The 111653-nt window shown below is 67.5% G+C and carries 100 protein-coding genes (1 of these 100 running past the window's edge); 49 read left to right on the forward strand and 51 right to left on the reverse strand.

The window, feature by feature from the left end; all coding sequences use genetic code 11:
- A protein-coding gene (locus ACZ5R1_RS17845) for a hypothetical protein (protein WP_007162970.1) crosses the window boundary here: on the forward strand, positions 1–80 show its end. 241 nt of this gene lie to the left of the window's left edge; the window shows 80 of its 321 coding nt (coding positions 242–321); its start codon lies beyond the left edge, outside the window; it ends in the stop codon at positions 78–80.
- A gap of 19 nt (positions 81–99) precedes the next feature.
- Here ACZ5R1_RS17845 and lptG read toward each other — a convergent pair whose 3' ends face one another.
- Positions 100–1161: an LPS export ABC transporter permease LptG gene (gene lptG / locus ACZ5R1_RS17850; protein WP_007162971.1), complete on the reverse strand. Its 1062-nt coding sequence runs from the start codon at positions 1159–1161 to the stop codon at positions 100–102.
- Entirely contained in the window at positions 1158–2270 is a 1113-nt protein-coding gene (gene lptF / locus ACZ5R1_RS17855) for an LPS export ABC transporter permease LptF (RefSeq protein WP_027597230.1), read from the reverse strand. The genes lptG and lptF overlap by 4 nt, the downstream gene beginning before the upstream one ends.
- 171 nt (positions 2271–2441) lie before the next feature.
- Here lptF and ACZ5R1_RS17860 point away from each other — a divergent pair, with 171 nt between their 5' ends.
- The 5 genes from ACZ5R1_RS17860 to ACZ5R1_RS17880 all read left to right on the forward strand — a co-directional run bounded on the left by ACZ5R1_RS17860 (position 2442) and on the right by ACZ5R1_RS17880 (position 8217).
- A complete protein-coding gene (locus ACZ5R1_RS17860) occupies positions 2442–3941 on the forward strand; it encodes a leucyl aminopeptidase (RefSeq protein ID WP_027602456.1) in 1500 nt (499 codons plus the stop codon).
- Between the two features lie 212 nt (positions 3942–4153).
- On the forward strand, positions 4154–4582 hold the full coding sequence (locus ACZ5R1_RS17865) for a DNA polymerase III subunit chi (protein WP_115945841.1): 429 nt from the start codon (positions 4154–4156) through the stop codon (positions 4580–4582).
- A 4-nt stretch (positions 4583–4586) separates the two neighbouring features.
- Positions 4587–4949 carry a hypothetical protein gene (locus ACZ5R1_RS17870; protein ID WP_042136331.1) on the forward strand — a complete coding sequence of 121 codons (363 nt, stop codon included), beginning with the start codon at positions 4587–4589 and terminating at the stop codon, positions 4947–4949.
- A gap of 87 nt (positions 4950–5036) precedes the next feature.
- Positions 5037–7868: a valine--tRNA ligase gene (locus tag ACZ5R1_RS17875; RefSeq protein WP_464712627.1), complete on the forward strand. Its 2832-nt coding sequence runs from the start codon at positions 5037–5039 to the stop codon at positions 7866–7868.
- Positions 7869–7920: 52 nt separating this feature from the next.
- A complete protein-coding gene (locus ACZ5R1_RS17880) occupies positions 7921–8217 on the forward strand; it encodes a winged helix-turn-helix domain-containing protein (RefSeq protein WP_115945839.1) in 297 nt (98 codons plus the stop codon).
- Positions 8218–8220: 3 nt separating this feature from the next.
- Here ACZ5R1_RS17880 and ACZ5R1_RS17885 read toward each other — a convergent pair whose 3' ends face one another.
- On the reverse strand, positions 8221–8535 hold the full coding sequence (locus ACZ5R1_RS17885) for an NGG1p interacting factor NIF3 (protein WP_464712628.1): 315 nt from the start codon (positions 8533–8535) through the stop codon (positions 8221–8223).
- Between the two features lie 169 nt (positions 8536–8704).
- A complete protein-coding gene (gene purL / locus ACZ5R1_RS17890) occupies positions 8705–12604 on the reverse strand; it encodes a phosphoribosylformylglycinamidine synthase (protein WP_115945838.1) in 3900 nt (1299 codons plus the stop codon).
- A gap of 316 nt (positions 12605–12920) precedes the next feature.
- Here purL and mltF point away from each other — a divergent pair, with 316 nt between their 5' ends.
- Positions 12921–14405: a membrane-bound lytic murein transglycosylase MltF gene (gene mltF, locus ACZ5R1_RS17895; protein WP_074583883.1), complete on the forward strand. Its 1485-nt coding sequence runs from the start codon at positions 12921–12923 to the stop codon at positions 14403–14405.
- Between the two features lie 614 nt (positions 14406–15019).
- On the opposite strand, the gene tcdA is transcribed toward mltF, so the two are convergent.
- Positions 15020–15805, reverse strand: a complete 786-nt coding sequence (gene tcdA, locus ACZ5R1_RS17900) for a tRNA cyclic N6-threonylcarbamoyladenosine(37) synthase TcdA (RefSeq protein ID WP_007163033.1) — start codon at positions 15803–15805, stop codon at positions 15020–15022.
- Positions 15806–15889: 84 nt separating this feature from the next.
- Here tcdA and dapE point away from each other — a divergent pair, with 84 nt between their 5' ends.
- The 3 genes from dapE to ACZ5R1_RS17915 are packed head-to-tail and all read left to right on the forward strand — an operon-like array spanning position 15890 to position 18230.
- Entirely contained in the window at positions 15890–17032 is a 1143-nt protein-coding gene (gene dapE, locus ACZ5R1_RS17905) for a succinyl-diaminopimelate desuccinylase (RefSeq protein ID WP_115945837.1), read from the forward strand.
- Positions 17029–17841: a putative RNA methyltransferase gene (locus ACZ5R1_RS17910; RefSeq protein WP_464712629.1), complete on the forward strand. Its 813-nt coding sequence runs from the start codon at positions 17029–17031 to the stop codon at positions 17839–17841. Before dapE ends, ACZ5R1_RS17910 begins: the two co-directional genes overlap by 4 nt.
- Before the next feature lie 5 nt (positions 17842–17846).
- On the forward strand, positions 17847–18230 hold the full coding sequence (locus ACZ5R1_RS17915; protein ID WP_007163036.1) for a hypothetical protein: 384 nt from the start codon (positions 17847–17849) through the stop codon (positions 18228–18230).
- A gap of 41 nt (positions 18231–18271) precedes the next feature.
- Here the strand turns inward: ACZ5R1_RS17915 and ACZ5R1_RS17920 are convergent, their stop codons facing one another.
- Complete coding sequence (locus ACZ5R1_RS17920; protein ID WP_027597241.1) at positions 18272–18484, reverse strand: cold-shock protein; 213 nt, start codon at positions 18482–18484, stop codon at positions 18272–18274.
- 371 nt (positions 18485–18855) lie between these two features.
- Here ACZ5R1_RS17920 and plsB point away from each other — a divergent pair, with 371 nt between their 5' ends.
- The 4 genes from plsB to ACZ5R1_RS17940 all read left to right on the forward strand — a co-directional run bounded on the left by plsB (position 18856) and on the right by ACZ5R1_RS17940 (position 23742).
- Positions 18856–21366: a glycerol-3-phosphate 1-O-acyltransferase PlsB gene (plsB, locus tag ACZ5R1_RS17925; protein ID WP_077171776.1), complete on the forward strand. Its 2511-nt coding sequence runs from the start codon at positions 18856–18858 to the stop codon at positions 21364–21366.
- Between the two features lie 48 nt (positions 21367–21414).
- Positions 21415–21897: a YbaY family lipoprotein gene (locus ACZ5R1_RS17930; protein ID WP_007163039.1), complete on the forward strand. Its 483-nt coding sequence runs from the start codon at positions 21415–21417 to the stop codon at positions 21895–21897.
- A 71-nt stretch (positions 21898–21968) separates the two neighbouring features.
- Positions 21969–22694: an AraC family transcriptional regulator gene (locus ACZ5R1_RS17935; protein WP_115945835.1), complete on the forward strand. Its 726-nt coding sequence runs from the start codon at positions 21969–21971 to the stop codon at positions 22692–22694.
- 103 nt (positions 22695–22797) lie between these two features.
- The gene (locus ACZ5R1_RS17940) at positions 22798–23742 is read left to right on the forward strand and encodes a DMT family transporter (protein WP_115945834.1); all 945 of its coding nucleotides are present in this window, start codon (positions 22798–22800) and stop codon (positions 23740–23742) included.
- Between the two features lie 25 nt (positions 23743–23767).
- Here ACZ5R1_RS17940 and ung read toward each other — a convergent pair whose 3' ends face one another.
- The 4 genes from ung to ACZ5R1_RS17960 form a co-directional block, all read right to left on the reverse strand.
- Positions 23768–24463 (reverse strand): uracil-DNA glycosylase, encoded by a 696-nt coding sequence (gene ung / locus ACZ5R1_RS17945; RefSeq protein ID WP_085982659.1) that lies wholly within the window; start codon positions 24461–24463, stop codon positions 23768–23770.
- Positions 24464–24527: 64 nt separating this feature from the next.
- Positions 24528–24827, reverse strand: a complete 300-nt coding sequence (locus tag ACZ5R1_RS17950) for a hypothetical protein (protein ID WP_007163043.1) — start codon at positions 24825–24827, stop codon at positions 24528–24530.
- Between the two features lie 85 nt (positions 24828–24912).
- Positions 24913–25365 carry an NUDIX hydrolase gene (locus ACZ5R1_RS17955; protein WP_007163044.1) on the reverse strand — a complete coding sequence of 151 codons (453 nt, stop codon included), beginning with the start codon at positions 25363–25365 and terminating at the stop codon, positions 24913–24915.
- A 52-nt stretch (positions 25366–25417) separates the two neighbouring features.
- On the reverse strand, positions 25418–26539 hold the full coding sequence (locus tag ACZ5R1_RS17960) for a glycerophosphodiester phosphodiesterase (RefSeq protein ID WP_007163045.1): 1122 nt from the start codon (positions 26537–26539) through the stop codon (positions 25418–25420).
- 143 nt (positions 26540–26682) lie between these two features.
- Here ACZ5R1_RS17960 and ACZ5R1_RS17965 point away from each other — a divergent pair, with 143 nt between their 5' ends.
- The 9 genes from ACZ5R1_RS17965 to ACZ5R1_RS18005 all read left to right on the forward strand — a co-directional run bounded on the left by ACZ5R1_RS17965 (position 26683) and on the right by ACZ5R1_RS18005 (position 39144).
- Positions 26683–26898, forward strand: coding sequence for a cysteine-rich CWC family protein (locus ACZ5R1_RS17965; protein ID WP_115945832.1), 216 nt, complete (start codon positions 26683–26685; stop codon positions 26896–26898).
- Positions 26898–27602, forward strand: a complete 705-nt coding sequence (locus ACZ5R1_RS17970) for a pseudouridine synthase (protein WP_115945831.1) — start codon at positions 26898–26900, stop codon at positions 27600–27602. Before ACZ5R1_RS17965 ends, ACZ5R1_RS17970 begins: the two co-directional genes overlap by 1 nt.
- A gap of 59 nt (positions 27603–27661) precedes the next feature.
- On the forward strand, positions 27662–28633 hold the full coding sequence (locus ACZ5R1_RS17975; protein WP_027597250.1) for an aldo/keto reductase: 972 nt from the start codon (positions 27662–27664) through the stop codon (positions 28631–28633).
- Positions 28634–28688: 55 nt separating this feature from the next.
- On the forward strand, positions 28689–29615 hold the full coding sequence (rlmF, locus tag ACZ5R1_RS17980) for a 23S rRNA (adenine(1618)-N(6))-methyltransferase RlmF (RefSeq protein WP_115945829.1): 927 nt from the start codon (positions 28689–28691) through the stop codon (positions 29613–29615).
- A gap of 480 nt (positions 29616–30095) precedes the next feature.
- Positions 30096–31733 carry a malate dehydrogenase (quinone) gene (mqo, locus tag ACZ5R1_RS17985; protein WP_027597252.1) on the forward strand — a complete coding sequence of 546 codons (1638 nt, stop codon included), beginning with the start codon at positions 30096–30098 and terminating at the stop codon, positions 31731–31733.
- 269 nt (positions 31734–32002) lie between these two features.
- Positions 32003–34642, forward strand: a complete 2640-nt coding sequence (locus ACZ5R1_RS17990) for an MGH1-like glycoside hydrolase domain-containing protein (RefSeq protein ID WP_074584969.1) — start codon at positions 32003–32005, stop codon at positions 34640–34642.
- A 120-nt stretch (positions 34643–34762) separates the two neighbouring features.
- Positions 34763–36178: a GGDEF domain-containing protein gene (locus ACZ5R1_RS17995; RefSeq protein ID WP_464712630.1), complete on the forward strand. Its 1416-nt coding sequence runs from the start codon at positions 34763–34765 to the stop codon at positions 36176–36178.
- Positions 36179–37114: 936 nt separating this feature from the next.
- Positions 37115–38926 (forward strand): ABC transporter ATP-binding protein, encoded by a 1812-nt coding sequence (locus tag ACZ5R1_RS18000; protein WP_115945828.1) that lies wholly within the window; start codon positions 37115–37117, stop codon positions 38924–38926.
- Positions 38927–38991: 65 nt separating this feature from the next.
- The gene (locus ACZ5R1_RS18005; RefSeq protein WP_007162537.1) at positions 38992–39144 is read left to right on the forward strand and encodes a hypothetical protein; all 153 of its coding nucleotides are present in this window, start codon (positions 38992–38994) and stop codon (positions 39142–39144) included.
- Positions 39145–39478: 334 nt separating this feature from the next.
- Here ACZ5R1_RS18005 and treA read toward each other — a convergent pair whose 3' ends face one another.
- From treA to ACZ5R1_RS18065, 12 genes are all read right to left on the reverse strand, one after another.
- Positions 39479–41122 carry an alpha,alpha-trehalase TreA gene (gene treA, locus ACZ5R1_RS18010; protein WP_051398732.1) on the reverse strand — a complete coding sequence of 548 codons (1644 nt, stop codon included), beginning with the start codon at positions 41120–41122 and terminating at the stop codon, positions 39479–39481.
- Positions 41123–41221: 99 nt separating this feature from the next.
- On the reverse strand, positions 41222–43135 hold the full coding sequence (locus tag ACZ5R1_RS18015) for a hybrid sensor histidine kinase/response regulator (RefSeq protein WP_027601314.1): 1914 nt from the start codon (positions 43133–43135) through the stop codon (positions 41222–41224).
- A 125-nt stretch (positions 43136–43260) separates the two neighbouring features.
- Positions 43261–46686, reverse strand: coding sequence for an AAA family ATPase (locus ACZ5R1_RS18020; protein WP_115945827.1), 3426 nt, complete (start codon positions 46684–46686; stop codon positions 43261–43263).
- Positions 46687–47039: 353 nt separating this feature from the next.
- Positions 47040–48215, reverse strand: a complete 1176-nt coding sequence (locus tag ACZ5R1_RS18025) for a zinc-dependent alcohol dehydrogenase (RefSeq protein ID WP_464712631.1) — start codon at positions 48213–48215, stop codon at positions 47040–47042.
- The gene (locus tag ACZ5R1_RS18030; protein ID WP_027601316.1) at positions 48215–49054 is read right to left on the reverse strand and encodes an SRPBCC family protein; all 840 of its coding nucleotides are present in this window, start codon (positions 49052–49054) and stop codon (positions 48215–48217) included. The genes ACZ5R1_RS18025 and ACZ5R1_RS18030 overlap by 1 nt, the downstream gene beginning before the upstream one ends.
- A 100-nt stretch (positions 49055–49154) precedes the next feature.
- Positions 49155–50360: an exonuclease subunit SbcD gene (gene sbcD, locus ACZ5R1_RS18035; protein WP_115946170.1), complete on the reverse strand. Its 1206-nt coding sequence runs from the start codon at positions 50358–50360 to the stop codon at positions 49155–49157.
- A 194-nt stretch (positions 50361–50554) separates the two neighbouring features.
- Positions 50555–51637, reverse strand: a complete 1083-nt coding sequence (locus tag ACZ5R1_RS18040; RefSeq protein ID WP_115945826.1) for a sn-glycerol-3-phosphate import ATP-binding protein UgpC — start codon at positions 51635–51637, stop codon at positions 50555–50557.
- A 2-nt stretch (positions 51638–51639) separates the two neighbouring features.
- Positions 51640–52485, reverse strand: a complete 846-nt coding sequence (ugpE, locus tag ACZ5R1_RS18045; RefSeq protein ID WP_007162547.1) for a sn-glycerol-3-phosphate ABC transporter permease UgpE — start codon at positions 52483–52485, stop codon at positions 51640–51642.
- The gene (ugpA, locus tag ACZ5R1_RS18050) at positions 52482–53369 is read right to left on the reverse strand and encodes a sn-glycerol-3-phosphate ABC transporter permease UgpA (protein WP_027599045.1); all 888 of its coding nucleotides are present in this window, start codon (positions 53367–53369) and stop codon (positions 52482–52484) included. The genes ugpE and ugpA overlap by 4 nt, the downstream gene beginning before the upstream one ends.
- Positions 53370–53444: 75 nt before the next feature.
- On the reverse strand, positions 53445–54740 hold the full coding sequence (gene ugpB / locus ACZ5R1_RS18055; protein ID WP_464712632.1) for a sn-glycerol-3-phosphate ABC transporter substrate-binding protein UgpB: 1296 nt from the start codon (positions 54738–54740) through the stop codon (positions 53445–53447).
- 238 nt (positions 54741–54978) lie between these two features.
- A complete protein-coding gene (locus ACZ5R1_RS18060; protein ID WP_115945824.1) occupies positions 54979–56169 on the reverse strand; it encodes an MFS transporter in 1191 nt (396 codons plus the stop codon).
- A 166-nt stretch (positions 56170–56335) separates the two neighbouring features.
- Positions 56336–57196, reverse strand: coding sequence for a LysR family transcriptional regulator (locus tag ACZ5R1_RS18065; protein ID WP_027601323.1), 861 nt, complete (start codon positions 57194–57196; stop codon positions 56336–56338).
- Between the two features lie 97 nt (positions 57197–57293).
- Here ACZ5R1_RS18065 and ACZ5R1_RS18070 point away from each other — a divergent pair, with 97 nt between their 5' ends.
- Positions 57294–57419, forward strand: a complete 126-nt coding sequence (locus tag ACZ5R1_RS18070; protein ID WP_464712633.1) for a hypothetical protein — start codon at positions 57294–57296, stop codon at positions 57417–57419.
- Positions 57416–58204, forward strand: a complete 789-nt coding sequence (locus ACZ5R1_RS18075; protein WP_464712634.1) for an EamA family transporter — start codon at positions 57416–57418, stop codon at positions 58202–58204. The genes ACZ5R1_RS18070 and ACZ5R1_RS18075 overlap by 4 nt, the downstream gene beginning before the upstream one ends.
- A gap of 73 nt (positions 58205–58277) precedes the next feature.
- On the opposite strand, the gene ACZ5R1_RS18080 is transcribed toward ACZ5R1_RS18075, so the two are convergent.
- Together ACZ5R1_RS18080 and ACZ5R1_RS18085 are read right to left on the reverse strand one after the other, a co-directional pair.
- Complete coding sequence (locus ACZ5R1_RS18080) at positions 58278–58433, reverse strand: hypothetical protein (protein ID WP_007162553.1); 156 nt, start codon at positions 58431–58433, stop codon at positions 58278–58280.
- A 172-nt stretch (positions 58434–58605) separates the two neighbouring features.
- Positions 58606–59649 carry a GlxA family transcriptional regulator gene (locus tag ACZ5R1_RS18085; protein ID WP_181902028.1) on the reverse strand — a complete coding sequence of 348 codons (1044 nt, stop codon included), beginning with the start codon at positions 59647–59649 and terminating at the stop codon, positions 58606–58608.
- 218 nt (positions 59650–59867) lie between these two features.
- Here ACZ5R1_RS18085 and ACZ5R1_RS18090 point away from each other — a divergent pair, with 218 nt between their 5' ends.
- The 4 genes from ACZ5R1_RS18090 (at position 59868) to ACZ5R1_RS18105 (ending at position 64133) form a co-directional block, all read left to right on the forward strand.
- Complete coding sequence (locus ACZ5R1_RS18090) at positions 59868–61322, forward strand: amino acid permease (RefSeq protein WP_115945823.1); 1455 nt, start codon at positions 59868–59870, stop codon at positions 61320–61322.
- A gap of 90 nt (positions 61323–61412) precedes the next feature.
- Entirely contained in the window at positions 61413–62288 is an 876-nt protein-coding gene (locus tag ACZ5R1_RS18095; RefSeq protein WP_115945822.1) for a GntR family transcriptional regulator, read from the forward strand.
- A 78-nt stretch (positions 62289–62366) separates the two neighbouring features.
- Complete coding sequence (gene yejK, locus ACZ5R1_RS18100; RefSeq protein WP_007162557.1) at positions 62367–63374, forward strand: nucleoid-associated protein YejK; 1008 nt, start codon at positions 62367–62369, stop codon at positions 63372–63374.
- 321 nt (positions 63375–63695) lie between these two features.
- Positions 63696–64133 carry a hypothetical protein gene (locus tag ACZ5R1_RS18105; protein ID WP_007162558.1) on the forward strand — a complete coding sequence of 146 codons (438 nt, stop codon included), beginning with the start codon at positions 63696–63698 and terminating at the stop codon, positions 64131–64133.
- A 117-nt stretch (positions 64134–64250) separates the two neighbouring features.
- On the opposite strand, the gene ACZ5R1_RS18110 is transcribed toward ACZ5R1_RS18105, so the two are convergent.
- Positions 64251–65153, reverse strand: coding sequence for a hypothetical protein (locus ACZ5R1_RS18110; protein WP_115945821.1), 903 nt, complete (start codon positions 65151–65153; stop codon positions 64251–64253).
- Positions 65154–65265: 112 nt separating this feature from the next.
- The gene (locus ACZ5R1_RS18115; protein ID WP_074584983.1) at positions 65266–65781 is read right to left on the reverse strand and encodes a dihydrofolate reductase; all 516 of its coding nucleotides are present in this window, start codon (positions 65779–65781) and stop codon (positions 65266–65268) included.
- A gap of 81 nt (positions 65782–65862) precedes the next feature.
- Here ACZ5R1_RS18115 and ACZ5R1_RS18120 point away from each other — a divergent pair, with 81 nt between their 5' ends.
- Together ACZ5R1_RS18120 and ACZ5R1_RS18125 are read left to right on the forward strand one after the other, a co-directional pair.
- Positions 65863–67251 carry a DUF2868 domain-containing protein gene (locus tag ACZ5R1_RS18120; protein WP_115945820.1) on the forward strand — a complete coding sequence of 463 codons (1389 nt, stop codon included), beginning with the start codon at positions 65863–65865 and terminating at the stop codon, positions 67249–67251.
- The gene (locus ACZ5R1_RS18125) at positions 67248–68624 is read left to right on the forward strand and encodes a GTPase/DUF3482 domain-containing protein (RefSeq protein WP_007162562.1); all 1377 of its coding nucleotides are present in this window, start codon (positions 67248–67250) and stop codon (positions 68622–68624) included. The genes ACZ5R1_RS18120 and ACZ5R1_RS18125 overlap by 4 nt, the downstream gene beginning before the upstream one ends.
- Here the strand turns inward: ACZ5R1_RS18125 and ACZ5R1_RS18130 are convergent.
- From ACZ5R1_RS18130 to ACZ5R1_RS18145, 4 genes are all read right to left on the reverse strand, one after another.
- Positions 68621–69514, reverse strand: coding sequence for a proline iminopeptidase-family hydrolase (locus ACZ5R1_RS18130; RefSeq protein WP_007162563.1), 894 nt, complete (start codon positions 69512–69514; stop codon positions 68621–68623). The two genes, ACZ5R1_RS18125 and ACZ5R1_RS18130, sit on opposite strands and share 4 nt — an antisense overlap.
- Before the next feature lie 279 nt (positions 69515–69793).
- Positions 69794–69955, reverse strand: coding sequence for a DUF2474 domain-containing protein (locus tag ACZ5R1_RS18135; RefSeq protein WP_017640936.1), 162 nt, complete (start codon positions 69953–69955; stop codon positions 69794–69796).
- The gene (cydB, locus tag ACZ5R1_RS18140) at positions 69955–70977 is read right to left on the reverse strand and encodes a cytochrome d ubiquinol oxidase subunit II (protein ID WP_007162565.1); all 1023 of its coding nucleotides are present in this window, start codon (positions 70975–70977) and stop codon (positions 69955–69957) included. The genes ACZ5R1_RS18135 and cydB overlap by 1 nt, the downstream gene beginning before the upstream one ends.
- Entirely contained in the window at positions 70974–72419 is a 1446-nt protein-coding gene (locus tag ACZ5R1_RS18145; RefSeq protein ID WP_007162566.1) for a cytochrome ubiquinol oxidase subunit I, read from the reverse strand. The genes cydB and ACZ5R1_RS18145 overlap by 4 nt, the downstream gene beginning before the upstream one ends.
- 303 nt (positions 72420–72722) lie before the next feature.
- On the opposite strand from ACZ5R1_RS18145, the gene ACZ5R1_RS18150 reads away from it, so the two are divergent.
- The 4 genes from ACZ5R1_RS18150 (at position 72723) to ACZ5R1_RS18165 (ending at position 78438) form a co-directional block, all read left to right on the forward strand.
- Positions 72723–73952, forward strand: a complete 1230-nt coding sequence (locus tag ACZ5R1_RS18150; protein WP_007162567.1) for an MFS transporter — start codon at positions 72723–72725, stop codon at positions 73950–73952.
- A 128-nt stretch (positions 73953–74080) separates the two neighbouring features.
- A complete protein-coding gene (locus ACZ5R1_RS18155) occupies positions 74081–75727 on the forward strand; it encodes a methyl-accepting chemotaxis protein (RefSeq protein ID WP_223855408.1) in 1647 nt (548 codons plus the stop codon).
- Between the two features lie 85 nt (positions 75728–75812).
- Positions 75813–76616 (forward strand): glucose 1-dehydrogenase, encoded by an 804-nt coding sequence (locus ACZ5R1_RS18160; RefSeq protein WP_027601332.1) that lies wholly within the window; start codon positions 75813–75815, stop codon positions 76614–76616.
- Positions 76609–78438 carry a glycoside hydrolase family 15 protein gene (locus ACZ5R1_RS18165; protein WP_115945819.1) on the forward strand — a complete coding sequence of 610 codons (1830 nt, stop codon included), beginning with the start codon at positions 76609–76611 and terminating at the stop codon, positions 78436–78438. The genes ACZ5R1_RS18160 and ACZ5R1_RS18165 overlap by 8 nt, the downstream gene beginning before the upstream one ends.
- A 143-nt stretch (positions 78439–78581) precedes the next feature.
- Here the strand turns inward: ACZ5R1_RS18165 and ACZ5R1_RS18170 are convergent, their stop codons facing one another.
- From ACZ5R1_RS18170 to ACZ5R1_RS18180, 3 genes are all read right to left on the reverse strand, one after another.
- Positions 78582–78923 carry a HepT-like ribonuclease domain-containing protein gene (locus ACZ5R1_RS18170; RefSeq protein ID WP_115945818.1) on the reverse strand — a complete coding sequence of 114 codons (342 nt, stop codon included), beginning with the start codon at positions 78921–78923 and terminating at the stop codon, positions 78582–78584.
- The gene (locus ACZ5R1_RS18175; RefSeq protein ID WP_074584988.1) at positions 78920–79210 is read right to left on the reverse strand and encodes a nucleotidyltransferase family protein; all 291 of its coding nucleotides are present in this window, start codon (positions 79208–79210) and stop codon (positions 78920–78922) included. Before ACZ5R1_RS18175 ends, ACZ5R1_RS18170 begins: the two co-directional genes overlap by 4 nt.
- A 73-nt stretch (positions 79211–79283) precedes the next feature.
- Positions 79284–79622, reverse strand: coding sequence for a response regulator (locus ACZ5R1_RS18180; protein WP_027599058.1), 339 nt, complete (start codon positions 79620–79622; stop codon positions 79284–79286).
- Positions 79623–79935: 313 nt separating this feature from the next.
- Here ACZ5R1_RS18180 and betT point away from each other — a divergent pair, with 313 nt between their 5' ends.
- On the forward strand, positions 79936–81900 hold the full coding sequence (gene betT, locus ACZ5R1_RS18185; protein WP_085982657.1) for a choline BCCT transporter BetT: 1965 nt from the start codon (positions 79936–79938) through the stop codon (positions 81898–81900).
- 130 nt (positions 81901–82030) lie between these two features.
- Positions 82031–83101, forward strand: coding sequence for an AbrB family transcriptional regulator (locus ACZ5R1_RS18190; protein WP_115945817.1), 1071 nt, complete (start codon positions 82031–82033; stop codon positions 83099–83101).
- A 21-nt stretch (positions 83102–83122) separates the two neighbouring features.
- Here ACZ5R1_RS18190 and ACZ5R1_RS18195 read toward each other — a convergent pair whose 3' ends face one another.
- A complete protein-coding gene (locus ACZ5R1_RS18195; protein WP_007162574.1) occupies positions 83123–83383 on the reverse strand; it encodes a hypothetical protein in 261 nt (86 codons plus the stop codon).
- A 205-nt stretch (positions 83384–83588) separates the two neighbouring features.
- Here ACZ5R1_RS18195 and ACZ5R1_RS18200 point away from each other — a divergent pair, with 205 nt between their 5' ends.
- The gene (locus ACZ5R1_RS18200) at positions 83589–85127 is read left to right on the forward strand and encodes a GGDEF domain-containing protein (RefSeq protein ID WP_115945816.1); all 1539 of its coding nucleotides are present in this window, start codon (positions 83589–83591) and stop codon (positions 85125–85127) included.
- A 27-nt stretch (positions 85128–85154) separates the two neighbouring features.
- Here the strand turns inward: ACZ5R1_RS18200 and ACZ5R1_RS18205 are convergent, their stop codons facing one another.
- Positions 85155–86174: a GGDEF domain-containing protein gene (locus ACZ5R1_RS18205; protein ID WP_115945815.1), complete on the reverse strand. Its 1020-nt coding sequence runs from the start codon at positions 86172–86174 to the stop codon at positions 85155–85157.
- A 341-nt stretch (positions 86175–86515) separates the two neighbouring features.
- Here ACZ5R1_RS18205 and ACZ5R1_RS18210 point away from each other — a divergent pair, with 341 nt between their 5' ends.
- On the forward strand, positions 86516–87328 hold the full coding sequence (locus tag ACZ5R1_RS18210; RefSeq protein ID WP_200893337.1) for an HDOD domain-containing protein: 813 nt from the start codon (positions 86516–86518) through the stop codon (positions 87326–87328).
- A 196-nt stretch (positions 87329–87524) separates the two neighbouring features.
- On the forward strand, positions 87525–87725 hold the full coding sequence (locus ACZ5R1_RS18215; RefSeq protein ID WP_181902027.1) for a hypothetical protein: 201 nt from the start codon (positions 87525–87527) through the stop codon (positions 87723–87725).
- A gap of 67 nt (positions 87726–87792) precedes the next feature.
- Here ACZ5R1_RS18215 and ACZ5R1_RS18220 read toward each other — a convergent pair whose 3' ends face one another.
- Positions 87793–88047 carry a hypothetical protein gene (locus ACZ5R1_RS18220; RefSeq protein WP_007162579.1) on the reverse strand — a complete coding sequence of 85 codons (255 nt, stop codon included), beginning with the start codon at positions 88045–88047 and terminating at the stop codon, positions 87793–87795.
- A gap of 152 nt (positions 88048–88199) precedes the next feature.
- Between ACZ5R1_RS18220 and ACZ5R1_RS18225 the strand changes: the two genes are divergently transcribed.
- On the forward strand, positions 88200–88967 hold the full coding sequence (locus ACZ5R1_RS18225) for a hypothetical protein (RefSeq protein WP_115945814.1): 768 nt from the start codon (positions 88200–88202) through the stop codon (positions 88965–88967).
- A 4-nt stretch (positions 88968–88971) separates the two neighbouring features.
- Here the strand turns inward: ACZ5R1_RS18225 and ACZ5R1_RS18230 are convergent, their stop codons facing one another.
- On the reverse strand, positions 88972–89745 hold the full coding sequence (locus ACZ5R1_RS18230) for an SIR2 family NAD-dependent protein deacylase (protein ID WP_115945813.1): 774 nt from the start codon (positions 89743–89745) through the stop codon (positions 88972–88974).
- Between the two features lie 196 nt (positions 89746–89941).
- Here ACZ5R1_RS18230 and ACZ5R1_RS18235 point away from each other — a divergent pair, with 196 nt between their 5' ends.
- A complete protein-coding gene (locus ACZ5R1_RS18235) occupies positions 89942–91870 on the forward strand; it encodes an AAA family ATPase (RefSeq protein ID WP_464712635.1) in 1929 nt (642 codons plus the stop codon).
- 71 nt (positions 91871–91941) lie between these two features.
- On the opposite strand, the gene ACZ5R1_RS18240 is transcribed toward ACZ5R1_RS18235, so the two are convergent.
- On the reverse strand, positions 91942–93240 hold the full coding sequence (locus ACZ5R1_RS18240; protein WP_007162583.1) for a flavohemoglobin expression-modulating QEGLA motif protein: 1299 nt from the start codon (positions 93238–93240) through the stop codon (positions 91942–91944).
- A gap of 90 nt (positions 93241–93330) precedes the next feature.
- A complete protein-coding gene (locus ACZ5R1_RS18245) occupies positions 93331–93756 on the reverse strand; it encodes a VOC family protein (protein ID WP_027599066.1) in 426 nt (141 codons plus the stop codon).
- Between the two features lie 150 nt (positions 93757–93906).
- Here ACZ5R1_RS18245 and ACZ5R1_RS18250 point away from each other — a divergent pair, with 150 nt between their 5' ends.
- Positions 93907–94773, forward strand: a complete 867-nt coding sequence (locus tag ACZ5R1_RS18250) for a LysR family transcriptional regulator (protein ID WP_115945811.1) — start codon at positions 93907–93909, stop codon at positions 94771–94773.
- 174 nt (positions 94774–94947) lie between these two features.
- Here ACZ5R1_RS18250 and ACZ5R1_RS18255 read toward each other — a convergent pair whose 3' ends face one another.
- A complete protein-coding gene (locus ACZ5R1_RS18255) occupies positions 94948–96558 on the reverse strand; it encodes an inorganic phosphate transporter (RefSeq protein ID WP_115945810.1) in 1611 nt (536 codons plus the stop codon).
- 156 nt (positions 96559–96714) lie between these two features.
- Here ACZ5R1_RS18255 and ACZ5R1_RS18260 point away from each other — a divergent pair, with 156 nt between their 5' ends.
- Positions 96715–97359 (forward strand): hypothetical protein, encoded by a 645-nt coding sequence (locus tag ACZ5R1_RS18260; protein WP_115945809.1) that lies wholly within the window; start codon positions 96715–96717, stop codon positions 97357–97359.
- On the opposite strand, the gene zapE is transcribed toward ACZ5R1_RS18260, so the two are convergent.
- The 3 genes from zapE to ACZ5R1_RS18275 form a co-directional block, all read right to left on the reverse strand.
- Positions 97356–98405, reverse strand: coding sequence for a cell division protein ZapE (gene zapE, locus ACZ5R1_RS18265; RefSeq protein ID WP_464712636.1), 1050 nt, complete (start codon positions 98403–98405; stop codon positions 97356–97358). The genes ACZ5R1_RS18260 and zapE overlap by 4 nt on opposite strands.
- A gap of 81 nt (positions 98406–98486) precedes the next feature.
- The gene (locus tag ACZ5R1_RS18270) at positions 98487–98873 is read right to left on the reverse strand and encodes an MAPEG family protein (protein ID WP_007162589.1); all 387 of its coding nucleotides are present in this window, start codon (positions 98871–98873) and stop codon (positions 98487–98489) included.
- 68 nt (positions 98874–98941) lie between these two features.
- Positions 98942–100114 carry a multidrug effflux MFS transporter gene (locus tag ACZ5R1_RS18275; RefSeq protein WP_058790086.1) on the reverse strand — a complete coding sequence of 391 codons (1173 nt, stop codon included), beginning with the start codon at positions 100112–100114 and terminating at the stop codon, positions 98942–98944.
- A 112-nt stretch (positions 100115–100226) separates the two neighbouring features.
- On the opposite strand from ACZ5R1_RS18275, the gene ACZ5R1_RS18280 reads away from it, so the two are divergent.
- On the forward strand, positions 100227–100856 hold the full coding sequence (locus ACZ5R1_RS18280; protein WP_027599073.1) for a TetR family transcriptional regulator: 630 nt from the start codon (positions 100227–100229) through the stop codon (positions 100854–100856).
- Here the strand turns inward: ACZ5R1_RS18280 and ACZ5R1_RS18285 are convergent.
- Positions 100838–101032: a cation transporter gene (locus ACZ5R1_RS18285; protein WP_115945807.1), complete on the reverse strand. Its 195-nt coding sequence runs from the start codon at positions 101030–101032 to the stop codon at positions 100838–100840. The two genes, ACZ5R1_RS18280 and ACZ5R1_RS18285, sit on opposite strands and share 19 nt — an antisense overlap.
- Positions 101033–101143: 111 nt before the next feature.
- Here ACZ5R1_RS18285 and ACZ5R1_RS18290 point away from each other — a divergent pair, with 111 nt between their 5' ends.
- From ACZ5R1_RS18290 to ACZ5R1_RS18305, 4 genes are all read left to right on the forward strand, one after another.
- Positions 101144–103528, forward strand: coding sequence for a heavy metal translocating P-type ATPase (locus ACZ5R1_RS18290; protein WP_115945806.1), 2385 nt, complete (start codon positions 101144–101146; stop codon positions 103526–103528).
- The gene (cueR, locus tag ACZ5R1_RS18295) at positions 103525–103911 is read left to right on the forward strand and encodes a Cu(I)-responsive transcriptional regulator (protein WP_007162594.1); all 387 of its coding nucleotides are present in this window, start codon (positions 103525–103527) and stop codon (positions 103909–103911) included. The genes ACZ5R1_RS18290 and cueR overlap by 4 nt, the downstream gene beginning before the upstream one ends.
- Positions 103912–103972: 61 nt before the next feature.
- Positions 103973–104212 (forward strand): hypothetical protein, encoded by a 240-nt coding sequence (locus tag ACZ5R1_RS18300; RefSeq protein ID WP_027599076.1) that lies wholly within the window; start codon positions 103973–103975, stop codon positions 104210–104212.
- Between the two features lie 67 nt (positions 104213–104279).
- On the forward strand, positions 104280–105473 hold the full coding sequence (locus ACZ5R1_RS18305) for a class I SAM-dependent rRNA methyltransferase (RefSeq protein ID WP_007162596.1): 1194 nt from the start codon (positions 104280–104282) through the stop codon (positions 105471–105473).
- Between the two features lie 57 nt (positions 105474–105530).
- On the opposite strand, the gene ACZ5R1_RS18310 is transcribed toward ACZ5R1_RS18305, so the two are convergent.
- The 7 genes from ACZ5R1_RS18310 to ACZ5R1_RS18340 form a co-directional block, all read right to left on the reverse strand.
- Positions 105531–105932, reverse strand: coding sequence for a Rho termination factor N-terminal domain-containing protein (locus ACZ5R1_RS18310; RefSeq protein WP_027601347.1), 402 nt, complete (start codon positions 105930–105932; stop codon positions 105531–105533).
- Positions 105933–105945: 13 nt separating this feature from the next.
- Entirely contained in the window at positions 105946–106167 is a 222-nt protein-coding gene (locus tag ACZ5R1_RS18315; protein WP_464712637.1) for a YgdI/YgdR family lipoprotein, read from the reverse strand.
- Positions 106164–106400, reverse strand: a complete 237-nt coding sequence (locus ACZ5R1_RS18320; RefSeq protein WP_115945805.1) for a hypothetical protein — start codon at positions 106398–106400, stop codon at positions 106164–106166. Before ACZ5R1_RS18320 ends, ACZ5R1_RS18315 begins: the two co-directional genes overlap by 4 nt.
- Positions 106401–106538: 138 nt before the next feature.
- Complete coding sequence (locus tag ACZ5R1_RS18325; RefSeq protein ID WP_115945804.1) at positions 106539–108587, reverse strand: AsmA family protein; 2049 nt, start codon at positions 108585–108587, stop codon at positions 106539–106541.
- A 67-nt stretch (positions 108588–108654) separates the two neighbouring features.
- Entirely contained in the window at positions 108655–109788 is a 1134-nt protein-coding gene (locus ACZ5R1_RS18330; protein WP_464712638.1) for an MFS transporter, read from the reverse strand.
- A gap of 18 nt (positions 109789–109806) precedes the next feature.
- Entirely contained in the window at positions 109807–110586 is a 780-nt protein-coding gene (locus ACZ5R1_RS18335; RefSeq protein ID WP_115945802.1) for a DeoR/GlpR family DNA-binding transcription regulator, read from the reverse strand.
- Positions 110587–110643: 57 nt separating this feature from the next.
- On the reverse strand, positions 110644–111534 hold the full coding sequence (locus ACZ5R1_RS18340; protein ID WP_027601352.1) for an EamA family transporter: 891 nt from the start codon (positions 111532–111534) through the stop codon (positions 110644–110646).
- Positions 111535–111653: the final 119 nt, after the last annotated feature.

Raw genomic sequence — 111653 nt, forward strand, 5'->3', positions numbered from 1 at the left:
TGCAGCGAATCCTGAGCTTCTGCGAAGCCCACGCCGGCTGGCTGCAGCCGCAACCGGTCGTGAGCAAGGGCGCCGCCTAGCGGACGGCGCCGCCGGGCCCTAGCCGGCCCGGCGCAGCAACAGCACCCCGGCCACGGCGCAGAGCAGCGCCGGTGCCAGCACGGCCAGTAGCGGCGAGAAGCCGAACACCAGGCTGGACGGCCCCAGCAGATCCTGGAAGATTCGCAGGGCGAAGCCGATGATCACCCCGGTGAAGATCCGCTGTCCCAGGGTCACCGAGCGCAGCGGGCCGAAGATGAAGGAGATCGCCATCAGCACCAGGGCGGCGGTCACCAGCGGCTGGAAGATCTTCGACCAGAACGCCAGCCAGTAGCTTTTGTTGCTCAGCCCCTGATCGGCCAGGTAGTGGATGTACCACCACAGCCCGGAGATCGACAGCGCATCCGGCTCCATGATCACGGTGTCGAGCACCTGCGGGGTCAGCTCGACGTTCCAGGTGACCTTGGGCTCCTGGCGCACGCTGGTCTGGCGATTGCCGAAGTCGGTGATGCTGACGTTTTCCAGCTCCCAGTGATCGCCGCGATAGATGCCGCGCTGGGCGAAGCTGGATTGCAGCAGGTGGCGATTGTCGTCGAATTCGTAGCGCGTCACGCCCAGGAGCAGGCCATTGGGCTGCACCGCGTTGACGTGAGTGTATTCGTGTCCCTGACGATGCCAGAGACCGTGGCGCGAACTCTGTGCCTTGCCGGCGCTCTGGGCCAGGGCCCGCCCGCTCTGCGCCAGGTTTTCCGACCAGGGCGCCACGTACTCGCCGATCAGGATGCCGGCGATGAGCAGCACGAACATCGGCTTCATCACCGCCCAGACGATGCGCCCCAGGGAGACGCCAGCGGCACGCATCACGATCAGTTCGCTGCTGCTGGCCAGGGTGCCCAGGCCGATCAGGCAGCCGATCAGCGCGGCCATAGGCAGCATCTCGTAGGCCCGGCGCGGCGTGGTGAGCAGGACGAACTTGAGCGCCTCGGCGACGCCGTAGTTGTCGTCGAAGTCGCCGAGCTGGTCGATGAAGGCGAACAGCAGGGCCAGACCGACGATCACCCCCAGTACCGCGAGGATGCTGACGAAGACGGTGCGACCTATGTACCAGTCGAGCTTGTTCATGCCGCCACCTCCGGCTTGTGACCGCGCAGACGCGCCTTGAGCGGTTCCCAGAAGGCCAACAGCAGGCCGAGTACCAGGAACAGCAGGTGCACGCCCCACAGCCCGATGGCCGGCGGCAGGCGGCCCTTGTCCAGGGCGCCACGGGCGGCGATCAGCAGCGACAGATAGGCCATGTACAGCAGGATCGCTGGCAGCAGCTTGAGGAAGCGGCCCTGGCGCGGATTGACCTTGGCCAGGGGCACGGCGATGAGGGTGACGATGAAGACCAGGATCGGCAGCGACAGCCGCCACTGCAGCTCGCCGCGGTACTGCAGGTCGTTGCTGCGCATCAGCTCGCCGGTGGTCACGGCATCACGCTCGCTGATGTCCTCGCTGACCGCGGGCTTGGGCAGGAGCACACCGTAGGTGTCGTACTGCACCGCGCGGTAGTCGGCCTGGCCCGGCACGCCGTCGTAGCGGAAGCCGTTCTGCAGGATCAGGTAGCGACTGCCGTCCGGGTGGATTTCCTGCCGGCCGGTGTCGGCCACCAGCACGCCCACGCCACGGTCCTTGCCGCCGGCGGTGGAGGTGTTGCGCTCGGAAATGAAGACCCCGCCCAGCTGGCTGCGATCCGCCGACAGGCGCTCGGTGTAGGTGACGCGAGAGTTGTCCCTCAGGGACTGGAAGCGACCCGGCTCGAGGGTGTCGAACTCGGTCATGGCATCCTGCTGGTTGAGGATGGTGGTGACCTTCTGCACGCCCAGCGGCGCCAGCGAAAGACTCAGCCAGGCGACGATCAGGGCGACCACCGCGGCCGGGGCCATGCTGTAGGCCAGCAGGCGGCGCGGACTCAGGCCGGTGGCGGTGAGCACGGTCATCTCGCTGTCCAGGTACAGCCGGCCATAGGCCAGCAGGAAGCCGAGAAACAGGCCCAGCGGCAGGATCAGCTGCAGGAAGCCGGGGATGCGATAGGCCATGATGAGCAGGAGCACGCCCGGATCCAGCAGGCCCTGGGCCGCCTGGGCCAGGTACTTGATGAAGCGGCCGCTCATGATGATCACCAGCAGCACGGCACTGACCGCACCGAGGGTGGTGAGAACTTCTCGAGACAGATAGCGGAAGACGATCAAACAGGATTCTCCAGGGTTGTCAGGCTCTGGCGCGAACGCTCACACTAGCTCGGCTGCATGGCTTGCGTTGCAAGGCCCACCCGTTGAAGGCCGATCGCCGGGAAAGGCCCTGGCGAAAGCCCCGCATTATATCCTGCGAACTCATGTGTTTGTCTTGGGGAGCTTCTCCTAATGGAATTCGTCGTCAAAAACGCTCGTCCGGAAACCCTGAAAACCGCCACGCTGGTCGTGGCCGTCGGTGAAGGCGGTGCGCTCGACGCAGCGGCCAGCGCCGTGGACGCCGCCACCTCCGGCGCCCTGAGCGCGGCGGTCAAGCGCGGCGACATCGCCGGCAAGGCCGGCCAGACCCTGCTGCTGACCAATCTGCCCGGCATCAAGGCCGAGCGCGTGCTGCTGGTGGGTAGCGGCGCCAGTGAAGGGCTTTCCGACCGCCAGTACCGCAAGCTGGCCAGCGGCGCCCTGGGCGTGCTCAAGAGCCTGGGCGGCAGCGACGCCGCCATCGCCCTGGGCGATGTGCCGGTCAAGAATCGCGACGGCTATGCCCGTCTGCGCCTGCTGGCCGAGACCCTGGCCGATGGCGACTACGTCTTCGATCGCTTCAAGAGCAAGAAGGCCGAGCCGCGGCCGCTGAAGAAGCTGACCCTGGTCACCACCAAGGCCTCCCAGCCGGAAGCCGAGCGCGCCCTGGCCCATGCCCTGGCGATCACCCACGGCACCGCCTACGCCAAGGACTTCGGCAACCTGCCGCCGAACGTCTGCAACCCGGTCTATGTGGCCGATCAGGCCAAGGCCCTGGGCAAGCAGTTCAAGGACGCCGGGCTCTCCGTCGAGGTGCTCGACGAGAAGAAGATGCGCGAACTGGGCATGGGCTCCTTCCTCGCCGTGGCCCAGGGCAGCGCCCAGCCGCCGCGCCTGGTGGTGCTGCAGTACAAGGGCGGCGCCAAGAATGCCCAGCCCTACACCCTGGTCGGCAAGGGCATCACCTTCGACACCGGCGGCATCAGCATCAAGCCCAGCGCCGGCATGGACGAGATGAAGTACGACATGTGCGGCGCCGCGAGCGTCCTGGGCACCTTCCGCGCCCTCATGGAACTCAAGCCGGCGATCAACGTGGTAGGCCTCCTGGCCCTGGCCGAGAACATGCCCAGCGGCACCGCCACCCGTCCGGGTGACATCGTCACCAGCATGAGCGGCCAGACCATCGAGATCCTCAACACCGACGCCGAAGGCCGGCTGGTGCTGTGCGACACCCTCACCTACGCCGAGCGCTTCCAGCCCAAGGCGGTGATCGACATCGCCACCCTCACCGGGGCCTGCATCACCGCCCTGGGTTCGCTGGTCTCGGGCCTGATGGGCAACGACGACGCCCTGATCGACCAGGTCAAGCAGGCCGGCGATCGCGCCGACGACCGCGTCTGGCAACTGCCGCTGCACGACGAGTACCAGGAGCAGCTGGACAGCCCCTTCGCCGACATGGCCAACATCGGCGGTCCCAAGGCCGGCACTATCACCGCCGGCTGCTTCCTGGCGCGCTATGCCAAGGCCTATCCCTGGGTCCACCTGGACGTGGCCGGCACCGCCTGGATCAGCGGTGGCAAGGACAAGGCCGCCACCGGTCGCCCGGTCCCGCTGCTGGTGCAGTATCTGCTCGACCGCACCGCCGAGGCCTAAGCACCTGTTCAAAGTCTGCTGCGCGTCGGCCAAACGGCGTTGAAAAGACCTTCGGAATGCTCATTTACGTTTTGTAAACTCCGCTTCCTCAGGTCTTTTCGCCTTGCTTGGCTCTAGCTCGCGAGACTTTGAACACGTGCTAACGCCTATAGAGGCCGCGACGCCCCTGCGTCGCGGCCTTGCCGCTTCCCTCCCCTTCTTCGTGATCCGCCATGACCCGTGTCGACTTCTATGTTCTGCCTTCCACCGATCCCGCGGCGCGGCTGGCCTTTGCCTGCCGGCTGGTGGACAAGGCCTGGAAACAGGGCATGCCGGTCTATGTGCACTGCGCCGACGTCGAGCAGCGCCAGCGCCTGGACGAGCAGCTGTGGGCGTTCCGTCCCGACAGCTTCGTTCCCCACGATCTGGCGGAGAACGCCAGCGACAGCCCCGTGGTGCTGGGTCTGACCACGCCCGCCGAGCAGCAAGGCGAGCTGCTGATCAACCTCAGCCTCGCCCCGCCGCCCTGCCATGCGGGTTTCGCCCGCATCGCCGAGGTGGTCGTCGAAGCCCCCGAAGTGCGCCAGGCGATGCGCGAAGGTTTTCGCTTCTACCGCAAGCTTGGCTATGCTCTACAGGACCATCAGCTGTCACGTGTCTGATTTCATGACCAGCACCAAGCCTCCCGCGCACGTCCTGCAAGACCTCGAAGCCATCCGCCAGGTGCTCGACAAGAGCCGCAGCGCGGTCCATCCGAGCAGCGTCGATGGCATCCCCATCCTCTCCGACGTCATCGCCCCCAGCGCCGAGCGGCTCAAGGCCATCCCACCGCTGCTCGACCAGATCGTGCCGGACGTCATCGAGGACGCGACGCCCAGCGCGCCCCACGAAGACCTGGCCCAGGTGCGTCTGCGCCAGGAGGCGCCGGCCATCCTCCAGGAACTGCTCGACGAACAGTTGCCGCGCCTGGAAGCCGAACTGCAGCGCCGCCTGCAGCAGCGCCTGGAAGAATTGCTGCAGCGTCCCTGAGCCCGGGGCGCCAAGGCGCCCTGCCGTCGGCGGGCCGGAGTCGCTATACTCGGAGGCTTTCCTCTTCCAGCGACAAAAGCCCCCTCCATGGACAAGACCTACCAGCCGCACGCCATCGAAACCTCCTGGTACCAGACCTGGGAACGCCAGGGCTATTTCGCGCCCCAGGGGTCGGGCGAGCCCTACACCATCATGATCCCGCCGCCGAACGTGACCGGCAGCCTGCACATGGGCCATGGCTTCAACAACGCCATCATGGACGCCCTGATCCGCTTCCGCCGCATGCAGGGTCGCAACACCCTCTGGCAGCCGGGCACCGACCACGCCGGCATCGCCACCCAGATGCTGGTGGAGCGCCGCATCGGCGCCGAGGGCCTGTCGCGCCATGACCTGGGCCGGGAGAAATTCCTCGAGAAGGTCTGGGAATGGAAGAACGAATCCGGCGGCAACATCAGCCGGCAGATCCGCCGCCTGGGTTCCTCGGTGGACTGGTCGCGCGAGCGCTTCACCATGGACGACGGCCTCTCCGAGGCGGTCAAGGAAGCCTTCGTACGCCTGCACGAGGACGGCCTGATCTACCGCGGCAAACGCCTGGTCAACTGGGACACCAAGCTGCACACCGCCATTTCCGACCTGGAAGTGGAAAGCCATGACGAAAAGGGTCACCTCTGGCACCTGCGCTATCCGCTGGCCGATGGCGCCCGTACCGCCGAGGGCATGGACCATCTGGTGGTCGCCACCACCCGTCCCGAGACCCTGCTGGGTGACGCCGCCGTGGCCGTGCACCCGGAAGACCCGCGCTACAAGGACCTGATCGGCCAGTACGTCGAGCTGCCCCTGGTGGGCCGGCGCATCCCCATCGTCGGCGACGACTATTGCGACCCCGAATTCGGCACCGGCTGCCTCAAGATCACCCCGGCCCACGACTTCAACGACTATGAAGTCGGCAAGAGACACAACCTGCCGCTGATCAACGTCTTCGACGCCGATGCGGCAGTGCTGCCCGGCGCCCAGGTGTTCAATCTGGACGGCAGCGTCAACGGCATGTTCAATGCCACCCTCCCCGCCGCCTACGCCGGTCTGGACCGCTTCGAGGCGCGCAAGCGCATCGTCGCCGACCTGGACGCCGCCGGCCGCCTGGAAAAGATCGAGGACCACGCGCTCAAGGTACCCAAGGGCGACCGCTCCGGCACCGTGATCGAGCCCTGGCTGACCGACCAGTGGTACGTCTCCACCAAGCCCCTGGCCGACAAGGCCATCGCCGTGGTCGAGAGCGGCGAGGTGCAATTCGTGCCCAAGCAGTACGAGAACATGTACTTCAGCTGGATGCGCGACATCCAGGACTGGTGCATCAGCCGCCAGCTCTGGTGGGGCCACCGCATTCCCGCCTGGTACGACCAGGCCGGCAACGTCTATGTCGGTCGCGACGAGGCCGAGGTGCGTGCCAAGCACGACCTGGGTGACATCGCCCTGCGCCAGGACGAAGACGTCCTGGACACCTGGTTCAGCTCCGGCCTGTGGACCTTCTCCACCCTCGGCTGGCCCGAGCAGACCGAGGCGCTCAAGACCTTCCACCCCACCGACGTGCTGGTCACCGGCTTCGACATCATCTTCTTCTGGGTCGCCCGGATGATCATGCTGTCCACCCACCTGACCGGGCAGATCCCGTTCAAGACCGTCTACGTCCACGGCCTGGTGCGCGACGGCCAGGGCCAGAAGATGTCCAAGTCCAAGGGCAACGTGCTCGACCCGCTGGACATCGTCGACGGCATCGACCTGGACACTCTGCTGCAGAAGCGCACCAGCGGCCTGATGCAGCCCAAGCTGGCCGAAAAGATCGCCAAGCAGACCCGCGCCGAATTCCCGGACGGCATCGCCAGCTACGGCACCGACGCCCTGAGATTCACCTTCTGCTCCCTGGCCACCACCGGCCGCGACATCAAGTTCGACATGGGTCGCGTCGAGGGCTATCGCAACTTCTGCAACAAGCTGTGGAACGCGGCGAACTTCGTCATGGAGAACGTCGAGGGCCAGGACACCGGCGTCAACGACGAACCCGTCGAGCTGTCCTCGGTGGACCGCTGGATCATCTCCCAGCTGCAGCGCACCGAGGCCGAGGTGACCCGTCAGCTCGACGCCTTCCGCTTCGACCTGGCCACCCAGGCGCTCTACGAATTCGTGTGGGACGAGTACTGCGCCTGGTACCTGGAGCTGGTCAAGCCGGTGCTGTGGGACGAGAACGCCTCCCTCGAACGCCAGCGCGGCACCCGCCGCACCCTGGCGCGGGTGCTGGAAGTGGTGCTGCGCCTGGCGCACCCCTTCATGCCCTTCATCACCGAGGAAATCTGGCAGCGCCTTAAGGCGCCGGCCGGCGTCCAGGGCGAGACCTTGATGCTGCAACCCTGGCCGGTGGCCAACGAGGCGCGTATCGACGCCGCCGCCGAAGGCGACATCGAGTGGGTCAAGGCGCTGATGCTGGGCGTGCGGCAGATCCGCGGCGAGATGAAGATCTCCATGGCCAAGCGCATCGACATCATCGTCGCCAACGCCAGTGCCGAGGACCAGCGCCGCCTGGCCGATTTCGAGCCGCTGCTGAACAAGCTGGCCAAGCTGGAATCGGTCCGCGTGCTGGCCGCCGGTGAAGAAGCGCCGATGTCCGCCACCACCCTGGTCGGCGAGATGGAAGTGCTGGTGCCCATGGCCGGCCTGATCGACAAGGACGCGGAACTGACGCGCCTGGACAAGGAGATCGGCCGCCTGGAAGGCGAGGTCAAGCGCGTCGGCGGCAAGCTGGGCAACGAAGGCTTCGTCGCCAAGGCGCCCGCCGAGGTCCTGGAAAAGGAACGCGCCAAACTGGCCGAGGCCGAACAGGCCTTGGCCAAGCTGGTGGACCAGCGGCAGCGCATCGCCACCCTCTGATGCCCCTGAAGCCCACCCTCGCGGTGGGCTTTTTATTGCCAGGACGATTCTCATGGACGTGAGCAAGACCAAGACCAGCTTCTATCGCCGTCTCTATGTAGCCTGGCTGGTGGCCAGCGGTACCGCCACCAGCGTGCCGGCCCTGATGGCCGCCACCGGCATGCCGCGGCGCACCGCGCAGGACACCCTGGTGGCGCTGGCCGATCTGGATATCGACTGCCAGTTCGTGCAGGGCGAAGGCGCCCGCAACAATGCCGGCGGCTATGAGATTCGCGACTGGGGCGCGGTGGATCCGTGCTGGATCGAGCGTGAGCTGGCGCGGATCAAGAAGGTCCTGGGCTATCCCTGAACCCTAGACATCCAGCACCTGCACCACGTCATAGGCCGGCGTCTCATAGGGGTGCGCCGCCTTGAGCGCTGCCACGGCCTGGCGGGCGATCGGCTCGTCGGCCAGCACCAGTTCCACCCGCCATTCCTCCAGTTGTTCGAGACTGCCCTGCTTGCCCAGGTGCGGCTGGCTGCCCGCTAGCGGACGGAATTGGCCGAGGCCCCGGACCTGCCAGCAGCAGCTGTCATAGCGGCCGATGCGACCGCCGCCCACGGCGAAGATCGCCTGCTTGACGGTTTCCAGGTGGGAGTCGGGGACGTAGAAGCAGAGTTTGAGCATGGAAGGCGCTCTCGGGCTGGGCGGCCCTCACCCCAGCCCTCTCCCTGAGGGAGAGGGGGTAAGAGCGCAGCGGCGGACGCCTGGTGGCTCGCCGTCGGTTTGGAAGAAGAGCGTATGAGCCAGGCTCACCCGACCGCAGGTCGAGCAAGCCTGGCCAGGCGCCGAACCCTTAATCCACCCAGACCCGCGCATTGCGGAACAGGCGCATCCAGCCACCGTCCTCGCCCTGCCAGTCGGCCGGGATCCAGGAGTTCTGCACGGCGCGGAAGCAGCGCTCGGGGTGCGGCATCATCAAGAGCACGCGACCGTCCTGGCTGGACAGACCGGTAATGCCCAGCGGCGAGCCGTTGGGGTTGGCCGGATAGGTCTCGGTGACCTTGCTGTGACCATCGACATAGCGCAGCGCCACGGTGCCGGAGACATCAGCCGCGACCAGCGCCTGCTGATTGGGGTACTCGGCGAAGCCTTCGCCGTGGGCGATGGCGATGGGCAGCCGCGACCCGGCCATGCCGGCCAGAAACAGCGACGGCGAATCCTGCACCTGGACCATGGCCACCCGCGCCTCGAACTGCTCGGAGCGGTTGCGCACGAAGCGCGGCCAGAAGCCGCTGCCGGGCACCAGCTCGCGCAGGTTGGCGACCATCTGGCAGCCGTTGCACACGCCCAGGGTGAAGGTATCGGTGCGCTCGAAGAACTGCTGGAAGCCGTCACGGGCGCGGGCGTTGAACAGGATGGACTTGGCCCAGCCACCGCCGGCGCCGAGGACGTCGCCATAGGAGAAGCCGCCACAGGCCACCACACCCTTGAAGTCCGCCAGGTCGATGCGCCCGGAGAGGATGTCGCTCATGTGCACGTCGATGGCGGCGAAACCGGCGCGATCGAAGGCCGCACCCATCTCCACCTGACCGTTGACGCCCTGCTCGCGCAGGATGGCGACCTGCGGCCGCACGCCCTTCTTGATGTAGGGGGCGCAGATGTCTTCGTTGGGGTCATAGGCCAGCTTGGCCGACAGCCCCGGATGATCCTCTTCCAGCAGGGCATCGAATTCCTGCTGGGCGCACTCGGCGTTGTCGCGCAGGCGCTGGATCTGGAAGCTGGTCTCGCTCCAGACGCGCTGCAGCATGCGCCGCTCGGCCCGGTAGAGGTGCTCGTCGTGGTAGTGGATGTTGATCTCGTAGCCGTTGACCGGGTTGCCGATCACCGCCACGCAGTCTTCCAGACCGGCCGCGCTGAACTGGGCCAGCACTTCATGGGTGAAGTCCTGGGGCACCTGGATGACGGCGCCCAGTTCTTCGGCGAACAGCGCCCGGGTCAGCTCGTCACGGTCGGCGGCCAGGGCATCCAGGCGCAGGGCCAGGCCGCAGTGACCGGCGAAGGCCATTTCCACCAGGGTGGTGATGAGGCCGCCGTCGGAACGGTCGTGGTAGGCCAGCAGCAGGCCGTCCTGGTTGAGGCCCTGGATCACGGCGAAGAAGGCCTTGAGGTCTTCGGCTTCGTCGACGTCGGGAGCCTGCTGGCCGAGCTTGCCGTGGGTCTGGGCGAGGATGGAGCCGCCCAGGCGATTCTGGCCGCGACCCAGGTCGATGAGGATCAGGTCGGTCTGGCCCTTGTCCAGGCGCAGCTGGGGGGTCAGGGTGCGGCGGATGTCCTGCACCGGGGCGAAGCCGGTGATCACCAGCGACAGCGGCGCGGTGACGCTCTTGTCTTCGCCGCCGTCCTGCCAGCGGGTCTTCATGGACATGGAGTCCTTGCCGACCGGGATGGTGATGCCCAGCTGCGGGCACAGCTCCATGCCCACCGCCTTGACGGTTTCATAGAGGCGCGCGTCTTCGCCCGGGTGGCCGGCAGCGGCCATCCAGTTGGCGGAGAGCTTGATGTCGCCGAGCTTATCGATCCGCGCGGCGGCCAGGTTGGTGATGGTCTCGCCGATGGCCATGCGGCCGGAAGCGGGCGCGTCGAGCAACGCCAGCGGGGTGCGCTCGCCCATGGCCATGGCTTCGCCGGTGTGGACGTCGAAACTGGTGGCGGTCACGGCGCAGTCGGCCACCGGCACCTGCCAGGGGCCGACCATCTGGTCGCGGGCGACCAGACCGGTGATGGTGCGGTCGCCGATGGTGATCAGGAAGCTCTTGCTGGCCACGGCCGGGTGACGCAGGACGCGCTCCACCGACTCGGTCAGGTCCAGGCCGGCGCCGTCGAAGGCGTCGCCCAATTCGGCTTCCCGGGTCGCGCTGCGGTGCATGCGTGGCGGCTTGCCGAGCAGGACGTCCAGCGGCATGTCCACGGCGTTGTTGCCGAAGTGGCTGTCGGCCACGGTCAGCTGGCGCTCCTCGGTGGCCTCGCCGACCACGGCGAAGGGGCAGCGCTCGCGTTCGCAGATGGCCTTGAAGGTCTCGAAGTTCTCGGCGTCCACGGAGAGCACGTAGCGCTCCTGGGACTCGTTGCACCAGATCTCCAGCGGGCTCATGCCCGGCTCGTCGTTGGGCACGTTGCGTAGCTCGAAACGACCGCCGCGACCGGCATCGTTGACCAGTTCGGGGAAGGCGTTGGACAGACCGCCCGCACCCACGTCGTGGATGAAGGTGATGGGGTTGTTTTCACCCAGCTGCCAGCAGCGGTCGATGACCTCCTGGCAGCGGCGCTCCATTTCCGGGTTCTCGCGCTGCACCGAGGCGAAATCCAGGTCGGCGGAGCTGGCGCCGGTGGACATGGACGAGGCCGCGCCACCGCCCAGGCCGATCAGCATGGCCGGGCCGCCCAGCACGATGAGCTTGCCGCCCACCGAGATGTCGCCCTTCTGCACGTGGTCGGCGCGGATGTTGCCCAGGCCGCCGGCGAGCATGATCGGCTTGTGATAGCCACGCACCTCGAGACCGCGGGGGGTCTCGACCTGCTGTTCGAAGGTACGGAAGTAGCCGGCCAGGGCCGGACGCCCGAATTCGTTGTTGAAGGCGGCGCCGCCGAGCGGGCCTTCGATCATGATGTCCAGCGGGGTGACGATGCGCTCGGGCTTGCCGTAGGGCTGTTCCCAGGGCTGCTCGAAACCGGGGATGTTCAGGTTGGAGACGGTGAAGCCGGTCAGGCCCGCCTTGGGCTTGGAGCCGCGACCGGTGGCGCCTTCGTCGCGGATCTCGCCGCCGGAGCCGGTCGAGGCGCCGGGGAAGGGAGCGATGGCGGTCGGGTGGTTGTGGGTCTCCACCTTCATCAGGATGTGCACGGGCTGGCTGTGCGCGCCGTATTCGCGGGACTCGGCGTCGGGGTAGAAGCGCCCGGCGGTGAAGCCTTCCATGACCGCGGCGTTGTCCTTGTAGGCGGACAGCACGCCGGTGCGGTTCATCTCGTAGGTGTTCTTGATCATGCCGAACAGGGACTTCTCCTGGCTCTCGCCGTCGATGTCCCAGCTGGCGTTGAAGATCTTGTGCCGGCAGTGCTCGGAGTTGGCCTGGGCGAACATCATGAGTTCGACGTCGTGGGGATTGCGCCCCAGGGTGGTGAAGCTCTTCACCAGGTAGTCGATCTCGTCTTCGGCCAGGGCCAGGCCCAGCTCCAGGTTGGCCTTTTCCAGGGCCGCGCGACCGCCGCCGAGCACGTCCACCGCGGTGAGCGGCTTGGGCGTGGCATGGCTGAAGATGTCGGCGGCGGCGTCCAGGGTCGGCAGCACGCGTTGGGTCATGCGGTCATGCAGGGCCGCGGCCAGTTGCGCATGGGCGGCGGCGTCCAGCTCGCCGGCAACGTAGTAGGCCACGCCGCGCTCCAGGCGCTCGATCTGCGCCAGGCCACAGTTGTGGGCGATGTCGGTGGCCTTGCTCGACCAGGGCGAGATGGTGCCCAGACGGGGCACGATGAGGAACAGCGCGCCGCTGGGTTCCTGCTGGGGGACGCTGGGGCCGTATTGCAGCAGTCGGCCGAGGATGCCCTCTTCCTCCGCGCTCAGGGTGCCAGCGACTTCGGCGAAATGAACGAACTCGGCATAGAGCCCGGAGACACCGGGAACCAGGCGAGTCAGCTGGTCGAGAAGTTTGCCGTGACGGAACGAAGAAAGAGCGGGAGCGCCGCGCAGGATCAGCATCGGGGACAGCCTCGGGGCCAAGTCACTTTGGGGCCGTGCATTCTAGCCTAAAGGCGCGCCGGGGACACCTTCCGGCGACGAGGGTTCATCCAGCCTTACCACCACCCTTGTATGTATAAAATGGGCGCTTTGCCACTTCTCGCGTATACTGCCCGCCGATACGGCCTGCCGCGCCCCATGGACGCGGCTCCACATTGGGCTCAGGATAGAGCCTTTGGCCGGACCGGTGGCGCGGAGCGTCCCGACTATAACGAGTGCCCGGAGGGGCCGACCGATGAGGCGCGTCAGCAAGGCGCCAGTGCCGTTTTGATGCCGTATGGCCGAGCTAGCCCATTTGAATAAAGCCTTCAAGCGATTCGCCTGGCTTACCCTGCCCTTTCTCGCCTTGCTCATGAGCTGCGGGGAAGCGGACGTGCCTGCGCCGCCCAAGCCGACCACGCTGGAGCAGGTGCAGCAGGCCGGCGTCCTGCGCGTGGTGACGCGCAACAGTCCGGCGACCTATTTCCAGGACCGTAACGGCGAGACCGGCTTCGAATACGAACTGGTCAAGGGCTTCGCCGAATCGCTCAAGGTGCGCCTGGAAATCAGCACCGCCGACAACCTCGACGACCTCTTCAATCGCCTGACCGCGCCGGACGGCCCGGTGATCGCCGCCGCCGGCCTCACGCCCTCGGTCAATCGCCAGAATCTGAAATTCTCCCGCAGCTATCTGGACGTGGTGCCCCAGGTCATCTACCGCAACGGCACCGTCCGCCCCAGCACCCCCAAGGACATGGTCGGCAAGCGCATCCTGGTGCTCAAGGGCAGCAGCCAGGCCCAGCAACTCAGGGCGCTGCAGGCCCAGGTGCCGGAGCTCACCTTCGACGAGTCCGATCAGGTGGAGGTCAGCGACCTCTTGCGCATGGTCGACGAAGGCCAGATCGACCTGACCCTGGTGGACTCCAACGAACTGGCCATGAACCAGGTCTATTTCCCCAACGTGCGGGTGGCCTTCGACCTCGGCGACAACCAGGGCCAGGCCTGGGCGCTGCAACCCGGCGAGGACAATAGCCTGCTCGACGCGGTCAACGCCTACCTCGACAAGGTCCGCCGCGACGGCACCCTGCAGCAGCTCAAGGAGCGCTACTACGGCCACGTCGACGTGCTCGGCTACGTGGGCGCCTACACCTTCGCCCAGCACCTGCAGGAACGCCTGCCCAAGTACGAGAAGCACTTTCGCAAGGTGGCGCAGAAGCATCAGCTGGACTGGCGCCTGCTCGCTGCCATGGGCTACCAGGAATCGCTATGGACGCCGGACGCCACCTCCAAGACCGGAGTGCGCGGCCTGATGATGCTGACCAACAACACCGCCCAGGCCATGGGCGTGTCCAATCGCCTGGATCCCGAGCAGAGCATCACCGGCGGTGCCAAGTACTTCGACCAGATCCGCGACGAGTTGCCCGACAGCATCAACGAACCGGATCGCACCTGGTTCGCCCTGGCCACCTACAACATCGGCATCGCCCACATCCTCGACGCCCGCCGCCTGGCCGAATCCCAGGGCCTGGATCCGGATCGCTGGCTGGACGTGAAGAAGATGCTGCCGCGCCTGGCGCAGAAGCAGTGGTATAGCAAGACCCGCTACGGCTACGCCCGCGGCGGCGAAACGGTGGAATTCGTGCAGAACGTGCGCCGTTACTACGACATCCTCACCTGGACCACCCAGCCGCAGATGGAAGGCCAGCAACTGGCCAAGACCGGCCTCCACGTCCCCGCCATCGCCGACGACCGCCCCGCCCGGGAAACGCCGCAGGATATGTAAAGAGAGACGTACCGTCGTCCGTCCGATGCGCCATTACCGCCCCCTCTCCCTCGGGGAGAGGGCTGGGGTGAGGGCTGACTCGCTCGAAACCTCGTAGCGTGGAAAACCGCTCAGCGTTTTCCACTGGCACCCCGGCACCTCCCGCGTGGACAAGGCTGCGCCGTTGTCCACCCTACCTAGCTGAGGCGTGCCGTCGTTCAGCCGATGCGCCGGTACCACCCCCTCTCCCTCGGGGAGAGGGCTGACTCGCTCGAAACCTCGTAGCCTGGAAAACCGCGCAGCGTTTTCCACTGGCATCCCGACACCCTTCCCGCGTGGACAAGGCTGCGCCGTTGTCCACCCTACCTAGCTGAGGCGTGCCGTTGTCTAAGCCGATGCGCCGGTACCACCCCCTCTCCCTCGGGGAGAGGGCTGGGGTGAGGGCTGACTCGCTCGAAACCTCGTAGCGTGGAAAACCGCTCAGCGTTTTCCACTGGCACCCCGGCACCTCCCGCGTGGACAAGGCTGCGCCGTTGTCCACCCTACGCACCCGCGGGCGCCTTCACGCCCAACATGGCCGGATCGATCGGGGCACCGTTGGGCTTCGCTGCGCTCAACCCAACCGACGAAAAGCGCTATTTCTTCGGCTTCTGGATCAGCTTGTCCACGGCGCGGGCGGCGGCGACCATGCCGAAGGTGGCGGTCACCATCATCACCGCGCCAAAGCCGCCGGCGCAGTCCAGGCGGACGCCTTCGCCGACGAAACTCTTCTGCTGGCAGACGCTGCCGTCCGGCTTGGGATAGCGCAGTTGCTCGGTGGAAAAGACGCAGGGCACGCTGTAGTGGCGACTGGGATTGCGCGAGAAGCCGTAGTCGCGGCGCAGCAGCGAGCGGACCCGCGAGGCCAGGGGGTCGTTGTAGGTGCGATTGAGGTCGACCACCTGGATCTGGGTGGGGTCGATCTGGCCGCCGGCGCCGCCGGTGGTGACGATGGCGATCTTGCGCCTCTTGCACCAGGCGATCAGCGCCGCCTTGGAGGCCACGCTGTCGATGCAGTCCAGCACCAGGTCGAGCTCTTCAGTGATGTAGTCGGCCATGGTCTCGCGGGTGACGAAGTCCGCCACCGCCTTGACCTGGCAGGCCGGATTGATGGCCTGGATGCGTTCGGCCATCACCGTGACCTTGGGCCGCCCCACCTGGCCTTCCAGCGCATGCACCTGGCGATTGGTGTTGCTGACGCAGACGTCGTCCAGATCGAACAGGCTTATGCGGCCGACGCCGCTGCGGGCCAGGGCCTCGGCGGCCCAGGAGCCCACCCCGCCGATGCCGACCACGGCGACATGACTGGCGGCCAGGCGCTCGACGGCCTCCTGCCCATAGAGCCGGGCGATCCCGCCGAAGCGTTGTTCATCGAACGTCATGAAGGCTTTCCACAAAAGCCACAGTATAGGTTTTCCTTTACCATACCGCTCCCCCTGAACCCTAGCCGCCTCCCGGGACCCGCCATGACCACCGCCCTCACCCCCACCCTGGAACTCGCCTGCGACCTCATCGGCCGGGCCTCGGTCACGCCGCTGGACGAAGGCTGCCAGGCCCTGATGATGCAGCGCCTGGAGCGCCTGGGCTTCGCCCTCGAACCCCTGCGCATCGAAGAGGTGGACAACTTCTGGGCGCGGCGTGGCGGCGCGGGTCCGGTGCTGTGCTTCGCCGGGCACACCGACGTGGTGCCCACCGGCCCCCTGGAGGCCTGGCAGCAGGCCCCCTTCAATGCCCACGTGGATGCCGACGGCATGCTTCGCGGTCGCGGCGCCGCCGACATGAAGGGCAGCCTGGCGAGCATGATCATCGCCGTGGAGCGCTTCGTCGCCGACCACCCGGACCATCGCGGCGCCATCGCCTTCCTCATCACCAGTGACGAGGAAGGCCCCGCCCTGCACGGCACCCGTGCCGTGGTCGAGCGCCTCCGCGAGCGCGGCGAACGGCTGGACTGGTGCATCGTCGGCGAACCCTCCAGCACCCGGCTGCTGGGCGACGTGGTCAAGAACGGGCGTCGCGGCTCGCTCAACGGTCGCCTGACCGTGCGCGGCAAGCAGGGCCATGTGGCCTATCCGCACCTGGCGCGCAACCCCATTCATCTGGCCGCCCAGGCGCTGGCGGATCTGGCCGCCGAACAGTGGGACGCCGGCAACGCCTTCTTCCCGCCCACCAGCTTCCAGATCTCCAACGTCAACTCCGGCACCGGCGCCGGCAACGTGGTGCCGGGGGAGTTGCAGGCGCTGTTCAACTTCCGCTTCTCCACCGAATCCACCGTGGAGGGCCTGCAGGCCCGGGTCGAGACCATCCTCGATCGCCACGGCCTGGACTGGCACATCGACTGGTCGCTGTCCGGCCTGCCCTTCCTCACCGAGCCGGGCGATCTGCTCGACGCCGTCTCGGCCAGCGTGGAAGCCGTCACCGGCTACCGCCCCGAAGCCTCCACCAGCGGCGGCACCTCGGACGGTCGCTTCATCGCCACCCTGGGCGCCCAGGTGGTTGAACTGGGTCCGGTCAACGCCACCATCCACCAGGTGGACGAGCACGTGCTGGCCAGCGACCTGGATCTACTGACCGAGGTGTACTACGGCACCCTGGTGCGGTTGCTTGCATGAAGCTGATCTGTCCGCTCTGCCAAGCCCCGCTGGCCGAACTCGAGGGTGGCGTCGGGTGCGCCGCCGGTCATAGATTCGACCGTGCCCGCCAGGGCTATCTGAACCTCCTGCCGGTGCAGCACAAGAAGAGTCTGGACCCGGGCGACAACGCCGCCATGGTCGAGGCCCGCCGACGCTTTCTCGATGCCGGTCACTATGCGCCCCTGGCCGAGCGCCTGGCGCACCTGGCCGTCGAACGCGCGCCCCAGCGCTGGATCGACGTGGGCTGCGGCGAAGGCTTCTATACCGCGCGCCTGGCCCAGGCGCTGCCCGCGGCCGACGGCTATGCCCTGGACATCTCCCGCGAGGCGGTGCGCCGCGCCTGCCGGCGTACCCCGGCCCTGACCTGGCTGGTGGCGAGCATGGCGCGCCTGCCGCTGCCGGACGCCAGTTGCCAGCTGCTGGCCAGTGTCTTCAGCCCCATCGACTGGGCCGAAGCCCAGCGCGTGCTGGCACCCGGCGGCGGCATCCTGCGCCTGGGTCCGGCCAGCGCCCACCTGCTGGAGCTGCGCCAGCGGCTCTATGACGAGGTGCGCGACTATGCCGAAGACAAGCACCTGCAGGATCTGCCGGAGGGCCTGGAACTGGCCCACAGCGAGGGGCTCGAATTCGTGCTGCCGCTGGCCGAACGCCAGACCCGTGAAGACCTGCTGGCCATGACCCCCCACGGTTGGCGCGTCAACGCCGAACGCCGGGAGCGGGTCCTCGCCACGCCCTTCGAGGTGCGGGTGGCAGTACGTTACGATTGGATCGTCAAATCCGGAGCCTAAGCCCCATGCGCCAGCCCGATATCGAAATCTATCTCAAGGACGTCGACCAGGACGCCGTCTCGGCCTGGCTCGAACAGGTGTTCGCCATGCCCTGCGCCTGGCAGGCGCGTGGGCAGACCTTCAAGTGCACCCTGCGCTATGGCGGCGAGTCCATTCCGGTCACCTGGCTGCCGAAGGCGGTGGGCAAATGGCACAGCCTGCTGCTGGAAAGCGATGTATCGCCCTGGGTGGACGATCTGGCCTGTGCCCGCGATGCCCATGCGGCCCTGCAGGTGCAGGTGCGCTGCGCGCCAAGTGGCTGGAGCGAGGAAGAAGAGGAAGAAGCCGCCGATCGCTGGCTGAAGGTGACGGAGGCGGGCGTCGAAGAGATCGTCTGGCGCACCGAGTGAACTGAAGGTGCGAGGAGCCTTGCGCTCCTCGCACAGCGGGCCTAGACCCGGGCCACGTCTTCGGCTTGCAGGCCCTTCTGGCCCTCGACCACCGAGAACTCCACCTGCTGGCCTTCGGTCAGGGAGCGGTGGCCTTCACCACGGATGGCGCGGTAGTGAACGAACACGTCGGCACCGCCCTCGCGTTGAATGAATCCATATCCCTTGGCGTCATTGAACCACTTGACGGTCCCGGTTTCGCGTTGCTCACCCATCACATCTCTCCGAAGCTTTCTGGATTTCCTATCCCCGCTCGCCACAGCCTAGGCGACCGGGTTGCCTTTTGGTATCGGTACGGATCGCGCATCGGATCGGTCGCCAGGCTGGCAGCCCAGGTCCGACCACTGGCAACAACTTGCCGACACCTTATGAAGCATGGCTTTCCCGGCAAAAGCAACGTTCTTTACGCAAAGTGCCATCACGGCTGGAAGCCGCGCCAGCGCCGGGTTTTCGACGATTTAAGCGGCATTTTTTCGACAGCGGGGACAAGGCGCCGACTGCCGGGTCGAAGTCAGAACAACACAGGCGGTTTTACGCCCGCCAGGCCATCCGGCACACTGCCGCCCCGTCATTCCGGTAGCCCTCCATGACCCGTTCGCCGCTGCGCCTTCTGGCCTTCTCGCTGCTCAAGCGCCTGCTCTATCTCTGGGTTCGCTCCGAGACCACCCAGGCGGCCAGTCTGCTCAGCCGCATCGATCCCGCCAAGCCGGTGCTCTATGTCCTCCCCGAAGCCTCGCTGAGCGATCTGGCGGTGCTCGACCGGGAGTGCCGCAAGGCCGGGCTGCCGCGACCGCTACGCCCGCTGGTGCTGGGTAGCAAGACCGAGCCACTGGCCTACTTCAACGCCACCGGCAAGGCCAACTGGCGCGGGCGCCCGGCGCGGCGCTCGGTGCCCCCCACCCTGCGCCGGGTGGTCACCGCGGTGACCGAGCAGCAGCTGGAAGACGTCCAGCTGGTGCCGGTCAGCGTCTTCTGGGGTCAGTCGCCGGATCGCGAGACCAGTCCCTGGAAACTGCTCTGGGCGGACAACTGGGTGGTGACCGGCCGGCTGCGCAAGCTGGCGCGCATCCTGGTGCTGGGCCGGCTGACCCGGGTGCAATTCTCCAAGCCACTGTCCCTGGGCGAACTGGCCAGCCAGCGCCCCGATCCGCAACGCCTGGAGCGTCTGGTGATGCGCCGGCTGCGCATCCACTTCCGCAACGTGCGCCAGGCGGTGATCGGTCCGGACCTGTCGCACCGGCGCACCCTGCTGCGCGGCCTGCTGCGGGCACCCCAGGTGCGGGCGACCATCGCCCACGAGATCGCCCAGCGCAAGGCCACTCCCGGGCGCATCGAAGACGAGGCGGCGCACTATGCCCGGGAGATCGCCTCAGACTTCTCCTATCCTGTAGTGCGCTGCCTTGACGTCGGTCTGCGCTGGTTCTGGAACAGCATCTACGATGGCGTCACGGTCAGCCATATCGAGCGGATCCAGGAGATGGCGCCCGGTCATACCGTGGTCTATGTCCCCTGCCACCGCAGCCACATCGACTACCTGCTGCTCTCCTACCTGCTGTTCCAGAACGGCCTGACCCCGCCGCACATCGCCGCCGGCATCAACCTGGACATGCCGGTGGTAGGCAACATCCTGAGACGCGGCGGCGCCTTCTTCATGAGGCGCAGTTTCAAGGGCAACGCCCTCTATGCCGCGGTGTTCAACGAATACCTGCACAGCCTGTTCAGCCGCGGCTTCTCCACCGAGTACTTCGTCGAGGGCGGGCGCTCGCGGACCGGCCGTACCCTGCAGCCACGCACCGGCATGCTGGCCATGACCCTGCGCAGCTTTCTGCGCGATTCCCGGCGGCCCATCGTCTTCGTACCGGTGTACATCGGCTACGAAAAGGTGTTCGAGGGTCGCACCTACCTCGGTGAATTGCGCGGCGCGGCCAAGAAGAAGGAATCCATCTTCGACCTGGTCAAGGTCTTCGGCGCCCTGCGCCAGCGCTTCGGTCGGGTCTGGGTCAACTTCGGCGAGCCCATCCCGCTGCAGAGCTTTCTCGATGCCCGCCGTCCAGGCTGGCGCGACGAACCCCTGGGCGAAGACCTGAAGCCCGCCTGGTTCAATTCGGTCACCCACGAACTGGGCGAGCGGGTGGTGCGCCGCATCAATGCCGCGGCGGCCGTCACCCCGGTCAACCTGGTGGCCCTGGCACTGCTCTCGACCCATCGCCAGGCCCTCGACGAAGGCGCCCTGGTGCGCGCCATCGACCTCTATCTGGATCTGCTGAAACGGGTCCCCTACTCCACCAGCGTCACCCTGCCCGAGGGCGACGGCCAGGCGATCATCGAAGAGGTGCGCGCCCTCGGCTTCCTCTCCGAGCAGCAGGACGCCCTGGGGCGCATCCTCTACCTGGACGAGCAGAACGCGGTGCTGATGACCTACTACCGCAACAACGTCCTGCACCTCTTCGCCATCCCGGCGCTGATCGCCAGCTTCTTCCAGAACACCGGGCGCATGACCCGCGAGCTGATCCATAGATTCGCCCTGGCGCTCTATCCCTATCTGCAGGCCGAGCTGTTCATCCACTGGGAGCGCGAGGAGCTGCCGCTGGTGCTGGACGGCTGGCTGGAGGCCATGGTGGAGCGCGGCCTGCTGCGTATCGAGGACGACGTCTTCGTGCGCGCGGCGCCCAGCTCGCGGCAGTTCGTCCGCCTCACCCTGCTGGCGCGGGCCATCCTGCAGACCCTGCAGCGCTACTACATGACCACCGCGCTGATTCTCAACCACGGGCAGAACAGCCTGACCGCGCCGCAGCTGGAAGAACTCTGCACGGTGATGGCCCAGCGGCTGTCGGTGCTGCATGGCCTCAATGCGCCGGAATTCTTCGACAAGTCGCTGTTCCGCCACTTCATCCAGACGCTGCTGGCGGAAGGGGTGCTGCGCAAGGCCGACGACGGCACCCTGGGCCACCATGAACTGCTTGGTGAACTGGCCGAGGGTGCGGGCAAGCGGGTGCTGCCGGCGGAGATTCGCCTGTCGATCCGCCAGGTGGCCCTGGATCGGCCCGATGCTCCGGACCTGCCGGAAGCCGAATCCCCTGTGCCCGCCGGCAACTAAGCAGGCATCCATGGGTCACAGCAGTCGATTTCAGTCCAGGATCTACCCATGAAAAGAATCGCCACCCTGCTCGCCACCTCGCTGCTGCTCAGCGCCTGTAGCGGGCTGCGCCCCGGTCCCGCGACGCCACCGCCGCCGGCCGGCCAGCCGCTGCCGCCCACCGAGCAGCCGCAGACCACCACCCCTGGCGTGCCGGCCCAGCCGAGCATGACCAGCCTCAGCGGCCAGGCCACCTTTACCGCCAACGAGCCGGTACCGCCCACCGCCAAGCTCACTGTCAGCCTCTACAGTGCCAGCGCCGGCGATACCCCTGCCGGTCGCCTGGCCCAGCGCACCCTGTTCGTCAAGCAACCCGGCCAGGTGCCCTTCCGCCTCGACTACGCCCCGGCCAAGGTCAAGAGCGGCGAGCGCTATCTGCTCAGCGGCCGCATCCTGCTCGGCGGTCGCCCGCTGTACCTGACCCAGCAGCCGGTGACCGTGGATCTGAACAGCGGTGGCGAGGTGGAATTGCCGCTGCAGCCGGTGCGCTGAACTCCAAGAGACTCGGCGTGGCATGCTAGGATCAAGGCTCTCGACCTCCCGCTTCTCCACCGAGGTGCGCCTTGACTCCTCGCCTCGCCATCAAGCGCTATCAGGGCGACCACCAGCCCCATGCCCATGCCTTCGCGCAGCTGGTGCTGCCCATCCAGGGCGGCATGGAGCTGGAACTCGCCGGGCGTAGCGGGACGCGGCTGCATACCGGGCTCGCGGCCCTGGTGGCGCCCGACTGCGGTCATGCCCAGCAATCGGAGCCAGGCAGCCGCTTTCTGGTGATCGATTGCGCAGCCGACTGGTTGCCTGCCCCCATTCTGGATCGCGCGCTACGGCAGCCGGGGCTGGCGATTCCGCCTGCGACGCGGCAGCTGATCGCCTTCGCCGAGCTGACTTCGCCTGATGCCCTCGATCAACACGCGCCCGAACTCACCCGCCTGCTGCTCGCCTCGCTCGACGCCACTGCCGCCGGCTCGGCCTTCGACCGCTTGCTGGCCCAGGTGGAGGCCCAGCCCGCGGGTGACTGGAACAATGCGGCCATGGCCCGTCTGGCGGGCCTGGGGCTGACGCGGTTGCACCTGCTGTTCCACCAGCGTTTCGGCCAGACGCCCCAGGCCTGGCTGACCGATCTGCGGCTGCGCCAGGCGCAGCTCTGGCTGGGCGACAGCCGCCTCCCGATTGCCGACATCGCCCTGCGCGTCGGCTTTTCCGATCAGGCCGCCCTGACCCGCGCCATGACCCGCCGCCAGGGCATCAGCCCGGCCGCCTGGCGGCGCGGCCAACGACTGCCCGGGTAACTCAGTCCAGGTAAGCAGTCCAGGTAAAAAGCCCCGCAGCCTCGCGCAAGACCGGCTTCCCTCGCCGTCGCCACACTGGTGGCGAATGGGTGGAGACGGTGCTATGCAGGAACGAGAACTATCGGCAGTGGGTATCGGCTATGGGCTGGCGGCAGGCCTGTGCTGGGGCGTGATCTTTCTGGCGCCGGCGCTGGTCCCCGACCTGAGCGGCGCCCAGTTCGCCGTGCTGCGCTTTCTCTGCTACGGACTGGTGTCTCTCGGGCTGCTGCTGCCCTGCTGGCGCCGACTGCGCTCGCAACTGAGCTGGGCCGACGGCAGACGCCTGTTCTGGCTCAGCCTGATCGGCAACCTGGGCTACTACACCCTGGTCGGCGTGGGCGTGAAGCAGGCCGGCATCGCGGCGACCACCCTGATCGTCGGCCTGATCCCGCTGCTGGTGGCCCTGGCCGGGCAGCGCGACGCGGGCGCCGTGAGTTTCGGGCGCCTCTGGCCGTCGCTCTGCTGCGCGCTGCTCGGCGTGGCCCTGATCAGCTACGAGACGCTGACCACCACCGCCGTCGGCGAGCAGCCCGCCCTGGGCCTGCTGTGCGCCTGTGGCGCCCTGCTGGCCTGGAGCTGGTTCGCGGTGGTCAACACGCGCTTCCTGGCCAGGACGCCGATCGGCGCCCACGATTGGGGCCTGCTGCTGGGCGGGATGACCGGCGCCCAGGCCCTGCTGGCCGCGCCCTGGTTGCTCGGCGAGGCGCTGGCGTGGCGAGCACCGGCGGACTGGCTGCAGCCGCTGCTGGTGGCTGCCGGCGTGGCATTGCTCGCCTCGGTGATCGGTGGCGCCTGCTGGAACCAGGCCAGCCGCCGGCTACCCCTGACCCTGAGTGGCCAGGCCATCGTCATCGAGACCCTGGCCTCGCTGACCTATGGCTTTCTCTGGAACGGGCGCTGGCCGACTCGCCTGGAAGCCCTGGCGATCCTCCTGCTCCTGCTCGGGACGAGCTGGTGCCTGCAGTGCCACCGGCGCCCGGCCCGGACGGTAGCGGCGGCGGCGACCTGACCCTGAGAATCCGGCTGCGCCCCTCCTACGCCAGCGGCGGCAAAGCCCAGTCGATGGGGGTGAGCCCGGCGTTGCGCAGGAATTCGTTGGTGCGACCGAAGTGGCCGTTGCCGATGAAGCCGCGATGGGCCGACAGTGGCGAGGGATGCGCCGACTTGAGGATCAGGTGCTTCTGGGGATCGATGAGCGCCTGCTTGCTCTGGGCATGGCTGCCCCAGAGCAGGAACACCAGATTCTCGCGCTCGGCGCTGACCACCTCGATGACGCGATCGGTGAATCGCTGCCAGCCGGCCTTCGCATGGGAGCCGGCGTTGGCCTGCTCCACGGTCAGCGAGGTGTTGAGCAGCAGTACGCCCTGCTCCGCCCAGTGCTGCAGATAGCCGTGGTTGGGAATGGGCAGGTTCAGGTCGCGCTTGAGTTCCTTGAAGATGTTCTGCAGCGACGGCGGCGCCGGCACCCCGGGTTGCACCGAGAAGCTGAGGCCATGGGCCTGGCCCGGACCGTGGTAGGGATCCTGACCGAGAATCACCACCCTGACCTGATCCAGAGGGGTGGTATTGAGAGCATTGAAGATCAGCGGACCGGGCGGATAGATGACCTTGCCCGCCGCCTTCTCGCGCCTCAAGAACTCGCTCAGCTGACGCATGTAGGGCTGCTCGAATTCGTCGCGCAGCGCGGCTTTCCATTGGGGGTCGAGCTTGATGCGATCGTCGTCCACGATTCGAGGCTTCCTGGTCAAGACAAGGGCAGCACCCTAGAAAAGCCGGCTGCCCCTGTCAAACCCGCTACCAGCGCGGACCGTAGCGCGGGCCCCAGCCGGGCGGACCATAACCTGGGCGCGGCCCCCAGCCCGGCGGTCCCCAACCGGGACCCGGCCCCCAGTGGGGCGGTGGTGGCGGGGCCGGTCGATAGTAGTAGCCGTAGCCATAGGGCCGCACGATGACCGCGGGCGGCGGATAGGCTGGCGTGCCGTAAAAGACCGCCGCGGGGGGTGCCGGACGGCTGTAATAGCGCGGGGACGTGTCGTAGACGGTGCAGCCGGTGAAGGTCAGGGCACAGAGCGACGCCAAGAGGAAATGGCGCATGGGGGAGATCTCCAGAACGGCCCGGATGGGCCTGGAGAAAGCTTAAGCTGCGCCCGCCGCTCGCGCTCGATTATCGCGCGTTCATTCAGCCGGGATTAAGAGACGCCGGTCCGCTTTCCTTCCGCTCGCCCAGGTAGTCCCGCAGCCGCGCCTGCAGATGGGGCACGCCCTGGGGATGGGCGAGAAAGTCGACGATACTCATCAGCTGCCAGTGCTGGCCTTCGTCACCGAAGCGGATGGCGGCGATCTCGGCGGGATGCAACTGCCCGGCGAACAGCCAGCTGGGCAGATAGCCCGGCTGACGCGGTGGATAGCAACGTCCCCAGGTCAGCCGCGCCTCATCCAGCACCAGGCCGAATTCCTCTTCCAGCTCGCGCAGGGCGCAACGCTCGGGCGTTTCGTCGTCTTCGCGCCCGCCGCCCGGCAGGTCCCAGAGAGCCGGCCAGGGGATGTCGGGCTTGTCATCGCGCTGATAGACCAGGATCTGCTCGGCGCAGAGCAGCGCCAGCTTGGCGCCGTTGAAGGCATGGCGGGACATGCGGAGGCCTCCGGTGGCGACGAGGGAGACCCCCAGGCCTCCCCGTCTGGACTCAGTAACCCAGCTGCTTGAGCAGGGCCGCGGGTGCCTGCTTGGCCGGACGCTCATAGAACTTCAGCAATTCGGCGGCGCGATTGCTGAAGAAGCCATCCACCCCACGCGGCGCGAGACGGGCGTAGTCCACCGCCGAATCCACCGTGTAGGCATGCACCAGCAGACCCCGCTCGTGGGCGACGTCGTTCATCCAGGGCTTCACCAGGTCCGCATAGCTCTGGTCGCCGCCCTCCTCCAGGGCTGCCGAGGGGCCGATGCCGATGGCGCCATGGGCCTTGGCCCACTCAATCCAGGCGGTGAAATCGCCCTCGGAGCGCACCTGCTGCTTGGCATAGTAGGCCGCCTTGCTGGCCTCGCCCGATTCGGCGTAGGTGGGTCCGGGCTTGGCCGGGATGTAGTCGTCACCCAGCCACAGCAGCAGGATCTTCGGCGTGTCGGGCATCTCCTTCTGCAGGAGCTCCAGGCTGCCTTTCTCGAAGGTCTGCAGGATCACCCGCCCGGGCATGGCGGCGACGCCGGTGGCGCCGGCCTTGGGCTTGCCGAGCCAACCGCGCTGGGTCAGCTTGGCCTTGAGATCGCGCTCGATGCCGGGAAACAGCTTGGGCTGCTTGGTCTCGATGTAGAGACCCGGCTTGTTGCGACCGCCCTCGGCGATGTCGATGACCTCGTCGAGGGTGAGGATCCTGAGTCCGGCGAACTTTGGCCGGGCACGGTCGGGATGGGCCTGATTGAACCAGCTGCCGGCGTCCAGCGACTTGAGTTCGGCCAGGGTGAACTGGCTGACCGGCGCCTTGGCGCGCTCGGGGAAACGCTTGGCGACGTCGGTGGTGCGCTCCAGGGTATCGTCGTGCAGGGCGATGAGCTGGCCGTCCTTGGTGCGCTGCAGGTCGAGTTCCAGGTAGTCGGCGCCCAGCTCCCGCGCCACCAGGTAGGCCGGGGCGGTGGATTCGGGGGCGTCGAAGGAGGCGCCGCGATGGGCGATCACCGCCGGCCAGGGAATGCCGGCCTGCCGGGCCAGGGTCTGGCCGACATCGGCTTCGGTGGCCAGCGCCAGCTGGCTGACCAGCAGGGTGCCGGGAATGAGGGTACGGATCAGGGTGCGCAGAGCAGTTATTGTCATGGGTTCCTCGGGTGGTCCGACGATCGGAGCTAGGATGCAGCTTGCACCCCGGATGCGACAGTACGCAGACCCCCAGCGTAGCGGACGTTATCCAGGTCGCAATTTCCGGTACTCTGCCGCCCGCTTCGCCCGACGAGATCACCATGGCCGCATCGCCCACGCCCTTCGATCCCACCCGCTGCCCGCTGTGCGGCCAGGCCAACAGCTGCGTCCTGGCGGCCGGTGGCGAGCTCCGCGACTGCTGGTGCCTGCAGACGCCGATGGATCCCGCCGCCCTGGAACGCCTGCCCGCGGAAGAGCGTGATCGACGCTGCCTCTGCCCGGCCTGCGCGGCCGGCGTCGCCGACGAGCCTTGCTGATGCGTCTGGATCGCTGGCTGGGCAACCGACCCGAGCTGGGCCGCCAACTCGCCCGGCGCCTGCTCGCGGAAGGTCGGGTAAGGGTCAACGGCGCCACCACCCTGCAGGCCGCGCAGGAGGTGTTCGCCTTCGATCGCATCGAGGCCGACGAGCGCCTGCTGCAGGACGGTCCCGGCGGCCGCTACCTGATGCTGCACAAGCCGCGCGGCTGCGTGAGCGCCACCGTCGACGCCCGCCATGCCACGGTGCTGGACTGTCTCGCGCCGGACCAGCGTGCCGATCTGCACCTGGCCGGACGGCTGGACTTCAACACCACCGGCCTGCTGCTGCTCACCAACGACGGCCAGTGGTCGCGCGGCCTGAGTCATCCGCGCCACAAGCAGACCAAGCGCTACCGGGTCACCACCAACGAGGTCATCCCCCAGCACCTGGTCGCGGCCTTTGCCGAGGGCCTCTACTTCGCCTACGAAGACCTCACCACCCAACCGGCGCGGCTGGAGCTGCTGGACGAGCACACCGCCTACCTGACCCTGGTCGAAGGTCGCTATCACCAGGTCAAGCGCATGTTCGGCCGCTTCGGCATCGAGGTCATCGCCCTGCACCGCGATCGCATCGGCAACCTGGAACTGGATCCGGCGCTGGCCGAGGGCGCCTGTCGTCCACTCACGCCCGCAGAGGTGGCGCTGCTACGTCCGGCGGATTAGGGGAACAGGAGCGGCGGGGCACCGGTCGGGATGCAGACACGTACCCCTGGAGACCTCTCATGCGTATCGATATCCCCTCCCTCGGATTCGGCGGTGCCCCGTTGGGCAACATGTTCCGCGAGGTAGGCGACGCCGAGGCCCGGGCGACCCTCGAAGCCGCCTGGGACGCGGGCATCCGCCTCTATGACACCTCGCCCCACTATGGCGCCGGGCTGTCGGAGCGACGTTTCGCCGAGGTGCTGGCCGACAAGCCGCGCGACGATTTCGTCCTCTGCAGCAAGGTCGGCCGCCTGCTGGAACCGGCCGATCAGCCGGAAAACGCGCCGCCGTTCGTCAATGAATTGCCCTTCAAGCGGGTGCTCGACTATTCCGCCGACGGCGCCCGCCGCTCCATCGAGGCCAGCCTGGAACGTCTCAAGACCGATCGCCTCGACCTGGTGTGGATCCACGACCTGTCCGAAGACCAGCACGGCCCGGCCTGGCGCGACTACTTCGCCCAGGCCATGCAGGGTGCGGCCAAGGCCCTTACCGAGATGCGCGAAGAGGGCCTGATCATGGGCTGGGGCCTGGGCGTCAACCTGGTGGAGCCCTGCCGCCTGGCGCTGGAGCAGAGCGATCCCGACGCCTTCCTGCTGGCCGGTCGCTATTCCCTGCTGGACCACCGCGAAGCCCTGGACACCCTCTTTCCCGAATGCGAACGCCGCGGCGTGGGCATCGTGGTGGGTGGGCCCTACAACTCCGGTCTGCTGGCGGGCGGCAAGCACTACAACTATGCCGAAGCCGAGCCGGCACTGCGCCGCAAGGTCGAGTTGATCGAGGGCGTCTGCCAGGATCACGGGGTGGACATCCGCGCCGCGGCCCTGCAGTTCTGCCTGGCCCATCCCACGGTGGCCGCCACCATTCCCGGCAGCAGCACCCCGGAGCGGGCCCGACAGAACGCCGAGCTGCTGCGGGCGCCCATCCCCGCCGCCTTCTGGCGCAACCTGCGCGAGATCGGCGTGCTGCCGGAGGACGCCCCGACACCCGCGTGAGTGAAAAGGGCGGCTGTGCTAGGCTCGCCGCCCCTTTTCCACCCTGCCTGCCCTCATGACCTCGCCCCGCCGCCCCCTGCCTGGCCGCCCCGCGCCCCTGCATCCCCGCAATCGCCACCAGGGCAGCTACGACTTTCCCGCCCTGATGCGCGCGAACCCAGCGCTCAGGCCCTTCGTGGCACCGACGCCGCGGGGCAATCTGTCCATCGATTTCACCGACCCCCAGGCGGTCCGGGCGCTCAACCGGGCCCTGCTGGCGTTGCATCACGGCGTGCGCGACTGGGACATTCCCGCCGATTTTCTCTGCCCACCGATTCCCGGTCGGGCGGATTACCTGCACCACCTGGCCGACCTGCTGGCCGAGGGCAATGGCGGCCGGATTCCCCGGGGCGAGTCGACCCGCTTGCTGGACGTGGGCACGGGCGCCAATGGCGTCTATCCGCTGATCGGTTTCAAGGAGTATGGCTGGCACTTCGTTGGCAGCGACATCGCTCCGGCGGCGCTGGATGCCTTCGGACGCACCCTGGCGGCCAATCCGGATTGCGCCGCCGCCATCGAGTTGCGTCTGCAGCCGGAGCCTCAGGCGATCTTTGCCGGCATCCTGCAACCCGGCGAGCGCTATGCCGCCACCCTGTGCAATCCGCCCTTCCACGCCAGCCCCGACGATGCCGTCCGCGGCAGCCAGCGCAAGTGGAAGAATCTGGGCAAGACCACCGGCAAGCAGGTCCCCCTGCTCAATTTCGGCGGCCAGGCGGCCGAACTCTGGTGTCCCGGCGGCGAGGCGGCCTTCATCGACCGGATGATCCGCGAGAGCCGTGCCTGCGCACGCCAAGTCGGCTGGTTCACCTGCCTGGTGTCCAAGGCCAGCAACCTGCCGCCGTTGCAGGCGGCGTTGCGCCGCGAGCAGGCCGGCGAGGTCCGCGTCGTCGCCATGGCACAGGGCCAGAAGCAGAGCCGCTTTCTTGCCTGGCGCTTCGCCTGACCGACCGCCCCGCGCTTGAACGACGACCCTTCGGCGGCTTTCTGACCGGTTTCGTCGGTGCTGCCGGCTGCCTGCGCGGCCGCGCCTGGAGCCGCTCCGGTGCGCTCGACGACCCATCTGGCGGGACTTTGACCGGGGTCACACGAGATTAGACCAAAGGCTAATAGGCAAAGCCAATGAATTGCAGGCTAGGCAGCCCTACCCCTTCCCATTAAAATGTCCGGCAACAAAAACGCCACGCGCATGCAGCCGCGCCCGAGACCTCGTCTCCGGCCAGCCGCTGCCAAGGCCGTGCATCGCGTTTTTGCTCCGACTCCTCCGGTGACTCATGAGAGAGGGGCGGTGGAGGGACAAGAACCTGCCCTTGCGTGTTTCCGGCTGCATTCTGCCTCGCCCACTGCACATCCACCCATGTGCCATGGTGCCGCACCGCACCGAAACTCGATAAGCAGACCCAGCTTCTATCGAACGAGAGACCACATGCTGAAGAAAATGACTGGCGCGCTGCTCGGCGTCGCCATCGCCTCCGCCCTGGGCACCGCACAGGCCGAAGACACCAAGAAGGTCGACGTCCTGCTGATCGGCGGCGGCATCATGAGCTCCACCCTGGGCATCTGGCTGAACGAGCTGGAGCCGAACTGGACCATGGAAATGGTCGAGCGCCTGGACAAGGTCGCCGACGAGAGCTCCAACGGCTGGAACAACGCCGGTACCGGCCACTCCGCCCTGGCCGAGCTGAACTACACCCCGGAAGACAAGGACGGCAAGGTCACCATCGCCAAGGCCATCGAGATCAACGAAGCCTTCCAGATCTCCCGTCAATTCTGGTCCTGGCAGGTCAAGAACGGCGTCCTCAAGGATCCGAAGAGCTTCATCAACAGCACCCCGCACATGAGCTTCGTCTGGGGTGACGAGAACATCGCCTTCCTGAAGAAGCGCTACGAGGCGCTCAAGGCCAGCCCGCTGTTCTCCGGCATGCAGTACTCCGAGGATCCCGCGCAGATCAAGCAGTGGGTTCCGCTGATGATGGAAGGTCGCGATCCCAAGCAAAAGATCGCCGCCACCTGGAGTCCGCTGGGCACCGACGTCAACTTCGGCGAGATCACCCGCCAGTTCGCCGCCAACCTGCAGTCCAAGCCGAACTTCAAGCTGAATCTGTCCAGCGAAGTCGAGAACATCACCCGCAATGCTGATGGCAGCTGGCGTGTGGAGTACAAAAACCTCAAGGACGGCAAGAAGACCGAGACCGATGCCAAGTTCGTCTTTATCGGTGCCGGCGGCGGTGCCCTGCACCTGCTGCAGAAGTCGGGCATCCCCGAAGCCAACGACTACGCCGGCTTCCCGGTGGGCGGCTCCTTCCTGGTCACCGACAATCCCGAGATCGCCCAGCAGCACCTGGCCAAGGCCTACGGCAAGGCTTCGGTGGGCGCACCGCCGATGTCGGTTCCGCACCTGGACACCCGCATGCTCGATGGCAAGCGCGTGATCCTGTTCGGGCCCTTCGCCACCTTCTCCACCAAGTTCCTCAAGCAGGGTTCCTACCTGGACCTGCTGACCAGCACCAACACCCACAACGCCTGGCCGATGGTCCGCGTGGGCGTGGCCGAGTACCCGCTGGTGGAATACCTCGCCGGTCAGCTGATGCTGTCGGATGACGACCGCATGGCCGCCCTGCGCGAGTACTTCCCCAACGCCAAGAAGGAAGACTGGCGCCTGTGGCAGGCCGGTCAGCGCGTGCAGATCATCAAGCGCGACGCCGACAAGGGTGGCGTGCTGAAGCTGGGCACCGAGATCGTCGCCGCCAAGGACGGCAGCATCGCCGGCCTGCTGGGCGCCTCCCCGGGTGCCTCGACCGCCGCCCCCATCATGCTGAGCGTGCTGGAGAAGGTGTTCAAGGACAAGGTCGCGACCCCGGAGTGGCAAGCCAAGCTGCACCAGATCGTGCCCAGCTACGGCACCAAGCTGAACAGCGACCCCGCGCGCGTGCAGCAGGAGTGGAACTACACCGCCGAAGTCCTGCAACTGGCCACCCCGCCGGTCGCTACCGGCACCGAGAACGCCAAGGCCACCGCCAGCGCTCCGCGTGTCGAAAAGGCCGCCAACGACATGGCACTGTAAGTCGCCGCCAGGCCCGCTGCGTACGCAGCGGGCTCACCGCGAAGACCAAAGGCCCCACCCGGATCCGGCGTGGGGCTTTTTTTCGCCCGCGTCCGGCCCGGGCTAGAGCCCTTGCCGCGGCCGGAGCCCTGTGACGAAAACCGCAACGGCGTGAATTTTTTCCCGCCAGACAGGCACTAAAACTGCAGCGATACGCCGAGGCCGCTCTTTGCACGCCACAATGGTGATCTATCCTCGAGCCTTAACCGTTACCTGAATCTGGAGACACGATGACGGCACATCCCGCCCCGGGCATCCTGCATACCCGAGAAGGCCAGCGCCTGGCTGATACCGACGCCGCCGCCTGGCGACAGTGGGGACCCTACCTGAGCGAGCGCCAGTGGGCCACGGTCCGTGAAGACTACAGCGCCGACGGCGACGCCTGGCGCTACTTTCCCCACGACCATGCGCGCAGCCGCGCCTATCGCTGGGGCGAAGACGGCCTGGCCGGTTTCTGCGACAAGGCCCAGCAATGGTGCCTGGGCATCGCCCTCTGGAACGAGCGCGACCCCTTCCTCAAGGAACGGCTGTTCGGCCTGACCAACGCCGAGGGCAACCATGGCGAGGACGTCAAGGAGCTGTACTTCTACCTGGACGGGGTGCCGAGCCACGCCTACCAGAAGATGCTCTACAAGTACCCCCACGCCGCCTTTCCCTATGCCCAGCTCACCGAGGAAAACGCCCGGCGCGGGCTGAACGATCGCGAATTCGAGATCCTCGACACAGGCGTCTTCGCCGAGGACCGCTATTTCGACGTCACCGTCGAATACGCCAAGCACACCCCCGACGACATCCTCATGCGGGTCACCGTGGAGAATCGCGGGACCGAGCGCGCCAGCCTGCGGGTGCTGCCGCAGATCTGGTCGCGCAACACCTGGGCCTGGACCGGTACCCCGCCGCGCTCCATGCTCAGCCTGGAAGGCGACCAGGTTCGCGCCAGCTATTTCGACCGGCCCGACCTGGTGGTCAGCGCCTGGGGCCCACGCGAGGCCGAGTGGCTGTTCTGCAACAACGAAACCAACCTGCCCCGCCTGACCGGTGAAGCTGCCGAGGGCCCCTTCAAGGACGGCATCAACGACTACGTGGTGCGCGGCGCCCGCGAGGCGATCCGCCGCGACTTCGGCAGCAAGGCGGCCGCCCATTTCGCCGTGGAGCTGGAGGGTGGCGCCAAGACCGTGGTCTACCTGCGCCTGGCACCCACCAATGCGCTGTCGGTGGATGCCGATGCGATCTTTGCCGAGCGTATCGCCGAGGCCGACGCCTTCTATGCCGCCCTGCAGGAAAAGATCGCCGATCCCGATGCCCGCCTGGTGCAGCGTCAGGCCCTGGCCGGCCTGCTCTGGTCCAAGCAGCTCTACTATTTCGAGGTCAATCGCTGGCTCGATGGCGATCCGGCCCAGCCGACGCCGCCGGCGCAGCGCCAGCGCATCCGCAACGGCCACTGGCGGCACCTGCTCAATTTCGACATCGTCTCCATGCCGGACAAATGGGAGTACCCCTGGTACGCCTCCTGGGACCTGGCCTTCCAGGCGGTCGCCTATGCCCTGATCGATCCCGGCTTCGCCAAGCAGCAGTTGCTGCTGCTGGTGAAGGACAGATTCATGCACCCCAATGGCCAGCTGCCGGCCTACGAGTGGAATTTCGAGGACGCCAATCCGCCGGTGCATGCCTGGGCCACCTGGCACGTCTACCTGCAGGAAAAGTCCCTGACCGGGGTGGGCGACCGGGTCTTTCTCGAGCGTGTCTTCCACAAGCTCCTGCTGAATTTCTCCTGGTGGATCAACCGCAAGGACACCGAGGGTCGCAACATCTTCCAGGGCGGCTTTCTCGGCCTGGACAACATCGCCCTCTTCGATCGCTCGGCACCCCTGCCGGAGGGCTATCACCTGGACCAGGCCGACGGCACCGCCTGGATGGCCGCCTATGCCCTGGACCTGATGCGCATCGCCCTGGAGCTGGCCAAGGAAAATCCGGTGTACGTCGATCTGGGGGTCAAGTTCTTCGAGCACTTCCTGCACATCGCCGGCGCCATCAACCACAGCGACGACCGCGAAGACGGCCTCTGGGACGAACAGGACGAGTTCTTCTATGACGTCCTGCACAAGGCGGATGGCAGCGCCGAGCCGCTGCGCCTGAGATCCATCGTCGGCCTCATCCCGCTGTTCGCGGTGCAGGTCCTGGAACAGCGCGAGCACGAGGGCCTTCCCGGCCTCGGCGGACGACTGCGCGGCTTCCTGCGCCAGCGTCCGGATCTCGCCCGACTGGTCTCGCGCTGGACCGAGCCCGGCCAGGGCAACCGATTCCTGCTCTCGCTGCTGCGCGGCCATCGCACCAAGCTGCTGCTCAAGCGCATGCTGGATGACAACGAATTCCTTTCCGAATACGGCATCCGCTCGCTGTCCAAGGCCCACGAACAGCAACCCTTCGAGATGCGCCAGGCCGACGGCAACCTGCTCAGCGCCCGCTACCAGCCGGCGGAATCGGATTCGCGCCTGTACGGCGGCAATTCCAACTGGCGCGGACCGCTGTGGATGCCGATCAACTACATGCTCATCGAGTCGCTGCACGAATTCCACCGCTACTACGCCGACAGCTTCTCGGTGGAATATCCCAGCGGTTCGGGCTACCTGGCCAATCTGGAAGAGGTCGCCGACGGCCTCAGCCAGCGCCTGACCCGGCTGTTCCTCAAGGACGCCGATGGCAAGCGCCCGAGCATGGTCGACTATCCGCAATTGCAGAACGATCCGCGCAGTCGCGACCTGGTGCTGTTCCACGAGTATTTCCACGGTGAAAACGGCCGCGGACTCGGGGCTTCCCACCAGACCGGCTGGAGCGCCCTGGTGGCACTGCTGCTGCAACCCCGGCGCTAGCCGAGCACGCCGTGGTGCCGGTCCCGACCGGCACCACGGCGGACTGTGGCAAGGCTGCAGTTTTCCTCGGCCACCCCGGGTACTATGCTCTAGCCAGACATCCCGCCTTCGCGAGCCCGCATGACTGCCCCCGATGACGCCCAGCGTCTCCACGCCCTGAGCGAGTTGCAGATTCTCGATAGCGGCGTCGAAGCCGCCTACCAGGACATCGTCGTCCTGGCCTGCCAGCTGACCCGGGCGCCGGTGGCCTTCATCACCCTCGCCGATCGACACCGTCTCTGGTTCAAGGCCTGTCAGGGCCTGACGCTAGCCGAGGTGCCGGTCGACGCCTCCCTCTGCCACCTGGCGATCCGTACCCCGCGTGAGCCCTTCCTGGTGGAAGACCTGCAAGGCGACCCACGCGTCGCCCATCTCCGGTCCGCTCCCGGGCTGGAAGGGATGCGCGCCTACCTGGGCATCCCCCTGCTCGACCGGTACGGGGTCGCCCTGGGCACCCTCTGCGTGATGGACGACCGGGTTCGGCGTTTCGAGACGGCTCAGGTCGACAATCTGCAACGGCTGGCCCGACAGGTCATCATCCTGCTGCAACAGCGCGAGACCCTGCGCCAGCTGGAAGAGCTGGACATCAACTTTTCCGCCTTCATGAACAACGGGCCCTTCATCGCCTACATCAAGGACCGCGACTGGCGCTACCGCTATGTCAACGAGCCTTTTCTGCAGCAGCTTGAATTGACCCGCGACGAGGTCATCGGCCAGGACGACTTCACCATCTGGCCAGAGGCAGCGCCCCGTTTTCGCCAGGTCGACGAGCAGGTGATGAACGAACTCAAGCCGAGCCGCCTCGTCGAGCGCATGACCGCCCTCGATGGCCGCCGCCTCTTCTGGCAGTCCTACAAGTTTCCCCTGGTCACCCGCCAGGGCATCGCCCTGGCGGGCCTGTCGGTGGACGTCACCGAGCACATCGAGCAACAGCACATGCTGGAGGCCTCGCAGCGCCAGTTGCTGGGCATGATGCAGGCCGCCGAGCAGCGCAGCGTCACCGATGCCCTGACCGGCCTGTTCAATCGACGCGCCTTCGACCTGCGCCTGGCGGAGCACCTGCTGCGCGCCGAGGAGCAGCGCACGCCGCTGTCCATGCTGTTGATCGACGTGGATCACTTCAAGGCCTACAACGACGCCTATGGTCACCAGGCGGGTGATAGCGCCTTGCAGGCCGTCGGCCAGTTGCTGCTGCAGAGCTGTCGCGACAACGACGCCTGCTTTCGCTACGGCGGCGAGGAATTCGCCATCCTGCTGCCGGGTGCCGATCTCACCGCGGCCCACCTGGTGGCCGAGCGCTGCCGCGCCGCCGTCGCCAACCACGCCTGGTCACGACGTCCCATCACCCTGAGCGTCGGCCTGGCCACCCACAGGGCCGGGATGGATGCCTACACCCTCACCGAAGGCGCCGACCGGGCGCTCTATGCAGCCAAGGGCGCCGGCCGCAACCGCATCGCCGCGGAACCCGGACCCGAAGCCCCTGCCAATCCGGAATGACGCCCAAAACAAAAAACCCGCCGAAGCGGGTTCTTTGTTGCGACCATCCCAACACCCTGTCAGGCGCCATCCTGGCCTGGTCTTCGTCCGTGACCTCAGAGCTGCGCATCCTGCGCGGCTGATGGGTGTAGATTACGCAGCCCCCGCAGATGGCAACATGGCCAGGTGACACCAGTGCGTGTAAGCCTTTTGCCATACCCTGCCCGGTCCACCAGCCGGCCCTGAATCGCGCCCAACAAAAAACCCGCCGAAGCGGGTTCTTTGTTGCGACCATCCCAACGTCCTGTCAGGCGCCATCCTGGCCTGGTCTTCATCCGTGACCTCAGGGCTGCGCATCCTGCGCGGCTGATGGGTGTAGATTACGCAGCCCCCGCAGGTGGCAACATGGCCAGGTGACACCAGTGCGTGTAAGCCTTTTGCCATACCCCGCCCGGTCCGCCCGCCAACCCTGAATCGCGCCCAACAAAAAACCCGCCGAAGCGGGTTCTTTGTTGCGACCATCCCAACGTCCTGTCAGGCGCCATCCTGGCCTGGTCTTCATCCGTGACCTCAGGGCTGCGCATCCTGCGCGGCTGATGGGTGTAGATTACGCAGCCCCCGCAGGTGGCAACATGGCCAGGTGACACCAGTCGATGTAAGCCTTTTGCCATACTCCGCCCGGCTCGCCTATCAACCTCAAACCGCGCCCAACAAAAACCCGCCGAAGCGGGTTCTTTGTTGCGACCATCCCAACGTCCTGTCAGGCGCCTTCCTGGCCTGGTCTTCGTCCGTGACCTCAGGGCTGCGCATCCTGCGCGGCTGATGGGTGTAGATTACGCAGCCCCCGCAGGTGGCAACATGGCCAGGTGACACCAGTCGATGTAAGCCTTTTGCCATAGCCTGGGGAACATGGCGACCGCCGCCTCGACTAATGCTGACCCCCGCCGAAGATCCGCCATGGCCCTCTCGACCTCCTTCGCTATCGTGCAACAGCAGATGCGCCGCGCTGCCGGCCTGGTCTGGAGTACCTCTCCCGCGCTGATGATCGGCCTGATCCTGGCGACCCTCGTCGCCGGCCTGCTGCCGGCACTGGCCGCCTGGCTGGGGCAGCGCATCGTCGATGCCGTGGTGGCGGCCATGCGGCTGCATGCCGACCAGGGCCAGGCACCGCTGTGGCCGGTACTGAAGTTCGTGCTGGCCGAAGCCGGGGTACTGGCGGCCCTGGCGGGCGCCCAGCGGCTGCTGTCGGTGCAGCAATCGCTGCTGCGGGTACGCCTTGGGCAGACCGTGAATCTGCTGATCCTGGAAAAGGCCCAGACCCTGTCGCTGGCACAATTCGAGGACGCCGACTTCTACGACAAGCTGGTGCGGGCCCGGCGCGAGGCCTCCATCCGGCCCCTGGCGCTGGTGACCAAGTCCCTGACCCTGTTGCAGAACCTCATTTCCCTGATCAGCTTCGCCGTGTTGCTGGTGCATTTCTCGCCCTGGGCCCTGCTGTTGCTGGTGGTGGGCGCCCTACCGGTGTTCCTGGCTGAGGCGCGCTTTTCCGGCGATGCCTTTCGCCTGTTCAGCCGGCGTGCGCCCGAGACCCGCCGCCAGACCTATCTGGAGACGCTGCTTTCCCACGAGGCCTACATCAAGGAGGTCAAGCTGTTCGGCCTGGCGCCGCTGCTGCTGGAGCGCTATCGCACCACCTTCGCCAAGCTCTACGCCGAGGACCGCCGCCTGACGCTGAGACGTGACGGCTGGGGTTTCGTCTTTGGCCTGCTGGGCACCCTCGCCTTCTATGCCGCCTATGCCTGGGTGGTGCTCGATACCGTGCGCGGCCGCCTGAGCCTGGGCCAGATGACCCTCTACCTCACCCTGTTCCGCCAGGGCCAGGGCGCGGTCAGCGCCAGCCTGACCGCCCTGGGCGGCCTCTACGAGGACAGCCTCTACCTGAGCAATCTCTATGACTACCTGGGCCAGCCGACCAGCGCCGAAGGCGGCAGCCTCACGGGGGGCAGCCAGCCTGGCGACGGCCTGAGATTCGAAGGGGTTGGCTTCACCTATCCGGGCGCGCCCGCGCCAACGCTCAAGGACATCAGCTTTCACCTGGCGCCGGGCCAGAGCCTGGCGCTGGTGGGGGCCAACGGTTCGGGCAAGACCACCCTGATCAAGTTGCTGACCCGCCTGCACAACCCGACCCAGGGCCGTATCCTGCTCGATGGCAGCGATCTGCAGGAGTGGCAGCCGGCGGCCCTGCACACGCGCATCGGCGTCATCTTCCAGGACTTCATCCGCTACCAGCTCACCGCCGGTGAAAACCTGGGCGTCGGCGACACCCAGGCCTTCAATGACGAGGCGCGCTGGCGCAAGGCGGCCGAGCAGGGGCTGGCCGACGAGGTCATCGCCGGTCTGCGCGAGGGCTACGAGACCCAGCTCGGACGCTGGTTCATGGGCGGCCAGGAACTGTCCGGCGGGCAGTGGCAGAAGATCGCCCTGTCGCGCGCCTATATGCGCGAGGACGCCGACATCCTGGTGCTGGACGAACCCACCGCCGCGCTGGACGCCGCGGCCGAGGCGGTGATCTTCGAGCGCTTTCGCGCCCAGGCGCAGCAACGCATGACCCTGCTGATCTCCCATCGCTTCTCCAGCGTGCGCAACGCCGACCAGATCCTGGTGCTGGAAGATGGCGAGATCCGCGAGCGAGGCGATCACGAGGGGTTGCTGGCCAGCGGTGGTCGCTATGCCCAGCTGTTCGATCTGCAGGCCAGAGGCTATCGCTGATCGCCGCTGGCGAACTTCGCGCCAGGGGCTCTGCCCAACGTTTGACAACCACTCGCGGAGGCCGCATGAACGATCAGATCAAGGAAAACCCCGACGACCTGGACATCGATCCGGACATCGCGCCCGATCCCGAGGAGCCCGTGGGCGAAGATCCGGATGACAAGCCGGTCGAAGAGCGCCTGCCGCAGAAGAATCCGCGCAATCCGGAGTACAGCTGATGAACGCCATCCTGCCGCTGCCCGAGGATGAAGACTCGGAAGGGCTGCATCCGGCGGAGTTGCCGGCCGACGAGGACGATGCGCCGCCGGTGGATCCGCTGTGAAATCTAGCGTCAGTATTCGGATGGATCTGGCGTAGGGTTTGCCCTCACCCCGGCCCTCTCCCGGAGGGAGAGTGGAAAGAGCGGCTCGCAGGTTGGGTTGAGCGCAGCGAAGCCCAACGGGTGAGTCATCACTTCTGGATTATTGGGCTTCGACGATAGAGCTGTCTCAGCCCAACCTACGGGTCTCACGCGATGAAAAAGGTCCGCCGTAGCGGACCTTTTCTTTTGCCCTATTTCGCGCCGGGTTGCGGTTTGTAGAGTTCGAGCAGCTTGAGCGTGACGCCATTGGTCCAGCCGAAGCCGTCCTGCAACTCGTACTCGCCGCCACCGCCACCCTGGCCGCCGGTGAGGTCGTATTTCTCCACCAGCTTCTGCTCGCGGGCGTAGAGGTTCTGCACCTGGGTCAGGAAGCGGGTGCCGATGTCGGCGGCCAGCTTGTCCTGCTGGTAGCGGCGCAGGCCGTCCACGGCCACCCACTGCAGCGGTGCCCAGCCATTGGGTTCGTCCCACTGCTGGCCGGTCTTGACCGTGGTGGTGGCGATGCCGCCCGGACGCAGCAGCTGGTTGGCCACGGTGGCCGCGGTCTGGTCGGCACTGCTCTGGCTGGCGGCGCCCACGAACAGCGGGAACAGGGTGGCGGCGGAGAGCTTGTCGGTGCGGCGCTTGGCCTGCCAGTCGAAGTCGGTGTAGTAACCGGCCGGATTCCACAGGTAGCGGTCGATGGCCTGCTGACGGGTCTTGGCCTTCTGGCTGTAGGCCTGGACGCAACTGGCCTCGCCGGTCTTCTCGCAGGCCTTGGCGATGGTCTGCTCCAGGTGATAGAGCAGGCTGTTGAGGTCTACCGGCGCGATGGCGGTGGTGCGGATGGTCGCCAGGGTCTTGCCGTCGCCCAGCCAGCGCGAGGAGAAGTCCCAACCGCTCTCGGCGCCGGCGCGCAGGTCGCGATAGACCTCACCGGCCGGTCGGCCCTTGGCCTGGGCGGCGGTGGCCAGGTCTTCCATGTAGGACTCCTGACGCGGGGTGTCGCGGGCATCCCAGTAGCGATTGAGCAGGGTGCCATCGGCCAGTCTGACCACATGGGCATTGGCCTGGCCCGGTTGTAGGCCTTCGGCGCCGGCCATCCAGTAGGCGTATTCCTTCTGCAGCTGCGGCAGGTAGCGACGATAGGCGGAGTCGCCTTCCAGGCTGGCCTGCAGGTCGACCATGTAGGCGAAGAACGGCGGTTGCGAGCGACTCAGGTAGTAGCTGCGGTTGCCGTTGGGGATGTGACCGTAGACGTCGATCTCATGGGCGAAGTTGTCCACCATGTCGCGGACCAGGTCGGTGCGCCCGTCCTTGGCCAGCCCCAGCATGGTGAAGTAGGAATCCCAGTAGTAGACCTCACGGAAGCGGCCACCCGGCACCACATAGGGCTTGGGCAGCGGCAGCAGGCTGCTGTAGGCCGGCACCTCTTCGTAATGGCGGGTCAGCACCGGCCAGAGGTCCTTGACGTGGGTGGGCAGGTCGGCCCCCGCCTTGGGCGGGGCGGCCTTGATAGGATCGGATTCTTCGAAGTTGGCGCTGACGAAGGCCTTGAGGTCGAAGCCCGGCTTGTCGCGCTGGGCCAGGTAGTCCTGGCGGATGTCGGCTGGATTGCGCTTGGGCAGGGCATCGACGAAGTGCTTCTGGTCGCTGAACAGCTTGCCCTGCTGTACCGCGGTGAACAGCTCGGGATAGGCCTGGTCCGGCGGCACGGCGCGGGCGTTGCTGGCATCGCGCCAACTCCAGGTCGGGGTTTCCGGCTTGCTGCCCTCATGGGCGCAGGCGGCGAGAAAGGCGATGGACAGGGACAGGACGAGCATCCGCGCGGGTGGCGCAGGTGGCAGGCGTTTCATGAAGCGCTCCTTTTCTTGTCGACACGACAGCAGCCGCAACGGAGGTTGCGACTCGAAAGGATCGACCCTGGCGCGCCGCGACAGTTCGCCGCGACCGGCTCAGCCGCCCGGACGCAGACGCCTCACGCAGCGCGCCAGCTCTTCCAGGCCGAAGGGTTTGCCGATAAGTTCGACGCCCTCTTCCGCCAGCTCCGGCAGGGACGCCGGATCCGCCTGGCCGGACAGATAGAGCACCGGCAGTCCGGGCGTGGTGGCTCGCGCCTGCTCGGCCAGTTGCCGGCCGTCCAGCCCGGCGAGACCGAGACTGGTCACCAGCAGGTCGATGCGCAGGGTGCCGGAGGCGATGAGCGCGACAGCGGTGGCGCTGTCGGCCACCGCCAACGGCGTGTAGCCCAGTTCCGCCAACACCTCGCCGATGATGACGCGGACTTCGCGCTCTTCTTCGACGATCAGCGCGCAGTCGCCGGAGACTTCCGGCAGCACCGGGCCCTCGGCGTCGTTGGGCGCGCTTTCCGGCGCCGGCCGGGCCAGCAGCCGCGGCAGATAGAGGCTGATGCAGGTGCCCTCGCCCACCACCGAGTGGATCTCCACCTGGCCACCGGACTGGCGGACGAAACCGTAGATCATCGACAGCCCGAGTCCGGTGCCGCGCCCGCTGGGTTTGGTGGTGAAGAAGGGTTCGCAGGCGCGCTTGAGGGTATCGGCGTCCATGCCGGTGCCGGTATCGCAGACCTGGATGCGGACGAAATCGCCGTCCACCGTCTCGATCGGCAGACCGATGCTCAGGGGTCCGCTGACATTGTCCACCCGGATGCTCAGGTTGCCGCCCTCGGGCATGGCGTCGCGGGCGTTGATGGCCAGGTTGAGGATGGCGTTTTCCAGCTGGTGCGGATCGCAGTGCAGCAGCCAGAGGTCGGTGTCGAGCTGGACGTCCTTGCGGATCTTCTTGCCCAGGCTGTGGCGCAGCAATTCGTGCATGCCCTGCACCAGCTGGCCGGCATCCACCGGGCGGGGTTCGAGCACCTGGCGGCGGGCGAAGGCCAGCAGCCGCTGGGTCAGGGCCGCGGCGTTCTCCGCCGAGCGGGTGGCGGTGTCCAGGTAGCGTTCCAGCTCCTGGATACGGCCCTGTTGCACCCGGCGGCGCATCAGGTCGAGGGAGCCGACGATGCCGGTCAGCAGGTTGTTGAAGTCGTGGGCGATGCCGCCGGTGAGTTGGCCGATGGCTTCCATCTTCTGCGCCTGGCGCAACTCTTCTTCCAGGGCCACCAGTTCCTGGCTGCGCACCTCGATGCGCTCTTCGAGGTTGCGATTGAGTTCGTCCAGCGCCTCGCGGGTGTGGACGGCTTCGCTGACGTCGCGGGAAATGGAGAGGAATTTCAGCGGGCTGCCGTCATCGCCGAGGATCGGCGTGACCACCACGTCCCACCAGCGCCGGGTGCCCTTGGCGGTGGGCGCGAGTCCGGTGAAGCGGCCGATGCCACCCTGCCGCGCCGCCTCGATGGCGGCGGTCACCTCATGGCGCTGCTCCTCGGGCCAGAGTTCGGCCCAGAGGCGGCCCTGGAAGGGAATGAAGTCGTCGATCTCCATGACCATGAGACCGCCCGGATTCATGTACTCCAGGCGCCCTTCCAGATCGATCAGCTTGATGCAGTCGACGCTGCAGACCATCACGCTGCGCTTGAAGGCCTCGCCCTGCCAGAGTTCGGCTTCATGGCGACGCTGCGCGGTGACGTCCAGCAGTACGCCGCCGGCCTCGCGCCGCTGGAACTGCAGGCAGCGCAGCTGGCCATCGGCGCCCTGGCGCCAGGCCTCCCAGACCTGCCCCGGGGCGGGCAGCAGGCCCTCGGGTGGCGCGCTGCGGCTCTGCAGATCGCTCAGCAACTCGGCGGGCGCGAGCCCCCGGGCCAGTACCTCGGCGTCCCGTTCCAGCATGGCCGCGCAGGCAGCATCCGCGCGCCATCTGGCGCGGCTGGGATCGTATTCGAACAGGCCGACGGCAAGGAACTGGGACATGGTGGTTAGTGGCCGGTAGGAGAAGGAGATGTCATAACGCCAGCAGACGAGGCGAACCCGTCTACGTTAACAGTTTCGACGTTTCGCTTCGCGCTGGGCTTCGACCACTGCACCGGAAAAATTACTCACTCGGTAGCGTTTTTCTCCACCGCATAGCGCCGCTCCAGGCCGCTATGGCCAAGGCCGACGCCCTTGCGCACCTTGAGCTGCACCGGGATGCGCTCCTTGAGGGCCTCCACGTGGCTGATGATGCCGATGGTCTTGCCACTGGCATTGAGCTGGTCGAGGGCATCCAGGGCGACCTCCAGGGTCTCGCCATCCAGGGTGCCGAAGCCTTCGTCGAGAAACAGCGAATCGATGCCGGTGCGCTGGCTGACCAGATCTGACAGGGCCAGCGCCAGAGCCAGGCTCACCAGGAAGCTCTCGCCGCCGGAGAGGGTGCGGATGTCACGCAGGGCATCGGCCTGCCAGGTGTCGAGGATCTGCAACTCCAGTTCGGCGGCCTGGCGCCGGAAGAGTCGATAGCGACCGTGCAGGCGCATCAGCTGACCATTGGCCAGGTGCACCAGGTGATCCAGGGTCAGGCCCTGGGCGAACTTGCGGAACTTGGCGCCATCCGCCGAGCCGATCAGGCCGTTGAGATGCTGCCAGAGATCGTGATCGCGCTCCTGGGCGGCGATCTCGCCGAGCAGCGCCTGCAGGCCGTCCCGCCGCCGTTCGTCTTCGCGCAGGGCGGCATTGACCTCGCCCTGGCGCTGACCCAGGGCGCGCAATTCGGCGCCGGCGGCGGCCAGTTCGGCATCCAGCTCGGCGGCACTGCGCTCGGTGAGCGGCTCGGCAGTCAGGGCGGCGTGCCGCTCCCGCGCGGCCCCTGCCAGGGCGCGGGCTTCGGTCAGGGCGGTCTCGAGGCGGGTGCGCTCCGCGGTCAGGGCGCTGTGCTGGTGGTCGTCCAGCTGTGCGGCGCGCCAGGAGTCGGCATCGGCGAAGGCACTGGCGGCCAGGGCGGCCTGCCAGCGCTCGCCGGCTTCGCGGGCCAGCTGCACCTCACCCGCCAGCCGCTCGTGCAGCGCCTGGTGCGTGCCCTGCAGCGCCGCACCCTGCTCGCGGCAGTCTTCCCAGGTCGCGGTCGCCTCGGCGAGCACGGCCGTAGCGGCCTCCGGCGCTACCGGGGCGGGGGTGACCTCGCCGGCGCGCTGGCGCCAGGTCGCGACCAGCGGGGCCAGGATGGCCAGGCGCTGGGCGAGCTCCTTGTGCAGCTGCTGCAAGGCCTGAGCGCGCTGGCTGTCGGCCTGCCAGAGCCGCCACTCCTGGTCGCGCTGGGCCAGCCATTCGCCGGCACGACCGGGGACCTCATGGCCCCAGCCAGCCAGTTCCTCGCCCAGCTGCCGCTCGGCCCTGGCCTGTTGTGCCTGGGCCTGACGCAGCTCCTCGGCACCTTCGGCCAGCGCCAGGCGCGCCCGCTCCCAGGCGGCCTCGGCCAGCGCCAGGCGCTGTTCGGCATCGGCCTGCTGACGCGCCAGGCGCTGGGCTTCGTTGCGCCCCTCCTCGCCCTGCTGACGCAGGCCATCGAGGGTGGCGAGCACCTGCTGGATGCGCGCCAGTTCCTGATCCTGCCGGCGGCGCAATTCGGCGATGGCACCGGGCGCCTCGGGATCGGCGCCCAGGGCCGTGCAACGCTGGCGCCAGAGTTCGCCCAACTGGTCCAGCTGCTGACTGGCCTCGGTCTGCTGCTCGTTGGCCTGATCGAGTTGCGCCTTGAGCGCCGCCAGGGCTTCGCTGAGGTCCTTGCCTTCCTGGGTCAGGCGCTCCAGCTCGGCCTTGGCGTCCTGCAGGGCGGTCTGGGTGGCGGAGACGTCCAGGGCGGCATAGTCGGCCACCGCAGGGTGTTCGCGGGAGCCGCACAGCGGACAGGGTTCGTCGGGCTGCAACTCGGCGCGCTGGGCTTCCAGGCTGCGGATGACCCTTTCCTGTTCGAGCAGCTTCTCGCGCTCGCGCACCTGCTGGGCGACTTCGCGATAGCGTCCACGCAGGGCCTCCAGGCGCACCTGATGCTCGCCATGCTGGCGCTGGCGTTCACCCTGGCTGCGCGCCAGGCGCTCCAGCTGGGCCTGCAGCTGACGCCGACGCTCGACCAGTTGGTCCAGCTGGTCCACCTCGTTGACCCGTCCCAGCGCCGCCTGCCAGAGGGCGCGCCAGGCCTTTTCATCGCGGCCGTCCAGTGCGGCCTGCCAGCGTTCGTTCTGGGCCTGCTCCGCCGTCTGGGCCTGGGCGGCCTGCGCCTGCGCACGGGTCAGCGCCCCCTGCTGGGCCTCGCGTTCCTCGGCCAGCAGCTGCAGCTGACGGGTCTGTTCCTCCTGGCGGCGCGTCAGGCGCGCCAGGGCCTCGGCTCTTTCGTCGCGCAGGGCCAGCTGGCTGCGCCAGTCGCCCAGGCGCTCGCCGAGTTCGGCATGGCGGGTCCGCTCGGCCAGACTCTGCTCCAGGCGCTGTTGTTCATCCAGCGCCTGCGCCTGCTCCGCCTCGGCCTGGCGCAGCTGTTCGCCACTGGCACCCAGGGCCTGGGCCAGGGCGGCGTCGCGGCGGCTGGCCAGGGTCTGGATCCGCTGGTCGAGCTGGGCCAGTTCGTCCCGGCTGCGCTGTTCGCGCGCCGCGGCCTCACGCCAGGCCTGTTCGATGGGCAGCAGCCGCGCCGCCGGCTCGGCCGCGGCCAGCCGTTGGCGCTGCGGCTCGGCGGCGTCCCAGGCCTGCTGCGCCGCAGCCAGCCGGGTGGCGGTCTGCTGCTCGCCCGCCGTCGCCTGCTCCAGGGCGCTCAGCCACTGGCGCTGGACCTGCCAGGTCTTGAGGTCCGCGCCCAAGCGTTCTTCGCGCTGCGCCAGGCTGGTGCCTTCGGCGGCCAGTGCCTGACGGCGTTCGTCATCCAGCACCTCGACCCCGGCGACGCGTTGGCGCAGGCCCTCCAGCACGCCCTTGGCCTCGCGCGCGCGTTCGAACACCCGCTGGGAGATCTGCCCGTACACCGCGGTCCCGGTCAGCTCTTCCAGCAATTCGGCGCGCTGGCTGGCGCTGGCTTCCAGGAAGGCGGCGAAGCCCCCCTGGGCCAAGAGCATGGAACGGGTGAAGCGCTCGAAGTCGAGGCCGGTGAGTTCTTCGGTGAGTCTGAGCTTGTCGCCGGTCTTTTCGGCGAGGATGCTGCCGTCGAGCCTGGCCAGTTCCACCTTGGGCGGCTGCAGGGCGCCATCGGCGCGGTCGCGGGCGCGTCTCTGGCTCCAGAAGGCCCGATAGCGCTCGCCACGCACGGCGAATTCCACCTCGGCGAGGCAGTCGCCGGTGTGACGGGTCATGAGTTCGTTGCTCTCTCCGCCCACCTTGCTCATGCGCGGCGTGCGGTGATAGAGCGCCAGGCAGATGGCGTCCAGCAAGGTGGTCTTGCCCGCCCCGGTCGGCCCGGTGATGGCGAACAGGCCGCTACTGGCGAAGGGTTCGGCGGTGAAGTCGATCTTCCACTCACCCTTGAGGGAATTGAGGTTCTTCAGGCGCAGGGTGAGGATCTTCATCGGGCTTTTCCAGGACGACTCGGCGAACCGCCGATTCTGGCATTGTTGGGCGCGCTCGCCCATGCCAACCGACCACTCGACCTGTGGTCGTGCCCACCGCTGAACTTGCTCCGGCCTCTGCTCTCAACTGCAAGGTATCGCTCTGCAACCACGTATCCCGGGAGGATTCGTCGTGCGCTCGCCCCTGTCTCCCTTAGATTTTCTCGGCATGCCCCTGCTGGTCGGCCTGGGCACCCTGGCGCTGGTCAGCTGCAGTGGCGGCCACAAGGTCGCCGCGCTGTGGCAGCCGCTGGCGACCTGGCTGGTCTAGGTGCTGGAAAGCCCGGTGAGCCCTTAGATCACCGGGCGACCCCTCACGGCATGAATACCGCCCTCATGCAGTTCTTGTCCTTGGACTTGAACAGGTCGTAGCCATAGGGCGACTCTTCCAGGCTCATCGGATGGGTGAGCAGATAGGACGGATCCAGTTCGCCCTTCTGGATGTGTTCGAACAGCCGCTCCACATAGCGCTGGCCCGGCTGCTGGCCCGATCTCAGGGTCAGGGCCTTGTTGACGATGGCGCCCATGGGGAATTTGTCGATCACCCCGCCATAGACCCCGATCACCGAGACCGTGCCACCCTTGCGACAGGCGCGGATGGCCTGGCGCAGCGCCGAACCGCGCTCGGTGTGCAGGCGCAGCAGCTGCTTGGTCTTGTCGTAGGCGTAGTCGACCTGGGTGCCATGGGCCTCCATGCCGACGCAGTCGATGCAGCGATCCGGACCTCGGCCACCGGTTAGCTCCAGCAGCGCCTCATGGATGTTGGTGGTCTCGTAGTCGAGGACGATGGCGCCGGCTTTCTCGGCCGCCAGTTGCAGGCGATCGCTGAAGCGGTCGATGGCGATGACCCGTTCGGCGCCCAGCAGGTAGGCGCTGCGAATGGCCATCTGCCCGACCCCGCCGCAGCCCCAGACCGCCACGGTGTCGCCGGGCTGGATGTCGGCGATGTCGGCGGCGTAGTAGCCGGTGGGCACGGCGTCGGAAACGAACACCGCCTGGGCGTCGCTGACCCCGTCGGGCACCTTGAACAGATTGACGTCGGCATAGGGCACCCGCACATAGGTGGCATGGCTGCCGGCATAGCCACCGAAGGCGTGGCTGTAGCCGAAGATGCCGGTGCAGGGCTGCCCATAGGCCAGTTCGGTCAGCTCGAGCTTGGGATTGCTGTTGTCGCAGCAGTTGTAGTCTTCGCGCTGGCAGTGCTCGCAGTCACCGCAGCCGAGGATGGAGACCGTCACCACCCGGTCGCCGATGGCCAGGCCCTGATTGCGCAGGCCGCTGCCCAGTTCGACGATCTCGGCGAGGAATTCGTGGCCGATGATGTCGCCCGGTTTCATCGCCGGGACGTAGCCGCCCAGCAGGTGCAGGTCCGAGCCGCATACCGAGGACATGATGACGCGCACGATGGCGTCACGCGGGTTGAGGATCTCCGGATCCGGGACGGTTTCCACCTGCAGACGGTTGGGGGCTTGCCAGGTCAGGGCGCGCATCATTCGGTCCTCGCTTGGGTGCCCAGGCCGGCGTCGAGGTCGGCCTGGGGTTCGTCGGCCGGACGGCTCACCGGCGGATGGGGGGGTGCCAGGGGTCGACCGCTGCGGGTGACCTCGGGGGTGGCGATCTCGCCGGTCTCCAGTTGCTGCTTGAGGCGCCGCAGACCCAGGTTGACCGCCTTGCCGGTGAAGCGGCTGATGCCTTCGGTGACCGCATGGCCGAGCAGGCCGGCCGGGGCTTCGCAGGCCAGTACCGCCTGAACCAGGGTGCCGCGGCCCTGGGGCGCGTCGCTGAAGGTCAGACTGGCCTTGTGCGCCATGACCGTGCCGGGCACGGTGCTCCACAGCAGGAATTCGTTTTCGCGACGCTCGCTCTGCTCCAGGGTCCAGCTCAGGGTGCGCCCCAGGGGACCGGAGGCATGCCAGTGGCTGTCGCCATCGGCGCCCAGCTCGATGCGGTCGACGAAGGGCAGCAGCTCGCGCAGGTGCTGCAGGTCGGTGCAATAGGCGAACACCTCTTCACGCGGCTTGGCGATGGTGACGCTACGCTGGATGGCGGTGGGATTGCGCCAGCCCCAGCGCTCGGCCAGGGCCTGCTCGAAGGGCGAAGGCTGCAAGGCGGCCTTGAGCTCGCACCGCTGGCGCACCCCACGGCTGAGGGCCATGGCGCCCAGCGCCAGCTTCACACAGCCGGTCAGGCCGCCACGGCGCAGACCGCCAAGGATCAGCAGGCCGCCGCCCAGCAGGGACACCAGGCGTTCGGTGCCCTGGACATTGGGTACCTGGTTGTCGGTGCGCTCATGGCGCGTGGCAGCGAGGGGTTGCGATAGGTCGTGCATGGGGTCTCCTCCAGTATGGGCTACATAGAGAGGGTGACCCCGGGCAAACGGGCCTTGTTCCGGACGAAAAAGCTGGTCCGATGGAAGCGTTTCGCTGCGATCAGGCCGGCAACTCGCCGAGAACCTCGCGGTAAAGGTTTTCCAGACGACTGCGCAGCTCGTCATCCAGGGTCTCGGCGGCCAGGCGCTGGCTGAAGACGTCCAGCGGACTGAGCTCCTCCAGGGTCTCGCGCGGATTGCCCTGCAGGGTAGGCGCTACCAGGCTGCGCGCACGCCTTACCCGCAACACTTCCAGGGGCAGGTCGGCCACCAGTGCCGAGATGCGCGGCTGCAGATCGGCCAGGTAGTCGTCACCGGCCACCACCACCTCGGCCCACACCGGGCACGCGGGACTGCCATCGGCGGCCGCCTCGATCAGAGCCGCGCCCAGGGTGTCGAGGCTGCCCTGCACCACGGCCAGCGGCTGGAAACAGGGCACCGCCAGGGGCGTGATCCGCTCCAGGGCACTGCCGAACTCCACCAGCAGGACTTCCTTGTCCCGCTGCTCGTCGAAACTCAGGCACAGCGGCGAGCCGCTGTAGCGCACCTGCTCCAGGCCGCCGACCCGCTGGGGTCGGTGGATATGGCCGAGGGCGATGTAGTCCGCCGGCGGAAAGGCGCTGGTGGGAAAGGCGTCGAGACTGCCGACATAGATCTCCCGCACCGACTCGCTGGCGCTGGCGCCCACGGTGGTCAGGTGGCCGGTGGCGATGATCGGCAGCGTCGCGCCCAGTTCCGCGCGGCGCGCCTCGGCCAGGGCGTAGAGCTCGGCGTAGTGGCCCTGGATGGCCTGCTGCAGCGCCTGGCGCTTGTCATCGGCGCTCTGCCCGGCCTGGCTCTGCAGCACGTCACGCGGCCGCACGAAGGGAATGCCGCAGAGCAGCGCGCCGAGCTCGCCGTCGCGGCGACGCAGTTCCAGCAGCTGGTCGGCTGGCGTCGCGCTGACGCAGGGGATCACCCGGGTGTCCAGGCAGGCCAGCAATTCGCGGGACTCGGCCAGCACCGCGGCGGAATCATGGTTGCCGCCGAGCACCACCAGGCTGGCGCCGGTAGCGCGCAGGGCGACGATGAAGCCGTTGTACAGCTCGCGGGCGTAGCTCGGCGGCGTGGCGGTGTCGAAGATGTCTCCCGCCACCAGCACCACGTCCACCTCCTGCTCCGCCACCTGGTCGACCAGCCAGGCGAGAAAGGCGCGATGCTCGGCCTCGCGGGTGCGCCCGAGGAAATGCTGCCCCAGGTGCCAGTCGGAGGTGTGCAGCAGGCGCAGGCCGCTGGCGGGCGAAGCCTTGCGGGCGCGCCTGGGCTTGGGTTTTTCCTCGGGGGCGGCGGGCAGATCGAACAGCGGGAGGTTTTCCATGGGTATCGGCGGTCAGCGCGGCAAAGGGCGCAGTATCCTCTCCGGGGCGCCGGAGGGAAACCGCCCCGCGCCCCGACCGGACCGGCGTGCCCAGTGCCTGATGCCTAGTACCGCGGCTCTAGACGCTGACCGGAGGCGGCATCGAACAGATGCAGGTGCTCCTGCGGCGCGCGCAGCTGCAGGACGTGGCCCGGCGCCGGCCGCTGCTGATGCGGCAGGCGCACCACCAGCCCCTGCTCGCCCCAGCGCCCATGGGCCAGGTTGTCGGCGCCGAGGATCTCCAGGGTGCGGACCACCAGCGGCAGCCCCTGCTCGGGGTCGCTGCAGGGTTGCAGGTGCTCGGGCCGGATGCCCAGGCAGACCGGGCGTCCGGCCAGGTGGCGATAGCCCGGCCCGAGGGGCAGCCGCAGACCGCCCGGCACGTCGCAGTGACTGCCCGCAGCGTCGACCTGGCCGTCCAGCAGATTCATCGCCGGACTGCCGATGAAGCTGGCGACGAAGCGCGTCGCCGGGCGTTCGTAGACCTCCACCGGGGTGCCGAGCTGTTCGACCACCCCTGCTTGCATCACCACCACCCGCTGGGCCAGGGTCATGGCCTCCACCTGGTCGTGGGTCACATAGAGGCTGGTGGTCGCGAGTCGCTGGTGCAGCTGCTGCAACTCCAGGCGCATCTGCACCCGCAGCTTGGCGTCCAGGTTGGACAGCGGCTCGTCGAACAAAAACACCGCCGGATCGCGCACCAGGGCGCGGCCCATGGCCACCCGTTGGCGCTGGCCGCCGGACAGCTCCCGCGGTCGTCGTTCGAGCAGGCCATCCAGTTCCAGGATGCGCGCCGCCTCCTTGACCCGGGTGACGATCTCGGCGCGGCCGAGACCGGCGATCTTGAGGCCCCAGGCCAGATTCTCAGCCACGCTCATGTGCGGATAGAGCGCATAGTTCTGGAACACCATGGCGATGCCGCGCGCCTTGGGTTCCAGCGCGGTGACGTCACGCCCGCCGATGTGGATGCTGCCGGCGCTGACCCGCTCCAGCCCGGCCACCAGCCGCAGCAGGGTGGACTTGCCACAGCCCGAAGGGCCCACCAGCACGATGAATTCGCCATCCGCCACCTGAAGATCAAGCGGCTGGATGACCTGGGTCTTGCCGTTCCAGCTCTTGGAGACGGCCCTGAGTTCGAGGTTTGCCATGGTTACTTTTCGCTATCCACCAGACCGCGCACGAAGGCGCGTTGCATGACCAGCACCACCGCCACCGGTGGGATCAGGGTGAGCAGCATGGCCGCCATCACCTGGTTCCACTGCGGCGCCCGCTCGCCGAGCGAGAGCATGCCGCGAATGCCGGCCACGGCGGTGCCAAGATCGGGGTTGCTGACGATCAGCAGCGGCCAGAGGTACTGATTCCAGCCGTAGATGAAGGTGATGACGAACAGCGCCGCCAGGTTGGTCCGCGACAGCGGCAGGACGATGTCGCGAAAGAAGCGCATCGGCGAGGCGCCATCGATGCGCGCCGCTTCCAGCAACTCGTCGGGCAGCGTCAGGAAGAACTGGCGGAACAGGAAGGTGGCGGTCGCCGAGGCCATCAGCGGCAGGGTCAGGCCGGCGTAGCTGTCCATCATTCCCAAATGGCCGATGGTGTCCACGGTGGGAAAGATGCGCACCTCCACCGGCAGCATCAGGGTGATGAAGATCAGCCAGAAGGCCAGGGTGCGCAGTGGAAAGCGAAACCAGACGATGGCGAAGGCCGAGAGGATGGACACCGACAGCTTGCCCAGGGTGATGCCCAGCGCCATCAGGAAGCTGTTGAGCAGCAACCGCCAGAACGGCGCGGTGCTGTTGCCCACGCCCTGGGTCCAGATCAGGCTGAGGTTGTCCCAAAGATGGCGCCCCGGGATCAGGCTCATGGGCGTGGCGAACACCGCCCGGTCATCGAGGGTGGCGGCCACGAAGGCCACATAGAGTGGAAAGAGGATGACGCCGATGCCCAGCACCAGCATCAGGTGGCACAGCAGCGTCAGTCCGCGGCGATTCTCGATCATTGATAGCGTACCCGGCGTTCGACGTAGCGGAACTGCACCACGGTGAGCACGATGACCAGCAGCATCAGCACCACCGACTGGGCAGCAGAGGCGGAGAGGTCGAGCCCGGTGTAGCCCTCGCGGTAGATCTTGTAGATCAGCGTGGTGGTGGCCTGCACCGGACCGCCGCCGGTGGCGGCGTCGATCACCGGAAAGGTGTCGAAGAAGGCGTAGACCAGGTTGACCACCAGCAGGAAGAAGCTGACCGGCGCGATCAGCGGCAGCGACAGCTGCAGGAAGCGGCGCAGCGGCCCGGCGCCGTCGATGGCGGCTGCCTCCAGCAGCGAGCGCGGGATGGCTTGCAGCGCCGCGAAGAAGAACAGGAAGTTGTAGCTGATCTGCTTCCACACCGAGGCGAGCACCACCAGGAACATCGCCTGGCCGGCGTTCTGGGCGTGGTTCCAGTGATAGCCGTAGCGCTCCAGCAGCAGGGTAAGCAGACCGAGACCGGGGTTGAACAGAAAGATCCACAGCACCGCGGCGATGGCCGGCGCCACCGCATAGGGCAGCAGCAGCAGGGTCTGGTAGACCCGACTGCCGCGCACCACCAGGTCGACCAGCGCCGCCAGCACCAGGGACACCAGCAGGCCGCAGCCGGTCACCAGGGCGCTGAAGGTCAGGGTGGTCCAGAAGGAGGCCAGATACAGCGGGTCCTGGAATAGCTGACGGAAGTTGTCGAGGCCGACGAACTGGCTGGACAGGCCGAAGGGATCGACGCTCTGCAGCGAATACCAGAGCGTCTTGCCGGCGGGCCAGAGAAAGAACACGGCGGTGATTGCCAGCTGGGGTGCCAGCAGCGCATAGGGAAGCCAGCCGGAGGGAAAGACCTGACGGGATGTGGACATGGGCGCACGCATCGTCGCGAAAAGAGGAACGGCGCCGGCAGTCATCGGCCGGCGCCGCCAGGGCGGATCCCAGGCTTACTGGGTGGATTTCTCGAAGCGGCGCAACAGCACGTTGCCGCGCTGCACGGCGGCATCCAGCGCCTGCTGCGGAGCCTGCTTGCCGGTCCAGACGCTTTCCAGCTCTTCGTCGATCACCGCGCGGATCTGCGGCATGTTGCCCAGGCGCAGGCCCTTGGTGAAGGCCAGCGGCGGCTTGTTCAGCATCTGCCGGGTGGCGATGTCGGCCCCCGGATTCTTGGTATAGAAGCCCTGCTCGCGGGTCAGGTCGTAGGCCGCCTTGGTGATCGGCAGGTAGCCGGTCAGCTGGTGCCATTCGGCGGCGATCTCCGGCTGCGCCAGGAAGGCGAGGAATTCGGCCACGCCGCGCTTCACCGCCGCATCCTGGCCCTTGAACACCCAGAGGCTGGCGCCGCCGATGATGGCGTTCTGGGGAGCGCTCTTGAGGTCGCCGTCATAGGGCATCATGGCCACACCGAAGTCGAACTTGGCGTAGTGGCGGATGTTGGCCAGCGAGCCGGACGAGGTGGTCAGCATGGCGCAGTCGCCGTTGTAGAACTTCTCCGTGGGTTCGTCCTTGCGACCGACGTAGGTGAAGTCGCCGCGCTTGCCCATCGTCTGCAACAGGGCGATGTGCCTGACCTGCGGCGCCTGGTTGAACTCCAGCACGGCATCGCTGCCCAGATAACCGTTGTCCTGGCTGGCGAAGGGCAGGCCGTTCCAGGCGCTGAAGTTTTCCAGCTGGACCCAGCTCTGCCAGCCGCTGGTATAGCCGCACTTCAGGCCAGCGGCGCGCAGCTTGGCGCTGTCGTCGGCGAGCTCCTTCCAGGTCTTGGGTGGCGCTTCCGGATCGAGGCCGGCCTGCTTGAAGGCCGCCTTGTTGTAGTAGAGCACCGGGGTGGAGCTGTTGAACGGCATGGACAGCAGTTGACCGGTCTTGGCGTCGCTGTAGTAGCTGGCGACGGTGGGTACGAAGCCCGCTTCATCCAGCTTCACGCCCGCATCCTTGAACACCTGGTAGACCGGCTCGATGGCGTTGGACGCCATCATGGTCGCGGTGCCCACTTCGTAGACCTGCAGGATGGCCGGCGGCTTGCCGGTCCGGAAGGCGGCGATGCCAGCCGCCAGATTCTGCTCGTAGTTGCCCTTGTACACCGGCTGCACCTGGAATTCCGGGTGCGTCTGGTTGAAGCGCTGCGCCAGGGAGTCGACCTCCTTGCCAAGCTCCGCATCCATCGAATGCCAGAAGGGAATGGGCGTCGCCGCCCATACCGGGCCACCACTCAGCAGCCCGAGTACCACACCCAACGTCATACCACGAAGCGAAGCCTGCATGTCCGTACCGCCCTTGTCGAAGGTCCAGGAATCGAAAGCGCGAAAACGCGCCTCCCGTGTTCGGAAGGCAACATGCCAGGGAAAGATGACAGTCAGGCTACAGTGAAGGCCGCACACGCAATCCCGCCGAAAGGTGCGCCGTAGAGCCATTCAGCGACGAAACCCGGGCGCGCGCGGTGGCAGCCCGACGCGACCAGGTCGCCCCAGCTGCCAGGTACTAGCAGCGACCCGCTGGGGATGACGCCAGCGCCAGTCGCTGCACCAGGCTGGGCACCAGGCTCAGCACGCCCAGCAGCGCCATGCCCAGACCGATCCACAGGGGTGCGCGCAGGCCCTGACCGGCATCGATGGCCGCGCCGCCGGCCCAGGCGCCCACCGCCAGGCCCGCGGTGATCACCGAGGTGTGCAGGGTGTTGACCAACGGACCCGGGGTCGCCGCGGCCATGACCCGGGCGACCATGGCCGGGTTGAGCGCCACCCCGGTCAGGCCGATCAGCGCCAGGGCCAGCAGGCTGGCGGCGGCGCTGTCGGCGCAGCTGACGAAGAGGGCGAAGCCCAGCGCCAGCACCGCCAGACCGACGCCCTGCACCTTGAGGGTGTAGCGATCGGCCAGGCGCCCCACCAGCAGATTGCCCAGCACGTTGGCGAGGCCATATCCCATCAGCAGCCAGGGAATGGTGGTGGCCGCGAAACCCGTCACCTGGATGAGGATGGGCGAGAAGTAGCTGAAGCCGGCAAAGGTCGCGCCGATGATCAGGCCGCTGGTGAGGTAGGCCGCCCAGAGTCTGCCACTGACCAGGGTCCGCAGCTCCCCGCCCAACTGCCCGGCCGCGCGCGCCGGCGCCCGCGGCACGCAGAGGCCGACCAGCAGGGTGCAGCAGGCCGCCAGCAGGGCGACCGCCCAGAAGCTGGCGCGCCAGCCGGCCAGTTGCTCGATCAGTACCGTACCCGGCACCCCGAACACCGGCGCCAGCATGAGTCCGGACAGGATCAGCGAGGCCGCCCGGCCGCGGCGATCCGGCGTGACCAGGTTGGAGCCCAGGGTCAGACAGAGGCCGATGCTGGCGGAGCTGGCGATGCCCATGAGCACCCTCCCCGCCGCCATCACCGGATAGCTGACCGCCAGCGCGGCCACCACGGCGCCGACCAGATAGAGTGCCAGCAGCCACAGCAGTGCCGACTTTTCCGCCAGGCGCAGGGCCAGCAGCAACAGGGTCAGCGGCGGGCCGCCCAGGGCCATGCCCAGGGCATACCAGGAGATCAGATAGCCGATCTGGCCGAGGGAGACACCGAGATCGGCGGCCAGCGCCGGCATCATGCCGGCCACCATGAATTCGGCGGTGGTCAGCGCGAAGATGGTCAGGGCCAGCAGATAGATGAGACGGGGGATGGCGGGTGAGGCAGTCATGACAGGCGAAACATTCCAGAACAGCGGACAGGAGCGGCGGTAGCGGACCGGACGTGCGGACAGGGGGCGCGCATGCCGGAGGTGGGAGCGCAGGCCCAGGGGTCGAGCGGCAAGGCGGCCACCTTAGTGGCTGGGCCAGGGCCCGGTCAAACGCCGGGCCGCCGGGCTAGATGCGGAAATCCTCGGCGATCAGCCCGGCCAGAGAGGCGCAGGCGGGGCTGCGCTCGCCCGGTGGCGAGGCCAGTCGCAACTCGTGCACCGGCAACGCGGGAAAGCCTTCTTCCGGCGTCAGTTCGCGCATCGGCGGGGTCATGCGTGCCCGGTCGGTGATAGCCACCGCCTGCCCCAGTTCGACCGCCGCTTCCAGCGCCGAAGAGGCGGCGCTGGTCACCACCGCATGCCAGCGCCGGCCCTGGCGGATCAGCAGGTCGATGCCCAGTTCGCGATAGCTGCAGCCCTCGCCGTGCAGCGCCAGGGGCACGCTGGCCTCCGCGCTCAGTTGCAGCCCGGGACCGGCGACCCACACCGGCTGGGTATGGCCGAATCTCTGGCCGTCCGCCCGGTCGGTGCGGGGCGGTCCCACCAGCAGCGCCAGGTCCAGCAGGCCCTGGCCGAGCCAGCGCCGCAATTGGCTGCTGTTGCCGGTGAGCACCTCCAGGACGATTCCGGGATGCTCGCCCTGCAAGCGCGGCAAGACGGCCTTGAGCAGGCGCGCGGCATAGTCCTCGGCCACGCCCAGGCGCACCTCCCCCACCACCGGCTGGCCGGTGAGACCGGCGAGGATGCGGTCATGGGTCTGCAACAGGTCGGCGGTCTCCAGCAGCACGCGGCGTCCGAGCGGGGTCAGGGTCACGGCCTGGTTGTCGCGCTCGAACAGCCGGCCGCCGGTCTGCTCTTCCAGCCGGCGGATCTGGCTGCTCACCGCCGAGGGGCTGCGATTGAGCTGCAGCGAGGCGGCGCGAAACTGTCCCAGCCGCACGATGGTGTGGAAGGTACGCAGGACATCGATATCGAGGGGAGCGGGCATGATGCGTTTTTATCGAACCATAGCTACCGATAATGTCGTTTGAGTGTATTACCACCCTAGGCCAGGCTCAAGGCATCCCGTCAGCTGGAGTCCGCTCATGCCTGCCATCCTGTCTTCCCCCCTGCTGCGCCAACTCGCCCTGGTGCTCTGCTGGAGCGCCGGTTTCGTCGGCTATCGCTATGCCGCGGACCAGGCCCCTACCCTGCTGGTGACCTGCTGGTGACCTGCTGGCGCCTGCTGCTGGCCGCCCTCCTGCTGCTGCCCTTCGCCTGGGCCGAGGTGCGGCGCTTGCCGCTGAAGATCATCGGTCAGCAGGCGGGCATCGGCGTGCTGGCCTTTGCCGGCGCGGTAGGACCGGCGGCCAAGGCCATCGAACTGGGCGTCTCACCCGGGCTGGCGGCGCTGCTGTCGGATCTGTCGCCGCTGCTGGTGGCGCTGGGCTGCTGCCTGCTGCCGGGCCAGCGCACCAACGGCCGCCAGTGGCTCGGCCTGGGCCTGGGCCTGACGGGCGTCCTGCTGGCCACCGGCGCGGGACTGGGTTTGGGCGTGGCCCCCGCCTGGGCCTATGCCTTGCCCCTGGGCAGTGCCCTGGCCCTGGCGCTGGCGACCCTGGTGCAGAGTCGCCTGCCGCCGAGTCGACTGGCGCTGCGGACGCAGCTGTTCATCCAGCTCGCGGCCAGCAGTCTGGTGATGCTGGGGGTGGCCGGGGTGGAAGGCCCGCTGACGCCACCGCTGACCCTCGGCTTCGCCCTGGCGGTGCTCTGGCTGCTGATCCCGACCCTGCTCGGCTTCGGCCTCTACTGGCTGTGCCTGCGTCAGGGCAGCCCGCAGGCGGTGAGTGGCGCGCTCTACCTGAGTCCGCCGGTGGCACTGCTCTGGGCCTGGGCCTGCTTCGACGAACCCCTGGCGCCGGGCATGCTGCTCGGCCTGCTGTTCGCCCTGGCGGGATTGCTGTGCCTGAATGCGGCGGAGCGGACCCGGCAACCGGAGCCGGCGCTGGGCGGGTGACTCTCTGAGGAGGGTGCGATGCCGACGGTCGTCAGCATCGGCGAAGGCCTCGTGTGGCGAGGCCGGCGGGCGATCAGGCCTTGTCGTCGGCCTGTTCGTCGTGGTCCTTGAGCGCGGGTTTCTTGCCCGGTTGCGGCGCGTGCTCGGCATCGGGTGCGATGTCCTCGCCCTGATGCTTCTTTTCCTGCTGCACTTTCTTGTCGTGGGCGACGTTACGTGGATCGGTCATGGCATTTCCTCGCTCGATAGGACAGTCAGCCCCTTCGCCGCAGCACGCAGGCCGAGATGCCCGGGGTGAAGTTTCGAGCGAGACGGCGCGGAGCCGTTCCGGTACGCCGACGAAACGCTCTGAGGCGGGCCCTTCCGGCCGCTCCGCGCGCGTGATGCGGGCCTGCTGCAGCCTAGTATTTGAGCCGCCGCTCCTTGGACGGCGGATAGCCGAAGTAGGCCGAATACCTCTTGCTGAAGTGGGTGACCGAGGTGAAGCCGCAGGCCACCGCCACCTCCAGCACCGACAGGGTGGAATGCTGCAGTAGGCGGCGCCCCTCGGTGATGCGCAACTCCAGGTAATAGCGCATGGGCGCGGTATCGAGCTGTTCGCGAAACAGTCGCTCGACCTGGCGCCGCGAGCGACCGGCGTAGTCGCACAGCTGCTCGATGGTGAGGGGCTCCTCGATGTTGGCCTCCATCAGGGTCACCACCTCGCGCAGCGGCGGGGTCATCTGCACCTTGAGCGTCGGATTGACCTGGCGAAAGCGCGATTCCTCGAAGGCCAGGATGTTAACCAGGCCATCGGCCAGGGCGCTCCCGCACTGGGCGCCGATCCATTCGAGAAAGAGGTGGAAGGCGCCGCTGGGACTGGCCGCGGTGAGCCGATCGCGATCCAGCACATGGCTTTCCGCCGAGGTCTTGCACCCGCGCACCCGTTCGCTGAAGGCGCTGCGCTGTTCGGGATGGATGGCGCAGCGATAGCCGTCCAGCAGCCCGGCCTGGCCCAGTTGCCAGGCGCCGTTCCACAGGCCGCAGAGGGTCACCTGCTGCCGGGCCACGCGCAGCAGCAGCGCCTTGAGCCGTGGATCCAGTTCCAGCGGCGTCCGCAGGCCGCCGCAGACCACCAGCAGGTCGAAGCGGGCGCCCTCCGCCGCACGGTAGTCGCCGTCCGGGCGGATGACGATGCCGAGGTCACTGAGTACCTCGGCGCCGGTCGGGCTGTAGGTGCGGGTGGCGAAGGTGCCGGCGGCCAGCAGGTTGGCGGTGACCAGGGTATCCAGCGCCTGGGTAAAGGACGGCAGGGAAAAGTGATCGAGCAGGATGAAGCCGACCAGCCGGGAAAATTCCGGCCGCGGTCGCATCGACTGCAATTGCAGGTAGTTCTTGCCCTGGATACCGCTGCCAAAGGTTCTGGAATCGATCACGCTACGCTGCCTGCTGGGACCCTGGGCCATGCTAGCCGAAGCGCGGCCCGGCGATGATCGGACTGCGACAGCGGCGCACCGACGACCGCCATCCCACCTGACGCCCTTAGCCTGCTAAGCTTCGCCGCTTTTTTGCCACCTGCCCGTGCAGGTCGCCGCAGCCGGTGGGTGCACCGCCCTGCGCCCCATGACCGTGAATGGCCGCCAGAGCCAACGTCCGGCCCCTTCAACTGCCAGCTGGAAACCCCATGTCCACCGCCTCTCCGAGTCTGCAGCGCCGGCTCAAGCCCCGTCACCTCAACATGATCGCCATCGGCGGCTCCATCGGCACCGGCCTGTTCGTCGCCTCCGGCGCCACCGTGGCCACCGCCGGTCCGGGCGGCGCCCTGGCGGCCTATGCGCTGATCGGCCTGATGGTCTATTTCCTCATGACCAGTCTCGGCGAGATGGCCGCCTACCAGCCGGTGTCGGGTTCCTTCTCCATCTATGGCAGTCGTTTCGTCGAAGACGGCTTCGGCTTCGCCCTTGGCTGGAACTACTGGTACAACTGGGCGGTGACCATCGCCGCCGAGCTGGTGGCGGCGCAGCTGGTGATGGGCTTCTGGTTTCCCGAGGTGCCGGGGCTGCTCTGGAGCGCGCTGTTTCTCGGCCTGATGTTCCTGCTCAATGCGGTATCGGTGCGCGGCTTCGGCGAGAGCGAATTCTGGTTCGCGCTGATCAAGGTGACCACCGTGGTGGTCTTCATCGGCCTGGGCCTGGCCGCCATCCTCGGCATCTTCAGCGGCATCGAGCCGCCGGGGCTGACCGTCTTCACCCAGGGCGAGGCGCCCTTCGTCGGCGGTCTGCAGGCCATGGTCGGGGTAGCCATGATCGCCGGCTTCTCCTTCCAGGGCACCGAGCTGATCGGCATCGCCGCCGGTGAATCGGAAAATCCGCGCAAGAACGTGCCCATCGCCATCCGCCAGGTGTTCTGGCGCATCCTGATGTTCTATGTGCTGGCGATCTTCGTCATCGGCATGCTGATCCCCTACACCGATCCGCGACTCCTGCAGAACGACGCCACCGACGTCTCCGTCTCGCCGTTCACCCTGCTGTTCGAGCGCGCCGGCCTGGCCTTCGCCGCCAGCCTGATGAACGCGGTGATCCTTTCGGCGGTGCTCTCCGCCGGCACCTCGGGCATGTATGCCTCGACGCGGATGCTGCACAGCCTGGCCGAACAGGGCAAGGCGCCGCGCCTGTTCGCCCGCGTCGCGCGCAATGGCGTGCCGCGCAACGCTCTGCTCGCCACCACCGCGGTGGGCGCCCTGTGCTTCTTCACCTCCCTGGTGGGCGACAAGGCGCTCTATGGCTGGCTGCTCAACACCTCGGGCATGTGCGGCTTCATCGCCTGGCTGGGCATCGCCGTATCCCACTATCGCTTCCGCCAGGGCTACCTGGCCCAGGGTCGCCGCCTGGAAGACCTGCCCTATCGCGCCAAGCTGTTTCCCTTCGGACCGCTGCTGGCCTTCGCCCTCTGCCTGGTGATCACCCTGGGGCAGAACTATGCCGCCCTGTTCGGACCGAACGGCGTGGACTGGCTGGGTCTGGCCGCCACCTATATCAGCCTGCCGCTGTTTCTCGCCGTCTGGCTCGGCTATCGCGTAAAGCACCGCAGCCGCCTGGTGAAGCTCAGGGACATGGACGTCAGCCCGAGCGGCGACTGAACGACCCTCCGCGAAACCCGCCGCGCCGGCTGCGCCCGGCGGGTCCCGTGCTAGCATCCTGGCCTTTACGGTCGATTCGCCAGCGCTGCCATGGGCACCCTCGCCTCCCAACTGATTCCCGACATCCTCACCTACATCGCCTCGCACCAGCTGGCGGTGGGCACCCGACTGCCCGAGCGCGCCCTGGCCGAACGCCTGCGGGTGTCGCGTTCGCCGGTGCGCAGCGCCCTGCAGCAGATGGCCGACCGGAGCCTGCTGGCGCGGCATCCCGAGGGCGGCTTCGCCGTGGCCGCCGCGGCCCTGAACGCCACGCCCCAGGCGCGCGAGGAGGTCTCCGCCAGCGAGCGGCTGTACCTGACCATCGCCCGCGATCGCATCGAGGGCGAGTTGCCGCTCAAGGTCACGGAAAACGAGCTGATCCGCCGCTACCAGGTCACCCGCGGGCAACTGGCCGACATCTTGAGGCGCATCGTCCAGGAAGGCTGGGCCGAGCGCCTGCCGGGCTACGGCTGGAGTTTCGTCGAAGGCCTCACCTCGCCCGATGCCTATGCCCAGAGCTACCGCTTTCGCCTGCTGCTGGAACCGGCCGGCATCCGTGAAGCCGACTTCACCCTGGATGCCGAGGCCTTGCGGCGCTGCCGCGACGAGCAGGCGCTGCTGGCCGCGGGCCGGGTGTTCGAGGCTTCGCCGGCGGAGATCTTCGACGCCAACACCCGCCTGCACGAGACCATCGCCCGCTGCTCGGGCAATGCCTTCATCCTCGATGCGCTGCGCCGGCTCAATCGCCTGCGCCGGCTGATCGAATACCAGAAGTCGGTGGATCGCGAGCAGGCCCAGCGCCGCTGCCAGGAGCACTTGCAGCTGATCGATCTGCTGCTGGTGGACCGCCGTGAAGAGGCCGCGGTCTTCATGACCCGGCACCTGGGCAATGCGCTGCAGGAAAAGCAGACGGCGCCGGCGCGCTGAGCCTGCGGCGCCAGGGGCCTGCCCGTCAGGACGCGGGAGCGTTAGACTGGCCGACTTTTCCCGTTACCCGAGTCCGCCATGCCGATCCGTCACGCCATCGTCCATCTGATCGACAAGAAGCCCGACGGCCAGCCCGCGACCCTGCACGCGCGGGACGCCGAACTGGCCGACTCCCAGGCCATCGAGAATCTGCTGGCCGATCTCAACGACAGCTACAACGCCAAGCCCAACAAGGCCTGGGGCCTGTTCCACGAGGAATCCGGCGCCTATCCCTTCAGTGGCTGGCTGCATGCCTATCTGGAAGGCGAACAGGATTTCGTCGCCTTCAGTCGCCAGGCGGTGGAGCACCTCAAGGGCCTGATGGAGAGCAGCAACCTCTCCACCGGCGGCCATGTGCTGTTCGCCCAGTACCAGCAGGGCATGACCGACTACCTGAGCATCGCCCTGCTGCACCACAGCGAGGGGGTGACCGTCACCGAAAAGCTGGAAGTGGCGCCGGCCAAGCACCTGGACCTGGGCCAGCTGCACCTGGCGGCGCGCATCAACCTGTCCGAGTGGCGCAACAACAAGCAGTCGCGCCAGTACATCTCCTTTATCCGTGGCAAGGGCGGCAAGAAGGTCTCGGACTACTTCCGCGACTTCATCGGTTGCCAGGAAGGCGTCGACGCCAAAGGCGAGACCCGTACCCTGCTCAAGGCCTTCAGCGACTATGTGGAGAGCGAGGACCTGCCGGAAGAGGCCGCCAAGGAAAAGACCGACACCCTGGTGGACTACGCCAGCAGCCAGGCCAAGCGCGGTGAGCCCATGGCCCTGGACGCCCTCTCCGAGTTGATGGACGACGAGGCGCCACGCGCCTTCTACGACTACATCCGCAACAAGGATTACGGCCTGGCGCCGGAGATCCCGGCGGACAAGCGCACCCTCAACCAATTCCGCCGCTTCACCGGCCGCGCCGAGGGACTGTCGATCAGCTTCGAGGCGCACCTGCTGGGCTCGCGCATCGAATACGACGAAGGCCAGGATGTGCTGATCATTCGCGAGGTGCCGACCCAACTGAAGGACCAGCTCAAGCGGCGCAAGGACTAGGTTCTGTACGAAAAATGCCTGCGCTCGGTGATGCTTCGTTGAAAAAGGCCTGGATCGCCAGTCCGATCGGAATGCTCATTTACCGCTCGTAAACTCGAGCGCGAGTCCGATCCGCTTCCTCAGCCTTTTTCGCGGGGCCGCCTAGGCCTCGCCTGACCTTCGCTCGGCGCTTTTTGGTACAGAACCTAGCGACCGCCTGGCCCCTGGACACCCGGGGTTGCAAACGCGGTCACCGATCGGGCGCCCCCGGCTGGACAGCGGCCGGCCAAAGGGGGCACAAGATGTCCCTTCTTTTCCCTCTCTGCCGAAAAAGTCGAAATCATGAGCCAGTACCCCTTCGAACGCCGCATCGTCATCACCCTGCAATCGAACAACGAACTGACGCTCGACGCCGCCCTCGACCAGGCCGTGTCGCGCATCAAGCAGGGCGAGATCCACGGTGGCGACGAAGGCCTGGCCACTGCCTACAGTTTCCATGTGGACACCGTGGCCGAAGGCCCCTCCGGTCCGGTGGACCTGGGCGAGTACCTGGGCCGCCCGGCCACCAAGGCCGAGCAGAGCGTGGTGGACGCCGGCGTGGTGCCGCGCTTCCGCCTCGGCCAGAGCGTGGCCGTGCAGGTCGGCAATGGCGAACCCAAGCCCAGCAGCATCCAGGAAGTGCGCCTCTTTCCCCAGGTGGAAGGTCCCTGCTGGCTGTACCTGGTGGAAGAGCGCGTTCATCGCGACTACCTGCCGGCGAAGAAGCTGCGGGCGATCTGAGCGACGCCACGATGTTGGGCTTCGCTGGCGCTCAGCCCAACCTACCGCCCCGGAGGTTGGACTGAGACAGCTTCATCGTCGAAGCCCAACAGGCAGACCTGAGCCCAACAACCCTACTCACCCGAACGCGGCGATCTGGCGATAGAGCGACAGCGCCGGCGCGGCTGTCGTGCCGGTCATCTGGGTGAGGATACTGCCATCCAGCGCGGTGTTTGCCCCTGCGCCCTGTCCGTCCGTAGTCAGCACCGTCCACTGGGGTGCACCATCGGCACCGGTGCTGACGTTGAAGGTCGGCGCCGATAGCTGGGCGGTTTCCTGAGCGGCAGCGGTCGCCACGCCGCTGGGGCTCAGGCTATCGATGAGCTGGCTGCTCAACTGATTGGGTTGCCAATCCGGCATGCCGGGATTCAGCGTACCGAGGATGCCGGCGTCTTCCGTGGCGGTGGGTGCCCAGTTCCAGGACGCGGCACCCTGATCCTGCGGGGAGAGCCCGGAGAAGGCCACATTGGCCGCATCGGTGCCACGTTGCGCGCCCTCGAAATAGGCGAGCTGACGTTCAGCCGAGGTGAAGGTGCCGGAATCGTCGCTGGCGATACGCGCCAGGCTGTTGCTGTCCAGGTTGGCGAAGGGATCCTGCGTGGAGGCATCGGCATAGCGACTGTCGTCATGGTAATAGCTCACCAGCAGGTGATTGGCCGCCTGCTTCGCCAACTGGATACGGTCGGGACTGGCCCCCTCGGGCATCTCGCCGAGCACGGCGGCATCGGTACCCTGGCTGCGGATCTGCTGCTGGAGAATCTGCATGAAGCCGTCGAGATCGGCATTGCCGTTCGATTGCCCCGGCAGCAGACCGGCGATCAACTGGGCGGCAGGCGACAGGTCCACGGCGACGGCGCTGCCACTGGACGCAGCACCAGTCTGGCCACTGTCGGCCGCCGAGGTAGTCGGATTGCCCGTCGCGCCTGGACGGGCAGGTTGGGTGCCTGCCGTTGTCGCCTGCATCTGGCTGTCGATCGCCATCACGTCTGCACCCTCCGGCCGCCCGGGCGGCTCGCCTCAGCCTCCTTTATGCCAGGGCAACCTTAGGCTTTGCTTAGCGGCGGACGGACCCGGCAAGGGCGGCGCGACGACCCTAGGCCCGACGCTCCCAGACCTCGCAGGCATAGGCGGGACGGTCGTCTTCGGCGGCATGCTGCTGCCGCGAGACGAGTTCCCAGTCGGCCTCGTTCCAGGCGGGAAAGAACACGTCCCCGTCCGGCGCCAGGGCGACGCGGGTCAGGTAGAGCCGCTGGGCCAGCGGCAGGGCGTCGGCGAACAGTTGGGCGCCGCCGATCAGCATGATCTCGCTGGCCTCGCGTTCCCGGGCCCAGGCCTCGGCACGCTCCACGGCAGCGGCCAGCGACGTCCGCACCTCGGCACCTTCGGCCGCCAGATCAGTCTGACGGGAGACCACCAGATTCAGCCGACCCGGCAGCGGGCGGCCCAGGGAGTCCCAGGTCTTGCGACCCATGACCAGCGGCTTGCCGAGGGTCACGGCCTTGAAATATTTGAGCTCCGCCGGCAGGTGCCAGGGGAGACGATTGTCGATGCCGATGACGCCGTTGTCGGCCACGGCGACGATCAGGCTCAGGGGGAGAGAGGTTTTCATGGAGACAGAGCATAACAGAGGCGTTAACAGCCAGGGCGCCAGGGACTATGCTCGGCGTTTTTGCCGCAAGGGCGCCGACGCGTGACCGCAACCCCCTCTCCCGCCTTCGAGGATCTCTGGCTCACCGAAGCCCTGCGCCTGACCGAAGAAGACAGCGGCCCGCTGGAAGACGCCGAGGCCAATCGCCAGGCACGCGCGGCCGGCGGTCCCTTCGAGGCGCGACTGGTGACGCGCGCCCGCCTGCTCGGTCAGCGCGACGGTCTGCTGGCGGCACGGCGTCGCTGGCGCCAGGGCGCGCTGCTGGCCGCCTGGCTGCTGGGCATCGTGGCGCTGTTCTGCGGCGCGGGTCTCGCCGCCGGGGCGCTGGGCGACGGTAGTCGTCCGGTCAATGTGTTCTGGGCGCTGGGCAGTCTGCTCGGCCTCAACCTGCTCAGCCTGCTGGTCTGGGCCCTTGGCCTGCTGGGGGGTGGCCGGCAGTTGGCCTCGCCGCTGGCACGCCTCTGGCTGTGGCTCTCCGGCCGCCTGGCGCGGGATGCCCGCGCCCTGCACCTGGGTCCGGCGCTGGTCGGGCTGCTCGGTCGCGCCCGCCTGCTGCCCTGGGCGCTGGGCGGTCTGGTCCACGGCCTCTGGCTGCTGATCCTCGGCAGTGCCCTGGCGACCCTGCTGGCGCTGCTTTCCGGACGCAGCTATCTGTTCGTCTGGGAGACCACCCTGCTCGGCAGCGACACCTTCGTGCTGCTGACCCAGGCGCTCGGCGCCCTGCCCCAGCTGCTGGGCTTTCCACTGCCCGACCCGGCCAGCATCGCCGCCAGTGGCGATGCCGCCAGCCCTCTGGCCGCGGCACGCCAGGCCTGGGCCGGCTGGCTGCTCGGCGTGGTGCTGGTCTATGGCCTGCTGCCCCGGCTGCTGCTCACCCTGCTCTGCCTGTGGCGCTGGCGACGCGGTCGCCAACGGCTGCGGCTGGACGTCGAGCGCCCCGGCTACCAGCACCTGCGCGAACGCCTGCTGCCCACCAGCGAACGCCTGGGCGTGAACGACGCCGCCCCCGCGCAGCTGCCCCAGCAGGATGCCGGGAGCCTGGCCCGCACCGGTGACGAGGCGCTGCTGGTGGGCATCGAACTCACCGACCATACCTGGCCGCCGCCGCTGCCCGAAGGCGTGCGTGACGCCGGCGTGCTCGACGACGGCCAGGGCCGGCGCCATCTGCTGGAACAGCTGACCCGCTATCCGGCCCGCCGCCTGCTGATCGCCTGCGATCCCCGCCGCTCGCCGGATCGCGGTACCCTGACCCTGCTGGCCGAATTGTCGCGCTGCGCCACGGCCACCCGCGTCTGGCTGTTGCCCGCGCCCCTGGGCGGCAAGCTTGATCCGGTGCGCCTGGACGACTGGCGCCAGGCGCTGGATGCCCTGCGCCTGGCACACTGCACCGGCGATCTCGAAGAACTGGCCTGGCTGGAGACGAATCCATGAGCGGCCCCCTGCGCCTGGCGCTGGTCGGTCACACCAATGTCGGCAAGACCTCGCTGCTGCGCACCCTGACCCGCGACGTCGACTTCGGCGAGGTCTCCCATCGTCCCAGCACCACCCGCCATGTCGAGGGCGCGCGGCTGTCGGTGGATGGCGAAGCCCTGCTGGAGCTCTACGACACTCCCGGCCTGGAAGACGCCATCGCCCTGCGCGATTACCTCGAGCAACTGGAGCGCCCCGGCGAACGCCTGGACGCCGCCACCCTGCTCGACCGCTTTCTCGACAGCGTGGAAGCCCGCCAGCGATTCGAGCAGGAGGCCAAGGTGATTCGCCAGCTGCGCGCCTCCGATGCCGGTCTCTATGTGATCGACGCCCGCGAGCCGGTGCTGGCCAAGTACCGCGACGAACTGGCGGTGCTGGCCGGTTGCGGTCGCCCGCTGGTACCGGTGCTCAACTTCGTCGCCGCCGATGGCCACCGCGCCGACGATTGGCGCGCCACCCTGGCCCGCCTCGGCCTGCACGCCCTGGTGCGCTTCGACAGCGTCGCCCCGCCGGCGGACGGCGAGGCGCGCCTCTACGAAAGCCTGGCGACCCTACTGGAAAGCGGCCGCCCGGCGCTGCAACGACTGATCGCCGATCACGCCGAGCAGGCCCGCCGCCGCCATCAGCAGGGGGTGCGGCTGATCGCCGAACTGCTGGTGGACGCCGCCGCCGCGCGGCGCAGCGTGGCGCCTGGCGAAGCCGAGGTGAATACCGCGACCGCCGAGTTGCGCGACGCCCTGCGCACCCGCGAACAGCGCTGCGTGGAAGACCTGCTGCGGCTGTTCGGCTTTCGCCCGGGCGATGCCCACGCCAGCGACCTGCCGCTGCTGGACGGGCGCTGGGGCGACGATCTCTTCAATCCGGAAACCCTGCGCCTGCTGGGCATCCGCCTGGGCGGCGGCGTGGCGGCCGGCGCCGCGGCCGGGGTCGGCCTGGACCTGCTCGCCGGCGGTCTGACCCTGGGCGCCGCCACGGTACTGGGCGCCCTGGCCGGCGGCCTGGCGCAGACCGGCGGCCACTATGGTCGGCGGCTGTTCGGCAAGCTGCGCGGCGGACGGGAACTGTCCATCGACGATGCCGTGCTGCGGCTGCTGGCCGTCCGGCAGCGACAATTGCTGGCGGCGCTGGAAACCCGCGGCCATGCCGCCCAGGGCGCCATCGAGGTGGCCGCCCCCGACGAGCAGCGCTGGCGCGAGGGCAAGCTGCCCGCCGCCGTGCAGGTGGCCCGGGCCCATCCGGAATGGTCGGCGCTCAATCCGCGCCCGCGCCTGCAGGCCGACGACCGCCAGACCCGCATCGACGAGATCGCCGCCGCCCTGGATGCGGACGCCTAGCGGCGCTCCAGCTCGGCGAGAAAGACCGCCACCGTGGCCATGCAGGCTTCGCGTTCTTCCACGTGGGGCATGTGGCTGGAATGCTCGAAGATGCGCCAGCGGGCATCCGGGATGAGTCTATCGAAGGGCTCCACGCAGGCCGGGGTGGCCTCGTCGTGACGCCCGGAGATCAGCAGGGTCGGCACCTGGATCCGCTCGAGCCGCTCGATCACGCTCCAGTCCCTGAGACTGCCGATCACATGGAATTCGGTGGGGCCGTTCATGGCGTGATAGACGGTGGGATCGGCGTCGATGGCGGCGAAGGTCCGCGCCACCTCGGCCGGCAGGGGCTGCACGCGGCAGACATGACGGGCATAGAAGACCTCACTGGCAGCGCGGTACTCCGGCGAGTCGGTGGTGCCGGCGGCCTCGTGGCGCTCCAGGGTGGCCTGCACCTCGGCCGGCAACTCGGTCCGCAGCCCGGCCGCGGCCTCGCGCCAGAGCGCCATGGACGCCGGCGAATTGGCGATGACCAGCCCCCGTAGTCCTTCAGGCTGGCGCACCCCGTGCTCGGCGGCCAGCATCCCGCCCCAGGATTGGCCGAGCAGCACGTACTGGCGGATACCCAGGTGGCGCAGCAGGTTGTCTAGCTCGTCGAGAAACAGCGCCACCGTCCAGAAGCCGGGGTCTATTCCGCGCAGGTGGGTGGAGCGGCCGTTGCCCAATTGGTCGTAATGCACCACCGGCCAGCCGCGCTCGGCCAGGTCCTTGAAGCTGTCGACATAGTCATGGGTGCAACCGGGACCGCCATGGGCCACCACCAGCGGCAACCGCCCGCTGGCCAGTTCACCGGTGACCCGGTACCAGGTCTGATGGCCGTGGAAATCGGCGTAGCCTTCTTGAACCTGCATGGAAGCCTTCCTCGTCGCGATGGGAACGGGGTCAGGCTAACGGGCGGGTGGGAGGGGGATAACTGGGAAAAGTTGTAGGTTTGGGGCGTTGGGCTGCGTTGCAGTTCTGATCGGCAGCCGGGCTGATTCGCGGCGTTCGATCCCGTCACGCCGGACAGCCCCCTCCCCCGCAAGCGGGAGAGGGGGTAATCCGGTGTGAGGGATAAGCCTCCTACGAAAGGGCAAACCCCGCGTAGGGTGGATGACGGCGCAGCCTCATCCACCGAAACACCCAAGACGTCAGTGCGACTTGAGCCCCGCCGCCGTCAGCACCAGGCGCAATACCCAGGCCACCACGCCCAGCGCCACCAGGCTGCAGGCCCAGATGCCGGCCATCCAGGCCAGCCGCTGCCAGAGCGGCTTGTTGTCCGCGGGATTGGGTTCGCGCGAGCGGCCGACCATCAGTGGTAGCCCTCCCCCGCGCGTACCTTGCCGCGGAACACGTAGTAGCCCCAGAAGGTGTACATCAGGGTGATGGGGATGATGAACAGGGTGCCGATGAGCAGGAACAGCTGGCTCTGCGGCGGCGACGAGGCCTCCCAGATGGAAACCGCCGGCGGGATGATGTTCGGCCAGAGGCTGATGCCCAGACCGCTGTAGCCGAGGAAGATCAGCGCCAGGGTCAGCAGGAAGGGCGCATGGTGCGAATCCTCGCGCAGGATGGCGCGCAGCAGGGCCAGGGTCACCACGCCGACCAGGATCGGCACCGGCAGGAACCAGACCAGGTTGGGCATGCTGAACCAGCGGGCGGAAATGGCCGCCTGGCTCAGCGGGGTCCAGATGCTCACCACGGCGGTAAAGGCCAGCAGCAGGAACAGCAGCGGCTTGGTCAGGCGGCGCATGGTCGCCTGCAGCGGACCCTCGGTCTTCATGATCAGCCAGGTGCTGCCCAGCAGCGCATAGGCGGCGATCACGCCCAGGCCGCAGAACACCGAGAAGGGTGTCAGCCAGTCCAGCGGACCGCCGACGTATTGGCGATTCTCCACCGGGAAGCCTTCGATGAAGGCACCCAGGGCCACGCCCTGGCAGAAGCTGGCCAGCAGCGAGCCGAAGATGAAGGACTTGTCCCACAGGGCTTCCTTGCCTTCCTGAACCTTGAAGCGGAATTCGAAGGCCACGCCGCGGAAGATCAGGCCGATCAGCATGAAGATCAGCGGCAGGTACAGCGCCGGCAGGATGATCGAGTAGGCCAGCGGGAAGGCGCCATAGAGCCCCGCCCCGCCGAGTACCAGCCAGGTCTCGTTGCCGTCCCAGATGGGCGCCACGGTGTTCATCATGACGTCGCGGTCTTCCTTGCCCTTGACGAAGGGAAAGAGGATGCCGATGCCCAGGTCGAAGCCGTCCATGACCACGTACATCATGAGGCCGAAGATGATGATGATCGCCCAGATCAGCGGGAGGTCGATGCCAGGGATGCCGTTCATGTGCGGTCTCCGGTCAGCTGGTCGGTGGGGTTGTCTTCTTCCAGGCCGCCATCGGCGCCGGACAGCGGACGCTTGGGATGGCGATCGGTGCCCGGACCGCCGGAGGTGGGCAGGTCGCCTTCACCGGTGTGCGGACCCTTGCCGATCATGCGCAGCGCATAAAGAGTGCCGATGCCGAACACGGCGAAATAGACCACCACGAAGGCCACCAGGGTGATGCTCAGCTGGGTGACGCTGTGGTTGGATACCCCGTCCTTGGTGCGCAACAGGCCGTAGACGATCCACGGCTGACGGCCCACCTCGGTGGTGAACCAGCCGGCCAGCAGGGCGATGAGACCGACCGGCCCCATGCAGGTGACCAGGCGCAGGAAGGCGCGGGTCTCGAACAGCTTGCCGCGCCAGCGCAGCCAGGCGCTCCACAGGCCGGCGGCGATCATCAGCATGCCCAGGGCCACCATGATGCGGAACGACCAGAACACCACATAGGCCGGCGGCCGGTCTTCCTTGGGGAAGTCCTTGAGCGCCGGGATCGGCTCGGTGAGGCTGTGCTTGAGGATCAGGCTGCCCAGTACCGGGATTTCCACCTTGAAACGGGTTTCCTCGCGCTCCATATCCGGCCAGCCGAACAGGATCAGCGGGGTCGCTTCGCCCGGGGGGTTCTCCCAGTGGCCTTCCATCGCGGCGATCTTGGCCGGCTGGTGCTCCAGGGTGTTGAGGCCATGGGCGTCGCCGACGAAGGCCTGCACCGGGGCCACCAGCAGGGCCATCCACATGGCCATGGAAAACATCTTGCGCACCGCCGGGTTGTCGTTGCCGCGCAGCAGGTGCCAGGCCGCCGAGGCGCCGACCAGGAAGGCCACCGACAGGTAGGCGGCGATGGTCATGTGTGCCCAGCGGAAGGGGAAGGACGGGTTGAAGATCACCGCCAGCCAGTCCACCGGGACGATGCGCCCATCGACGATCTCGTAGCCGCTCGGGGTGTGCATCCAGCTATTAGAGGACAGGATCCAGAAGGTCGACATCAGGGTGCCGATGGCCACCATCACCGTCGAGAAGAAGTGCAGGCCGCGACCCACGCGATTCCAGCCGAACAGCATGACGCCGAGAAAGCCGGCTTCGATGAAGAAGGCGGTGAGCACCTCGTAGGTCAGCAGCGGACCGGTCACGGCGCCGGCATAGTCAGCGAAGCCGCTCCAGTTGGTGCCGAATTCATAGGCCATCACCAGACCGGACACCACGCCCATGCCGAAGAAGATCGCGAAGATCTTCAGCCAGAAGTGATACAGATCCTTGTAGACGTGGTTGTCGGTCTTCAGCCACAGCCCTTCGAGCACGGCGAGAAAGCTCGCGGTACCGATGGACAGCGCCGGGAAGACGATGTGGAAGGACACGGTGAAGGCGAACTGGATCCGGGCGAGATCCAGGGCTTCGAGGCCGAACATAGCTTTTCCTCTCAGGCACGCCGGCCATCGAGGGTAGCCGGTCGAGTTGACGCTGACCGAGGTTCGAACCTCCGGCGTCGCCTGGGGTTCTAGCGGGACGCTAAAAAGGCGCCACCGCCGCTAGCCCATTGGACCAGGTCGGAAGCTGACGTGGATCAACGTCAGGCTTTAGGATAGACCTCCTCGATACATTTGCTTACGTGGTTGGATGTCGCATCGGGCAGGCTGTCGCACCCCGCAGTTGTATGACGATCAGTCCCCGGGTGGCTTAAGATGCCGCCTCTGTCCCTGCGAGCCCCAGTCATGTCCGGCGATACCCTGCAGCTGCGTCACCACCGTCCCTTCGTCGCCTTCTGGTTCGCCCGCATCTGCACCGCCGGCAGTTTCCAGATGCTCACCGTCGCCATCGGCTGGCACCTCTATTCCCTCACCGGCAACGTGCTCGATCTCGGCCTGGTGGGGCTGGTGGAATTCCTGCCGCGGGTACTGTTCATGCTGCACACCGGGCATGTCGCCGATCGCTACGACCGCCGCCGGGTCGCCGCCCTCTGCCAGACCGGCCAGGGCCTAATCGCCCTGGTGCTGCTGGTGGGCAGCCTCAATCAGGCGGTGACCCGCGAACTGATCTTCATCCTGGCTTTCTGCCTGGGTACCGCGCGCGCCTTCGAACAGCCCACCACCCAGGCGCTGCTGCCCAACATCGTGCCGCCGGCGATCTTTCCCCGCGCCATCGCCGCCGCGGCCTCGGCCATGCAGGGCGCCACCATCATCGCCCCCGCCCTGGGCGGCCTGCTCTATGCCCTGGGCGCCGCCTGGGTCTATGGCCCGGCGCTGGTGCTCTATGGCATCGCCATCCTGCTGGTCTCCAGCCTGCCGGCGCGGCAGACGCCCAGCCAGAAGGAAAAGCCGACCCTGGACAACCTGCTGGCCGGCATCCGCTTCATCAAGAGTCGCCCGGACGTACTCGGCGCCATCTCCCTGGATCTCTTCGCCGTGCTCCTGGGCGGCGCCACCGCCCTGCTCCCGGTGTTCGCCGCCGACATCCTGCTCACCGGTCCCTGGGGCCTGGGCCTGTTGCGCTCGGCGCCGGCCGTGGGCGCCCTGGGCATGTCCTTTCTGCTCGCCTACGTCAGCCTCAATCGCCACGTGGGGCGCATCATGTTCGGTTCGGTCGCGCTGTTCGGCGTCGCCACCATCGCCTTCGGGCTGTCCACCTCGCTGTGGTTCTCGCTGGCCACCCTGGTGGTGCTGGGCGCCGCCGACATGGTCAGCGTGGTGATCCGCAGTTCCTTCGTCCAGCTGGAGACCCCCGATGCCATGCGCGGCCGGGTCAGTGCGGTCAACGGCCTGTTCATCGGCGCCTCCAACCAGCTCGGCGAGTTCGAGTCGGGGGTTACCGCGCACTTCTTCGGCACGGTGCCGGCGGTGGTGCTGGGCGGCGTCGGCACCCTGGTGATCACCGGGGTCTGGATGAAGCTGTTCCCCGGTCTGGCCAGGCGTGACCGGCTGACGGAGCCGCGCCAGGACAGTTGAATCCAGCCCTGCCGCCAACGGGCCATTCATACCTGGGGGATGACCGCTCGGCCCGAAGTAAACTTATCGCGCAAACCTTTAACGCAAAATGTGATCCATGTCACACACTTTGAAGCGTTGAGGTTTTCATGCGTACCCCCCTTTCCATGGCCGCCCGCCTGGGCCTGGGCTTCGGCCTGATCCTGGTGCTGATGCTGCTGATCACCCTCGTCGGCGTCCAGCGCGTCGGCGTCATCGATGACACCCTGACCGCCGTCAGCCAGGGCGCCAGCGTCAAGCAGCGCTACGCCATCAACTTCCGCGGCAGCGTGCACGACCGCGCCATCGCCATTCGCGATACGGTGCTGATCCACGACGCCGCGCCCCTGGCCAGTCGCCTGGCCGACATCGACCGGCTCAAGGCCTTCTATCGCCAGTCCGCCGAGCCCATGGATCAGCTGTTCGCCAGCCAGGGCGCCACGGCCGAGGAACAGCGCCTGCTGGCGGCCATCAAGGACATCGAAGGCACCGCCCTGCCGCTGACCGAGCGCCTGCTGCAGCTGCGCCAGGCCGGCGATCTGGAAGGCGCCCGGGTGTTCCTGCTGGAGCGCGTCTCGCCGGCCTATGTCGAGTGGCTCAAGCGCATCAATGCGCTCATCGATCACGAAGAAGCCATCGCCAGCGGCCACCTGGGCGAGGTCCGCGGCATCGCCGGCGGCTTCCGCTGGCTGATGCTGGTCACCTGCGCCCTCGCCCTGCTGCTGAGCGTCACCGTCTCCATCCTGATCATTCGCCAGATGGGTGCCACCCTGGGCGGCGAACCCCACGCCGTGGCCGCCGCCATCCGCCGCCTGGCCGAGGGCCGCCTGGACGAGCGCCCCGCCACCCGCCATCCGGACAGCGTCATGGGCACCCTGGGCAGCGCCACCGCGCACCTCGGCGAGACCATCGTCCAGGTACGCCATACCGCCAGCTCGGTCGCCGCGGCGGCGGCCCAGCTGCAAGGCACCGCCCAGACCAACCAGCGCCACACCGATGTGCAATCCAACCAGGCCCAGCACATGGCCGCCGCGGTCACCGAGCTGGCCGCCACCATCGGCGAGGTCGCCGGCTACGCGGCCCAGGCCGCCCAGGCCACCGGCAATGCCAGCGCCCAGGTGGACACCGGCAACCGGCTGGTCGCCAGTTCCGGCCAGGCCATCGGCCAGCTGGTGCAGGCCCTGGAACAGGCCAGCGTCACCGTGCAGCAGGTCTCCAGCGACAGCGCCAGCATCGAGAACATCGTCGCCGTCATCAACGGCATCGCCGAGCAGACCAACCTGCTGGCGCTGAACGCCGCCATCGAGGCGGCCCGGGCCGGCGAGCAGGGTCGCGGCTTCGCCGTGGTCGCCGACGAGGTCCGCAACCTGGCCACCCGCACCCAGGAATCGACCCGCGAGATCCGCGCCATGATCGCCACCCTCCAGGAAGGTGCAGGGCGCGCCGCGGCGCAGATGGAGGAGAGTCGCGGCCAGGCCCACGAGACCGCCGAACTGACCCAGCGCGCCGTCGCGGCCCTGGCGGCCATCCAGGCGGACGTCGGCTCGGTGAACGCCATGAATGCCCAGATCGCCACCGCTGCGGCCCAGCAGACCGCCGTGGCCGAAGAGGTCAACGAGAACATCAACCGCATCCACGCGGCCACCCTGGAAACCGCCAGCGGTTCGCAGCAGATCGCCGGCGCCAGTCGCCAGCTGGCCGAATTGGCCGAGGACCTGGAGCGCCGCATGAGCCTGTTCCGCACGGCCTCGGCCTGAATATCCGGCAACGCTCGCGGGCTGAACCTAGACGCGCGCGTGACGGTCAGCAGTCAGACACCTTTTCCCGTGCAGGAGTCTGGACATGCAGCTTTCCCTCAACGGCCAGGTCGCCCTGGTCACCGGCGGCAGCTCCGGGATCGGCGCCGCCGTCGCCGAGGCCCTGGCCAAGGCCGGTGCCGCCGTCGCCATCAACTACCATTCCAGCGCCGAACCGGCCGAGGAACTGGCCAAGCGCATCCAGGACGCCGGCGGTCGCGCCATCGCCGTTGGCGGTGACGTCGGCGACGAGGCCGCGGTCCAGGCGCTGTTCGACCGCACCCTGGAAGCCTTCGGCCGGCTGGACATCCTGGTCGCCAACTCCGGCCTGCAAAAGGATGCGGCCGTGGCCGACATGTCGCTCAAGGACTGGAACACGGTGATCAACACCAACCTCACCGGGCAGTTCCTTTGCGCCCGGGCGGCGATCCGCCAGTTCCGCAAGCAGGGCCGCGACGAAAGCATCTCCCGCGCCCTGGGCAAGATCATCCATATGAGCTCGGTCCACGAGGTCATTCCCTGGGCCGGCCACGTCAACTACGCCGCCTCCAAGGGCGGGGTCAATCTGCTGATGCGCAGCCTGGCCCAGGAAGTCGCCGCCGAGGGCATCCGCGTCAACAGCATCGCCCCGGGCGCCATCGCCACCGCCATCAACGAAGAGGTGACCGGCGACGAGGCCAAGGCCCGCGAACTGCTCAAGCTGATCCCCTACAAGCGCGTCGGCCACGTCGACGACGTGGGCAATGTGGCGGTCTTTCTCGCCAGCGACCTGGCCGACTACATCGTCGGCACCACCCTGTTCGTCGACGGCGGCATGTGCCTCTATCCGGGATTCGAAGACAATGGCTGATTCCACCTCCGTGCACGCCCGCCGCAGTATCGGCGCCCACGGTGTCATCGGCGACCTGCGCACCTGCGCCCTGGTCGCCACCGACGGCACCATCGACCACTTCTGCTGGCCGAATCTGGACAGCCCCTCGGTATTCGCCGCCCTGCTCGACTCGGAAAAGGCCGGCTACTTCAGCCTGGCGCCGGTCTGGGAAGACGCCCGCGAGCAGCAGCTCTATCTGCCGGACACCAATATCCTGCAGACCCGCTGGCTGTCGGCGGAAGGCGTCGCCGAGATCACCGATCTGATGCCGGTGTGCAGCAGCGAGGACACCCAGCCGCGCATCGTCCGCCGCGTGCAGGTGGTGGCCGGACGCTGCCGCTTCCGCCTGGTCTGCGCCCCGGCCCACGACTATGCCCGCGCCGAGACCCGCGCCCGCCTGGTGGACGGCGGCGCCCTGTTCGAGGCCGCGGGCCAGCCGACCCTGCGCCTGGCGTCGAGCGTCACCCTGCAGGTGGACGGCAACGCCGCCCTGGCCGAATTCGAACTGGAACAGGGTGAGCAGCTGGATTTCGTCTTTGGCTGCGAGAAGGACGACAAGGTCGTCGCCGGCCAGAGCGATCTCTGCTTCGAGGACACCCTGACCTACTGGACCTCCTGGGCCGCCAAGAGCCGCTACCAGGGGCGCTGGCGCGAGATGGTCACCCGCTCGGCCCTGGCGCTGAAGCTGCTGACCTCCTGCAAGCACGGCTCCATCGCCGCGGCCGCCACCTTCAGCCTGCCCGAAGCCCTGGGCGGCGAACGCAACTGGGACTATCGCGCCTCCTGGATCCGCGACGCCTCCTTTACCGTCTACGCCTTCATGCGCCTGGGCTACACCCAGGAGGCCAAGGATTTCACCCACTGGGTGGGCCAGTGCGTGGAAAACAGCCACAGCGCCCCGGAAAAGCTGCAGATCATGTATCGCCTGGACGGCGGCCTGGACCTGCCCGAGGAAACCCTCGACCACCTGGCCGGCTATGCCGACTCGAGTCCGGTGCGCATCGGCAATGAGGCCTACAAGCAGATCCAGCTGGACATCTATGGCGAGCTGATGGACGCCATCTACCTGTCCAACAAGTATGGCGAAGCCATCTCCCACCAGGGCTGGAAGGAGGTGGTGCGGATGATCGACCACGTCTGCGAGCACTGGAACCAGCCCGACGCCGGGATCTGGGAGATGCGCGGCGATCCCGAGCACTTCCTGCATTCGCGGCTGATGTGCTGGGTGGCCATCGACCGCGCCATGCGACTGTCGGTCAAGCGCTCGCTGCCGATGCCCTACGAACGCTGGTACGCCGCCCGCGCCGCCATCCAGGAAGATATCTGGGACAACTTCTGGAACGCCGAGCTGGGTCATTTCACCTCGACCCGCCACGGCAAGAGCCTGGACGCCGCCCTGCTGCTGATGCCGCTGGTGCGCTTCGTCAGCGCCACCGATCCCATGTGGCTGTCCACCCTGGACGCCATCAAGACCAACCTGGCCTACGACGGCATGATCCGTCGCTACAACCCGGCGGACACGCCAGCGGACAACCTCAAGGGCGAAGAAGGCGCCTTTGTCGCCTGCTCCTTCTGGTACGTCGAATGCCTGGCCCGCGCCGGTCGCGTCGACGAAGCCCACCTGGAGTTCGAAAAGCTGCTGGGCTACGCCAATCCACTGGGTCTCTATGCCGAGGAACTGGACAAGCGCGGCTACCCCCTCGGCAACCTGCCCCAGGCCCTGTCGCACCTGGCGCTGATCAGCACCGCCTTCTTCCTGGATCGCAAGCTGAGCGGCAAGGATCCGCAGTGGCAGCCGTAGGGCGAGCCGATGCGGCCGCCCCTGCGGGTGCAGCCCGATAGCTGATCACAATCCTGCCGGAGCGGATAAAGCCGGAAACCCGCTCGGATAGCCCCCTCTCCCCTTGGGAGAGGGTTGGGGTGAGGGCACAGCGTGGTACGAAGCTACCTTCCCGATAACAGACGCAATTGTTCCAGAAGTTCGGGCAGGGCGGTAACGACGGTTTCCCAGACCACATCGAGGTTGATGTCGAAATAACCGTGGGCGATACGATTACGCATGCCTCTCATATTGCGCCACGGGATGTTTGGATGCACCTGGGTGAAGGCTTCGTCCACAGCCATGATCTTGGTTGCCGCTTCGCCGATGATGATCAGGCTCATGACCACCGCTTGCTGTGTCCGGCGGTCTTCGAGGAAGTCTTCCCGAGTGAGATCCTCAATAAAGCCCAGTGCCTCGCTGGCCGCCTGTTGCATATGAGCCAGATAGTCCGCCGTGCGATTCATATCGGTCGTGCCCCCAGCAGAACCTGCGCGCGAAAGGATCCGGGTAAATCGGCGGGGGTCACCAGATCTACCGGAACGCCCAGTAATTCCTCAAGCTCGTCCTGCAACCCTCCCAGGTCGAACAGTGTTGCCCCTGGAAGGGCATCCACCAACAGATCCAAATCGCTGCCGTCCTGATCGGTACCTTCGAGAACTGAACCGAACACTCGCGGATTGGCCACTCGAAAACGTGACGCAACATCCCGTATGACAGCTCGTTTCAGGTCCAGGACAAGAGAAGGTCGCATGGCATGACTCCAGCTAGATCAGTCCCGGAATAGTGGGTCATAGGTCGCGGCTTTACAACCGATCGGGCTACCCTCACGCCACCCGACTCTGCCCCAGCACCTCGTTGACGCAATTGGCCATGTCGTCGATATGCCAGGGTTTGGGCATGAAGCGGGTGCGGCCGGCGCCGCGGGGCACGGTGAGGCGATCGCCGGAGGTGAGGATCACCGGGATATGGGGCCAGCGTTGGGAGACCAGCTGGGCGAGGGCCTCGCCGTCGAGGCGCCCCGGCATGCGCACGTCGGTGAAGAGCACGTCGATGCGGGCGCCGTTCTGCTCCAGATAGCTCAGGGCCGCATCGGCGGTCGGCACGGCCACCACCTGCAGGTCCACCAGCGACTCCAGCGCCTCGGTGGCCAGTTCCCGCAGCAACGGCTCGTCCTCTACCAAAAGCAGTAGCGGACGATAGGAGCCGAAGGGAGAAGATGCCTGAGTCATAACCAACAGACTTTGCCAAGGGGTCGCGGTTCTGACCGCTCGGCCTGGTCTCGACCAAAGTCGACCACCGGCATAGGCAAGACCTCTAGACGGCAACTTTCAAGGCTGCGCTGACTCGAAGCGTTCACCTCAGGGGTCGCCTGTGGTATTCTTTTTTAATCGAACGATCAATTAAAAAAGCATTCTTCCCTTTGACAGTGCGCAAGGAGTCCTCATGAGTGCGACGCCCTCATCCGGCACCGTAAAACTGAATCCCCCCGCCTTCTACTGCGCGGCCGCGGTGATTCTACTGTTTTCCCTGGCCGTCATCGGCCGTCCAGAGCAGGCCGGCGCCTGGTTGCTGCAGGCGCAGACCTGGGCCGCCAATACGGTCGGCTGGTACTACCTGCTGGCCATGTCGCTCTATCTGGTGTTCGTGGTGGTCACCGCGCTGTCCGGCTACGGCAAGATCAAGCTCGGTGCCGACCACGACCAACCCGAATTCAGCTACCTGTCCTGGGCCGGCATGCTGTTCGCCGCCGGCATCAGCATCACCCTGTTCTTCTTTTGCGTCTCCGAACCCCTGACCCACTTCGCCCAGCCGCCGGCCGGCGAAGGGGGCAATCCGGCAGCCGCGCGGCAGGCCATGCAGATCCTCTTCCTGCACTGGGGCCTGCACGGCTGGGGGGTGTTCGCCCTGGTGGCCATGGCCCTGGCCTACTTCGCCTACCGCCACAATCTGCCGCTGGCCCTGCGCTCGGCGCTCTATCCGCTGATCGGCAAGCGCATCAACGGGCCCATCGGCCACGCCGTGGACGCCTTCGGCATCATCGCCACCATCTTCGGCCTGGGCGCCGACCTCGGTTTCGGCGTGCTGCACCTCAATGCCGGGCTGGACTACCTGTTCGGCATCAGCCACAGCCACTGGGTGCAACTGATCCTCATCGTGCTGATGATGGGCGCGGCCATCGCCGTCGCCGTGTCCGGCGTCGACAAGGGCGTGCGCATCATGTCCGACATCAACATGGTGCTGGCCGTCGCCCTGCTGCTGTTCGTGCTGTTCGCCGGGCCGACCCAGCACCTGCTCAATACCCTGATCCAGAACATCGGCGACTACCTCTCGGCCTTGCCGGGCAAGAGCTTCGACCTCTATGCCTATGACGAGCCCTCCGACTGGCTGGGCGGCTGGACGGTGTTCTACTGGGCCTGGTGGATCGCCTGGGCGCCCTTCGTCGGGCTGTTCATCGCGCGCATCTCGCGCGGCCGCACCATCCGTGAATTCGTCTTTGGCGTGCTGTTCATCCCGCTGGGCTTCACCCTGGCCTGGCTGTCGATCTTCGGCAACAGCGCCCTGGAACTGGTCCTTGGCCAGGGCATGACCGGCCTGGCGCAGACCGCCCTCACCGATCCGGCCATGGCCTTCTACCAGGTGCTGGAGACCTATCCGGCCAGCCGCGTGGTGATCAGCGTCGCCGTGCTGGTGAGCTTCGTCTTCTTCGTCACCTCGGCCGATTCGGGCACCGTGGTGCTCTCGACCCTGTCGTCCAAGGGCGGCGAGGCCGATGAAGACGGTCCCAAGTGGCTGCGGGTGTTCTGGGGCGCGGCCGTGGCCGTGGTCACCGGCGGCCTGCTGTTCGCCGGCAGCATGGATGCCCTGAAGTCGGCGGTGGTGCTGACCTCGCTGCCCTTCTCGGTGGTGGTGCTGCTGATGATGTGGGGCCTGCACAAGGCGCTGCACCTGGAGTCCCAGCGCCAGCGGGCGCGGCTGCACTCCCTCGCGCCGGTGGCGACCAATGGCAAGGCCCGGCACGGCGGCTGGCGCCAGCGGCTGTCCCAGGCGGTGTACTTCCCCTCGCGGGACGAGGTCTATCGTTTCATGGACAGCACCGTGCGCCCGGCCATGGAGGAGATGGTCGAGGTCTCGCGGGAAAAGGGCCTGGTGGTGGAAACCCAGTTCGATTCCACCAACGCCAATCTGCAGCTGACCATCGGCCACGGCGAAGAGCACCCCTTCATCTACCAGGTGATCATGCAGGGCTATTTCACGCCCTCCTTCGCCCGCGCCGGCATCGGCGGCCTGCACCTGAAGAATCGGCGCTACTACCGCGCCGAGGTGCACCTGACCGAGGGCAGCCAGGACTATGACCTGGTGGGCTACAACCGCGAGCAGATCCTCAACGACATGCTCGACCAGTACGAGCGCCACCTGCAGTTCCTGCATCTGGTGCGCTGACAGGGCGGTTTTTTCAGCGACTGAAAGGCCATTGAAAGCCGCAAAGGTCGTATAATCGCCTCCAGGGCCGGCCCCGAGCCGGCCCCGGGGTCGGTACGCCGCGCCGGCTCCCCGCCGTCCGGAGACCGCTTTGTCCACCCCCTCTGTCCCCTCGCCCTATCCGCCCCTGGTGCAATGGCTGGCCCTGATCCTCTGCTCCGCCCTGGTCGGCGGCGGACTCAGTTGGCTGCAGGTGCCCGCGGCCCTCTTTCTCGGTCCCATGCTGGTGGCCATCGCCTTTGGCGTCGGCGGCGCCACCATCCGCCTGCCGCGCCGGCTGTTCCAGACCGGCCAGGGCGTGGTGGGCTGCCTGATCGCCCATGCCATGACCGCCGCGGTGCTGCTCACCGTCGCCGAGCACTGGCCGGTGATGCTGCTGGCCACCGCCCTGACCGTGTTGCTCAGCCTGCTCACCGGTGCCCTGCTGGTGCGCTTCGGTGGCCTGCCGGGCAGCACCGCCGCCTGGGGCACCACGCCTGGCGCGGCAGCGGCCATGGTGGCCATGGCCGAGGAATACGGCGCCGATCCACGCATCGTCGCCACCATGCAATATGTGCGGGTCGTCTGCGTGGTGCTGATCAGTGCGCTGGTCGGCCGGTTGCTGGGCGCCGAAGGCAGCGGCACCGGCCATCAGGCCACCGTGGTCAGCCTGGACGGCCACTTCGCCGTCAATCTGGCGCTGACCCTGGCAGTGGCCCTGGCCGGCAGTTGGCTGGGCGGTCGGCTGTTTCCCGCCGGCGCCCTGCTGCTGCCCATCGCCCTGGGTACCCTGCTGCAACTCAATGGCTGGCTGGACATCACTCTGCCCCATCTGCTGCTGGCGGCGGCCTATGGCGCCATGGGCTGCTATGTGGGCCTGAGATTCGATCGGGCCACGGTCGCCTATGTCTGGCGCGCCCTGCCCAAGATGATCTTCGCCTCGCTGCTGCTGATCGCGCTCTGCGCCCTGTCGGCGCTGCTGATGGCGCGGCTGATGCACGTGGACTTTCTCACCGCCTACCTGGCGACCAGTCCGGGCGGACTGGATTCCATGGCCATCATCGCGGTGGATGCCCACACCGATGTCGGCCTGGTACTGGCCATGCAGGCCTTGCGGCTGATCGGGGTGGTGCTGACCGGGCCGCTACTGGCCCGGCAGCTGGTCAAGCTGGCCCGCACCTGACCCGGGGTGCGGGCCTGGCACTCAGGCCGAGCGGCGGCGCTCGACCTGGGCGGTGATGTTGTAGCCTTCGGCGGCATGGCCGCGCACCACGACCCGGGCATCCGGGTAGAAACCCTTGAGGCGCTGTTCGAAGAGAAAGTAGATCTCCGCGCCGACCCGGATCTCCGCGGGATCGGTCAGGGTCAGGGAGAAATTGCGCACGGGATCGGCGGCATGCTGCGACTCGTTTTCCTCGATGCGCTGCATGGCGTCTTCGACGATCTGTTCGGCGATCTGCGACATCTGTGACCTCCTGGTCGGGGCAGTAACGGGGCGCCGTCCCGGAGACGGCTGTATCGCTAGTGACCACGGCGATGGCGCAGGGATTCGCGCGCTCTGCAAGATTCCGACGAAACTGTAGACTTGTCTGACTTTTATCCCTGTGCGGTGGCGTGAATCGGTCGACTCGCGGTCTCCTGCACACCGAGGACGAGGAAACAGCCCCGCCATGGTCGACGCCGACGACACCCCCCTTCCACCGCGCAATCCGGCCACCCAGCGCCGGGCGCTGTGGCTGCTGGTCTGCGCCGTTGCGGTGATCCTGGCACTGGAATCCTGGCAGGTGTGGCGCAACTACCAGAATGCCTTCGCCAGTGCCCGCAGTGACGTCGGCAACATCGCTGTGGCCGCCGCCCAGCACGCCGATGACGCCATCAAGGAAGCCGATTCGCTGCTGGTCAGCATTCGCGATCGCCTGGAGGATCAACCCTTCGAGCAACTGGACCGCCTGCGGGTGCATCGCCTGCTGGCGCGCCAGGCCGCCCTCCTGCCGCAACTGCACGGGTTGTTCGTCTACGATCGCGACGGCGAATGGCGGGTGACCGACAAGAGCAGCGAGCCGCCCCGAGCCAACAATGCCGATCGCGAATATTTCCAGTTTCACCGGCAGCATCCGGCCGATGTGCTGCACGTCGGCGCGGTGATCGAGAGCCGCAGCACCCACGAGCTGATCATCCCGGTGTCGCGGCGCCTGGAAGACCGCGACGGGCGCTTTGCCGGCGTCCTGCTCGCCACCATCCGCCTGCAGTATTTCGTCGACTACTACGAGCGCTTCAAGCTGGATGCCCGGGGCGCCATCACCCTGGCGCTGGACGACGGCACCCTGATGGTCCGCCGTCCCTATGTGCCCGAGCACGTCGGCACCCCGCTGGCCACTGGCGACCTGTTTCGCCAGTACGTGAACCAGGCGCCCAACGGTACCGCCCTGGTGCGCGCCATGCTCGATGGCCAGGAGCGCCTCTATGCCTTCCAGCACCTGGAGGGCTATCCGCTGGTGGCCCTGGCCGGTATCTCCCGGCGCGACATCCTCGCCGGCTGGCGCCAGGACATGCTGAGATCGGTGACGGTGGTCGGCCTGATCATCCTCGGCATGCTGGTCTTCGGCTTTCGGCTGCTCCGCGAGATCCGCGCCGGGGAGCGCAGCGCGGCAGCCCTGCGCCAGGCCCACGACGAGCTGCACCTGCTGACCCTCAAGGACAGCCTCACCGGGCTGGGCAATCGCCGCCAGTTCGACAACCTGCTGCCGGTGGAGCTGGCGCGCGCGCAGCGCAATGGCCAGCCGCTCAGCCTTCTGATGATCGACATCGATCACTTCAAGGCCTACAACGACCACTATGGCCATCCGGCGGGGGATCGCTGCCTGCAGGCGGTGGCCGGCGTGGTGGCCTCGGCGGCGAGGCGCCCGGGCGACCTGGCGGCGCGCTATGGCGGCGAGGAGATGGTCCTGCTGCTGCCCAATTGCGACGAGCACGGCGCCCAGCGCGTGGCCGCCACGGTGCAGGAACGCCTGCAGGTGCTGGAAGTGACCCATGCCACCAGTCCCTTCGGCCGCATCACCGTCAGTCTCGGCATCGCCGTGCAGCCGCCCGGGCAGACCCCGCCGCCCCAGCCCGCCGACCTGCTGGCCAGCGCCGATGCCGCGCTCTACCGGGCCAAGCACCTGGGCCGCAATCGCTCCCATCCGCCGCCGGAGGCGGACGTTAGCTAGAGCCCACTGGGCGCCGGCTAGCCCCCTTCAACCGCAGATCATGCCGCCGCGGTGGTGCACCCGGTCCTTGCCGGCGCGCTTGGCCTGATAGAGCTCGCCATCGGCTTGCTTGAGCAGATCCGAGGGCTGATAGCCCGGGGCGAGGCGCGCCACCCCGGCACTGAAGGAAAAACAGCTGCCGGTGCGGGTGTTGCTGCGGATATCGTCCAGCAGCGCCTGCAGCCGCTGCGCCAGCTGGCGCTCGTCCTCGGACTGGAGCAGCACGCCGAACTCCTCGCCGCCCAGGCGCCCGAAGCGGCCATCGGGGAAATGCCGACCGAGGATGGTCGCAGTTTCCTTGAGCACCTGATCGCCCACATCGTGGCCGAATCTGTCGTTGATCCGCTTGAAGTCATCGATGTCGAGCATGACGAAATACCAGGATGGCGAGCCATCCCGGCAGACCTGCTCCATGTCCAGCATCAGCGCCCTGCGGTTGCTGATCCCGGTGAGGGCATCGGTTTCCGCCTGCAGCCGATAGCGTTCCTTGAGTTCCAGGGTGCTGGCGACGATGCGTACGAAGGTGGCATTGAGCAGCAGCCCCAGTGCCAGGCTGGCCCCCAGCATCACCCAGAACAGCGGCAGGGCCGCTGCGGTGATGTTGCCCAGTTCGCCATAGAACAGCAGCAGCCAGACCGCGCCGGCCGCGATGCCGTAGTCGAGCACATGGGAAAACAGAATGGTCGAGCCGAGGATGATGACGATGGCCATGGGGATCAGCCAGGCATGGCCGGCCTCGCCCATGCCCAGGATCTGGAAGCGGAAGGCCAGGGCCTCGAACAGCACGAACACCAGGGCGAACAGGCGCCAGACGGCAAAGCGCCGGGCGGTGGTCATGGCCAGGCAGGAGCCGATCATGCCGGCGAAGGCCAGCCAGCCCCAGGCCGGCACCCCGGCGGTCAGGAAGGGGTTGATCAGCACGCTGATCAACCAGCCCAGGATGCCGGTGCTCTGCGCCAGCACATTGGGTAGTTGCAGCATCTGGCGAATGTGAGTCTGGTAAGTCATTGCACAACTCGAACGCCAAATTTAGTAGCCAACTGATATCACCTGATGCTATCCCATTCGGGGCCCGTCGTCGGCGGAAAGCGGACTCAAGAAAGACAATAGACGTCTGATCATCGCTTCGCCTTGGACAAGACCGCATAGGACCACGGTCGCACGCGAACCAGGCAAACGGACGGCGGCGAAATGACGCCACCGGTCAGCTCGCCCTGCAAACCGCCTCGCCCGGCCCGCTAAGCTCTTCGCTCGTGGATCTTCGACTAGGCTTGGCAGTGCCCAGGCCGTCGTTCATGCTTTCGACGACTCATCAGCTCCCACCATCGGTAAAGAACCAACCAGGCGCCATCATGGAAATCGATGCTCTGTTCGATCACCTGCATACCCTTCCCAGCATTCCCAAGGTGGCTCAGGAGCTGATCCAGCAGTTCGACGATCCCGACAGCAGCATCGAAGACGTCGCCCGCAATCTGGCGCTGGATCCGGTGCTTTCCGCCAAGGTCCTGCGCCTGGCCAACTCGGTGCGCTTTCGCGGCGTGCGCCCCTCGACCAGCATCGAAGGCGCGGCCATCCGCCTGGGCTTCGACGCCCTGCGCACCCTGGTCCTGGCTTCGGCGGTGACCGCCGCCTTCCGCCACAACCCCAGCTTCGATCCGCGGGATTTCTGGCAGCACAGCTTCGACGTGGCCAGCATCTGCCGCGTCCTCGCCCGCCAGGCCGGTGCCGATGCCGAGACCGCCTTCACCTGCGGCATGCTGCACAGCATCGGCGAGTTGCTGATCAGGACGGCGGCGCCCGATATCGCCGTGCGCATCGACGCCGAGCAGCGCGCCCCGGTGCCCGCCGACCAGGCCATCGGCTTCGGCTATCCGGAGGTGGGCGCCGAGCTGGCCCGTCGCTGGCAGCTGCCGGTGGTGATCCAGCATGCCATCGCCTACCAGCTGCACCCCCAGGATGCGCCGGAGGATTCCACCCAGGCGCGCATGGTCGCCCAGGCCCGACTGGTGTCCTTTGTCCTGCGTCGTCATGGCGGCATCAACGACCAGGCCAAGGCGGCCCTGGCCAATCCCCTGCTGGAAGGCGTGGATCTGGAGCTGCTACTGGGCGAGCTGCCCGAGGTCATAGAGGCGGACAAGGCCTTCGGTACCCTGATCAACTGACCGGCCGTCCCTTGCCGGGCCAGCGCCACCGCCTGGATCACAAATCTGCCAGCCGGTCATGGCAAAAGTCGAACGGGTACCGCAAGAATCGGTCGAAGCGTTATAGCTGACAGGAGTGATTGCGATGGCCGAGCCGCTGAAGTTCACGGATGCGAACACCATTATAAAGGGCGCTTTTCAACCGATGCTGTGCGCCATGACCGCCCAGGATCCGGCGACCTTCAACGTCGAGGTCTATGCGCCCAACGGCACGGCGCTCCTGCAACGCCGCATCGCCCGGGTCGATCTGCTGGACAACTCCCTGCTGGAAGCCTTCATCTGCGACAGTCGCGCCCGTATCGAGCGGGCGACCCATGAGCGACTCGACTGGCAGGTACGCTACACCCGCGCCTCCTGAAGCCGCTTCCTGCGGTCAAATGCCAACCAGCTCAAAGGCGCCCCGAGAGGCGCCTTTTGCTTGACCCTCAATCGTTGAGCACGCGCTTCTGCTGACTGCCCTGGGCCTTGGTGGCCGGGGTCTTGTCGACCTTCTTCTGGGTCGAGGGTGTGGCGCTGGAGGTGTCGTCCGCGCTGTCCCTGTTGCTGGTGTTGGAGCTGCCCGGCGCGCCTATGCCGTTGCCAGTCACCCCGGCGTCGTTGTTGTTGCTGGCGGCCAGGCTGGGACCGGCCACCAGGGCCAGGGCAGCGCTCAGGGCAAGGATCAGCGGGGTCTTGCGCATCTTGGTGTCCTCCGGCCGCGAAAGGAAGGGTGTCGCGGGCTGCACCCTGCTGGTTAGGCCAAAGGCCGGGCCAAGCGTTCCCACCTTCCTATAGACTAATGGCCATCCCCGCCGTACCTCGACAGGTGCGGCCGCCGCGTTCAGGAGTTGCCGTGAAGCACCGTTACCTCATCGTCGATCGCACCGCGCTCGATACCCCCGCGCTGTTCGACTATCTGGCCGAGGCGTCGCAGCACCGCGTCATCGTTTCCGGCGGCACGGCCGAGCAACTGTTCGCGGCGGAGCTCTGGCCGCGCCTGCGCGAACGCCTGGCGCCCCACGCCGAGCGCTTCTTCTTCGCCGATTCCAGCGGTCCGCTGCTGCAGGCCGAACTGGAAGGCCGCAAGCCCGGTCTGCTGGATCGCGAACTGACCCTGGCCTTCAAGCAGGCGGTGACCGCCGATGCCGAGGACGACCGCGTGCTGACCCGCATTCGCCGCGAACTGCTCGACACCGATGACGACTACCAGGCCAATCGCCGTATCTTTCTCAACAGCCTGCTCGGCCAGATGCGCCGCGCCCTGCCGGCGGGTGCCGTGACCGCCGGCAATTGGCAGGACGCCGTCCGCCAGGCCATCGCCGCCGCCCAGCAAGGCCTGGCCAAGGGCTTCGCCCCCGGGCTGGCCGATGCCCCCTTCAAGGTCTTTCTCAAGGCCTATCCGCTGGCGGCGCGCTATGTCGCCCAGCTCGCCGTGCTGCTGATCACCGCCGGGCGCCAGGAGAACGACGTTCTCATCGATCGCTTCGTCGCCCAGGATCCGGCGCTGGTCGCCTCCCTGTTCGACGGCCTGCTGACCGAAGACGATGACCAGCGCCAGGCCTACACCGCCCTCAAGCGCACCCTGGATGCCCTGGGGACCGGTGGCCAGGCGCTGCACTGAGGGTCTAGAGGCGCTCCAGCAGCGCCGGCAGGATCACCCCGGCCGCGCCCAGCAGTTGCCAGTCGTCGCTGAATTCCGCCGCCGGCTGCGGATCGATGCGGACCACCGTGGCGCCCTGCTGGCGCGCCACCCCTGGCAGACTGGCCGCCGGCTGCACCAGGCCGGAGGTGCCGACCACCAGGCAGAGGTCGCAGCGCTCGGCCAGGGCCCAGGCGCTGGCCAGGGCCTCTTCCGGTAGCGACTCGCCGAACCAGACCACGCCCGGCCGGGCCAGGCCGCCGCAGGCGGGACAGCGCGGCGGCGCCACGAGTTGCTCCGTCCCTTCCGGCAACGCTGGCGCCGTCAGCGAGCGCGCGCACTCGAAGCAGCGCGGCGCGTGCAGGCTGCCGTGCAGGTGGATCACCGCGCGACTGCCCGCGCGCTCATGCAGGTCGTCGACATTCTGGGTAACCAGGTGCAAGCGGCCGTGCCTGTCGCCCCACTGCGCCAGGGCGCGGTGGGCCGGGTTGGGCTGGGCGGCCAGCACCTGGGCGCGGCGTCCCTCGTACCAGCTCCAGACCCGCACCGGATCCTCGATAAAGGCCTCGGCGGTGGCCAGTTGCGCCGGGTCGAAGCGCGCCCAGAGCCCGGTCAGGGCTTCGCGAAAGGTGGCGATGCCGCTTTCCGCCGACACGCCGGCACCGGTCAGGACCAGCACCTCGTCGGCCTGGCGCAGGCGGTCGAGCAACACCGCCGGCAAGGCGGCGAGACCGCTTCGACAATCGATGGGATCGGGCATGGATGCGTTCACTCCTGACATCTGCGGCAAAACAACAGGGTCTTGCGGACCGCGAAAAAGGCCAGAAGTGTGACGCTACTCGACGGATGGTGAGTCCACTCATCGTTTTCCGGGGAACTGAGGTTCACCCTTTTCGCCACAGGCCGATAATCCGGGAGTCCGCGTCCGATGTCGCTCCGACCCTAACGGTATGTGAATGAAGAAGTCCGTCGTTTCCAAGTATCCGCGCCTGCTCGTCGCCGGCGCGCTGGCCCTCGTCACCGTCCTCGGCCTGGCCAGTTGGCTGTGGCTCAAGCCCGCCACGCCGGCCCCGACCGCCACCGCCATGCTCGCCAGCGTGCAGCAGGCGCCCGAACACTGGACCGGGCAGCCACGTGACCTCTCCGTGCTGCTGGCCGATCTGCGCGCCCAGGCCATCAGCGGCGCCGTGATCGGGGATCAAACCCTCTACATAGACACCGCCCGCGGCGAACACTACGCCGTGGCCGACAACGGCGGCCGCATCGCCGATCGCCTGCTGGCCGACTACGCCACCCAGGCCGAGCCGCTGTTCCCGGTGGCCACCTGGAGCGAATCCGGGCAGCGCCATCCCTGGCTGGACGCCCTGCTGATCAACCTGCCGGGCTATCTGCTCCTGCTGCTGCTCGCCGTGCCCCTGGCGCTGCGTTTCGCCAGCCCCTTCAAGCTGCACCGCAAGGGCACCGGCATCTCCTTCAAGGACGTGGTCGGCGCCGCCGAAGCCAAGCGGGCGCTGGAAGACGTCACCACCTGCCTGCGCAATCCCAAGGCCTTCGCTGCCCTGGGTGCCCGTCCGCCCAAGGGTGTGCTGCTGACCGGCGAACCCGGCACCGGCAAGACCCAGCTGGCCAAGGCTCTGGCCACCGAGTGCAACGCCCACTTCATCCAGGTGACCGGCAGCGACTTTTCCTCGATGTTCTTCGGGGTCGGCATCCAGAAGGTCAAGTCGCTGTTCCGCACCGCGCGCAAGAAGGCGCCCTGCATCATCTTCATCGACGAGATCGACGGCATCGGCCGCCGCGCCGAGCAGTCGCGCTCCAGCGATGCCGAGGCCAACCGCATCATCAACCAGTTCCTCACCGAGCTGGACGGCTTCGACGGCACCAGCGGCGTGCTGGTGCTGGGTGCCACCAACTTCGCCGATTCCCTGGATCCGGCGCTGCGCCGCGAAGGTCGCTTCGACCGCACCATCGCCGTGCCGCTGCCGAGCCTGGAAGACCGCCGCGCGCTGTTCGAACTCTATGCCGGCAAGCTGCCCTGCCAGGGCGAACTGGATCTGGCCGCCCTCTCCCGCGGCACCGTGGGCCTGACCCCGGCGGCCATCGCCTACATCAGCAACCACGCCGCCCTGCTGGCCGCTCGCGAGAACGCCAGCGCCGTGACCATGGCCCACTTCGTCGAGGCCATCGAGACCTGCCGCATCGGCGAGCAACCGGTCGGCGTCACCCCGCTGGGTTCGGCCGAGCGAACCCGCATCGCCGTGCACGAAGCCGGTCATGCCCTGGTCGCCGCGGTGCTCAATGTCGGTCGGGTGGAAAAGGTCACCCTGCTGCCGCGTGGCCAGGCCCTGGGCGTGACCCTGATCACCCCCACCGAAGACAAGCGCCTGCACCTGAAGTCGGAACTCGAAGGCCGCATCCAGATGCTGCTGGCCGGTCGTTGCGCCGAGCAGCTGTATTTCAACGAGGTCTCCTCGGGTGCCGCCCAGGATCTGCAGGAAGCCTCCAAGCTGGCGCTGTCCATGGTCGCCTCGCTGGGCATGGGTCCGAGCGGCTCGCTGCTCAGCCTGCAGGCCCTGCGCGATGCCGGTATCGAATTCGACGCCGCGCCCAGCATCGCCGCCGCCGATCAGCTGCTGCACAGCCTGGATCATCGCTGCCTGGCGCTGATCACCGAGCTCAAGCCGGCGCTGGACGACATCACCGACCAGCTGCTGCGCGACGAGACCATCCCCGGCAGCGCCGTGGCCGAAGCCATCGCCCGCGCCAGCGGCCTGGAAGCCTGCGGCGCCCTCAATCGCGCCCTGGCCTTCGTGCCGGAGCGTTCGACCGACCCGCGCGCGGGTGACGGCGAACGCAGCATCGCGGCCGCCTTCAAGGGCGAGTGATACCCGCGACGCCTTGAAACGAAAAAGCCCCGGTCCGCCGGGGCTTTTCATGTCAGCGCCTGGATAGGCGCTCAGAGGATATTGGCGTAGTCCGCCTCGATCCGATCCAGACTCAGGTGGTTGAGGAAGTTGGAGAAGCACATCCAGGCCGCCAGGGCGTTGAGGTCCTGGAATTGCGCCGGCAGGTACTTGGGCGGTACCACCACGCCTTCGTCCACCAGCTGACGCAGGATGCGCATGTCTTCCAGGGTAGTCTTGCCGCAGAACAGCAACGGGATCTGCTCCAGCTTGCCCTTGCGCACCGCCAGCTGGATGTAGTTGTAGATCAGGATGAAGCCCTTCAGATAGGACAGGTCCTTGGTGAAGGGCAGCCCCGTCGGCGTCGAGCCGCGAAACACCCGGCTGGCGTTCTGGTAGCCCGATTCCAAGTCGTAGCCCTGCTCCTGGAAGAAGCGGAAGACCTCGAGGAAATCGGCGCCGTCCTCGGCCAGGTGGATGGCGCGGGTGCGATTGGTCAGCTTGCGCAGCCGGGTCGGATAGGAGGCGAAGGCGATCACCTCCATGAGGATCGCCAGGCCTTCCTGGGTCACGGTGGACGACGGCGGGCCCTTGGCCAGAAAGGTGCAGATCGGCTGGTTCTGGCCATTGAGGGTAGTGCCGACGTGTACCAGGCCTTCATGGACCTCCAGGGCGCGGACGTCGCGCTCGTTGAACAGGGCGTCGGCGCGCACCTTGATGTAGTCGGCGCCGGCCGCGGCGTCGGCGACGATGCCGTCGGATTCGAACACCCGGATGGTGCCTTCCGTCTCGCCGAACACCCGGTTGAGCCGCGCCTGCAGGATGGGCACGGCGTCCTTGGCGGTCAGGGTCTTGGGTTCGTCTTCCAGGGCGCCGCGATGGGCGATGTTGTCCAAGTAGCTGGACATCATCATGCCCAGGTCGGCCAGGGTCGGATCGCCGGCGTGGAAGGCATCCGAGGCCGCGCCATAGAGCTCCTGGGAGATCAGGCCGAAATCCGGGGTGCCGCGCGCCTGCAGCATGCGGATCACCATGCGGTATTCGCGGCACATGCGCCTCATGATCTGGCCGACCGGATTGAACTGGCCGAGCTGGCGGGTGACCTCGCGCTCGATGCTCTGGAATTCGCCCTTGAGCGCATCGCCGTCGAAGCCCAGCGGCCGCCCCTCGTAGAAGGCGCGATCCACCGCCGGCAGGCGCTTGCCCTTGCCCTCCAGGAAGCCCTGGCGCACCCCGTCGTCCCACTTCACCGCATCGAGGATGCGGATCGGCGCCTGGGCCGCGACGATGCGGTCGGACAGCTGGCGAATGGTCTGGTGATAGGGATCGAGAAAGGGCTGGCGGGCATTCATGACGGCGACCGGGCGACGGGCAAGGCTTCAAGGATGGCCGCTGCCGCGTCTTTTGCCTAGGTTGCGCGACATCCGACCTGCCGAGTCGCCCTATTTGGCGAACAGCTGGCTCATGTCCTTGAAGGCCTTGAACTCCAGGGCATTGCCGCAGGGGTCGAAGAGAAACATGGTGGCCTGCTCACCGACCTGGCCCTGGAAGCGGATATAGGGCTCGATGACGAACTGCGTCTCACGTGCCCGCAGACGGTCGGCCAGGGCTTCCCATTCGTCCCAGCCCAGCACGATGCCGAAGTGCGGCACCGGCACGTTGTGACCGTCCACGGCGTTGGTATGGGCCTCTTCCTGGGACGCGGTCTTGGGGTGCTCATGGATCACCAGCTGGTGGCCATAGAAGTCGAAGTCGACCCAGTGGTCGCTGGAGCGACCCTCGGCGAGGCCGAAGACGTCGCCGTAGAAATGCCGGGCGGCGGCCAGGTCGTAGACGGGAATGGCGAGGTGAAAGGGCGACAGGGCCATGGGGGGAAATCCTGTTGAGGGGGATGCAGCCATTCTCACCCCAGGTTTTCCTGTGCATGAAGCGCATTTTCCTGCCTCCGAGCGACAAAAATTTTGTTGCTCGGCAGCCAGGCTCGCTACAGTGACCGCCCCGGACTGCAGGCCACTCCCATGCTTCGCGAATTCAAGACCCTGCTCGCCGTGGCCCGCCATGGCAGCTTTGCCGCGGCCGGGCTGCACGTGGGCCTGACGCCCTCGGCGGTGAGCGCCCAGATCCGCAACCTGGAGCAGCACCTGGGCGTGCAGCTGTTCGACCGCAATGGCCGCAGCGCCCTGCTCAATGCCGCCGGGCGTCGCGCCCTGCCGCTGGCCGAGGAAATGCTCGCCACCTATGCGCGCATGGCCGGCGCCGGCGAGGAGATCCAGGGCGAGTTGCGCATCGGCGCCATCGCCAGCGTCCAGACCGGCCTGCTGCCCGGCACCCTGGTGCGCCTGCGCCAGCAGGCGCCGCGCCTGGAGCCGCGGCTGGTGCCCGGCGTCTCGCTGGCCCTGCTCAGCCAGGTGGATGCCGGCGAACTGGATCTGGCCATCCTCATCCGCCCGCCCTTCGAACTGCCCAAGGAACTGCACGCCGCCACCCTGCTGCAGGAACCCTTCGTGCTCATCGCCCCGCCGGACCTGCCCGGCGACGATCCGCGCCTGCTGCTGGAGACCCAGCCCTTCATCCGCTACGACCGCCACTCCTTTGGCGGCCGGCGAGTCAGCGCCTTTCTGCGCGAGCAGCGCCTGGCGGTGCGCCAGGTGCTCGAACTCGACGAACTCGATGCCATCGTCAAGATGGTCGAGCACGGCCTGGGCGTGGCCCTGGTGCCCTGCGCCGGCCTCTGGCTGGAGCATCCGCGGGTGCGCCGGCTGTCCCTGGGCGCCCTTACCTTCCACCGTGAATTGCAGGTCATCGCCCGCCACGCGGGGCGTGACCTGCCAGCCGTGGCACTGTTTCGCCGCTGCCTGACCGAAGCCGTGTCAGAGCCTGATTAAAGTCTCGCGAGCTAGAGACAAACAAGGCCTGGGCGGCCCCGCGAAAATAGCTGAGGAAGCGGATCGGACCCGCGCTCGGGTTTACGAGTGGTAAATGAGCATTCCGACGGGGCTGGCCTTCCAGGCTATTTTCAATGCAGTTTGGCCGACGCGCAGCAGATTTTGATCAGGCTCTTAGAACAGCTGCACCAGCAGCCAGTACAGTGAAGCGGACAGCGCCATGGCCACCGGCAGGGTGAGCACCCAGGCCAGCAGCAGATTGCGCACCGTCGCCCACTGCAGTCCGGAACCGTTGGCGGCCATGGTCCCGGCCACCCCGGACGAGAGCACATGGGTGGTGGAGACCGGCAGGCCGAAGGCGTCCGCCGCGCCGATGGTGCCCATGGCCACCAGCTCCGCCGAGGCGCCCTGGGCATAGGTCAGGTGGGTCTTGCCGATACGCTCGCCAACCGTGATGACGATGCGCCGCCAGCCGACCAGGGTGCCCAGGCCCAGGGCGATGGCCACCGCCACCTTGACCCACAGCGGGATGAAACGGGTGGCCTGGTCGATCTGCCGCTTGAATTCCCGGAGATCCTCCTGCGCCTTGGGCGCCAGCCCCGGCAGGTGCTCCTTTTCCAGCAGGCGGATGGATTCCGAAGCCAGGTACATGGCGTTGCGCACGTTGGGCATGCTTTGCGCCGGGACGTTGTTGAGGGCACCGTACTGGCGCACCTCGCGGGCGATGTCGTCGGTGATGGCCGCGAGCGCAGGCAGCACCTCGGGATTGCTCTGTCGCTTGCGCACGAACTCCAGCAGCACCCCATGGGGATCGGCCGGCGCGGCCTGGGGCGCCGCCTGGCGCAGTCCGCTGGCGGTTACCTCGGCGACGGCGGCGAAAGCCGGCGTCGCGGTGGCGGGTACCGCTCGATTGAGCGCATAGGCGGTCGGCAGGGCACCGACCAGGATCAGCATGATCAGCCCCATGCCCTTCTGGCCATCGTTGGAGCCGTGGGCGAAGGACACCCCGGTGCAGGTCAGGATCAGCAGGCCGCGGATCCACGGCGGCGGCGGCTCGGCGCTTTTCGGCTCCTGGTAGAGCGTCTGGTCGCGCACGATCCGCTTGAGCAGCACCAGCAGCAGCGCCGCGCAGACGAAGCCGATCAGCGGCGAGAACAGCAGCGCATAGCCGACCTTGGCCACCTGGCCCCAGTCCACCCCGCTGCTGCCATCCAGGCCGCCCAACCAGGCGTGCATCAGGCCGACGCCGATGATGGAGCCGATCAGGGTATGGGACGAGGACGCCGGCAAGCCCAGCCACCAGGTGCCGAGATTCCAGATGATGGCGGCGATCAGCAGGGCGAAGATCATGGCGAAGCCCTTGCCCGCGCCCATCTCAACCACCAGGTCCACCGGCAACAGGGCGATGACGCTGAAGGCCACCGCGCCGCTGGAGAACAGCACCCCGAGGAAGTTGCAGAAGCCGGACCAGAGCACCGCCGGATTGGGCGGCAGCGAGTGGGTGTAGATGACCGTGGCCACGGCGTTGGCGGTGTCGTGGAAGCCGTTGACGAATTCGAAGCCGAGGGCGATCACCAGTGCCAGCGCCAGCCCGGCAAAGGGCAACCAGGTGGTGGGCGGGGACTGGGTATCGCTGACGTCGTTGTGGATACCGCCGAGGGTCACCGCCAGACCGGTCAGCAGCAGCACGATGAACAGCACGATCCGCAGCGGGCCGGGTTTGCGTGAACTGTGCAGGGGATGGGACAGCGGCGACAGGGAAGCGGCTGGACTGGACGAAGGCATTGGGGCGAACTCCGACACGGGATCCACCCACCCTGCGCCGCCGGCATGACGTTTTTACGTCAGCCAGGTGGCCAGACGACGGATGACCGCCGCGGGCTTTTTTTTCAACAGAGACCCGGCCTGCTAGGCTGGGGGCTTTGCCCGAGGATCGCGTCGATGCCCCCGAGCTGGCTGCTCTGCCCTGCCCTGCTGCTGTCCCTCGCCGCTGGCGCCCTGGCCGCCGCGGAGCCTTCACCGCGCAGCTGCGCCCAGGAAATCGGGCGACAGCCGGCCCAGGCCTTGGCCACCCGCTGCCGGGCGCTCTCCCCCGCCACCCATCCGCCGTGCAACGCCGCCAACAGCTGCGCCCTGATGCAGGACGAGATCGCCCGCAGCTGCGCCCTGTTCGGCGATGGCGAAGCGGCCAGGGAGCCGGGTTGCGGTCCGCTGCCCAGCAGCGCCGAGGCGGCGGCGGCCGTGGTCCAACGCTACTACCGGGCACTGGATGCCCGGGACTACGGCACCGCCTGGCAGCAGTGGGGCCTGGACGGCCAGCCTGGCAACAGCTACGAGAAATTCCGCCAGGGCTATGCCAGGACCCGCAGCGTGCAGGTGACCCTCGGCCAACCGGGCCCGGTCGAGGGGGCGGCCGGTTCGAGCCATGTCAGCGTCCCGGTGACGGTCAGGGCGCGCCTGGTCGACGGCACCCGCCAGACCTTCAGCGGCCGCTATCAACTACGTCGGGTCAACGACGTCGACGGCGCCTCGGCCGAGCAGCGCCGCTGGCACCTGGAAGGTGCGCAGCTGAAGGCCGAGCGCTAGTCCGGTCCGATCTGCCGCAGCTGCGAGAGGCGACTACGCGTCCGTGACATGTCGGCGATGTCGCTGTCGGCCAGGGTTTCGTCGAGGGGCGCGGCGCTGACCAGGAACAGCGCCAGGCGCCGGTCGTAGAGCACATCCACCAGATTGATGAACCGCTGCCGGGCGGCGGGACTGGCGTCGCGCAGCGGCGGCACGGCGTCCAGCAGCCAGCGCTGCCAGCTTTCGCTCAGGGTCAGGTAGTCGAGGACCGCGGTGGGGCCTTCGCAGAGATCGGCGAAGCTGAAGTGCAGCAGCCCGTCCGCGGCGCTGACGGCAGGCAGGCTGCGATGCCCCACTGGCACCTCGATCCTGGACTGCGCCAGCGGCGGCAACCCCAGCGCCTGGCGCTGCGCCGGGGTGCCCGGCCAGAGATAGGCGCCGACGCCGAAGGGATCGGGCTCGGCGGGACTGGCGCCGCGATAGTCCTGGGGACCGGCCACCGAGAGGATGTCCATGCGCGTCTCGATCAGCCGGATCGCCGGCAGGAAGCGCTCGTGGTAGAGGGGATTGGGCAGCAACCCCTCGGGCGGATCGTTGGAGGTGGTGATCAGCACCACGCCGCGGCTGAACAAGGCCTTGAACAGCCGGGTGATGAGCATGGCGTCGCCGATGTCATGCACATGGAACTCATCGAAGCAGAGCAGTCGGCAACCGTCGAGCAGTTCGTCCAGGCTGGCGGCCAGGGCATCACCGCCGGGCGGCTGGCGAAACATCCGCTCGTGCAGTTCGCGAAAGAAGGCATGGAAGTGCACCTGGCGCTTCTCGGCGAATGGCAGGGCGGCAAAGAAGCCGTCGAGCAGAAAGCTCTTGCCACGGCCTACCGGCCCCCAGAGATAGAGACTGCGTGGCGCCTGGCGGCGGAACAGCCGCGGACGCAGCAGCTCGTCGGCGAGCTGGGCGAAACGGTCGATGGCGGCCTGTTGCGCGGCATCCAGGGTGTAGCCACGGGCTTGGGCGAGCTGAGCGAAGTGTGCCAGCACCTGCTGGGCGGGCGAAGGAGACGTCATGCAGGCGGCCAGCCGAGAAAGATAGGGCGCTAATGAAGCTACAGCCGTCGCTGCCGGTCAAGACCGGCAGCGACGGTGCACTCAGGCCGCGGCGATGAACAGGCAGAGGCAGCAGAACATGCCGCCGGCCCAGACCAGCGAGCGGCGGGTGGCATGATCGCGGATATACAGCCAGGTGTAGGCGATACGGCTGAGCAGGAAGAGGAAGGCCCAGAAGTTGATGGTGCCCTGCTCGGCGCCACCGGTGACGTGGGCGACGATCACCGCGGCGGCGAACAGCGGATTGATCTCGAAGGCGTTCTGCTGGGCGGCGTTGGCCCGGGCCCGGGCCCCTTCCAGCTTGCCGAGAAAGCTGCGCGGATCCCGGTTGTCCTCGGGCGTGAAGCCGCTGCCCTTGAACTTGGCATAGTAGGCCGCGCCATAGGGCACGAGGTAGACGAGGAAGATGCACCAGTAGGCGAAGGTCATGTCGGCGTCCCTGGAAGTGTGAGGGTTCGCCTATCTGACCCGCCCGACCGGGAAAAATCCACTCCGCTTTAGGCTGGCGTGCGGCTATGGGTCCAGCGCGCCATGAGTGCGGTGGCCACCGCGCAGAGTGCCAATACCGCGCACATGGGCACCACGGTGCCATTGTGCAGCGCGCCCACGCTGCTGGAGGCCAGCGCCGCGAGGATGAATTGCAGACTGCCCATCAGCGCCGAGGCACTGCCGGCATTGGCGCCCTGCCCGGCCAGGGCGCAGGCCGAGGCGTTGGGCACGATGCCGCCGAGCAGGGCGATGGCGCAGAACAGCGGGATCATCAGCACCGGCAGCGCCTTGGGCTGGAAGGCGCCCACCAGCAGCAGGACCAGTCCCGCCGCGGCATAGGCGACCACCGCGCGGCGCAGCCAGAAGGCCGGTCCCTGGCGGACCACCAAGCGGGCATTGAGCTGCCCGAGCAGGATGAAGCCGGCGGCGTTGAGGCCGAATACCCAGCCGTAGTGCTCGGGCGCGACGCCATAGAGCTCGATCAGCACGAAGGGCGAACCGGAGATGTAGGCGAACATCCCGGCCATGGCGATGCCGCCGGTCAGGGTATGGCCGATGAAGGTGCGATCGCGCAGCAGCCGCAGGTAGTTGCGCAGGGCACCCCGCAGCGGCGGCCGCGGATGGTGCGCCGGCAGGGATTCGGGCAGCCACAGCGCCACCGCGGTGCCGCAGGCGGCGGCGAACAGCGCCAGACTGACGAAGATCGCCTGCCAGCCAAAGGTGCTCAGCAGCAGACTGCCGGCGAAGGGCGCGATGATGGGCGCGATGCCGGTCACCAGCATGATCTGCGAAAAGGCCCGCGCCGCGGCCATCGGCTCGCAGAGATCCCGTACCACGGCCCGCGCGATCACCATGCCGGCGCAGCCGCCCAGGGCCTGGACGAAACGCGCGGCGATCAGCCAGGGCAGGCTGGGCGCCAGGGCGCAGCCCAGCGACGCCAGGCAGAACAGGCCGATGCCGATCAGCAGCGGCAGGCGGCGGCCGAAGCGGTCCGCCAGGGGGCCATAGAACAGCTGGCCGCTGGCGAGACCGGCGAAATACACCGCCAGACTCAGCTGCACGTGTTCGATATCGGTGGCGAACGACCGGGCCAGCGACGGGAAGCTGGGCAGGTACATGTCGATGGCGAAGGGGGCGAAGGCCGAGAGGGCCCCGAGAATCAACAATAAGCGAAAGGTCATGAAGCCTGATCCGATGGAAGCGGAAGTGTCACGCAGTTACATACAATCATGTTTGTAAAAGCGGCGAGGCGCGCTAGACTGCGTGGCAGACCCACTGCCAGTCAGATCGCCCATGCGTCGTACGAAAGAAGAAGCCGAACAGACCCGCCAAGCCATTCTCGATGCGGCGGAAGCCCTGTTCTTGACCAATGGCGTGGCGCGTACCAGCTTGGAAATGATCGCCCGCGAATGCGGCGTCACCCGGGGTGCAGTGTACTGGCATTTCCAGAACAAGGCCCACCTGTTCCACGAAATGCTTAGCCAGATAAGGATCCCGGCCGACGAACTGACCGAGCGCCTGCGCGTCGACGGCGAGGAAGACAGCCTGCAACGGCTGTTCAAGCTGTGCATCGAAGGCATGACGAAATTCACCCAGCCCGGCCGGGAGCAGCGGGTGATGACCATCATGCTGCACCGCTGCGAATTCACCGAGGAGCTGCGCGAGGCCGAGGAGCGCGATCTGCAGTTCCTGCGGCAGTTCATCCGCATCACCGACGCCCTCTTCACCGCCCAGGCGCATCGCCTGCAGCCGGGCGTGACACCGCAGTTGGCCAGCCGGATGCTGCACAGCCTGTTTCTCGGCACCCTCTCGGACCTGCTGCGCGACGAACAGACCTTCGCCCCGCTGCTGGCCGCCGATCAGGTGTTCACCACCTTCTTCCGCGCCATCGTGCGCGACTGGGTTCAGTCGCCGACGGTATAGCCCGCCTGCTCGATGGCCACGCGAAAGGGCGCAGCCACCTCGGCGCTGTCGATGCGCACCTCGCCCGCCTGCAGATCCACCTCCACCCGGGCGCGATTGTCCACCTTGAGGACCGCGGCCTCGATGGCGCTCACGCAGTGGGCGCAACTCATTCCGATCACCTTGATGACATGCATGGTCTGCTCCTGTCTGTCTTGACCTCTTTCTCCTGACGCCAGCGCCAGGACCGGGTTCCAGTGTTGACCTTGACCCGAGGTCAAGGTCAACACTGTTATCAGGAGGTGCCCATGCACGAATTCGAACTCTCCATCAGCGGCATGACCTGCGCGGCCTGCGCCGGTCGGGTCGAGCGCGCCCTGCAGAAGGTCCCGGCGGTCAGCGCGGCCGGCGTCAACCTGGCCAGCGAAAAGGCCCGCGTCAGCGCACCGGGTGACGCGGCGCCGGCGCTGGCCGAAGCCGTCACCGCCGCCGGCTACCGGGTGGCCGAGGCCGAGCATGACCTGGCGCTGTCCGGCATGAGCTGCGCCAACTGCGCCGGGCGGATCGAAAAGGCCCTGCGTGCGGTGCCCGGAGTGTTGGCCGCCGAGGTCAACCTGGCCAGCGAAAAAGCGCGGGTCAGGACCCTGGCCGCGGTCGACACCCACACCCTGATCGCCGCGGTGGAAGGCGCCGGCTACGGCGCCCAGGATCGCCGCGCCGAAGACGAGCGTTCAGCCCCGGCGCGGCAGGGGGTGCCCTGGGAGCATTTCGAATTGACCCTGGCGCTGCTGCTGACCGCACCGCTGATCCTGCCCATGCTGCTGGCGCCCTTCGGCTGGCACCTGATGCCGCCCGCCTGGCTGCAATTCCTGCTGGCGACGCCGGTGCAGTTCATCGTCGGCGCGCGCTTCTATCGCGGTGCCTGGCATGCCCTGCGCGCCCGCAGCGGCAACATGGATGTGCTGGTCGCCCTGGGCACCAGCGCCGCCTATGGCCTGAGCCTCTATCTCTGGCTGGTCAAGGACAGCCCCCATCTCTATTTCGAGACGGCGGCCATGGTCATCGCCCTGGTGCGCCTGGGCAAATACCTGGAGACCCGTGCCAAGCGCCGCACCGGCGCGGCCCTGCGCGCCCTGGAAGCCCTGCGCCCGGAAAGCGCCCGGCGCCTGGATGCGGCCGGCCAGGAAGAAGAGGTCGCCCTGAATCGCCTGCGCCTGGGCGATCGCCTGCAGCTGCGCCCGGGCGAGCGCATCCCCGCCGACGGCCGCATCCTGCAGGGCGAAAGCCAGGTGGACGAAGCCCTGCTCACCGGCGAAAGCCGCCCGGTCGCCAAGGGCCCCGGTGACGAGGTGGTGGGGGGCGCCATCAACGGCGAGGGCAATCTGCAGATCGAGGTCATCGCCCTGGGTGGCGAGACGGTGCTGGCCGGCATCATCCGCCTGGTGGAAGACGCCCAGGCCACCAAGGCGCCCATCCAGCAGCTGGTGGATCGGATCAGCCGGGTGTTCGTGCCGGTGGTGGTGAGCCTGGCCCTGGTCACCCTGCTCGGCTGGCTGCTGAGCGGCCACGCCCTGGAGTCCAGTCTGCTCGCCGCGGTGGCAGTCTTGGTCATCGCCTGCCCCTGTGCCCTGGGACTGGCCACCCCCGCCGCCCTCATGGCCGGTACCGGGGTGGCGGCGCGTCACGGCATTCTGATCAAGGACGCCGAGACCCTGGAGCGTGCCCAGGGCATCACTACCGTGGTCTTCGACAAGACCGGCACCCTGACCGCCGGCCAGTTGCGCCTCTGCCAGCTGGCCACGGCTCCCGGCATCGAGGAAGCCGACTTGCTGAGTCTGGCCGGTAGCCTGCAACGCGGCAGCGAGCACCCTCTGGCCGCCGCCGTGCTGCTGGCCTGTCGCGAGCGCGGCCTGGACACCCCACCGGCCCAAGACGTCCGCGCCCTCCCCGGCCGTGGCCTGCAAGGCCACTGGCAGACCCGCCCGCTGCTGCTGGGCAATGCCCGGTTGCTGGCCGAACAGGGGTCGGACGCCGGCGGCCTAGCCGAGACCGCTCGCGCCTGGGAAGACCAGGGGCTGACCCTGTCCTGGCTGCTGGAAGGCGGCAGCCAGCCGCGGGTGCTGGGGCTGCTGGCCTTTGGCGATGCGCTGCGCCCGGGTGCTGCCGCGGCCATTGCCCAGCTGCGCCGCGACGGCATCGACAGCTGGCTGCTGACCGGTGACAACCGTGGCAGCGCCCGCCAGGTGGCCGCGGCCCTGGGCATCACCCAGTGGGAGGCCGAGGTGCTGCCCGCCGACAAGGCCGCCCTGGTGGCCCGGCTGCAGGCGACCCGGGGCGGCGTGGCCATGGTCGGTGACGGCCTCAACGACGCCCCGGCGCTGGCCGCCGCGGAGCTGGGCATCGCCATGGGCTCGGGCACCGCCGCCGCGCGCCACGCGGCTGGCATCACCCTCTTGCAGGAGGACCCGCGCCAGGTCGTCGCGGCGCTGGACATCGCCCGCCGTACCCAGCGCAAGATCCGCCAGAATCTGTTCTGGGCCTTCATCTACAATGTCATCGGCCTGCCGCTGGCCGCCCTGGGTCTGCTCGACCCGGTCTATGCCGGCGCCGCCATGGCCTTTTCCAGCGCCAGTGTCCTGGCCAATGCCCTGCTGCTCGGCCGCTGGCGCCCGTCCGGAGACCTCCCCTCATGAACATCGGTCAGGCCGCCAAGGCCAGCGGGCTCACCGCCAAGATGCTGCGCTACTACGAGCGGATCGGCCTGCTGGCCCCCGCCGGACGGACTGACAGCGGCTATCGCCAGTACGGCGCCGAAGACCTGCGGGTGCTGGCCTTCGTCCGCCGCTCGCGGGAGCTGGGCTTCAGTCTGGAAGAGATCCGCCAGTTGCTCAGCCTCTGGCAGGACCGGCAACGCGCCAGTGCCGACGTCAAGGCGCTGGCCAAGCGGCACATCGCCGAGCTGGATCTGAAGATCGCCGAACTGACCCGCCTGCGCAGCACCCTCGGCGAGCTGGTCTCCTGCTGCCATGGCGACGCCAGCCCCGAGTGTCCGATCCTCGATACCCTCGGCGGCTGACGCAACCGCCGAGGGCTCGCGGGGTCCATCTTTCTATCTCCCCGCTGCCGAGGTCGAGTCCATGCATACCCTGCACCACTACCAGATCAGTTACCGCTTCAACGGCGAACCCCTCACTCACGAGCTGGAGAGCTTCGAGCCGGTCACCGAAGAGGAAGCCGTACTGCAGCTGCTGATCAAGCACGTCGAGGAACCCCAGGTAGTGGTCGATGCGCCCTGGGAACGCCATGCTCAGCCGAGCATCGCCCGGCGCGCCCAGGAAGCCGGGCTGAGCGACATCGAGGTCAGCCAGCGGGACTGACGGCCGGCCCGGGCGGGTAGCTTTGCGCTATAATTCCGCGCTTTTGCCCCCTTCGCCGGAGACCTTCATGACCCTGCCTCGCCTGCGCCTCAAAGCCAATGCCGACCGCCGTCTGCGCGCCGGGCACCTCTGGGTGTACAGCAACGAGGTGGACGTCGTCGCCACCCCGCTGACCGCCTTCGAGCCGGGCGATCAGGCCATCCTGGAAACCACCAGCGGCAAGCCGCTGGGCCTGGTGGCGCTGTCGCCCAACAACCTGATCTGCGCCCGCCTGTTCTCCCGCGACACCGGCTACCTGCTGGACAAGTCGCTGCTGGTGCACCGCTTCAAGGTCGCCCTGAGCCTGCGCGAGCGGCTGTTCGGCAGCCACTGCTATCGCCTGGTCTATGGCGATTCGGATTTCCTGCCGGGTCTGGTGGTGGATCGCTTCAACGACATCCTGGTGGTGCAGATCGCCTCGGCGACCATGGAGCGCCAGCGCGACGCCATCCTGGCCGCCCTGCTGCAGGTGTTCAAGCCTCACGGCGTGCTGTGGAAGAACGACGGCAGCGCCCGCGCGGCCGAGGGCCTTTCCAGCTACGTGGAAGTGGCCTATGGCGAGGTCCCCGACTGGGTGGCGCTGGAAGAGAACGGCGTGCGCTTCGAGGCGCCGGTGCGCGAAGGCCAGAAGACCGGCTGGTTCTATGACCACCGCCTGAATCGGGCGCGCCTGGCGCCCTATGTCGAAGGCAAGCGCGTGCTCGACCTGTTCAGCTACATCGGCGGCTGGGGCGTGCAGGCCGCGGCCTTTGGCGCCAGCGAGGTCATGTGCGTGGATGCCTCGGGCTTCGCCCTCGACGGCGTGGAGCGCAATGCCACCCTCAACGGCCTGGCGGAAAGGCTGGTCTGCGTCGAAGGCGATGTCTTCGAGGCACTCAAGGAACTCAAGGCCGGCGAAGAGAAATTCGATGTCATCGTGGCCGACCCGCCGGCCTTCATCAAGAAGCGTAAGGACCTGAAGAACGGTGAGGCCGCCTATCGCCGCCTCAACGAACAGGCCATGCGGCTGCTGAACAAGGACGGCATCCTGGTCAGTGCCTCCTGTTCCATGCACCTGCCCGAAGACGACCTGCAGAACATCCTGCTCGGCAGCGCCCGCCATCTGGACCGCAACCTGCAGATCCTCGAACGCGGTGCCCAGGGCCCGGATCACCCGGTACACCCGGCGATCCCGGAGACCCGCTACATCAAGAGCCTCACCTGCCGGCTGCTGCCCAGCTAAGGCGCCAGGCAAAAAGAAAGCCGGACCAGGTCCGGCTTTTTCTTGCGTGTTCGACTGTCAGCTCAAGGCACGAATCAACTCGTCCTTCTTCATCCGCGAACGCCCACGAATGTCCTGTTCGGCGGCCTTCTTCACCAGTTCGTCGCGGGTCATGTCGCTGAGCGAGGTGCTGCCGCTGCGCGAACGCCGTGCCGAGGCCCGCCCGCTGTTGGGCGACTGGCCCTGCTTGGTGGCCACCGCCCGCCGTGCGGAGTCCTTGCGATCCGCGCGCTTGGCAGTACCGCTCTTGCTCTTGCCGGAGCCCGCCTTTTCACCACCGCCGGACTGCTTGTTCACCGTCGCCCAGGCCCGCGCTTCGGCTTCCTCTTTGGAGACGCCCTTTTTCTCGTAGCTCTCCTCGATGTGCTCGGCCTTGCGTTCCTGTTTGTCGCTGTACTTGGACTTGTCGCCGCGGGGCATGGCAGTCTCCTGGCTAGTCTTCCGCCTTGATGGTGGCCACATCGGCTGCCTTCACCCGTACATGACGACCCGCCACGTCGGTGAATTCATAGAAGCCATCGGCCGTCTTGGTGTTGGGACGATCTTCGGCGATGTACTGGGTACCGTCCTGCAGGGTCACCACCGTCTCGGTGGAACAGGCCGTCAGCCCCAGCAGGGTCAGAGCCAGCAATCCACCGCTTAGCAGGCGCTTCATGGCGCGTCCGGCGAGACGCGATGGATGGACACATCATGCAGCGCCACCAGCGCCTGACCGGACTCGATATCGGCCAGGTGGAAGCGCTCGTCGTTGATCGCATCCAGGTGCCGGCAGGCCAGTTCGCGGACCACGTCGGTGATGGGTACGTCGAGATTGCTGATACGGTCGGTATAGCTTTCGCCCAGCAACTTGTAGTGGATTTCGTATTGGCTATCGGTGTCGTCACGCATGAGAGGTCTCCGCGAAAAGGCTGCCCGACTCGGGTTATTTCTATAGAGCCCGGGCAACCAGAGCGGTTCTTTTCCGCCCGTCAGACGCCGCCGAACGGTCGTCTGTCAAGTACCGCGAACCCGCTCTAGCGCAAGAGTTCAACGCCCTGCACGCATCTGCTGCAACAGGGTGCTGCACTGGGCGCCCTGCTCGTTGCTCGGCGCCACCAGTGCCAGCAGACCGGCGGCCGGCGCCGCAAAGGTAGCGAGCAGTGCCGCCGCCGCGCCGCGGGCCGCCAGCGGCAGGGCCTTGACCCCCGGCGCGGGACTTTTCAGGGTACCGCGCACATAGAGCGGCGACCGCAGCGAGAAGATGCGCAGGCCCTTGCTGTGGGGATCGACGGTGAGATCCAGTCGTTCGCTCGCCAGGTTGATGGTGCCGGTGATGTTGATCAGGGCGTTCTCGGTGTCGAGCACGAAGACCTGAGGCTGCACCAGGCCCTTCTTGAAGTCGAGATCGGCGACCGCGCAGTTGATCTCCACCTCGTCATCGCCGAACAGCCGATCGACCAGATAGTTGCCGACGTTGAGTCCGGCTAGCTCCATCAGGCTGCGGCTGATGCGGCCGTCGTTCATCAGGAGCTTGAGTTCGCCGTTGCTGGTGCCGAGCAACGCCGCCACCGAGTTGCCAGTGCCACTCAGGGTGGCATCGCCATTGAGTTCGCCCATGCTGCGCTTCATGGTCTCCACGGTGGGGAACAGCTGGTTCAACTTGACCCGGCGCACATGCAGATCGACCCGCCCCAGCAGGGGCGTCTTGTCGCCTTCCAGGCGCACCGTGGTGTTCAGATCGCCCCCGGCCACGCCGAAACGCAGGGGGTCGAGCAGCAGCACGCCATCGGTCAGGCGCACGTGGGTGTTGAGATCGGTGATCGGCAGCTGCGCGTTCTGCACGATGCGCTTGCCGGTGAAACGCACGTCCGCATCCATGGCGCGCCAGCGCTCGGTGCGGAATTCGGAGACCGGCAGGGCCTTGTCCGCCGGCTGCTTGCTGGTTTCGCCCTTGGCCGCCTGCTGTTCCTTGGTATCGGCGCCGATCAGCGGCGCCAGGTCCTCGAACAGCAGCTGATCGGAGCGCAGGGTGCCACTGAGCTTGGGCCGTGGCTTGCCGCCGGTGAACAGCACCTCGCCGTGCAGGTCGCTCTTGCCGACCCGGCCATTGAAGTCTTCGTAGCTGAAGCGCGCGCCCGCCGGATCGTTGAGCTTGACCGTGAGATGGCCATCGGTGGCATAGGGCGCCGTCTCCGGCAGGGTGACCCCGGTCAGCGGATAGAGCTGCGCCAGGCTCTTGCCCTCCAGCACCAGGTGCAGATCCAGGGCACCCAGGCGCCGCGGATCGGTCAGGGTGCCAAAGACCTGGGCGCGGGTCTCGCCGGCACGGGCATCGAGCTGGATGGGAAAAGGCACATCGGCGTCCTGCAGCGCCAGCAGTCCGCCGATCTGGCCACGGCCACTGACCGGCACCTGCTTGTAGCTGCCTTCCACCGCCAGGGCGAACTGGAAGGGCTGGGTCTGCTTGACGTGGGAGCGCTGGCGCGAGGTGCCCTGCTTGCCCACCAGGTCGGCATAGGCGATGGGGGCGTCCAGGGAGGTGATCCGCGCGCGCAGCCGAGTGGCGGTCTGGGCATCGTCGAAGCCGACCTGGCCGGCGTCGAAGCCGATGGTGCCGATGTCCACGGTCCAGGCCGAGGGTTCGGCCTTGGGGTCCTTCTCGGCGGTCTCGAAGGTCCAGCTGTTGCGGCCATCGGCCAGCCGCTGGGCATTGACCACCGGCCCCGTGAGATCGATGCGCGGGATATAGATCTGCTTGGCCAAGAGCGCCAGCGGCGAGATCCGCAGCTGAACCCGGTCGAGGTGAACGAAGGTCTTTTCCTTGGCCCAGTCCGGATTGCCCAGGGTCAGGTCTTCGGCGGCGATGTGGGGCCAGGGAATCCAGGCGCGCCAGCCGCCCTGATCCGGCTCGCGGTGCCAGACCACGCCCAGGTTGCCCTCGATGGCGAAGGGGCGGTGCAAGGCGCTCGACACCTGCTCGTTTATGGTCGGCTTGAGCCGATTCCAGTCGAAGGTGGCGAGCACCACCACCAGCACTACGAGCAGCAGCAGGATGATTCCCAGCAGCCAGGCGAGGATCTTGCGTGGGCGCGTCATGGCCGCCTCCTTGGATTTCCGTTCCCTCTTGGGTCTGCTCAGCGCAGCGGGGTTCCCTGGATAGACATCATGTATTGCGCTGACGCAGTGCCAGCAGCGCCACCGCCACGCCGATCAGGGTCAGCAGCAGCAGGCTGCCGCGCAGGCCCACCTGCCCCGCCACGGCGCCGATCAGCGGCGGACCGAGCAGAAAGCCGAGATAGCCGGCCGTGGCGGTCATGGCGATGCCAGCAGCCGGTGTCTCGGCCACCTGGCCGGCGGCGCTGAAGGCCGCCGGTACCACATTGGACAGGCCCAGGCCGACCAGGGCGAAGCCGAGGATCGCGGTCCCGGGCGCCGGCAGGAGGACCGCCAGGGCCAGTCCCAGGGTCGCCAGCAGGGCGCCGCCTCCGATCACCCGAGGACCGCCGAAGCGGCCGCGGATGCCGTCGCCGAACAGCCGGCCCACCAGCATGGTCAGCGAAAAGGCCGCATAGCCCAGGGTGGCCACCACCGGACTTGCCCCGCCCACCTGGCCCAGGTACACGGCGCTCCAGTCGGTCATGGCGCCTTCCAGCATCAGGCAGCCCAGCGCGATCAGCCCCAGTGCCAGCACTCGCCGATCCGGCAGGCGCAGGGCATGACTGACCGGACTGCGATCGCCTTCGTCCAGGGCCAGGGCGGCGGGCAAGGCCAGCACCAGCGCCACCAGGGCGGCGGCCAGCAGTACCGCCAGCGCCGAGGCGCCCAGGTGCAGCACCAGGGCCCCCAGGCCGGCGCCGAGAAAGCCGCCCAGGCTGAAGGCGGCATGAAAGGACGACATTAGCGGACCATTCCAGCGGCTTTCGACATCGCTGGCATGGGCGTTCATGGCCACGTCGATCAATCCGTTGCACGCGCCGAGCAATAGCGCGCAGGGCAGCAGCCAGCCCAGCGACGGCGCCACCCCGGGCCCGCTCAGCACTAGCACGAAGGTCAGGATGCTCAGGCGGGTCAGGCGGCCGGTCCCTCCCAGGCGCGGCACCAGCACCCCGGCGAAGGGCATGGTCAGCAGGGCGCCGAGGGCGACCGCCAACAGCACCAGACTCAGCTGGCCGTCGCCCAGCAGCAGATCGCGCTTGAGTTCGGGAATGGCCGCCGCCCAGCCGCCGATCCCGCAGCCGTTGGCGAGAAAGACGGTAAAGGTGGCGCGACGCTGGCGACGCAAAACGGCGGAAGTCATGGCGATCCTTTGAGCGGGCTAGCGGTCGCTGGCCAGCGAATGCAGTTGCAGGCCGGCGTCACGATAGGGTTGCAGACGCTCCTCGCTCAGCCCCGGTTCCAGCACCAGGTGGTTCAGCTGATCGAGGCGGAGCACGTGATAGAAGGCCACGCTGTCGAGCTTTTCGGCGGTCACCGCGGCGGCGACCTGACCGCTCTGCTCGGCCACGGCCACCTTGAATTCGGCTTCTTCCAGGTCGAAGCCGGTCACCCCGGTTTCCACCGCCAGGGCGCAGGTCCCGAGAAAGGCCAGATCGGCGCGCACGCCGCGCAGATCGCGCAGCGCCCGGGCGCCCAGGCAGGCGCCCGATTCCGGCGCGGCCAGGCCGCCGATCATCAGCACCCGGATGCCCGGGCGCTGCAGCAGCGCCGCGGCGATCACCGGCGCATTGGTGGCCACGGTCAGGTCGAGATCCGTGGGCAGCGCCTGGGCGATGGCCAGATTGGTCGAGCCGGCATCCAGCAACAGCAGTTGCCCGCGCTGCACCAGCCTGGCCGCGGCCAGGCCCAGCGCCTGCTTGGCCGCCTCGTCCTGGCCGATACGCGCCGGCAGCGCCTCCGGTGGCGTCAGCAGCGAGAGCGCCCCGCCATACACCCGGCGGCACAGCCCCTGGCGGGCCAGCTCACGCAGGTCGCGACGCACGCTGTCTTCGGAAATGCCCCAGGTCGCGGCCAATTCGGCGGACAGGACCCGGCCCTGTTCGCGCAGCAGGGCCAGGATCGCGGCCTGGCGTTCTTCGGGAAGGTGAATGGCAGTCATGGCTGATACTCCAGGAAGATCAGCAGATCATGCACAATCATTTACGAACGTGCAACATCATGCACTGGATGACATCTTGCTCCTGGCATCCAGCCAGCGGCCGCCAAAGACGTTGATCAGCAGGCCGAGCATGACCGCCACGCCACCCACTTCCTGCTGGAGGGTCATCTGCTCACCGAGCAACACGGCGGCCGAGGTCAGCCCCACCACCGGCACCAGCAGGGAAAAGGGCGCCACCTGGCCGGCCGGATAGCGTGACAGCAGCCGACTCCAGATGCCGTAGCCGACCAGGGTGGCGATAAAGGCCAGGTAGACGATGGCGAAGATCGAACCGGCCGACAGCGAGGTCAGCGCCGTGGCGATCTGCTCGGGACCTTCCAGTAGCAGCGACAGGACGAAAAAGGGAATGGGCGGAATCAGGCTGCCCCAGACCACCAGGCCGAGCATGTCCACCTTGCCGATCTTCTTGGTGACGATATTGCCCAGTCCCCACATGGCCGCCGCTGCCAGGGTCAGCAGGAAGCCGGCCAGGGTCATGGTGACGCCATGCTCGGTACCGATCAGCAGCAGGCCCAGCGCCGCCACCAGCAGCCCGACCAGGCTCGCCCGGCGCACCTTCTCACCGAGAAAGGTCGCCGCGAATGCCAGGGTGAAGAAGGCCTGGGCCTGCAAGACCAGCGAGGCCAGCCCCGCCGGCATGCCCACGTACATGGCCGAGAACAGGAAGGCAAATTGACCCAGGGAAATGGTCAGGCCGTAGGCCAGCAGCAGTCGCCAGGACACCTGGGGACGCCGCACGAAGAGGATGGCCGGAAAGGCCGCCAGGCAGAATCTCAGGGTGCCCAGCAGCATGGGCGGCACGCCATGCAGGCCGAGCTTGATGACGACGAAGTTCACCCCCCAGGCCAGGATGACGACCAGTGCCAGCAACAGATCCCGGGGTGCCATCGACAACTCCTTGAACGCATTCAGATAGTTAGGCGGCTACCCTACTCCTTTGCGCCCGCGCCGCGGCGTCACAGTTGCACACAAATTCGGCCAGTCACTCTGCATGCAAAGAAAAACCG

This window comes from Pseudomonas sp. Pso3 (assembly GCF_055393275.1).

Bases quoted from the DNA above. Each gene is read 5' to 3' on its own strand.
- lptG (WP_007162971.1), bottom strand. From the start codon at position 1,161: ATGAACAAGCTCGACTGGTACATAGGTCGCACCGTCTTCGTCAGCATC.
- ACZ5R1_RS17860 (WP_027602456.1), top strand. From the start codon at position 2,442: ATGGAATTCGTCGTCAAAAACGCTCGTCCGGAAACCCTGAAAACCGCC.
- ACZ5R1_RS17865 (WP_115945841.1), top strand. From the start codon at position 4,154: ATGACCCGTGTCGACTTCTATGTTCTGCCTTCCACCGATCCCGCGGCG.
- ACZ5R1_RS17870 (WP_042136331.1), top strand. From the start codon at position 4,587: ATGACCAGCACCAAGCCTCCCGCGCACGTCCTGCAAGACCTCGAAGCC.
- ACZ5R1_RS17875 (WP_464712627.1), top strand. From the start codon at position 5,037: ATGGACAAGACCTACCAGCCGCACGCCATCGAAACCTCCTGGTACCAG.
- ACZ5R1_RS17880 (WP_115945839.1), top strand. From the start codon at position 7,921: ATGGACGTGAGCAAGACCAAGACCAGCTTCTATCGCCGTCTCTATGTA.
- ACZ5R1_RS17885 (WP_464712628.1), bottom strand. From the start codon at position 8,535: ATGCTCAAACTCTGCTTCTACGTCCCCGACTCCCACCTGGAAACCGTC.
- purL (WP_115945838.1), bottom strand. From the start codon at position 12,604: ATGCTGATCCTGCGCGGCGCTCCCGCTCTTTCTTCGTTCCGTCACGGC.
- mltF (WP_074583883.1), top strand. From the start codon at position 12,921: ATGGCCGAGCTAGCCCATTTGAATAAAGCCTTCAAGCGATTCGCCTGG.
- tcdA (WP_007163033.1), bottom strand. From the start codon at position 15,805: ATGACGTTCGATGAACAACGCTTCGGCGGGATCGCCCGGCTCTATGGG.
- dapE (WP_115945837.1), top strand. From the start codon at position 15,890: ATGACCACCGCCCTCACCCCCACCCTGGAACTCGCCTGCGACCTCATC.
- ACZ5R1_RS17910 (WP_464712629.1), top strand. From the start codon at position 17,029: ATGAAGCTGATCTGTCCGCTCTGCCAAGCCCCGCTGGCCGAACTCGAG.
- ACZ5R1_RS17915 (WP_007163036.1), top strand. From the start codon at position 17,847: ATGCGCCAGCCCGATATCGAAATCTATCTCAAGGACGTCGACCAGGAC.
- ACZ5R1_RS17920 (WP_027597241.1), bottom strand. From the start codon at position 18,484: ATGGGTGAGCAACGCGAAACCGGGACCGTCAAGTGGTTCAATGACGCC.
- plsB (WP_077171776.1), top strand. From the start codon at position 18,856: ATGACCCGTTCGCCGCTGCGCCTTCTGGCCTTCTCGCTGCTCAAGCGC.
- ACZ5R1_RS17930 (WP_007163039.1), top strand. From the start codon at position 21,415: ATGAAAAGAATCGCCACCCTGCTCGCCACCTCGCTGCTGCTCAGCGCC.
- ACZ5R1_RS17940 (WP_115945834.1), top strand. From the start codon at position 22,798: ATGCAGGAACGAGAACTATCGGCAGTGGGTATCGGCTATGGGCTGGCG.
- ACZ5R1_RS17950 (WP_007163043.1), bottom strand. From the start codon at position 24,827: ATGCGCCATTTCCTCTTGGCGTCGCTCTGTGCCCTGACCTTCACCGGC.
- ACZ5R1_RS17955 (WP_007163044.1), bottom strand. From the start codon at position 25,365: ATGTCCCGCCATGCCTTCAACGGCGCCAAGCTGGCGCTGCTCTGCGCC.
- ACZ5R1_RS17960 (WP_007163045.1), bottom strand. From the start codon at position 26,539: ATGACAATAACTGCTCTGCGCACCCTGATCCGTACCCTCATTCCCGGC.
- ACZ5R1_RS17965 (WP_115945832.1), top strand. From the start codon at position 26,683: ATGGCCGCATCGCCCACGCCCTTCGATCCCACCCGCTGCCCGCTGTGC.
- ACZ5R1_RS17970 (WP_115945831.1), top strand. From the start codon at position 26,898: ATGCGTCTGGATCGCTGGCTGGGCAACCGACCCGAGCTGGGCCGCCAA.
- ACZ5R1_RS17975 (WP_027597250.1), top strand. From the start codon at position 27,662: ATGCGTATCGATATCCCCTCCCTCGGATTCGGCGGTGCCCCGTTGGGC.
- rlmF (WP_115945829.1), top strand. From the start codon at position 28,689: ATGACCTCGCCCCGCCGCCCCCTGCCTGGCCGCCCCGCGCCCCTGCAT.
- mqo (WP_027597252.1), top strand. From the start codon at position 30,096: ATGCTGAAGAAAATGACTGGCGCGCTGCTCGGCGTCGCCATCGCCTCC.
- ACZ5R1_RS17990 (WP_074584969.1), top strand. From the start codon at position 32,003: ATGACGGCACATCCCGCCCCGGGCATCCTGCATACCCGAGAAGGCCAG.
- ACZ5R1_RS17995 (WP_464712630.1), top strand. From the start codon at position 34,763: ATGACTGCCCCCGATGACGCCCAGCGTCTCCACGCCCTGAGCGAGTTG.
- ACZ5R1_RS18000 (WP_115945828.1), top strand. From the start codon at position 37,115: ATGGCCCTCTCGACCTCCTTCGCTATCGTGCAACAGCAGATGCGCCGC.
- ACZ5R1_RS18005 (WP_007162537.1), top strand. From the start codon at position 38,992: ATGAACGATCAGATCAAGGAAAACCCCGACGACCTGGACATCGATCCG.
- treA (WP_051398732.1), bottom strand. From the start codon at position 41,122: ATGAAACGCCTGCCACCTGCGCCACCCGCGCGGATGCTCGTCCTGTCC.
- ACZ5R1_RS18015 (WP_027601314.1), bottom strand. From the start codon at position 43,135: ATGTCCCAGTTCCTTGCCGTCGGCCTGTTCGAATACGATCCCAGCCGC.
- ACZ5R1_RS18020 (WP_115945827.1), bottom strand. From the start codon at position 46,686: ATGAAGATCCTCACCCTGCGCCTGAAGAACCTCAATTCCCTCAAGGGT.
- ACZ5R1_RS18025 (WP_464712631.1), bottom strand. From the start codon at position 48,215: ATGCGCGCCCTGACCTGGCAAGCCCCCAACCGTCTGCAGGTGGAAACC.
- ACZ5R1_RS18030 (WP_027601316.1), bottom strand. From the start codon at position 49,054: ATGCACGACCTATCGCAACCCCTCGCTGCCACGCGCCATGAGCGCACC.
- ACZ5R1_RS18040 (WP_115945826.1), bottom strand. From the start codon at position 51,637: ATGGCAAACCTCGAACTCAGGGCCGTCTCCAAGAGCTGGAACGGCAAG.
- ugpE (WP_007162547.1), bottom strand. From the start codon at position 52,485: ATGATCGAGAATCGCCGCGGACTGACGCTGCTGTGCCACCTGATGCTG.
- ugpA (WP_027599045.1), bottom strand. From the start codon at position 53,369: ATGTCCACATCCCGTCAGGTCTTTCCCTCCGGCTGGCTTCCCTATGCG.
- ugpB (WP_464712632.1), bottom strand. From the start codon at position 54,740: ATGACGTTGGGTGTGGTACTCGGGCTGCTGAGTGGTGGCCCGGTATGG.
- ACZ5R1_RS18060 (WP_115945824.1), bottom strand. From the start codon at position 56,169: ATGACTGCCTCACCCGCCATCCCCCGTCTCATCTATCTGCTGGCCCTG.
- ACZ5R1_RS18065 (WP_027601323.1), bottom strand. From the start codon at position 57,196: ATGCCCGCTCCCCTCGATATCGATGTCCTGCGTACCTTCCACACCATC.
- ACZ5R1_RS18070 (WP_464712633.1), top strand. From the start codon at position 57,294: ATGCCTGCCATCCTGTCTTCCCCCCTGCTGCGCCAACTCGCCCTGGTG.
- ACZ5R1_RS18080 (WP_007162553.1), bottom strand. From the start codon at position 58,433: ATGACCGATCCACGTAACGTCGCCCACGACAAGAAAGTGCAGCAGGAA.
- ACZ5R1_RS18085 (WP_181902028.1), bottom strand. From the start codon at position 59,649: ATGGCCCAGGGTCCCAGCAGGCAGCGTAGCGTGATCGATTCCAGAACC.
- ACZ5R1_RS18090 (WP_115945823.1), top strand. From the start codon at position 59,868: ATGTCCACCGCCTCTCCGAGTCTGCAGCGCCGGCTCAAGCCCCGTCAC.
- ACZ5R1_RS18095 (WP_115945822.1), top strand. From the start codon at position 61,413: ATGGGCACCCTCGCCTCCCAACTGATTCCCGACATCCTCACCTACATC.
- yejK (WP_007162557.1), top strand. From the start codon at position 62,367: ATGCCGATCCGTCACGCCATCGTCCATCTGATCGACAAGAAGCCCGAC.
- ACZ5R1_RS18105 (WP_007162558.1), top strand. From the start codon at position 63,696: ATGAGCCAGTACCCCTTCGAACGCCGCATCGTCATCACCCTGCAATCG.
- ACZ5R1_RS18110 (WP_115945821.1), bottom strand. From the start codon at position 65,153: ATGGCGATCGACAGCCAGATGCAGGCGACAACGGCAGGCACCCAACCT.
- ACZ5R1_RS18115 (WP_074584983.1), bottom strand. From the start codon at position 65,781: ATGAAAACCTCTCTCCCCCTGAGCCTGATCGTCGCCGTGGCCGACAAC.
- ACZ5R1_RS18125 (WP_007162562.1), top strand. From the start codon at position 67,248: ATGAGCGGCCCCCTGCGCCTGGCGCTGGTCGGTCACACCAATGTCGGC.
- ACZ5R1_RS18130 (WP_007162563.1), bottom strand. From the start codon at position 69,514: ATGCAGGTTCAAGAAGGCTACGCCGATTTCCACGGCCATCAGACCTGG.
- ACZ5R1_RS18135 (WP_017640936.1), bottom strand. From the start codon at position 69,955: ATGGTCGGCCGCTCGCGCGAACCCAATCCCGCGGACAACAAGCCGCTC.
- cydB (WP_007162565.1), bottom strand. From the start codon at position 70,977: ATGAACGGCATCCCTGGCATCGACCTCCCGCTGATCTGGGCGATCATC.
- ACZ5R1_RS18145 (WP_007162566.1), bottom strand. From the start codon at position 72,419: ATGTTCGGCCTCGAAGCCCTGGATCTCGCCCGGATCCAGTTCGCCTTC.
- ACZ5R1_RS18150 (WP_007162567.1), top strand. From the start codon at position 72,723: ATGTCCGGCGATACCCTGCAGCTGCGTCACCACCGTCCCTTCGTCGCC.
- ACZ5R1_RS18155 (WP_223855408.1), top strand. From the start codon at position 74,081: ATGCGTACCCCCCTTTCCATGGCCGCCCGCCTGGGCCTGGGCTTCGGC.
- ACZ5R1_RS18160 (WP_027601332.1), top strand. From the start codon at position 75,813: ATGCAGCTTTCCCTCAACGGCCAGGTCGCCCTGGTCACCGGCGGCAGC.
- ACZ5R1_RS18165 (WP_115945819.1), top strand. From the start codon at position 76,609: ATGGCTGATTCCACCTCCGTGCACGCCCGCCGCAGTATCGGCGCCCAC.
- ACZ5R1_RS18170 (WP_115945818.1), bottom strand. From the start codon at position 78,923: ATGAATCGCACGGCGGACTATCTGGCTCATATGCAACAGGCGGCCAGC.
- ACZ5R1_RS18175 (WP_074584988.1), bottom strand. From the start codon at position 79,210: ATGCGACCTTCTCTTGTCCTGGACCTGAAACGAGCTGTCATACGGGAT.
- ACZ5R1_RS18195 (WP_007162574.1), bottom strand. From the start codon at position 83,383: ATGTCGCAGATCGCCGAACAGATCGTCGAAGACGCCATGCAGCGCATC.
- ACZ5R1_RS18200 (WP_115945816.1), top strand. From the start codon at position 83,589: ATGGTCGACGCCGACGACACCCCCCTTCCACCGCGCAATCCGGCCACC.
- ACZ5R1_RS18205 (WP_115945815.1), bottom strand. From the start codon at position 86,174: ATGACTTACCAGACTCACATTCGCCAGATGCTGCAACTACCCAATGTG.
- ACZ5R1_RS18215 (WP_181902027.1), top strand. From the start codon at position 87,525: ATGACCGCCCAGGATCCGGCGACCTTCAACGTCGAGGTCTATGCGCCC.
- ACZ5R1_RS18220 (WP_007162579.1), bottom strand. From the start codon at position 88,047: ATGCGCAAGACCCCGCTGATCCTTGCCCTGAGCGCTGCCCTGGCCCTG.
- ACZ5R1_RS18230 (WP_115945813.1), bottom strand. From the start codon at position 89,745: ATGCCCGATCCCATCGATTGTCGAAGCGGTCTCGCCGCCTTGCCGGCG.
- ACZ5R1_RS18235 (WP_464712635.1), top strand. From the start codon at position 89,942: ATGAAGAAGTCCGTCGTTTCCAAGTATCCGCGCCTGCTCGTCGCCGGC.
- ACZ5R1_RS18240 (WP_007162583.1), bottom strand. From the start codon at position 93,240: ATGAATGCCCGCCAGCCCTTTCTCGATCCCTATCACCAGACCATTCGC.
- ACZ5R1_RS18245 (WP_027599066.1), bottom strand. From the start codon at position 93,756: ATGGCCCTGTCGCCCTTTCACCTCGCCATTCCCGTCTACGACCTGGCC.
- ACZ5R1_RS18250 (WP_115945811.1), top strand. From the start codon at position 93,907: ATGCTTCGCGAATTCAAGACCCTGCTCGCCGTGGCCCGCCATGGCAGC.
- ACZ5R1_RS18255 (WP_115945810.1), bottom strand. From the start codon at position 96,558: ATGCCTTCGTCCAGTCCAGCCGCTTCCCTGTCGCCGCTGTCCCATCCC.
- ACZ5R1_RS18260 (WP_115945809.1), top strand. From the start codon at position 96,715: ATGCCCCCGAGCTGGCTGCTCTGCCCTGCCCTGCTGCTGTCCCTCGCC.
- zapE (WP_464712636.1), bottom strand. From the start codon at position 98,405: ATGACGTCTCCTTCGCCCGCCCAGCAGGTGCTGGCACACTTCGCTCAG.
- ACZ5R1_RS18270 (WP_007162589.1), bottom strand. From the start codon at position 98,873: ATGACCTTCGCCTACTGGTGCATCTTCCTCGTCTACCTCGTGCCCTAT.
- ACZ5R1_RS18275 (WP_058790086.1), bottom strand. From the start codon at position 100,114: ATGACCTTTCGCTTATTGTTGATTCTCGGGGCCCTCTCGGCCTTCGCC.
- ACZ5R1_RS18280 (WP_027599073.1), top strand. From the start codon at position 100,227: ATGCGTCGTACGAAAGAAGAAGCCGAACAGACCCGCCAAGCCATTCTC.
- ACZ5R1_RS18285 (WP_115945807.1), bottom strand. From the start codon at position 101,032: ATGCATGTCATCAAGGTGATCGGAATGAGTTGCGCCCACTGCGTGAGC.
- ACZ5R1_RS18290 (WP_115945806.1), top strand. From the start codon at position 101,144: ATGCACGAATTCGAACTCTCCATCAGCGGCATGACCTGCGCGGCCTGC.
- cueR (WP_007162594.1), top strand. From the start codon at position 103,525: ATGAACATCGGTCAGGCCGCCAAGGCCAGCGGGCTCACCGCCAAGATG.
- ACZ5R1_RS18300 (WP_027599076.1), top strand. From the start codon at position 103,973: ATGCATACCCTGCACCACTACCAGATCAGTTACCGCTTCAACGGCGAA.
- ACZ5R1_RS18305 (WP_007162596.1), top strand. From the start codon at position 104,280: ATGACCCTGCCTCGCCTGCGCCTCAAAGCCAATGCCGACCGCCGTCTG.
- ACZ5R1_RS18310 (WP_027601347.1), bottom strand. From the start codon at position 105,932: ATGCCCCGCGGCGACAAGTCCAAGTACAGCGACAAACAGGAACGCAAG.
- ACZ5R1_RS18315 (WP_464712637.1), bottom strand. From the start codon at position 106,167: ATGAAGCGCCTGCTAAGCGGTGGATTGCTGGCTCTGACCCTGCTGGGG.
- ACZ5R1_RS18320 (WP_115945805.1), bottom strand. From the start codon at position 106,400: ATGCGTGACGACACCGATAGCCAATACGAAATCCACTACAAGTTGCTG.
- ACZ5R1_RS18325 (WP_115945804.1), bottom strand. From the start codon at position 108,587: ATGACGCGCCCACGCAAGATCCTCGCCTGGCTGCTGGGAATCATCCTG.
- ACZ5R1_RS18330 (WP_464712638.1), bottom strand. From the start codon at position 109,788: ATGACTTCCGCCGTTTTGCGTCGCCAGCGTCGCGCCACCTTTACCGTC.
- ACZ5R1_RS18335 (WP_115945802.1), bottom strand. From the start codon at position 110,586: ATGACTGCCATTCACCTTCCCGAAGAACGCCAGGCCGCGATCCTGGCC.
- ACZ5R1_RS18340 (WP_027601352.1), bottom strand. From the start codon at position 111,534: ATGGCACCCCGGGATCTGTTGCTGGCACTGGTCGTCATCCTGGCCTGG.